The 104,513-nt window shown below is 72.3% G+C and carries 107 protein-coding genes and 1 pseudogene; 47 read left to right on the forward strand and 61 right to left on the reverse strand.

The window, feature by feature from the left end; translation table 11 throughout:
• Positions 1-156: 156 nt before the first annotated feature.
• The 6 genes from C2L58_RS26665 to C2L58_RS26690 are packed head-to-tail and all read right to left on the reverse strand — an operon-like array spanning position 157 to position 7,511.
• Positions 157-312, reverse strand: coding sequence for a 50S ribosomal protein L36 (locus C2L58_RS26665; protein WP_369904244.1), 156 nt, complete (start codon positions 310-312; stop codon positions 157-159).
• Positions 313-352: 40 nt separating this feature from the next.
• On the reverse strand, positions 353-1,519 hold the full coding sequence (locus C2L58_RS26670) for a VWA domain-containing protein (RefSeq protein WP_103340432.1): 1,167 nt from the start codon (positions 1,517-1,519) through the stop codon (positions 353-355).
• Positions 1,516-3,699, reverse strand: coding sequence for a DUF5682 family protein (locus tag C2L58_RS26675; protein ID WP_103340433.1), 2,184 nt, complete (start codon positions 3,697-3,699; stop codon positions 1,516-1,518). The genes C2L58_RS26670 and C2L58_RS26675 overlap by 4 nt, the downstream gene beginning before the upstream one ends.
• Entirely contained in the window at positions 3,696-4,784 is a 1,089-nt protein-coding gene (locus C2L58_RS26680) for an ATP-binding protein (RefSeq protein ID WP_103340434.1), read from the reverse strand. Before C2L58_RS26680 ends, C2L58_RS26675 begins: the two co-directional genes overlap by 4 nt.
• A complete protein-coding gene (locus C2L58_RS26685; RefSeq protein WP_103340435.1) occupies positions 4,781-6,166 on the reverse strand; it encodes a DUF5691 domain-containing protein in 1,386 nt (461 codons plus the stop codon). Before C2L58_RS26685 ends, C2L58_RS26680 begins: the two co-directional genes overlap by 4 nt.
• Positions 6,167-6,206: 40 nt before the next feature.
• A complete protein-coding gene (locus C2L58_RS26690; protein WP_233225950.1) occupies positions 6,207-7,511 on the reverse strand; it encodes an SWIM zinc finger family protein in 1,305 nt (434 codons plus the stop codon).
• 106 nt (positions 7,512-7,617) lie between these two features.
• Here C2L58_RS26690 and C2L58_RS26695 point away from each other — a divergent pair, with 106 nt between their 5' ends.
• Both C2L58_RS26695 and C2L58_RS26700 read left to right on the forward strand, forming a co-directional pair.
• Complete coding sequence (locus C2L58_RS26695; protein WP_103340437.1) at positions 7,618-8,127, forward strand: PadR family transcriptional regulator; 510 nt, start codon at positions 7,618-7,620, stop codon at positions 8,125-8,127.
• Entirely contained in the window at positions 8,127-8,726 is a 600-nt protein-coding gene (locus C2L58_RS26700; protein ID WP_103340438.1) for a GyrI-like domain-containing protein, read from the forward strand. The genes C2L58_RS26695 and C2L58_RS26700 overlap by 1 nt, the downstream gene beginning before the upstream one ends.
• Here C2L58_RS26700 and C2L58_RS26705 read toward each other — a convergent pair.
• The 3 genes from C2L58_RS26705 to C2L58_RS26715 all read right to left on the reverse strand — a co-directional run bounded on the left by C2L58_RS26705 (position 8,711) and on the right by C2L58_RS26715 (position 12,277).
• Complete coding sequence (locus tag C2L58_RS26705) at positions 8,711-8,974, reverse strand: hypothetical protein (protein ID WP_103340439.1); 264 nt, start codon at positions 8,972-8,974, stop codon at positions 8,711-8,713. The two genes, C2L58_RS26700 and C2L58_RS26705, sit on opposite strands and share 16 nt — an antisense overlap.
• Positions 8,974-11,040 (reverse strand): AMP-binding protein, encoded by a 2,067-nt coding sequence (locus C2L58_RS26710; RefSeq protein WP_103340440.1) that lies wholly within the window; start codon positions 11,038-11,040, stop codon positions 8,974-8,976. Before C2L58_RS26710 ends, C2L58_RS26705 begins: the two co-directional genes overlap by 1 nt.
• A gap of 298 nt (positions 11,041-11,338) precedes the next feature.
• On the reverse strand, positions 11,339-12,277 hold the full coding sequence (locus C2L58_RS26715; RefSeq protein WP_103340441.1) for a helix-turn-helix transcriptional regulator: 939 nt from the start codon (positions 12,275-12,277) through the stop codon (positions 11,339-11,341).
• Between the two features lie 99 nt (positions 12,278-12,376).
• Between C2L58_RS26715 and C2L58_RS26720 the strand changes: the two genes are divergently transcribed.
• Positions 12,377-12,769: a VOC family protein gene (locus tag C2L58_RS26720; protein WP_103340442.1), complete on the forward strand. Its 393-nt coding sequence runs from the start codon at positions 12,377-12,379 to the stop codon at positions 12,767-12,769.
• On the opposite strand, the gene C2L58_RS26725 is transcribed toward C2L58_RS26720, so the two are convergent.
• Positions 12,723-13,163 (reverse strand): hypothetical protein, encoded by a 441-nt coding sequence (locus C2L58_RS26725; RefSeq protein WP_103340443.1) that lies wholly within the window; start codon positions 13,161-13,163, stop codon positions 12,723-12,725. The two genes, C2L58_RS26720 and C2L58_RS26725, sit on opposite strands and share 47 nt — an antisense overlap.
• A gap of 87 nt (positions 13,164-13,250) precedes the next feature.
• On the opposite strand from C2L58_RS26725, the gene C2L58_RS26730 reads away from it, so the two are divergent.
• The 7 genes from C2L58_RS26730 (at position 13,251) to C2L58_RS26755 (ending at position 20,820) form a co-directional block, all read left to right on the forward strand.
• Positions 13,251-14,102 (forward strand): helix-turn-helix domain-containing protein, encoded by an 852-nt coding sequence (locus tag C2L58_RS26730; RefSeq protein ID WP_103340444.1) that lies wholly within the window; start codon positions 13,251-13,253, stop codon positions 14,100-14,102.
• A complete protein-coding gene (locus C2L58_RS26735) occupies positions 14,099-14,287 on the forward strand; it encodes a DUF397 domain-containing protein (protein WP_103340445.1) in 189 nt (62 codons plus the stop codon). Before C2L58_RS26730 ends, C2L58_RS26735 begins: the two co-directional genes overlap by 4 nt.
• A 49-nt stretch (positions 14,288-14,336) precedes the next feature.
• Positions 14,337-15,086 (forward strand): 3-hydroxybutyrate dehydrogenase, encoded by a 750-nt coding sequence (locus tag C2L58_RS26740; protein ID WP_103340446.1) that lies wholly within the window; start codon positions 14,337-14,339, stop codon positions 15,084-15,086.
• Between the two features lie 34 nt (positions 15,087-15,120).
• Positions 15,121-16,446, forward strand: coding sequence for an MFS transporter (locus C2L58_RS26745; protein WP_103340447.1), 1,326 nt, complete (start codon positions 15,121-15,123; stop codon positions 16,444-16,446).
• Between the two features lies 1 nt (position 16,447).
• Positions 16,448-18,316 carry a helix-turn-helix domain-containing protein gene (locus tag C2L58_RS26750; protein ID WP_103340448.1) on the forward strand — a complete coding sequence of 623 codons (1,869 nt, stop codon included), beginning with the start codon at positions 16,448-16,450 and terminating at the stop codon, positions 18,314-18,316.
• A gap of 144 nt (positions 18,317-18,460) precedes the next feature.
• Positions 18,461-18,634 (forward strand): hypothetical protein, encoded by a 174-nt coding sequence (locus C2L58_RS49405; protein ID WP_158264179.1) that lies wholly within the window; start codon positions 18,461-18,463, stop codon positions 18,632-18,634.
• On the forward strand, positions 18,631-20,820 hold the full coding sequence (locus tag C2L58_RS26755) for a TOMM precursor leader peptide-binding protein (RefSeq protein ID WP_103340449.1): 2,190 nt from the start codon (positions 18,631-18,633) through the stop codon (positions 20,818-20,820). The genes C2L58_RS49405 and C2L58_RS26755 overlap by 4 nt, the downstream gene beginning before the upstream one ends.
• On the opposite strand, the gene C2L58_RS26760 is transcribed toward C2L58_RS26755, so the two are convergent.
• Positions 20,817-22,019: an extracellular catalytic domain type 1 short-chain-length polyhydroxyalkanoate depolymerase gene (locus C2L58_RS26760; protein ID WP_103340450.1), complete on the reverse strand. Its 1,203-nt coding sequence runs from the start codon at positions 22,017-22,019 to the stop codon at positions 20,817-20,819. The genes C2L58_RS26755 and C2L58_RS26760 overlap by 4 nt on opposite strands.
• 215 nt (positions 22,020-22,234) lie before the next feature.
• Here C2L58_RS26760 and C2L58_RS26765 point away from each other — a divergent pair, with 215 nt between their 5' ends.
• Positions 22,235-23,539, forward strand: coding sequence for a tannase/feruloyl esterase family alpha/beta hydrolase (locus C2L58_RS26765; protein WP_103340451.1), 1,305 nt, complete (start codon positions 22,235-22,237; stop codon positions 23,537-23,539).
• A gap of 8 nt (positions 23,540-23,547) precedes the next feature.
• Here the strand turns inward: C2L58_RS26765 and C2L58_RS26770 are convergent, their stop codons facing one another.
• From C2L58_RS26770 to C2L58_RS26785, 4 genes are all read right to left on the reverse strand, one after another.
• Positions 23,548-23,949 carry a hypothetical protein gene (locus tag C2L58_RS26770; protein WP_103340452.1) on the reverse strand — a complete coding sequence of 134 codons (402 nt, stop codon included), beginning with the start codon at positions 23,947-23,949 and terminating at the stop codon, positions 23,548-23,550.
• 321 nt (positions 23,950-24,270) lie between these two features.
• A complete protein-coding gene (locus C2L58_RS26775) occupies positions 24,271-25,251 on the reverse strand; it encodes a TolB family protein (RefSeq protein ID WP_103340453.1) in 981 nt (326 codons plus the stop codon).
• The gene (locus C2L58_RS26780; protein WP_369904245.1) at positions 25,248-26,504 is read right to left on the reverse strand and encodes an MFS transporter; all 1,257 of its coding nucleotides are present in this window, start codon (positions 26,502-26,504) and stop codon (positions 25,248-25,250) included. The genes C2L58_RS26775 and C2L58_RS26780 overlap by 4 nt, the downstream gene beginning before the upstream one ends.
• A 4-nt stretch (positions 26,505-26,508) precedes the next feature.
• Entirely contained in the window at positions 26,509-27,381 is an 873-nt protein-coding gene (locus tag C2L58_RS26785; protein ID WP_103340455.1) for an alkaline phosphatase family protein, read from the reverse strand.
• A 222-nt stretch (positions 27,382-27,603) separates the two neighbouring features.
• Here C2L58_RS26785 and C2L58_RS26790 point away from each other — a divergent pair, with 222 nt between their 5' ends.
• Genes C2L58_RS26790 through C2L58_RS26810 form a run of 5 tightly spaced genes read left to right on the forward strand, consistent with a single transcriptional unit; the run spans position 27,604 to position 30,698 of the window.
• Complete coding sequence (locus tag C2L58_RS26790) at positions 27,604-27,858, forward strand: hypothetical protein (RefSeq protein ID WP_103340456.1); 255 nt, start codon at positions 27,604-27,606, stop codon at positions 27,856-27,858.
• Positions 27,855-28,832, forward strand: a complete 978-nt coding sequence (locus tag C2L58_RS26795; protein ID WP_103340457.1) for an FAD:protein FMN transferase — start codon at positions 27,855-27,857, stop codon at positions 28,830-28,832. The genes C2L58_RS26790 and C2L58_RS26795 overlap by 4 nt, the downstream gene beginning before the upstream one ends.
• Positions 28,829-29,380, forward strand: a complete 552-nt coding sequence (locus C2L58_RS26800) for a ferric reductase-like transmembrane domain-containing protein (protein WP_103340458.1) — start codon at positions 28,829-28,831, stop codon at positions 29,378-29,380. The genes C2L58_RS26795 and C2L58_RS26800 overlap by 4 nt, the downstream gene beginning before the upstream one ends.
• Entirely contained in the window at positions 29,377-30,507 is a 1,131-nt protein-coding gene (locus C2L58_RS26805; protein ID WP_103340459.1) for an NADH-ubiquinone oxidoreductase-F iron-sulfur binding region domain-containing protein, read from the forward strand. Before C2L58_RS26800 ends, C2L58_RS26805 begins: the two co-directional genes overlap by 4 nt.
• The gene (locus C2L58_RS26810) at positions 30,504-30,698 is read left to right on the forward strand and encodes a ferredoxin (protein WP_103340460.1); all 195 of its coding nucleotides are present in this window, start codon (positions 30,504-30,506) and stop codon (positions 30,696-30,698) included. The genes C2L58_RS26805 and C2L58_RS26810 overlap by 4 nt, the downstream gene beginning before the upstream one ends.
• A 229-nt stretch (positions 30,699-30,927) precedes the next feature.
• Here C2L58_RS26810 and C2L58_RS26820 read toward each other — a convergent pair whose 3' ends face one another.
• The 4 genes from C2L58_RS26820 to C2L58_RS26835 all read right to left on the reverse strand — a co-directional run bounded on the left by C2L58_RS26820 (position 30,928) and on the right by C2L58_RS26835 (position 34,930).
• Positions 30,928-31,434 (reverse strand): YciI family protein, encoded by a 507-nt coding sequence (locus C2L58_RS26820; protein WP_233225951.1) that lies wholly within the window; start codon positions 31,432-31,434, stop codon positions 30,928-30,930.
• A gap of 108 nt (positions 31,435-31,542) precedes the next feature.
• On the reverse strand, positions 31,543-31,827 hold the full coding sequence (locus tag C2L58_RS26825) for a hypothetical protein (protein WP_103340461.1): 285 nt from the start codon (positions 31,825-31,827) through the stop codon (positions 31,543-31,545).
• 228 nt (positions 31,828-32,055) lie between these two features.
• Complete coding sequence (locus C2L58_RS26830) at positions 32,056-33,867, reverse strand: serine/threonine-protein kinase (RefSeq protein WP_233225952.1); 1,812 nt, start codon at positions 33,865-33,867, stop codon at positions 32,056-32,058.
• Between the two features lie 97 nt (positions 33,868-33,964).
• On the reverse strand, positions 33,965-34,930 hold the full coding sequence (locus C2L58_RS26835; protein WP_103340463.1) for an SDR family NAD(P)-dependent oxidoreductase: 966 nt from the start codon (positions 34,928-34,930) through the stop codon (positions 33,965-33,967).
• A gap of 105 nt (positions 34,931-35,035) precedes the next feature.
• On the opposite strand from C2L58_RS26835, the gene C2L58_RS26840 reads away from it, so the two are divergent.
• The 3 genes from C2L58_RS26840 to C2L58_RS26850 all read left to right on the forward strand — a co-directional run bounded on the left by C2L58_RS26840 (position 35,036) and on the right by C2L58_RS26850 (position 37,398).
• The gene (locus tag C2L58_RS26840) at positions 35,036-35,605 is read left to right on the forward strand and encodes a DUF6069 family protein (RefSeq protein ID WP_103340464.1); all 570 of its coding nucleotides are present in this window, start codon (positions 35,036-35,038) and stop codon (positions 35,603-35,605) included.
• Positions 35,606-35,610: 5 nt separating this feature from the next.
• The gene (locus C2L58_RS26845; RefSeq protein WP_233225953.1) at positions 35,611-36,027 is read left to right on the forward strand and encodes a nitroreductase/quinone reductase family protein; all 417 of its coding nucleotides are present in this window, start codon (positions 35,611-35,613) and stop codon (positions 36,025-36,027) included.
• Between the two features lie 84 nt (positions 36,028-36,111).
• Positions 36,112-37,398, forward strand: coding sequence for a hypothetical protein (locus C2L58_RS26850; RefSeq protein WP_146073687.1), 1,287 nt, complete (start codon positions 36,112-36,114; stop codon positions 37,396-37,398).
• Between the two features lie 4 nt (positions 37,399-37,402).
• Here C2L58_RS26850 and C2L58_RS26855 read toward each other — a convergent pair whose 3' ends face one another.
• The 5 genes from C2L58_RS26855 to msrA form a co-directional block, all read right to left on the reverse strand.
• Positions 37,403-38,206 carry an ABC transporter permease gene (locus C2L58_RS26855; protein ID WP_103340467.1) on the reverse strand — a complete coding sequence of 268 codons (804 nt, stop codon included), beginning with the start codon at positions 38,204-38,206 and terminating at the stop codon, positions 37,403-37,405.
• Positions 38,203-39,180 carry an ATP-binding cassette domain-containing protein gene (locus C2L58_RS26860; RefSeq protein WP_199191459.1) on the reverse strand — a complete coding sequence of 326 codons (978 nt, stop codon included), beginning with the start codon at positions 39,178-39,180 and terminating at the stop codon, positions 38,203-38,205. The genes C2L58_RS26855 and C2L58_RS26860 overlap by 4 nt, the downstream gene beginning before the upstream one ends.
• Before the next feature lie 79 nt (positions 39,181-39,259).
• Entirely contained in the window at positions 39,260-39,769 is a 510-nt protein-coding gene (locus C2L58_RS26865) for an OsmC family protein (RefSeq protein WP_103340469.1), read from the reverse strand.
• 76 nt (positions 39,770-39,845) lie between these two features.
• Positions 39,846-42,122, reverse strand: coding sequence for a M4 family metallopeptidase (locus C2L58_RS26870; protein ID WP_103340470.1), 2,277 nt, complete (start codon positions 42,120-42,122; stop codon positions 39,846-39,848).
• Positions 42,123-42,442: 320 nt separating this feature from the next.
• On the reverse strand, positions 42,443-42,958 hold the full coding sequence (msrA, locus tag C2L58_RS26875) for a peptide-methionine (S)-S-oxide reductase MsrA (RefSeq protein WP_103340471.1): 516 nt from the start codon (positions 42,956-42,958) through the stop codon (positions 42,443-42,445).
• A gap of 140 nt (positions 42,959-43,098) precedes the next feature.
• On the opposite strand from msrA, the gene C2L58_RS26880 reads away from it, so the two are divergent.
• Positions 43,099-43,479 carry an STAS domain-containing protein gene (locus C2L58_RS26880; protein WP_103340472.1) on the forward strand — a complete coding sequence of 127 codons (381 nt, stop codon included), beginning with the start codon at positions 43,099-43,101 and terminating at the stop codon, positions 43,477-43,479.
• A 3-nt stretch (positions 43,480-43,482) separates the two neighbouring features.
• Here C2L58_RS26880 and C2L58_RS26885 read toward each other — a convergent pair whose 3' ends face one another.
• The gene (locus tag C2L58_RS26885) at positions 43,483-44,193 is read right to left on the reverse strand and encodes a 2OG-Fe dioxygenase family protein (RefSeq protein WP_103340473.1); all 711 of its coding nucleotides are present in this window, start codon (positions 44,191-44,193) and stop codon (positions 43,483-43,485) included.
• 29 nt (positions 44,194-44,222) lie between these two features.
• Positions 44,223-45,098: a helix-turn-helix domain-containing protein gene (locus tag C2L58_RS26890; RefSeq protein WP_103340474.1), complete on the reverse strand. Its 876-nt coding sequence runs from the start codon at positions 45,096-45,098 to the stop codon at positions 44,223-44,225.
• Positions 45,099-45,431: 333 nt separating this feature from the next.
• Between C2L58_RS26890 and C2L58_RS26895 the strand changes: the two genes are divergently transcribed.
• Positions 45,432-45,869 carry a hypothetical protein gene (locus tag C2L58_RS26895; RefSeq protein ID WP_103340475.1) on the forward strand — a complete coding sequence of 146 codons (438 nt, stop codon included), beginning with the start codon at positions 45,432-45,434 and terminating at the stop codon, positions 45,867-45,869.
• Between the two features lie 10 nt (positions 45,870-45,879).
• Here C2L58_RS26895 and C2L58_RS26900 read toward each other — a convergent pair whose 3' ends face one another.
• On the reverse strand, positions 45,880-46,185 hold the full coding sequence (locus C2L58_RS26900; protein WP_103340476.1) for a hypothetical protein: 306 nt from the start codon (positions 46,183-46,185) through the stop codon (positions 45,880-45,882).
• A 121-nt stretch (positions 46,186-46,306) separates the two neighbouring features.
• Here C2L58_RS26900 and C2L58_RS26905 point away from each other — a divergent pair, with 121 nt between their 5' ends.
• Positions 46,307-47,212 carry a hypothetical protein gene (locus C2L58_RS26905; protein WP_103340477.1) on the forward strand — a complete coding sequence of 302 codons (906 nt, stop codon included), beginning with the start codon at positions 46,307-46,309 and terminating at the stop codon, positions 47,210-47,212.
• Between the two features lie 86 nt (positions 47,213-47,298).
• Positions 47,299-47,736, forward strand: a complete 438-nt coding sequence (locus C2L58_RS26910) for a L,D-transpeptidase (RefSeq protein ID WP_103340478.1) — start codon at positions 47,299-47,301, stop codon at positions 47,734-47,736.
• On the opposite strand, the gene C2L58_RS26915 is transcribed toward C2L58_RS26910, so the two are convergent.
• Together C2L58_RS26915 and C2L58_RS26920 are read right to left on the reverse strand one after the other, a co-directional pair.
• Positions 47,691-48,134 (reverse strand): hypothetical protein, encoded by a 444-nt coding sequence (locus C2L58_RS26915; RefSeq protein ID WP_233225954.1) that lies wholly within the window; start codon positions 48,132-48,134, stop codon positions 47,691-47,693. The two genes, C2L58_RS26910 and C2L58_RS26915, sit on opposite strands and share 46 nt — an antisense overlap.
• Positions 48,131-48,568, reverse strand: coding sequence for a hypothetical protein (locus C2L58_RS26920; protein ID WP_103340479.1), 438 nt, complete (start codon positions 48,566-48,568; stop codon positions 48,131-48,133). The genes C2L58_RS26915 and C2L58_RS26920 overlap by 4 nt, the downstream gene beginning before the upstream one ends.
• A 106-nt stretch (positions 48,569-48,674) precedes the next feature.
• On the opposite strand from C2L58_RS26920, the gene C2L58_RS26925 reads away from it, so the two are divergent.
• Positions 48,675-50,036 (forward strand): NAD-dependent succinate-semialdehyde dehydrogenase, encoded by a 1,362-nt coding sequence (locus C2L58_RS26925; RefSeq protein ID WP_103340480.1) that lies wholly within the window; start codon positions 48,675-48,677, stop codon positions 50,034-50,036.
• Positions 50,037-50,119: 83 nt separating this feature from the next.
• On the opposite strand, the gene C2L58_RS26930 is transcribed toward C2L58_RS26925, so the two are convergent.
• Positions 50,120-51,085, reverse strand: coding sequence for an LppU/SCO3897 family protein (locus C2L58_RS26930; protein WP_103340481.1), 966 nt, complete (start codon positions 51,083-51,085; stop codon positions 50,120-50,122).
• Between the two features lie 41 nt (positions 51,086-51,126).
• Positions 51,127-53,961 carry an AfsR/SARP family transcriptional regulator gene (locus tag C2L58_RS26935; protein WP_103340482.1) on the reverse strand — a complete coding sequence of 945 codons (2,835 nt, stop codon included), beginning with the start codon at positions 53,959-53,961 and terminating at the stop codon, positions 51,127-51,129.
• A 116-nt stretch (positions 53,962-54,077) separates the two neighbouring features.
• Here C2L58_RS26935 and C2L58_RS49915 point away from each other — a divergent pair, with 116 nt between their 5' ends.
• Both C2L58_RS49915 and C2L58_RS26940 read left to right on the forward strand, forming a co-directional pair.
• Positions 54,078-54,221: a hypothetical protein gene (locus C2L58_RS49915; RefSeq protein WP_199191460.1), complete on the forward strand. Its 144-nt coding sequence runs from the start codon at positions 54,078-54,080 to the stop codon at positions 54,219-54,221.
• A 161-nt stretch (positions 54,222-54,382) separates the two neighbouring features.
• Entirely contained in the window at positions 54,383-54,754 is a 372-nt protein-coding gene (locus C2L58_RS26940; RefSeq protein ID WP_103340483.1) for a DUF742 domain-containing protein, read from the forward strand.
• Here the strand turns inward: C2L58_RS26940 and C2L58_RS26945 are convergent.
• Positions 54,741-55,571, reverse strand: coding sequence for an alpha/beta fold hydrolase (locus C2L58_RS26945; protein ID WP_103340484.1), 831 nt, complete (start codon positions 55,569-55,571; stop codon positions 54,741-54,743). The two genes, C2L58_RS26940 and C2L58_RS26945, sit on opposite strands and share 14 nt — an antisense overlap.
• Positions 55,572-55,634: 63 nt before the next feature.
• Positions 55,635-56,258, reverse strand: coding sequence for a TetR/AcrR family transcriptional regulator (locus C2L58_RS26950; RefSeq protein ID WP_103340526.1), 624 nt, complete (start codon positions 56,256-56,258; stop codon positions 55,635-55,637).
• A gap of 31 nt (positions 56,259-56,289) precedes the next feature.
• Here C2L58_RS26950 and C2L58_RS26955 point away from each other — a divergent pair, with 31 nt between their 5' ends.
• On the forward strand, positions 56,290-57,150 hold the full coding sequence (locus C2L58_RS26955; RefSeq protein WP_103340485.1) for an SDR family NAD(P)-dependent oxidoreductase: 861 nt from the start codon (positions 56,290-56,292) through the stop codon (positions 57,148-57,150).
• Here the strand turns inward: C2L58_RS26955 and C2L58_RS51395 are convergent.
• From C2L58_RS51395 to C2L58_RS26970, 4 genes are read right to left on the reverse strand one after another with little or no spacing between them, the layout of a single operon-like run.
• Positions 57,147-58,775, reverse strand: a complete 1,629-nt coding sequence (locus tag C2L58_RS51395) for a WXG100 family type VII secretion target (RefSeq protein ID WP_146073688.1) — start codon at positions 58,773-58,775, stop codon at positions 57,147-57,149. The genes C2L58_RS26955 and C2L58_RS51395 overlap by 4 nt on opposite strands.
• A complete protein-coding gene (locus tag C2L58_RS49410) occupies positions 58,775-58,963 on the reverse strand; it encodes a hypothetical protein (protein WP_103340486.1) in 189 nt (62 codons plus the stop codon). The genes C2L58_RS51395 and C2L58_RS49410 overlap by 1 nt, the downstream gene beginning before the upstream one ends.
• Positions 58,933-59,088, reverse strand: a complete 156-nt coding sequence (locus C2L58_RS49415) for a hypothetical protein (protein ID WP_158264180.1) — start codon at positions 59,086-59,088, stop codon at positions 58,933-58,935. Before C2L58_RS49415 ends, C2L58_RS49410 begins: the two co-directional genes overlap by 31 nt.
• Complete coding sequence (locus C2L58_RS26970; RefSeq protein WP_103340487.1) at positions 59,085-59,597, reverse strand: YbaB/EbfC family nucleoid-associated protein; 513 nt, start codon at positions 59,595-59,597, stop codon at positions 59,085-59,087. The genes C2L58_RS49415 and C2L58_RS26970 overlap by 4 nt, the downstream gene beginning before the upstream one ends.
• A 178-nt stretch (positions 59,598-59,775) precedes the next feature.
• Between C2L58_RS26970 and C2L58_RS26975 the strand changes: the two genes are divergently transcribed.
• The gene (locus C2L58_RS26975) at positions 59,776-60,792 is read left to right on the forward strand and encodes an aldo/keto reductase (RefSeq protein ID WP_103340488.1); all 1,017 of its coding nucleotides are present in this window, start codon (positions 59,776-59,778) and stop codon (positions 60,790-60,792) included.
• A 52-nt stretch (positions 60,793-60,844) separates the two neighbouring features.
• On the opposite strand, the gene C2L58_RS26980 is transcribed toward C2L58_RS26975, so the two are convergent.
• On the reverse strand, positions 60,845-61,405 hold the full coding sequence (locus C2L58_RS26980; RefSeq protein ID WP_103340489.1) for a DinB family protein: 561 nt from the start codon (positions 61,403-61,405) through the stop codon (positions 60,845-60,847).
• A gap of 19 nt (positions 61,406-61,424) precedes the next feature.
• On the reverse strand, positions 61,425-64,694 hold the full coding sequence (locus C2L58_RS26985; protein ID WP_103340490.1) for a glucodextranase DOMON-like domain-containing protein: 3,270 nt from the start codon (positions 64,692-64,694) through the stop codon (positions 61,425-61,427).
• A gap of 123 nt (positions 64,695-64,817) precedes the next feature.
• On the opposite strand from C2L58_RS26985, the gene C2L58_RS26990 reads away from it, so the two are divergent.
• Positions 64,818-65,228, forward strand: a complete 411-nt coding sequence (locus C2L58_RS26990) for an ATP-binding protein (RefSeq protein WP_103340527.1) — start codon at positions 64,818-64,820, stop codon at positions 65,226-65,228.
• Positions 65,229-65,231: 3 nt separating this feature from the next.
• Here C2L58_RS26990 and C2L58_RS26995 read toward each other — a convergent pair whose 3' ends face one another.
• The 6 genes from C2L58_RS26995 to C2L58_RS27020 all read right to left on the reverse strand — a co-directional run bounded on the left by C2L58_RS26995 (position 65,232) and on the right by C2L58_RS27020 (position 73,098).
• Complete coding sequence (locus C2L58_RS26995; RefSeq protein ID WP_103340491.1) at positions 65,232-65,963, reverse strand: GAF and ANTAR domain-containing protein; 732 nt, start codon at positions 65,961-65,963, stop codon at positions 65,232-65,234.
• Between the two features lie 294 nt (positions 65,964-66,257).
• Positions 66,258-66,560, reverse strand: coding sequence for an STAS domain-containing protein (locus C2L58_RS27000; RefSeq protein ID WP_103340492.1), 303 nt, complete (start codon positions 66,558-66,560; stop codon positions 66,258-66,260).
• Positions 66,557-70,642, reverse strand: coding sequence for a SpoIIE family protein phosphatase (locus C2L58_RS27005; protein WP_103340493.1), 4,086 nt, complete (start codon positions 70,640-70,642; stop codon positions 66,557-66,559). The genes C2L58_RS27000 and C2L58_RS27005 overlap by 4 nt, the downstream gene beginning before the upstream one ends.
• Before the next feature lie 64 nt (positions 70,643-70,706).
• Positions 70,707-71,138, reverse strand: a complete 432-nt coding sequence (locus tag C2L58_RS27010; RefSeq protein WP_103340494.1) for an ATP-binding protein — start codon at positions 71,136-71,138, stop codon at positions 70,707-70,709.
• Complete coding sequence (locus C2L58_RS27015; protein ID WP_103340495.1) at positions 71,135-72,718, reverse strand: PP2C family protein-serine/threonine phosphatase; 1,584 nt, start codon at positions 72,716-72,718, stop codon at positions 71,135-71,137. Before C2L58_RS27015 ends, C2L58_RS27010 begins: the two co-directional genes overlap by 4 nt.
• Complete coding sequence (locus C2L58_RS27020; protein ID WP_103340496.1) at positions 72,718-73,098, reverse strand: STAS domain-containing protein; 381 nt, start codon at positions 73,096-73,098, stop codon at positions 72,718-72,720. Before C2L58_RS27020 ends, C2L58_RS27015 begins: the two co-directional genes overlap by 1 nt.
• A 166-nt stretch (positions 73,099-73,264) precedes the next feature.
• On the opposite strand from C2L58_RS27020, the gene C2L58_RS27025 reads away from it, so the two are divergent.
• Positions 73,265-73,648 carry an STAS domain-containing protein gene (locus tag C2L58_RS27025; RefSeq protein WP_103340497.1) on the forward strand — a complete coding sequence of 128 codons (384 nt, stop codon included), beginning with the start codon at positions 73,265-73,267 and terminating at the stop codon, positions 73,646-73,648.
• A 22-nt stretch (positions 73,649-73,670) separates the two neighbouring features.
• On the opposite strand, the gene C2L58_RS27030 is transcribed toward C2L58_RS27025, so the two are convergent.
• Complete coding sequence (locus C2L58_RS27030; RefSeq protein WP_103340498.1) at positions 73,671-74,894, reverse strand: PP2C family protein-serine/threonine phosphatase; 1,224 nt, start codon at positions 74,892-74,894, stop codon at positions 73,671-73,673.
• Between the two features lie 81 nt (positions 74,895-74,975).
• On the opposite strand from C2L58_RS27030, the gene C2L58_RS27035 reads away from it, so the two are divergent.
• A complete protein-coding gene (locus C2L58_RS27035; protein WP_103340499.1) occupies positions 74,976-75,695 on the forward strand; it encodes a histidine phosphatase family protein in 720 nt (239 codons plus the stop codon).
• Positions 75,673-76,542 carry an NAD(P)H-hydrate dehydratase gene (locus tag C2L58_RS27040; RefSeq protein ID WP_103340500.1) on the forward strand — a complete coding sequence of 290 codons (870 nt, stop codon included), beginning with the start codon at positions 75,673-75,675 and terminating at the stop codon, positions 76,540-76,542. The genes C2L58_RS27035 and C2L58_RS27040 overlap by 23 nt, the downstream gene beginning before the upstream one ends.
• A gap of 149 nt (positions 76,543-76,691) precedes the next feature.
• Here the strand turns inward: C2L58_RS27040 and C2L58_RS27045 are convergent, their stop codons facing one another.
• From C2L58_RS27045 to C2L58_RS27060, 4 genes are read right to left on the reverse strand one after another with little or no spacing between them, the layout of a single operon-like run.
• The gene (locus C2L58_RS27045; protein WP_103340501.1) at positions 76,692-77,411 is read right to left on the reverse strand and encodes an SDR family oxidoreductase; all 720 of its coding nucleotides are present in this window, start codon (positions 77,409-77,411) and stop codon (positions 76,692-76,694) included.
• Positions 77,408-78,268, reverse strand: a complete 861-nt coding sequence (locus tag C2L58_RS27050) for an oxidoreductase (RefSeq protein WP_103340502.1) — start codon at positions 78,266-78,268, stop codon at positions 77,408-77,410. Before C2L58_RS27050 ends, C2L58_RS27045 begins: the two co-directional genes overlap by 4 nt.
• Positions 78,269-78,311: 43 nt before the next feature.
• Positions 78,312-79,133, reverse strand: coding sequence for a helix-turn-helix transcriptional regulator (locus C2L58_RS27055; protein ID WP_103340503.1), 822 nt, complete (start codon positions 79,131-79,133; stop codon positions 78,312-78,314).
• Positions 79,134-79,187: 54 nt separating this feature from the next.
• The gene (locus C2L58_RS27060) at positions 79,188-80,765 is read right to left on the reverse strand and encodes an alkaline phosphatase D family protein (protein WP_103340504.1); all 1,578 of its coding nucleotides are present in this window, start codon (positions 80,763-80,765) and stop codon (positions 79,188-79,190) included.
• A 148-nt stretch (positions 80,766-80,913) separates the two neighbouring features.
• Between C2L58_RS27060 and C2L58_RS51400 the strand changes: the two genes are divergently transcribed.
• Together C2L58_RS51400 and C2L58_RS27070 are read left to right on the forward strand one after the other, a co-directional pair.
• On the forward strand, positions 80,914-83,148 hold the full coding sequence (locus C2L58_RS51400; protein WP_103340505.1) for an extracellular catalytic domain type 1 short-chain-length polyhydroxyalkanoate depolymerase: 2,235 nt from the start codon (positions 80,914-80,916) through the stop codon (positions 83,146-83,148).
• Positions 83,149-83,211: 63 nt separating this feature from the next.
• On the forward strand, positions 83,212-83,424 hold the full coding sequence (locus C2L58_RS27070; protein ID WP_103340506.1) for a hypothetical protein: 213 nt from the start codon (positions 83,212-83,214) through the stop codon (positions 83,422-83,424).
• A 483-nt stretch (positions 83,425-83,907) separates the two neighbouring features.
• Here the strand turns inward: C2L58_RS27070 and C2L58_RS27075 are convergent, their stop codons facing one another.
• Positions 83,908-84,423, reverse strand: coding sequence for an ATP-binding protein (locus C2L58_RS27075; protein WP_233225955.1), 516 nt, complete (start codon positions 84,421-84,423; stop codon positions 83,908-83,910).
• A gap of 247 nt (positions 84,424-84,670) precedes the next feature.
• Between C2L58_RS27075 and rho the strand changes: the two genes are divergently transcribed.
• A complete protein-coding gene (rho, locus tag C2L58_RS27080; protein WP_103340507.1) occupies positions 84,671-85,732 on the forward strand; it encodes a transcription termination factor Rho in 1,062 nt (353 codons plus the stop codon).
• A 4-nt stretch (positions 85,733-85,736) separates the two neighbouring features.
• On the opposite strand, the gene C2L58_RS49920 is transcribed toward rho, so the two are convergent.
• The 5 genes from C2L58_RS49920 to C2L58_RS27100 form a co-directional block, all read right to left on the reverse strand.
• A complete protein-coding gene (locus C2L58_RS49920; protein ID WP_199191461.1) occupies positions 85,737-85,913 on the reverse strand; it encodes a hypothetical protein in 177 nt (58 codons plus the stop codon).
• A 32-nt stretch (positions 85,914-85,945) separates the two neighbouring features.
• Positions 85,946-86,224, reverse strand: a complete 279-nt coding sequence (locus C2L58_RS27085) for a hypothetical protein (protein WP_103340508.1) — start codon at positions 86,222-86,224, stop codon at positions 85,946-85,948.
• A gap of 275 nt (positions 86,225-86,499) precedes the next feature.
• Positions 86,500-86,700: a DUF3072 domain-containing protein gene (locus tag C2L58_RS27090; protein ID WP_013227672.1), complete on the reverse strand. Its 201-nt coding sequence runs from the start codon at positions 86,698-86,700 to the stop codon at positions 86,500-86,502.
• A 66-nt stretch (positions 86,701-86,766) separates the two neighbouring features.
• Complete coding sequence (locus C2L58_RS27095; protein ID WP_103340509.1) at positions 86,767-87,189, reverse strand: hypothetical protein; 423 nt, start codon at positions 87,187-87,189, stop codon at positions 86,767-86,769.
• Positions 87,190-87,250: 61 nt separating this feature from the next.
• Positions 87,251-88,303, reverse strand: a complete 1,053-nt coding sequence (locus C2L58_RS27100; protein WP_103340510.1) for a C40 family peptidase — start codon at positions 88,301-88,303, stop codon at positions 87,251-87,253.
• 500 nt (positions 88,304-88,803) lie between these two features.
• Between C2L58_RS27100 and C2L58_RS27105 the strand changes: the two genes are divergently transcribed.
• The 3 genes from C2L58_RS27105 to C2L58_RS27120 all read left to right on the forward strand — a co-directional run bounded on the left by C2L58_RS27105 (position 88,804) and on the right by C2L58_RS27120 (position 91,626).
• Positions 88,804-89,634 carry a peptidoglycan-binding domain-containing protein gene (locus C2L58_RS27105; protein ID WP_103340511.1) on the forward strand — a complete coding sequence of 277 codons (831 nt, stop codon included), beginning with the start codon at positions 88,804-88,806 and terminating at the stop codon, positions 89,632-89,634.
• Between the two features lie 82 nt (positions 89,635-89,716).
• Positions 89,717-90,532, forward strand: coding sequence for an LLM class flavin-dependent oxidoreductase (locus C2L58_RS27110; RefSeq protein ID WP_103340512.1), 816 nt, complete (start codon positions 89,717-89,719; stop codon positions 90,530-90,532).
• Between the two features lie 218 nt (positions 90,533-90,750).
• Positions 90,751-91,626 (forward strand): LysR family transcriptional regulator, encoded by an 876-nt coding sequence (locus C2L58_RS27120; protein WP_103340513.1) that lies wholly within the window; start codon positions 90,751-90,753, stop codon positions 91,624-91,626.
• Position 91,627: 1 nt separating this feature from the next.
• Here C2L58_RS27120 and C2L58_RS27125 read toward each other — a convergent pair whose 3' ends face one another.
• A complete protein-coding gene (locus tag C2L58_RS27125) occupies positions 91,628-92,551 on the reverse strand; it encodes a LysR family transcriptional regulator (RefSeq protein WP_103340514.1) in 924 nt (307 codons plus the stop codon).
• A gap of 73 nt (positions 92,552-92,624) precedes the next feature.
• On the opposite strand from C2L58_RS27125, the gene C2L58_RS27130 reads away from it, so the two are divergent.
• The 3 genes from C2L58_RS27130 to C2L58_RS27140 are packed head-to-tail and all read left to right on the forward strand — an operon-like array spanning position 92,625 to position 95,057.
• Positions 92,625-93,539: a DMT family transporter gene (locus tag C2L58_RS27130; RefSeq protein WP_103340515.1), complete on the forward strand. Its 915-nt coding sequence runs from the start codon at positions 92,625-92,627 to the stop codon at positions 93,537-93,539.
• A 10-nt stretch (positions 93,540-93,549) separates the two neighbouring features.
• Positions 93,550-94,446 (forward strand): NAD(P)H-binding protein, encoded by an 897-nt coding sequence (locus C2L58_RS27135; protein ID WP_103340516.1) that lies wholly within the window; start codon positions 93,550-93,552, stop codon positions 94,444-94,446.
• Positions 94,443-95,057, forward strand: coding sequence for a CPBP family intramembrane glutamic endopeptidase (locus tag C2L58_RS27140; protein WP_103340517.1), 615 nt, complete (start codon positions 94,443-94,445; stop codon positions 95,055-95,057). The genes C2L58_RS27135 and C2L58_RS27140 overlap by 4 nt, the downstream gene beginning before the upstream one ends.
• A 33-nt stretch (positions 95,058-95,090) precedes the next feature.
• Here the strand turns inward: C2L58_RS27140 and C2L58_RS27145 are convergent, their stop codons facing one another.
• Positions 95,091-95,564, reverse strand: coding sequence for a MarR family winged helix-turn-helix transcriptional regulator (locus C2L58_RS27145; protein WP_103340518.1), 474 nt, complete (start codon positions 95,562-95,564; stop codon positions 95,091-95,093).
• Between the two features lie 82 nt (positions 95,565-95,646).
• Here C2L58_RS27145 and C2L58_RS27150 point away from each other — a divergent pair, with 82 nt between their 5' ends.
• The 3 genes from C2L58_RS27150 to C2L58_RS27160 all read left to right on the forward strand — a co-directional run bounded on the left by C2L58_RS27150 (position 95,647) and on the right by C2L58_RS27160 (position 97,651).
• A complete protein-coding gene (locus tag C2L58_RS27150; protein ID WP_103340519.1) occupies positions 95,647-96,288 on the forward strand; it encodes an FMN-dependent NADH-azoreductase in 642 nt (213 codons plus the stop codon).
• A 164-nt stretch (positions 96,289-96,452) separates the two neighbouring features.
• Entirely contained in the window at positions 96,453-96,959 is a 507-nt protein-coding gene (locus tag C2L58_RS27155) for a histidine kinase (protein WP_103340520.1), read from the forward strand.
• A 65-nt stretch (positions 96,960-97,024) separates the two neighbouring features.
• Complete coding sequence (locus C2L58_RS27160) at positions 97,025-97,651, forward strand: response regulator transcription factor (RefSeq protein ID WP_103340521.1); 627 nt, start codon at positions 97,025-97,027, stop codon at positions 97,649-97,651.
• On the opposite strand, the gene C2L58_RS27165 is transcribed toward C2L58_RS27160, so the two are convergent.
• Complete coding sequence (locus tag C2L58_RS27165) at positions 97,632-100,994, reverse strand: indolepyruvate ferredoxin oxidoreductase family protein (RefSeq protein ID WP_103340522.1); 3,363 nt, start codon at positions 100,992-100,994, stop codon at positions 97,632-97,634. The genes C2L58_RS27160 and C2L58_RS27165 overlap by 20 nt on opposite strands.
• A 153-nt stretch (positions 100,995-101,147) precedes the next feature.
• Between C2L58_RS27165 and C2L58_RS27170 the strand changes: the two genes are divergently transcribed.
• Positions 101,148-101,588: an Lrp/AsnC family transcriptional regulator gene (locus tag C2L58_RS27170; RefSeq protein WP_013227655.1), complete on the forward strand. Its 441-nt coding sequence runs from the start codon at positions 101,148-101,150 to the stop codon at positions 101,586-101,588.
• A gap of 2 nt (positions 101,589-101,590) precedes the next feature.
• Positions 101,591-102,322 (forward strand): hypothetical protein, encoded by a 732-nt coding sequence (locus C2L58_RS27175; protein ID WP_103340523.1) that lies wholly within the window; start codon positions 101,591-101,593, stop codon positions 102,320-102,322.
• Positions 102,323-102,356: 34 nt separating this feature from the next.
• Here C2L58_RS27175 and tnpC read toward each other — a convergent pair whose 3' ends face one another.
• Both tnpC and C2L58_RS50705 read right to left on the reverse strand, forming a co-directional pair.
• Positions 102,357-103,205, reverse strand: coding sequence for an IS66 family transposase (gene tnpC, locus C2L58_RS27180; protein WP_103340524.1), 849 nt, complete (start codon positions 103,203-103,205; stop codon positions 102,357-102,359).
• Positions 103,206-103,527: 322 nt separating this feature from the next.
• A pseudogene (locus C2L58_RS50705) lies at positions 103,528-103,797 on the reverse strand (DUF6444 domain-containing protein); the annotation flags it as partial.
• Between the two features lie 77 nt (positions 103,798-103,874).
• On the opposite strand from C2L58_RS50705, the gene C2L58_RS27185 reads away from it, so the two are divergent.
• On the forward strand, positions 103,875-104,513 hold a 639-nt coding region (locus C2L58_RS27185; protein WP_146073690.1), incomplete at its 3' end, for a DUF222 domain-containing protein.

The following is a 104,513-nucleotide window of genomic DNA, read 5'->3' on the forward strand; positions in this document are numbered from 1 at the left end:
GGGGATGCCCGCTCGATCACGGGGGATGCCCGCTCGATCACGGGGGATGCCCGCTCGATCACGGGGGATGCCTGGCTCGTCACGCGAGATGCCCCTCGGGATGCGGCAGGGCCCCGGAACCGGGTGGGTTCCGGGGCCCTGCTGTGTCGCGGGCGGTCAGCCTTGGCGGGCCTTCGAACGCGGGTTGTCCTTGTTGATCACCAGGACCTTGGACCCCCGGCGGATGACCTGGGCACCCGGCTGGCGGGCGAGCGAGCGGATCGAGCTGCGGACCTTCATGGCGAGCCGTCCTTCCTGCGGGAGCTGTCCCACACCCTCCTCAACCACCACGGGGTCGGTTTGATTCCGCAACTCAGCTGCTCTCGCGGGCCGCCCAGCTTTGGAGGTCGTCGCCGCGGATGGCGGCGGCCATCAGGTCCGGGAACTGGTCCGGGGTGCACGCGAAGGCCGGGATGCCCAGCTCGGCCAGGGCCGCCGCGTTCTCGTGGTCGTACGACGGTGCGCCCGAGTCCGACAGCGCCAGCAGCGTCACCACCTGGACCCCCGCGCCGGCCAGCTCGGCGATCCGGTGCAGCAGCTCGTCCTCGTCGCCGCCCTCGTAGAGGTCGCTGATCAGCACCAGCAGCGTCCGCTCCGGGCGCTCGACCAGGCCCTGGCAGTACGCGATCGCCCGGTTGATGTCCGTGCCGCCGCCCAGCTGGGTGCCGAACAGCACGTCGACCGGGTCGGCGAGGTGCTCGGTGAGGTCCGCGACCTCCGTGTCGAACGCCACGAACGACGTCTTCAACGCCCGCATCGACGCCAGGACCGCGCCGAACAGCCCCGAGTACACCACCGACTCCGCCATCGAGCCCGACTGGTCGACGGCCAGGATCACGTCCCGCTGCACCGCCTGCTGCCGCCGGCCGAAGCCGATCAGCTTCTCCGGGACGATCGTGCGCAGCTCGGGGGAGTAGTGCTTGAGGTTGGCGTGGATCGTGCGGGCCCAGTCGACGTCGCCGGGGCGGGGCCGGTGCGTGCGCGACGCCTTGTCCAGCGCGCCCCGGATCGCCGCGCGGGTGCGTTCGGCGAGCCGCTCCTCCAGCTCGGTGACGACCTTGCGGACCACCTCGCGCGCGGTCTCCTTGGTCTCCTCGGGCAGCACGCCGTTCAGCGACAGCAGCGTGCCGACCAGGTGGACGTCCGGCTCGACCGCCGACAGCAGTTCCTTCTCCAGCAGCATCCGGGTGAGCCCCAGCCGGTCGACCGCGTCGCGCTGCATGACCTGCACGACGGTGCTCGGGAAGTAGCGCCGGATGTCGCCGAGCCAGCGCGCGACCCGCGGCGCCGAGGCACCCAGGTTCGCGCTGCGCGGCCCGCCCGCCGCTTCCTCGTCGGGCTTGTCGTAGAGGGCGGCCAGCACCGCGTCCACCCCACTGTCCTCTTCGGACAGCTGAGCATCGGTCAGCCCCGGACCGGCGCCATCCCCGCCCAGCACCAGCCGCCAGCGCCGCACCCGGTCGGCATCCGCGGTAGTCACGCCCCCACCCCCAGCAGTGTCGCGAGGACGGGGAGCACGCGCTCGGCCCGGTCCTCGTCCAGTTCGTCGGCCACGGGCACGACGCGAGCGGCACCGGTGAGCCCGGCCGCGCGCTGCCCGATCGCTCGTTTCTCGGGCGCGCTGAACGCCCCGAAAGTGCGGCGCAGCAACGGAAGCACCTCGGTGAAGACGTCGGCGTGGATCCCGGCCAGCCACGCGTCGATCACCCGCAGCAGGCCTTCGTCGTGCACCAGCAGCAGCGCCCCGCCGTCGAAGAAGCCCTCGACGTACGCGGCGCCCGCCGACGGTACGACGCCCGGCGTGAGGGCCCGGCCCAGCCGCAGTTCGACGTCGAGCGCGTCGAACAGCCCGGCGTCGTGCAGGATCCGGGTGAGCCGGCCGGCCAGCAGCGGGGGCAGCGACGGCCGTTCCGCCAGCCGGGCCAGCGCCGTCAGCCAGCGTTCCTTCGGCTCGTCGCCCAGCAGCGAGGTCGCGTCGTGCACTCCGTCGACGAGCTTGGCCAGCCGGGCCGCGGCGTCGTCGTCGATGCCGTGGGCGGCCGGGGGCAGGCCGGCGCAGATCCGGTCGAGCATCCGGTCGGCGACCGCCCGCAGCGCGGCGGTGTCCGTGCCGCGGACGTTGCCGTACCGGGTCGCCCTGGCCAGCGCGGGCAGGGCCGACATCAGCCGGGCGACGTCCGCGTCCGCCGCCGCCCGCGCGTCGAGCGCCGCGAGCGCTTCGGGCAGCGCCTCCGGTAGGTCGGCGAGCAGGCAGTTCTCGACGGCCGTGGTGACTTCGTCCAGCGGTGGCGTGCCTTCGACGGTGCCCCGGACCGCGGCGGTGGCCGCCGACGGCACGGTGGTGCCGTGCACCGCGGCCGCGACCAGGTCCACCTCGAACGACGGTTCCCAGGCCAGCGCCCAGGTTTCGCGGAACGTGCCCTTGTTCCGCCGCGCCGACGCCTCCCGGCTGCCCCACTCGATGCCGAGGATCCGCAGCCGGTGCAGCAGCTTCGAGCGGTCGAGGCCGCCCGGCGTCCGCAGGTCGAGGTCGAGCTCCTTGACGATCGGGTCCTTCTTGAGCCGCAGGCGTTTCGCGGTCGCGGTCAGGTCCGCGGCCAGCGGCGGCTGCGGGACGCGATCGGGCACCTCGCCGAGCCGTTCGCCGACGACCAGCCGCCGCGTGACCAGTTCGACCTGCACCTCGTCCCCGCCGCACAGCACGGACCGGGTGGCTTCGGTGACCTCGGCGAGCCCGGCTGACGACCGCCCGCGCAGCGTCGCGAGCGTCTCGGCCAGGCGGACCGCCTCGATGACGTGCGCGGTCGAGACCGGCAGATCCTCCTCCCGCAGCACCCCGGCGACGCCGGTCAGCCAGCGCGTGGTGACGTCTTCGGGGGTGGTGAAGAGGTGGTGGTACCAGCCCGGCGACCGCACGCCGGCGCCGTAGCCGCTCGCCGTGGCGAGGCGCCCGTGCGTCCACGGCACCCAGGTGCAGGCGACCTTCCGCTTCGGCAGTCCTTTGAGGACGGCCTGGTCGTGTGACGCCGGTGGCAGCGGATCCGCCAGGGCGGGCACGTGCCAGGCGCCGCAGACGACGGCGATGTTCTCGAAGCCGTCCTTGCGGGTGCGCCGCAGCACCGAGCGCATGTACGCCTCGCGCCGGGCTTCGTTGCCCCGCGCGGGTTCTTCGTCCTCCCGCACCGCGCTCATCGCCTCGGCGATCACTTCGAACGGGCTTTCGGTGTCCCGCCGCGACTCGACGACGTCGTCCCACCAGCGTTCCGGGTCGTCGTACCCGCCGGCCGAGGCCAGCAGGGCCAGGGGGTCGACCGGCGGGCCCGCGTGCTCGTCCGGCCCCGCGGCGAACGTGTGCGCGGCCGGGAGGTCGCAGAACCGCACCGGGATGCCGGCTTCGCGGGCGTAGGCGAGCGCCTGCCATTCGGGGCTGAAGACGGCGAACGGCCAGAACGCGGCGCGCGAGACGTCGTCGGTCGCGTAGGCCAGCAGCGCGACCGGGGGCGCCATGGCCGGGTCTTCGGTGAGCTCGACCAGAGCGTCGGCTTCGGGTGGCCCCTCGATGAGCACGACGTCGGGTTCGAGTTCGGCGAGCCGCGCCGCCACGGCCCGGGCGGATCCCGGGCCGTGGTGGCGGATGCCGAGCAGGTGGGTCGCCGTCACGAAAGCTCCTGGCCCGCCCGGTAGAAGTCGGCCCAGCCGTCGCGCTCGCGGACCACGGTCTCCAGGTATTCGAGCCAGATCGCGCGGTCGGCCACCGGGTCCTTGACCACCGCGCCGTGGATGCCCGCCGCGATGTCGTGCGGGCGCAGCACGCCGTCGCCGAAGTGGGCGGCCAGGGCGAGCCCGCCGGTGAGCACGCTGATCGCCTCGGCGGTCGACAGCGTGCCGGACGGCGACTTCACCGCCGTGCGGCCGTCTTCGGTGCGGCCCGAGCGCAGCTCGCGGAACACCGTGACGACGCGGCGGATCTCGGCCAGCTCGGCGGCTTCCGCGGGCAGCTGCAGCGCCGTGCCCAGCTCGGCGACCCGCCTGCTGACGATCTCGACCTCCGCTTCGGCACTGTCCGGCAGCGGCAGCACGACCGTGTTGAACCGCCGCCGCAGCGCGCTGGACAGTTCGTTGACGCCCTTGTCGCGGTTGTTCGCCGTCGCGATCAGGTTGAAGCCCGGCCGGGCCTGCACCTCGGTGCCCAGTTCCGGGACCGGCAGCGTCTTCTCGGACAGGATGGTGATCAGCGAGTCCTGGACGTCGGCGGGAATGCGCGTCAGCTCCTCGAGGCGGGCCAGTTTGCCGTCCCGCATCGCGCGCAGCACCGGGCTTTCGACGAGGGCCGCGGCGCTCGGGCCCTCGGCGATCAGCCGGGCGTAGTTCCAGCCGTAGCGGATCGACTCCTCGGACGTGCCCGCGGTGCCCTGCACCAGCAGCGTCGAATCGCCGCTGATGGCCGCGGAGAGGTGCTCCGAAACCCACGTCTTCGCCGTGCCGGGTACGCCGAGCAGCAGCAGCGCGCGGTCGGTGGCGAGCGTGGCGACGGCGACCTCGATCAGCCGCCGCGGGCCGACGTACTTCGGCGTGATCACGGTGCCGTCCGGCAGGGTGCCGCCGAGCAGGTACTCGACGACGGCCCAGGGCGAGAGGTTCCAGTTCGGCGGCTTCGCCCGTTCGTCGGCGGCGGCCAGCGCGGCCAGCTCGGCGGCGTGGTCCTGCTCGGCGTGCGGCCGGAGGACGGTGGCGGGGGCGGTCATGCGAGCTCCTCGTACATTTCGCGGCGGAAGTTCAGCGTTTCGGTGAGCGCCCGGCGCCACGGCCCGGCGTCCATGGTCAGGCGGGTGGTGGCCAGCGGGTGGCGCAGGCACTGCGGCGGCACCGCGCGCGCGATCACGACGGCGGCGTGCGAGACGAGGCGGTGGTCGGCCTGGCGGGCGATCCAGTCGAGCAGCGCGGTGCCGAGTTCCTTCGTCCAGGGCCGGGGCAGTTCGTGCACCAGCCGCGCGAACGACTCGACGGGCAGCCGGCTCACCAGGTGCCCGACGGTGGCGGCCTGGCCGGCCGGGCTCAGCACCCCGAGCAGCGGCGGCGTGGTGCGGCCGCCGGGGTCGGCGCCGATGAGGGCCTGCGCCCAGGTTTCGTCGCGCTGGCGCAGGGCGGCGGTGGCCCAGGATTCCCGCAGCACGGCGGCCGGGCAGCCTTCGACGGCCATCCGCACGACCTCGGCCGGCGGGCCGAACTCGGTCCAGAAGGAGAGCGGCGCGGCCGCGACGAGGGTGCGCAGCCGGACGGTGCCGTCGCCGCGTTCGCCGTGGGGCAGGGAGACGGTGAGCACCCGGTTCCGGCGGTGGACCAGCGTGCGCAGCCGTTCGGCCATGCTCCGGCCGTAACGCGTGCCCGGCAGCCGGCCGAGCAGGTCGGCGGCCTGTTCGCGGACGGCGGCGGCCCGATCGGTGAGCGCGGCATCGAGGAAAGCTTCGTCGCCGGCGCGGACGTGGCCGGCCAGGACGCCGAGGAAGTCGGCACGGACGTCGGCGGGCTCGGTCTTCCACGACGTGGTGAGGGCTTCGCGGGCGGCGTCGGGATCCTGGGCGAGCTTGGCGCCGAGCCACCGGCGGCGCTGGGCGAGGCTGCCGTACTGCCAGACGTCGCCGGATTCTTCGGCCGGCGCGGCCAGGAAGGCCCAGTCGGGGTTCCGCTGCCCGAGCCAGGCACCGAGGGGCCCGGCGACGGCGACCAGCGGCCCGCGCAGGGCCGCCTTGGTGCGCGCGGCCTCGGCGAGCAGCGGCAGGGTTTCCGGGGGGACGCGGTAATCGGTGCCGGCCACGATGCCGAGCCACTCGAGCAGGAGATCGGGGTGACTGGCGGCGAGCAGCCGGCCGAGCCGCTCCCGGGCGAGCGGCGGCACGAAGGGCCGTTCGTCGTCGGCGGCCACGGGCAGCGGCCGGACGTCGTGCAGCGGCCGCCGCCCGGCCCGCCGGTAGGTGCTGAGCACGGCCGCGGCGGCGAGCAGCTGCTCGGCCGGGTCGGCGCGCCCGGCGATGAGCTCTTGGACCGCGGCCGGCTGGGCGGCGGGGTCCAGGGTGCGCCGCCGGGTGCCGAGGAGAGCGGTGCCGACGAGGTCTTCCCAGGCTTTCATCGGGACACCTCGGCTTCCTTTTCGTAGTAGGGGAAAACCTTCACAGCCGCACCGCCAGGTTCTCGTGCCAGCACATCAGCGGCCGCAGCCCCGCCAGGCTCCACTCGCCGGCCACCGTCACCGGGCGGCCCGCCGAGAGGGCCAGCAGTGACCACGGGAACGCGTACGGCACCAGCGGCATCGCCGTTCCGTCCTCTTCGGACAGACACCAGCCGCCCGCGTGCTCGGCCGGGGTGACGCCCGACAACAGCACCGGCCAGCGCTCCAGCCACGGGTCCGCCGCCATCGCCCGCGTGTGCGCCGCCAGGGCGTCCGCGATCGACCCCCCTTCGGCCGCCGGAGCCGCGAGCGGGATTCCGCGCTCCGCCACCAGGGCCCGCAGCGGCGCCGCGCCCGGGTAGAACGCCAGTTCCGCCGTCAGCCGGTGGCCCGGTGGGAGCGTGGCGTCCAGGGGACGGCCCGGCGGCGCGAACGACAGCACCAGTGCGTCCCGGCCCGTGCCGAGGCCGCGCAACCAGGTCCGGCGGGTGAGCAGCCGGTCGTTCTCCTCGTCCGCCGCGCCGGTGATCAGCCATTCGTCCGCGACGCGCTCGCCGGTCTCCAGCACCCGGGCCGTCTCCACCGAAAACCCCAGCCGCGTGCGGACGGTCTCCGCCAGCGCGGGCGGCAGCGACTCCAGGCGCGTGGCCGCGTCGGCGAGCAGGTACAGCTGGGACAGCTCGGCCAGCAGCGCCTCCGGCCAGTCGCGGCGGCCGACGAGCCCCGCCGCCCGGCGCAAGCCGCCCGCGAGGCCCGACGCCTGCGCGTCGACCATCCGCGCCGCGACCGTGCGCAGCTCGTCACCGCCGTTGCGCTCGAAGCCCGCGAACCCGGCCCCGATCCGGTCGGTCAGCCAGACCTTCAGCTCCGCGACGCCGCCCTCGACGCGGGCCGCGCGATCGGAAGCACGCCGGGCGGCCGCTTCTTCGTCCCTCGGGCCCGCCGCCTCGGCGCGGTTTTCCGCCCGGCGGGCGCGGTCGGCGCGTTCGGACAGCCACGCGTGCACCCACTCGGGTGGTTCCGCGCTGTCGACCCGCCCGGCCGCCCAGAGCAGCAGCAACCCCAGCGCGTGCTTGCACGGGAACTTCCGGCTGGGACAGGAACACCGGAACGCGGGCTCGGCCAGCTCGACGCACGTCTGGTACGGCTTCTGGCCACTGCCCTGGCAGAAGCCCCACAGGGCGTCTTCGGACGCACCCGCGCCCGACCACCGCGCCGGCGTGGCGAGCGCCCGGCCCGCCTTCTCCGAAGCGGGATCCGGCGCCAGCCCGGCCACGCGTTCCGCGGTCCACGGCACTGCCGTCACCACCTGTCCCCCCACTGTTCTCCCTCGCTTTCCGGTACGTGGTGAAGCATGCCAGCACCCACCGACATTTTCTGAAAGCCGACTATTCTAGTGCTAGAGTACGGCCGTGCTGACCGACGCGGAACTGACGGTGCTCGGCCTGGTGGCCGAGCGGCCGAGGCACGGCTACGAGCTGGACGAGGTCGTCTCGCAGCGCGGCATGCGCGACTGGACGGCCCTCGGCTTCAGCTCGATCTACTACGTCCTGGGGAAACTCCGCGAGAAAGGTCTGGTCACCGAGGTCGCGGGGGAACGCGCGCACGCCAAGGCCAAGAAGACGTTCACGGCCACCGAAGCGGGCCGGAAAGCGTGTGCGGCCGCCGCCGAAGCCGCCGTCGCGGAGCTGCGGCCGGTGCACCCGCCGGTGCTCGTCGGCCTGGCGAACAGCCCGGCCGTCCCGCCCGAACGCCTCGCGGCCGCGCTGGCCCGGCGCGCGGAAGCCGTGGAAGAGCGGCTCGCCGAGGTCCGCCGCGCGGCCGCGGCGCAGGAACACGCCCCGCCGTTCGTCCGCGCGATCTTCGACTACTCCGTCGCCCAACTCGAGGCCGAAGCCCGATGGCTGGAAGGAATGACCTGATGCCCTACGACGTCAAGAAGGACCTGAAGCAGCTCTACGCGCCCAAAAACACCGACTGGGCCTTGCTGGACGTCCCCGAACAGCGGTTCCTCGCGATCGACGGCCGCGGCAACCCGAACACCGCGGAGAGCTACCGGAAGGCCGTCGAAGCGCTCTACGCCTTCGCCTACACGATCAAGATGACGGCGAAGCAGCGTGGCGAGGACTTCGTCGTGGGGCCGCTGGAAGGCCTGTGGTGGGCCGAGGACTACGCGGCTTTCACCGTGCGCGCCAAGGATTCCTGGCAGTGGACCATGCTCATCGCGCAGCCGTCGTGGATCGAGGAGGACGCCGTCGAGGAGGCCAGGGAAGCGGTGCGGCGCAAGAAGAAGCTCAAGGCGCCGGTCCGGCTGGAGAAGCTGCACGAGGGCCGCTGCGCGCAGGCGCTCCACATCGGATCGTATGACGACGAAGGTCCGCTGCTGGCCCGCCTGCACGACGAATACCTTGCGGCGCAAGGCCTGAAGCCGACCGGGCTGCACCACGAGGTCTACCTCGGCGACCCGAGACGCGTCGAGCCCGCGAAGCTCCGGACGGTGGTGCGTCAGCCGGTCGGCTGATCGAGGGCGGCGAGGCCGCTTTCCCACCGCGCCCGGCGTTGGGCGGACGTCTGCTCCCACCACGGCTCACCGCGCTCGCCCAACGCCACCTTCGCCGTCTGGACGCGCGCGCGGTCCTGCACGCGCCGGGCCGCCATCAGGTGCTTCTGCAGGCGATCGCGGACGTCGTCCGGGATTTCCGGGTCGGTGGCGCGCCAGCGACGGCCGTTGACCACGATGTACCGGCCGTCCGGCGTGTGCTCGGGCATCAGTATTCGCTGGTCGCCGGCCAGGTGTCGTCGTGGAGGAGGCGCTTGAGGATCTTGCCCGTCGCGTTGCGGGGCAGGTCCGGGACGAAGTACACGTCCCGGGGCACGGCGAACCGGGCCAGGCGGTGGTGGATGTACTGGCGGATGTCCTCCGCGTGCAGCGACGCGCCCCGCCGCGGGACGACGTAGGCCGCCAGGCGCTGGCCCCACTCCGCGTCCGCGACACCGACCACCGCCGCGTCGTGCACGCCCGGAAGCGCCACCAGCGCCTCTTCCACCGGGCGGGGAAACACGTTCTCGCCGCCCGAAACGATCATTTCGTCGGCCCGGCCGGTGACGAACAGGCGCCCCGCCGCGTCGAGGTAGCCGACGTCGCCGCTGGCCATCATGTCCGCCGCGCGGGCCGGGTCGGTTCCGCTCGTGTAGCCCTCGAACAGCATGTCGTTGCCGACGAAGATCTGGCCCTCGCCGCCCGGCGGCACCGGCTTGCGGTCCTCGTCCAGGATCGCCAGCCGCGTGCCGAGCGGGCAGCGGCCGGCCGTCGTCGGCGCCGCGCGCAGGTCGGCCGGGTCGGCGATGCTCGCCCAGGACACCTCGGTCGAGCCGTAGAAGTTGTAGAGGACGTCGCCGAAGGTGTCCATGAAGGACGTCACGAACGACCCGGACATCGCCGAGCCGCTGCTGGCCACGATCCGCAGCGACGACAGGTCGTAGCGCGCCCGGACCCGCTCGGGCAGGTCCATGATCCGCTGCAGCATGATCGGCACGGCGAACAGCGCGTCGCACTTCTGCTCGGCGATCGTCCGCAACGTCTCTTCGGCGTCGAACTTGCGGATCAGCGCGAGCGACGCCCGCAGCGCCATCCCGATCTGCATCGCCGCGAGGCCCCACGTGTGGAACAGCGGCGCGGCCACCAGCAGCCGGTCGCCGGAGCGCAGCGGGATCCGGTCGAGGATCGCCGCGGCGGTGCCCAGCCCCTTCGGCGTGGGCCGGCGCGCGCCCTTCGGCGTCCCGGTGGTGCCGGAGGTGAGCACGATCAGCCGGCCGGGCCGCTCGACCGGCTTCGGGCGGTCGGCGGGCGCGGCCTGGATCAGCTCGTCGACGGTCGGGTAGCCGGCGTCGGCGTCCGGCCAGGTGCTGATCCGGGCGAAGTCGCCCGGCACGTTCGCGATGGTCTGCGCGAACTCGTCGTCGGCCAGCACGGCGGACGGCTGGTGCTCGGCGAGCACGTCCTTGACCGAGGCGGCGGACAGGCCGGTGTTCAGCAGGATGACGTCGGCGCCGAGCTTGCTGGCCGCGACGAACGACTCGATCATCGCGGCGTGGTTGCGGCACATCAGCGCGATCCGGTCGCGTTCGACGACGCCGAGTTCGCTCAGCGCGTTGGCGAGCCGGTCGCTGCGCTCCTGGACCTGGCGGAAGGTGCGGACGCTGCGTTCGTCGTGCAGGGCGAGCTCGTCCGGGACGCGGGCCGCGGCGGCCTGGTAGCCGCCCGCGACCGTGGCGCCCCACTGGGCGAGGGAGTTCAGCTGGCGCGCGAGCTTGTCCGGCCGCCCGGCGCTGAGCACGCCGGCGCGCAGCAGGATGCTCGTGGTGCGCAGCTTGGTGGCCTTGTTGGTCTCGCTGTCGGTGCCGGGATCGTGTTCGCCGGCCAGGTGCAGGTCGAGGCGCCGGGCGAGGGCGCGGACGTCCTTCTTGATCGTCGACACCAGTTCCAGGTGCGACGGCGGCAGCATCATCCGCACGAACAGCTCGGTCTGGCCGCCGGCCAGCGGTCTCAGCTCCAGGGAGACCCAGGTGCCCTCGTCCGGGACGCCGCACCACACGACGTGCTCGCCCGGCCGGTAGACGACGGCCTGCATCTGCGTCTCGAGCATCGGTCCCCGCGCCGGGACGATCCGGACCACGCCCTTCGGGCCTCGCCCGCGCCCGGCCGGCTCCTGGATCTCGCACCAGCTGATCTCCGGCACGAACCGCGAGTACCACTCCGGCGATCCGACGATCTGCCACACCACGTCGGGCGGGTGTCCGACCACGGCACTCGCCTCGACCACATCGTCACGCATTGTCTGCCCTCACCGAAGTGTCGCCGAACGCACGTTCAGGTCACGGAGGCGTCACAATAGCAGCAAACGGGTGATCAGGGATACTCCGAACGGCCAGATACCGGCGGGTAACGGACACTCCGAGTGTTCCCGCGCGGTGTCCATTGTAGACCGATGAACGGCGTTCACCAAGCTGGGGCGCGATCACGGCCATTCGACATGATCGACGAGCAAGGTCCGGAAAGTGTGCAAGGGCCTTTCGGCAGATGCGGAGGCCGGCGGGGGCGTTTCCGACATCTCATGTCATAACGGGCAGCGATCACGTCCCGTAGCGCGCGACCAGCTCCGCGCCGAGCCGGGCCAGTTCCGCCTGCACCGACGCCGGGCCCTCGACCTCGACCAGTGCGCCCCACCCCGCCAGCTCCTGCGCGATCATGACCGGCGCCGGCGCGGCCACCCGCGCGCGGACCCGCTCCCCGGGCAGCTCCGCGACCAGCTCGCAGTGCCGCCCGAAGCGGTCCTGGAGCACCCGGAAGTGCCGGCGGGCGAGCACCACGTCCGCGCTCAGCAGCGAACGGCGCTTTTCCATCTCCTCGACGACCTCCCGCCAGACCGCCGCCAGCTCGAGGTCCGACGGCCGGTCCGCGGGCTCGTCGGCCGGGGTGGCCGAGACGATCCGGTCGACGCGGAAGGTGCGGCGGCCCTTCGCCGTCCCCGCGACCAGGTACCAGACGTCGTCCTTGTCGACCAGGCCCCACGGGTCCACGAGCCGCTCGGACTTCTCACGCCCGGCGTAGGCGAGCCGGACCCGGCGGCGGGCGATGACGGCGTCCCGCAGCAGCGAGACCATCGGCGGCCGTTCCTTCGGGCGTTCACCCCAGCCGGCCTGGTCGACGACCACCGCGTCCGCCGCCGCCTCGGCGTCCGCCCGGAACGTGCCCGGCAGCGCGCCCATCAGCTTCCGCAGCGCCGATTTGACCTCCGGCGCGCCCGCCGCGGCCGGGCCGGCCAGCAGGAAGAGCGCCTGCGCCTCGCGGGCGCTCAGGCCGGAGAGGTCGGTGCGCGCGCCGCCGACGAGCTGCCAGCCGCCGCCGCGGCCCGGCTGGGGGTAGACGGGCACCCCGGCCGCCGAGAGGGCTTCGAGGTCGCGGCGCGCGGTGGCGACCGAGATCTCCAGCTCCGCCGCCAGTTCGGCGGCCGTGACGCGGCCGCGCGTCTGCATCAGCAGGAGGGTGGCCACGAGGCGGTCGGCGCGCATGGGGAGAAGTGTCGCAAACAAAGTGGTCACTCGATGAGCACTTTTACTCCGCATGATGACTCCACACCGCTCGAACGAGGCGCTTCAGAGGAGCCGGACATGCTGCGAGGAATGGCCACCGTGACGTACTACGCCGAGGACCTCGAGGCCGCGAAGGCCTGGTACGCGGAGTTCCTGGGGGTCGAGCCGTACTTCGACGTCCCCGGGTACTCGGAGTTCCGGATCGGCGACTACCAGCACGAACTCGGCATCATCGACCGCAAGTACGCCCCGTCCGCGCTCACCGAGCCGGGTGGCGAGATCGTCCGCTGGCACGTCGACAACCTCGAAGCGACGTTCGCGCGCCTCCTGGAGCTGGGCGCGAAGGAGTACGAGCCGATCATCGAACGCGGGCCCGGGTTCGTGACGGCCTCGGTCGTCGACCCGTTCGGCAACGTCCTCGGGATCATGACGAACGTGCACTATCTCGCGGTGCTGGCGGAACGCTCATGAGCCGGTACGCCTCTTTGACGCACTTTTCGCACCGCTCGTGCCGCTCGGTCCGGCCCGCCGGATCGGTGCCGTAGAAAGGAAAACACCCCGCGCCGCAGCTCGCGAAGTAGATCAGGCCGAGCCGCACCTCGCCGCGGCCGACGTAGTGGGACAGCCGGCGCCGCGGCTCCGGCCCGCATTCGGGGATCCAGCCGTGGGAGGGCAGCCGCGCGGCGGCGATCTCGTCGAGCACGCCCGCGCGGCTGATCAGGTCGGCGCCGAGGCAGCTGAGGCGCTCGCCGAGGTCGCGCAGGCCGTCCGCGCGCAAGGGCGGTCCGGTCAGCCAGGCGACGTCGCCGGGGAGCGTTTCGGCGAGGTCGCGAAGACGGGTCAGAATTGCGTGGTCCGGGTCCATGACCAGCAGCGAACCTGACGCGGATCCGCGACACCAGGCGGGCGCCCGGCGACGGGAAATGTCGGACCCCGATGACAGAATGCGGTCATGGCGACACCCTTCGCGACACCCCGGGCGAGAGCGCTCGGGTTCGGGCTGCGCACCTGCCGGGAAGCGCGGAACCTCGGCGTGCGGCAACTGGCCCGGAAGATCGGCGTGCATGCGCAGGAGCTGTCCAACTGGGAGTACGGGAAGCGGATTCCCAAGGTGGAGCAGGTGGCGCTGCTGCTGGGGTTCTTGGTGGTGGAGCCGGGGGAACGAGCGAGGTTGCTGGAGCTCGCCCGCACCGCCCGCGAGCCGAGCTGGCTGGAGCAGGCGGAGCCCGGCGTGGAGCCGGTTGTGTCAACATATGCCGAGTACGAGCGGGATGCGAGTGCGATCTTCGCCTGGCAGCCGCTGCTGGTGCCCGGACTGCTGCAGACCGACGGTTACGTGCGCGCCATGTTCACGGACCTCGGGGTGCCCGAGGCTCAGGTCGAGAAGCTGATTCAGGTGAAGCGGGCTCGCCGGGCGGTGATCACCCGGTACGATCCGCTGCCCTACCACGTGGTGGTGGACGAGGTCGCGCTCCGGCGGAGCATCGGGCCACCGGGGATCATGCTCGAGCAGCTTCGCTCTCTGAGCGCGGTGTCCAACCGGCGGAACATCCGCCTTCAGGTGCTGCCCGCCGGCGGCAAATTCCATCCTGGTTACTGGGGTCCCTTCATGATCCTGGAGTTCGCTCAGCTTCCGCCGATCGTCTTCATTGAGCACTACCGCGCGAGCGCCTACCTCTACGATGACGATCAGATCGCCGACTACCGGTCGGCCGCGAAGACCCTGGCGGGCCTTGCGCTGAGCGAGCAGGAGAGCGCTGCGCTCATCGGGGAGGTGGCCGCCGAACTCGGAGGTGCCGGATGACGGAGTGGCGGACTTCCAGCTACACGGGCAAGGAAGACTGCGTCGAAGTGGCGCTCGGACCTGCGGCAAAAGTCCGCGACACCAAGGACCGCTCCGGCGGCACCCTCGAAATCTCCACCCGATCGTGGGATGCCTTACTCTCCGCATTGTGTCGGCCCGCCACACTGGATCTTCCCGAGGTGTAGTCCTCTCACACATAGCTAGCGACCGGGGTCACGCTTACCGTTCCCGTCCATGACCAGCGATCTGGATGGGCGCACCGCCCTCGTCACCGGCGGGGCGAGCGGCATCGGCCTCGCCTGCGTCCGCGCTCTCGCCGCGGCCGGGGCGAAGGTGCACGTCGTCGACATCGACGAACCCCGCACCGAAGCCGCCGCCTCCGAAGTGGGCGGCTGGGCGCACGTCGCCGACCTCACCGACCCCACCTCGATCGACGCCCTGCCCGCCGAGGTCGACGTCCTGGTCAACAACGCCGGGATCCAGCACGTCTCGCCGCTCGAGGACTTCCCACCGGAAATCTTCACGCGGATCCAGGCCCTGATGGTCACCGCTCCCTTCCTCCTCATCCGGCGCTCTCTTCCCGCGATGTACGCGCGGGGGTGGGGCCGGATCGTCAACATGTCGAGCGTCCACGGGCTGCGCGCCTCCGCCTACAAGGCCGCTTACGTCGCCGCCAAGCACGGGCTCGAAGGCCTCTCCAAGGTCGCCGCCCTCGAAGGCGCCGAACACGGCGTCACGAGCAACTGCGTGAACCCCGGGTACGTGCGCACTCCGCTCGTCGACGGGCAGATCGACGCCCAGGCCGCCGAGCACGACATCCCGCGTGAGGACGTCGTCGCCGAGGTCCTCCTCAAGCGGGCCGCGATCAAGAAGCTCATCGAACCCGAAGACGTCGCTTCCCTGGTGGTGTGGCTGTGCTCCCCGCACGCCGGCCACATCACCGGGGCCTCGATTCCCCTCGATGGCGGCTGGACCGCCGCGTAAACAACCGCTCAACCACAAGGAAGTGGAGCCCGCAGTGAGCCAACCCCACCGGTCGGCGATCGCCAAGATCGTCGGCGCGAGCCTGATCGGCACCACCATCGAGTGGTACGACTTCTTCCTCTACACCTCGGCCGCCGCCCTCGTCTTCAACAAGCTGTTCTTCCCGACGGCGAACCCGCTCACCGGCACGCTGCTGGCGTTCCTCACCTACGCCGTCGGGTTCCTCGCCCGGCCGATCGGCGGGCTGGTCTTCGGCCACTTCGGCGACCGGCTCGGCCGGAAGAAACTCCTGATCGTCAGCCTCGTCCTGATGGGCGGCTCGACCTGCCTGATGGGCGTCCTGCCGACGTACGCCACCGCCGGTGTCCTGGCTCCGATCCTGCTCACGCTGCTCCGGCTCGTCCAGGGCTTCGCGCTCGGCGGCGAATGGGGCGGCGCCGTCCTGATCGTCTCCGAACACGGTGACGACCGCCGCCGCGGCTTCTGGGCGAGCTGGCCGCAGTGCGGCGCGCCCGGCGGGAACCTCCTGGCCACCGCGGTGCTGGCGATCCTCTCGGCCACCCAGTCCGATGCGACGTTCCTGTCCTGGGGCTGGCGCGTCCCGTTCCTGCTCTCGGGTGTGCTGCTGCTGATCGGGCTGTGGATCCGGCTGGCCGTCTCCGAGTCGCCCGTCTTCCTCGCGGCTCAGCGCCAGGCCGAGCTGCGCGCCGAGAAGCACGTGCCGGTCGTCGAGGTCTTCCGCAACAGCTGGCGCCAGGTGCTGATCACCATCGGCGCCCGGATGGCCGAGAACGTCTCGTACTACGTGATCACCGCGTTCATCCTGGTGTACGTCACGACCGGGCTGCACCTGCCGAAGGGTGTCGGCCTGACCGCGGTGCTCATCGGCTCGGCCGTGCACTTCGTGACGATCCCGGTGTGGGGCGCGCTGTCGGACCGCGTCGGCCGCCGCCCGGTCTACCTGTTCGGCGCGATCGGGATGGCCTTGTGGAGCTTCGCGTTCTTCGCGCTGCTCGACACGAAGTCGTCAGCGGTGATCGTGCTGGCCACGACCGTCGGGCTGGTGCTGCACGGCGCGATGTACGGCCCGCAGGCCGCGTTCTTCGCCGAGCAGTTCCCGACCCGCGTGCGCTACACCGGCCTTTCCGTCGGCGGGCAGCTCTCGTCGATCGCCGCCGGGGCCGTCGCGCCGCTGGTCGCCGTCGCGCTGTTCTCCAGCTGGGGCAGCACCGTGCCGGTGTCGCTGTACGTCACGGCGATGTGCCTGATCACGGTGATCGCGCTGCTTTCCGCCCGGGAAACCCGCGGCGAATCGCTGCACGACGACGTCGAAGCGGAGAAGGCAGTCGTTTCGCCCTAGCATGACCGCCGTGACCGCACCCTCGGACGCGCTGCGCCGGCTGCTCGACCTGCTCGCCTCCGGGGCGAGCACCGAGCAGCTGGCGCACGTCGTCGTGGCCGCCCGCGCCGAGGGCGACCTCGACGCGGCCGACCTGGCCGCGCTGGCCAGCGCGGGCGAGCTGGCCCTGCGGATCCGCGAGACCCTGGCCGAGCACCGGCGGCGCGAGGCCCGGCTCACTGCGTTGTTCGAGACCGCGAGCGAGCTCGCCGCGCTGTCCGATCCGGACACCGTGCTGCGCTCGATCGTCCGGCGGGCGCGGGCCCTGCTCGGCGTCGACGTCTCCTACCTCAGCCTCAACGACGAAGCCGAGGGCAAGACCTACATCCGGGTCAGCGACGGCTCGGTGTCGGCCGAGTTCCAGCAGATCGTGCTCGGCATGGGGGAGGGCCTCGGCGGGCTGGTCGCGCAGACCGCGCGGCCGTACGCGACCTCGGACTACTTCAACGACGACCGGTTCAAGCACACCCGGCCCATCGACTCCGGCGTCGAAGACGAGGGCCTGACCGCCATCCTCGGCGTCCCGCTGGCCATCGGCCCGAAGGTGCTGGGCGTGCTCTTCGCGTCCGACCGCGCCGCCCGGGAGTTCTCCGCCGACGAGGTGGCGCTGCTGTCGTCGCTCGCCGACCACGCGGCGATCGCCCTGGACAGCGCGAACCTGCTGGACCAGACCCGCCGCGCGGTCGCGGAACTCAACGAGGCCAACGCGACGATGGAACGCGCCGAGGACGCCCACGACCGGCTCACCGACCTCGTCCTGCGCGGCGGCGACCTGCCGGACGTGGCCGACGCGGTCGCGGCCGTGCTGCACGGCGAGCTCACGGTGTACGACGCCGACGGCACGCTCCTGGCCAGTTCGGCGGCCGCGGTGGCGCTCGACCCGGCTCCGTTCGACCAAGACGTGCTGGCCACGGCGCGCACCACCGGGCGCGCCGTGTCCACAAAGGACAACTGGGTGTGCGCGGTGCAGGCCGGACCCGAACTGCTGGGCTGCCTGGTGCTGGCCGGGCGCCCCGGGCTCGGCGACCCCGACCGGCGGCTGTTCGAACGCGCCGGCGTCGTGACGGCGTTGCTGCTGATGCTGCGGCGTTCGGTGGTGCGCGCCGAGGACGAGGTCCGCGGCGAGCTGCTGACCGACCTGCTCACCGCACCCGGCCGCAATCCCCGGGCCCTGCTGGCCCGCGGCCGCCGCCTGGGTATCGACCTGTCGGCCCCGCACGCGGTGCTGGTCGCCCACGCGGACGGCGGCTCGCGGCGGCGCGTGGCGAGCGCGGCCGCCCGGCACGCGACGCTGGTCGGGGTGCACGCGGAGGAGGTCGTGCTGCTCGCGACCGGCGACCCGGACGAGCTGGCCCGCCGCGTCGCGGCCGACCTCGGCTCGGCGACCGGCCGCCCGGTCACGGTGGGCGCGGCGGGCCCGGCAGGCGGCCCGTCGGCGATCGCGGAGGCCCACGCGGAGGCGGCGCGCTGCGTCCGGGCGTTGCTGGCGCTCGGCCGGACGGGCGAAGGCGCGGCGATGGCGGGGCTGGGTTTCCTCGGCCAGCTCCTGGGCGATCGCGCGGACCTGGACGCGTTCGTCCGCCGCACGCTGGGGCCGGTCCTGGACTACGACGAGCGCCGCGGCACGGAACTGGTGGCGACGCTGCGGGCCTACTTCGCGAACGGCTCGCAGCTGGCGCGCACGAAGGACGTGCTGCACGTCCACGTGAACACGGTGGTGCAGCGGCTGGAGCGGGTGGCGTCACTGCTCGGGGAGGACTGGCAGGTGCCGGACCGGGCCCTGGAAATCCAGCTGGCGCTGCGGTTGCACCGGCTCGGTTCCTCGCGGTGACTCCCGTTTTCGTCGGTGCTGTCCGGTAGCGTGGAAATCGGGGGGCGCCCCCGCGGGCTCGGCAAGTACCCCGCCCGGCCCTAGCGGAACCCCCGGCGGCCCCGGCACGGTGGAAGTTGACGAAACCGACATCGAGGGGGTCTCGTGAAGGAATTCGAAAGCGCGCTCGCGGCAGCGTTCGAGGTCGGCCCGGCCGCGGTGCCCGGGCTGGCGATCGACCAGCTCGACGGCCGGTCGGGTACCGGGGCCGGCCCGGTGCCGATTTGCTACACCTGGGTGGCGGACCCGGTTCGCCCGTCGGTCAGCCCCTGCCGGTGACCGGACCGCCGCCGCCCGTCGTCGGGTTCAAGCGGCACCTCAGCACCGCCGTGGTGCCCGGCGACGCGGTCTACGTGCTGTCCGAAGAGAGCACGACGGCGCTGCGCGGGCCGCACCTGGAGTCCCTGGTCCCGTTGCTCGACGGCACCAGGGATTTCGCGGCCCTGCGCCGCGACCTGCCCGCCGACGTCCCCGCCGAAGAGGCGTCCGGGGTGCTCACCCGGCTCGCCGAAGCCGGGCTGATCGGCCTGCGCCCGGCCCTTTCCACACCCGAACTGGCCTACTGGGACGCCGTGGGCGCAGAACCGGCGTGCGGCCGGGTGGCACTGATCGGTGGGGATCCCGCGTCGGCGGACGTACTGCGCTCGGCCGGGCTCACCGTGGCCGAAGACAAAGCCGATCTGTCCATCGTGCTGTGCCACGACTACCTCGACGAAACACTGTCCGAAGTGGACGCCGAACACCGCGCGTCCGGACGTCCGTGGCTGCTCGCCAAACCCCTCGGGACGCGCCTGTGGCTCGGCCCGTTCTTCACCCCCGGCGACGGCCCGTGCTGGCACTGCCTGGCCGCCCGGCTGTGGGGCAACCGGCCCGCCGAGGCCCACGTCCGCGCCGCGCTCGGCCTGCCCGGGCCGCTGCCGCGTCCGGAAGTGGCGCTCACGCCGCTGACTTCCGTCGCACTCAACCTCGTCGCCATCGAAGCCGTCAAGTGGCTGGCCGGGCAGCGGTACCCGGGCCAGCGGCACCTGTGGACGTTCGACAGCCGCGACCTGGCCGGCGAACGGCACGAGGTGCGCGCCCGGCCGCAGTGCGCGTCCTGCGGAAACCCGGAGCTGGTGCGCGAACGGACCCGCCGGCCGGTGGTGCTCGAGCCCCGGCCGAAGTCCCGCACCGACGGCGGCGGGCACCGCGTGCTGCCGCCGGAACAGGTGCTCGGCACCTACCGGCACCTGGTCAGCCCGCTGACCGGGGTCGTCAAGGAGCTGCGCCGCGACACGCGCGGCCCGGCGCTGTTCGCGTCGTACCGCTCCGGGCCCAACATCGCCCTGGGCCGGCGTGGTGCCGATCGGCTGGTCACGGCGTTGCGCAGCCAGAACGGCGGCAAGGGTGTCACCCCGCTCCAGGCCGAAGTCGGCGCGCTGTGCGAGGCCCTCGAACGGCACAGCGGCCACCACGACGGTGACGAAGAACGGGTGCGGGCCAGTTTCCGTTCGCTGGGCGACAAGGCGGTGCACCCCGACACGTGCCAGCTGTTCGACGAACGCCAGTTCGCCGACCGGGTGCGCACCAACGCGAATCACGGGCCGTTCCAGCACGTCGCCGAGCCGTTCGACGACGACGCCGTGCTGGACTGGACCCCGGTGTGGTCGCTCACCCGCGGCGAACACCGGCTGTTCCCGACCGCCCTGCTGTACTTCGGCGCACCCGGGCCGCCGTCCGTGCTCGCCGACTCCAACGGCAACGCCGCGGGCGGCACCCTGGAAGACGCCACGCTGCAGGGGCTGCTCGAGGTCGTGGAACGCGATGCCGTCGCGCTGTGGTGGTACAACCGCACCCGGCAGCCGGCGGTCGACCCGGACGCGTTCGGCGACCCCTGGATCGCCGAGCTGCGCGAGGCGTACGCGGGCCTGGGCCGTGAGCTCTGGGTCCTCGACCTGACCGCCGACCTGGGCGTGCCGGTGCTGGCCGCGGTCTCCCGGCAGACCGGCGGCGCGCGCGAGGCGATCATGCTGGGGTTCGGTGCCCACCTCGACCCGGCCGTCGCCGTGCGGCGCGCGCTGACCGAGCTGAACCAGATGATGCCCCCGCTCCTCGACGGGTGGGACGGCGGCGACGACCCGGACGCGGCGCGGTGGCTGCGGGACGCGACCGTGGCCGGCCAGCCGTACCTCCGGCCGGACCACGCAGCGGGGCCGGCCCGCTTCGGTGACCTTTCTTCGCCCGACCTGCTGGCGGACGTGCGGCTGGTGCAGGCCAGGCTCGAAGCCGCCGGGCTGGAGGTGTTCGTGCTCGACCAGACGCGGCCCGACATCGGCCTGCCGGTGGTCAAGGTGATCGTCCCAGGCCTGCGCGGGTTTTGGGGGCGCTTCGCGCCCGGGCGGCTTTACGACGTGCCGGTGCGGCTCGGCCGCCTGGCCGAGCCGACCGCCTACGAAGACCTCAACCCGATGCGGATGTTCCTTTAGCACTCCCCGTCGGCGAGGACCCAGTAACCCGGGGACGTCTCCCGCAGCGCGTGGACGGTGAAGGTGTTCCACAGCCCCATGGCCTGGTTCGAACCGTTCGCGTACGTCTGCCCGGCGCTCTGGTGCGCCCGGCCCGCCTGCGTGTGGGCGTAGTTGCTCGCGCTCACGCAGGTGCCCGGCGGCGTGGTGGTCGTGGTGGTGGTCGTCGGCGGCGGTGTGGCCGTCGTCGTGGTGCCCGTTCCCTTGTCCAGCCCGAAGAACACGCCCGTGTAGTAGCTCGAACAGATCCCGGCGAGGAAGTACGCGCCGGTGCTGCCGCACTGCGTCGCGCCCGTGCCGGGGTCGACCGCGGTGCCGTGGCCCATGCCCGCGATCGAGTACAGCCGCACCTTGCCGGCGTAGTCCGTCAACGTGGTGCCGCCCGGCAAGGACTGCGTGCTCGTCGGCGTCTGGGAAACGCCGTGCACCGCGGTCCACTGGTCGCGCAGCTCGGTGCCGTTGACCGGGTAGACGGTGTAGTCGCCGGTGCCCTGCCAGATCGCGACCCGCGGCCACGGGCCGCCGTAGCCGGGGTACTGCGCCTTGACCTTCGCCGCCCACTGTGCCGGCGTCAGGTGCTGGTCGTTCTGCTGGCAGTTCGTCGCTTCGGTGACGCTCGTGGCGCACTGGGCGGGCAGCCCGGCGTTGATCCCGCCCGCGGCGAAGACGTCCGGGTACGCGGCGAGCAGGTCGGCGGTCATCCCGCCGCCGGCCGACAGGCCGGTGACGAACACCCGGGCGGGGTCCGAGCCGTGGTCGGCGATCGCCTTGTCCACCATGGACTTGACGGACGCGGCTTCGCCGTTGCCGCGGGTGTCGTCGGCGGTGGAGAACCAGTTGAAGCACTTCAGCGAGTTGTTCGCCGTCGACTGCTGCGGGAACACGACCTCGAACCCCCAGCGGTCGGCCAGCTCGGGCCAGCCCGAGTGGGCGTAGTAGTCCGCCGCGCTCTGCGTGCAGCCGTGCAGCGCGACGACCACCGGCCGGCCGGTCCCGAGCCCGGCGGGGGTGTAGGTGTACATCGCCAGCGCGCCGGGATTGGCGCCGAAACTGCCGACCGGGACGAGCGATGACGGCGGCGGATCGGCGGCGGCCACCCCGACGGTGGTGAGCACGGCGGCGGTGATCGCGGCGAGGCCGGCGAAGGCGAGCTTGCGCATGGTGAGCTCCTTCTCGTCGTTGAGAGGGTCCCGGTGACGTTAAGACGGCCGCCCGGCCGCGGACCATGTGGCCGTCCACCACATCGGCTCGCCCGTTCATGGTGACCGGCGGGATGGCTCCCGGGCGCCGCACGCGGTTGGGTTCGGGTATCGCGACGAGGCGGAGGTGGAGCGTGCGGGGTTGGCTGGCTGGGGTTCTGGCGGGAGCGCTCGCGGTGGCGTTGCCCGCACCGGTGTCGGCTTCGGCCGGGCGCTGCTCGGTGCACGTGCCCGGTGCCGAGGTGTCCGTGGCGGCGTGCCTGGACGACCTGACGACGACCGGAACCGTCGCGTCCGGGCACACCGTCGAGGCCGACTGGGCGGGGCTGACCTCGGCGGGGCTGCCCACCTTCGGCGCGGTGCCCGGCGTGCAGGTCGACGGCTACTTCCCGGACACGTCCACGGCGAACGCCAACCACGGCTGGAACCACGACGCGCAGTTCGTGCTGCGCCTGCCGGCCCGGTGGAACGGCGGCCTGGTCGTCTCCGGCTCACCCGGCGTGCGGCGCCAGTACGCGAACGACCGCGCGATCGGCGACCAGGCGCTCGCGGAGGGCTACGCGTTCGCCGCGACCGACAAGGGCAACACCGGCGCGGCGTTCTTCACCGACGGCGTCCGGCCGGGGGACGCGCTGGCCGAGTGGAACTCCCGCGTCACGCAGCTGACGCTCGCCGCTCGTGCCGCCGCGGCCCGGCACTACGGCCGTCCGGTCACGAAGACCCTCGCGGCCGGGCTGTCCAACGGCGGGTACCTCGTGCGGTGGCAGCTGGAGAACCGGCCGTGGCTCTACGACGGCGGCGTCGACTGGGAAGGGACGCTGTGGCGGGCCGACGGGCCGAACCTGCTGACGTTCCTGCCCCCGGCGCTGCGCGCGTACCCGGCGTACGCGGCGGGATCGGAGCCGGCGCACCAGTCCATTCTGGACGCCGGGTTCGCGCCGGGCTCGGAGTTCCTGTGGGACTACCACTACCGCGTCTACTGGGACCTGACGCAGCGGATCTACCGCGAAGAGGTCGACCCGTCGTTCGACGGCCCGCTGGAGGCGGGGACCCCGTTCTGCGCTTCGGGAACGCCGTCCTGCGACGCGGACTACGCGTATGCGTCCCGGCCGCCGTCCGTGGCGCGCGCGGTCGAGCGGATCTCGCTGACCGGCCGGATCGGCAAGCCGCTGCTGACACTGCACGGCACGCTCGACACGCTGCTGCCGATCACCCGCGACTCCGACGTCTACGACCGCATGATCACGGCCGCGGGGCGCGGCGCACTGCACCGGTACTACCGGATCGAGGGCGGCAACCACGTCGACGGGCTGGCCGACGCCTTCCCGGACCGGCTGCGCCCGCTGGGCCCGTGCTTCCGGACGGCGTTCGACGCCCTCGGGGGCTGGCTGCGCGGCGTGCACCCGCCGTCCTCGGCGACGATCGCCCGCCCGGGCGCAGCGACCCCGGCGGAGCTGGCGACGGCGTGTGACCTGGGCTGAGCGCCCGGTCAGTCCAGGTTGCGCAAACCGTCGAGGATGCGACGCATCAGGTCCGAGTCCGGCGGGGCGAACGCGAACCGCGGGGCCGCGAACCCCACGGTCGCCGGGGCCGGTGGCGGGAGGAAGCCCGCCACCCGGGACGGCAGCCGAGCCGGGGCCGGTTCGCGGCGGGTCTGCGCCGGGATCGGCAGCGTCGGCAGGGCGACCGTGCCCGCGTCGGCCAGCTGCCGCGCGGCCACCTCGCGGCGGAGGCGCGACTGGATCCCGGCGACGGTGAAGTCCGGCTCCGGGTCGGGGACGGCCGGGGACCGGCGCGGCCGCCGCTCCAGGGTGATCGCCCAGGCCGCCGCGGCGAGGGCCGGCAGCAGCAGCCCGGCGACGATCGCGAGACCCGGCAGGTCGACGGCCATCAGGCGGCCCCGGGCACAGGTAGGAGCATGACGTTCACTTCCGGACGGACGGTACTTCCGCAGCATGGCCGACACCTGGATATTCGACAGCAAGGAATTTTCGCGGACCCCGAGCCCATCATGAATGACGGCCGACGCTCCCGCAAGCGGCCGAACGGGGTCGACCGTCCGGACGGTAAAACTGCAGCTCAACACGGGTTTCGCGGCGGGTAGACCGCGCCTCTCACCCAGTACTACGGCCGGCGGTTCGATCCGGTTCACCGCATTTCCGGACGATTGAAAGGCGCATCGGCGGCACCCTGCCGGAGGCCGCCGCGACGTTCACGAACCCAGGGCCGCCGGGGACTCGGCGTCCGGGATCAGCAGCCGGGCGGCGCCGGAGCCGTCGGCCGGGACCGACCAGACGTCCGCGTGGCCCGGGCCGCGGGGCAGGCCGTAGCCGATCGTGCGGGCGTCGAGCCACGCCGGCTGGTCGTCGACGCTGCGGGTCTCCGCCAGCGGCGTCACCTTCGAGGCCGCCAGGTCCAGCACCGACAGCCGCCAGCCCTTGGCCGGATCGCCGTCCACAGCGGACTTGAACGCCACCCGCGTCCCGTCCGGGGACAGCGACGGGCACTCGACGTTCTCGCGCAGCGTGCGGATCGTGTGCGCGGTGAAGTCGCCCGCGACCAGGTAACGGTGGCCGGCCGTCGACATCGTCGCGTAGAAGTGCCGGTCGTCGCGGGTGAACGTCACGCCCCAGAAGTTGAGGTCCGCGGCCTGGTACGGCTTCCCGTCGAGCGTCACCGCGTAGTCCTCCAGCGTGCCCGCGAGGTCGCCGGTCGCCGCGTCGAGGATGCCGGCGCGGGTGGAGAACATGCCGCCGTTGTAGGAGTCGCCGGTGACGAAGACCGTCCACGCGAGCATCCGGCCGCTCGCCGACACCCGCGCCCGGTTCGGCAGCCCGACCAGCGGGATCTCCCGCTGCACGGCCAGCCCCCGGTCGAGCACCGCCAGCTGGTAGGTGGTCAGGTCGCCGTCCTGGCGCAGGCAGAGGCCGGTGCCGCCGGCGGCGTACACCCGCGCGCACGACAGCGGCGACACCGTCCGCGGGCCGCCGGGGTCGGTGGCGGACACGGTCGCGACGTGCCCGCGGTCGGCGTCGCCGGTGCTGCGGAACAGCAGCCGCGGGCCCGGGTCGAGGCTGACGGCGCCGGTCGGGGTGACGTCGTGGCCGCGCGCGCTCGCGAACCCGACGTACGCGACCGCCGCCCCGGCGAGCACGAGCACGCCGACGACCGCGATGAGGATCCGGGTCTTCACGCCGGCACCTTCCGCGGGGAGAGCACCGCGAAGGTGACGGCGATCGCGACCACGGCCCCGCCCGCGGCGACGGCGATCGCGAGGTTCGCGCCCCAGAACTGCCACGCCAGTCCGAAGAGGACGGACGAGGTGAAGTAGGCGAGCGCCTGCACGGTCTGGACGAGCGAAATCCCCGTGGTGCGCAACGACTCCGGCAGCAGCGGGCCGGCGAGCGCCATCAGGACGCCGTCGGTCGCCGCGTAGAAGGCGCCGTACAACGCCAGGGCGAGGGCGAACAGCGGCCAGCCGGACACCGGCCCGGCCAGCAGCAGGTAGACCAGCGCCAGCGCGCCGTAGCCGCCGAGCACCACCGGCAGCCGCCCGACCTTGTCGGCGAGCACGCCCAGCGGCGCGGCGAGCAGCAGGTAGCTGAGGTTCGTACCCACCGCGAGCAGCGGGAACCAGCCGGTGGCGATGTCCTCCTTGTGCTGCAGCAGCAGGTAGACGAACCCGTCGCCGACCGTGGCCAGCCCGAGCACGCACGCGGCCACCAGCAGCCGCCGCACGCCGCTGCCGCGCAGCAACGCGGCCGCCGCGCGCGGCGAGACCGCGTTCGCGGCCGCTTTCGGCGTCCGGCGGTCGCGGACGAACAGCACCAGCAGCAGCACCCCGATCGCGGCGACGCAGAAGCTGACGACGAACACGGCGTCGAACGCTTCGGGGTCGGTGGCCCCCACGGCGGCCAGCACGGCGAGCGCGACCAGCGGCCCGGCGAACGCGCCCACGCTGTCCATCGCGCGGTGCACGCCGAAGGCCCGCCCGAGCAGCGGCTCGGGGGCCGACAGCGTGATCAGCGCGTCCCGGGGCGCCGTCCGCAGGCCCTTGCCGGCGCGGTCGAGCGTGATCACCGCGCCGATCGCGGCCGCCGACGCGCCGGCGGCGAGCAGGCCGAGCTTCGCCACCGCGGACAGCGCGTACCCGGCGCCGGCGACGACCTTGCGCCGCCGGACCCGGTCGGCGACGTACCCGCCGACGATCCGCAGCAACGCCGTCGCGCCGGTGTAGAGGCCGTCGACCAGCCCGTACGCGGCGGGGCTCAGGTGCAGCCCGAGGACGAGGTACACCGGCAGGACCGCGGTGACCATCTCCGAGGAGACGTCCGTGACCAGGCTGACGGCGCCCAGCGCGAAGACGTTGGCGCCGACCGCCGAGAACTTGCGCTTGGACACCGTCCCAGCATGCTCTGGAATGACCCTGCTGGTGGACAGGTACACGCGGTTACTGCCAGACGTCGAGGATCGGCGACTTGCTCGCGGCGTTGCCGATGCCGGGCAGGCCGTAGGCCGCCTCGATCGTGCGCAGGACCGTGTAGTGGTTGATCGACTCGCTGTAGCTGCCGACCTTGACGTTCGCACCGGTGAACGTCGTGAAGATCTGGTTGACCGACGTGCCGCTGTCCTCGTCGAAGGTGGTGATCAGCAGGCTGTTGTGGGTCTTGGCCCACTGGGCGTACGCGTCGAGGTGGTTCTTCAGCCAGGTGTCGCCGGTGCCGACGCTGCAATCGTGCATGTCGTTGCACATATCGGGCGTGACGAACGAAACGGTCGGCAGCTGGGTGAAGTCGCTCGGGAAGGCGGAGTAGCGCAGGTTGCCGGCGGCGGGGACGTTCGAGAAGTCGACCCAGCTGTTGTGCTTGCGCCGGTAGGTGCCGCTGGAGCAGCCGGTGTAGCCGTCCGAGGGCATGGCTTCGGAGTAGCCCTTGAAGGTCTTGCCCGCGCCGATCAGCTGCTGGCCGAGGTTGGCCTTCGCGCCGAGGTTGGCCGGGCAGGTGTCGTCGGTGACGCCCTGCGTCGCGCCGGAGAAGAGGGCGACGTAGTTCGGCTGGCTCGGGTGGGTGATCGCGAAGGAGTTCGTGAACTTCGCGCTCTGCGAGGCGAGGGTGTTGAAGTAGGGCGCGCTGGAACTGCCGTTGATCGAGGAGTACTTCTTGTTCTCGAACATCACCAGGACGATGTGGTCGAACGCCGGCACGGCCGCGGCGGTCGGCCGGACGGCGGGCTCGTCCGTCCGGGTGACGACGGCCGCCGTGGCGACTCCGGCGGTGACCAGGGTGGCCGCGGCGAACGCGGCGAAGATCCGCTTGCGGATCATGGGTCCTCCAGCACTGAGGGGGTGGGCGCCTCATGGTGCCCACGGCGGGGGGCCGGTGCGTGAGGTGCTGTGGTCCGGTTCGTGTACACCGGGAAACCTCCGGCGGACAACGGAAAGAGTGGGTGAATGGCTTTCCGGTGTCAACCTCCTTTGGTTGGGGCGTCAGGGCTTTGACAGGTCGTTCCCAGCTCGTTCAAAGGAACGGCGCCGACACTCGGTGCCATGGAACCCATCACCCCGGCCGGACCCGCCCGCCGCGAGCAGGGACGCCGCAAGGCCGCACTGGCGACGGCGGCCGCCGCGGTACTGGGCGCGGCCGCGGTCGGCGCCATCGGCTTCGGCCTGTCGGCGGCCTCGGCTGACACGACGCAGAACACGACGACCACTTCGACGGATTCTCAGGATCAGCTCGAGGCGCCGGACAGCGGCTTGAGCAGCGGCTCCGGCCACGCGCACACCGGCTCGGGTGCCTCGTGACCACGGCCTTCCCGGCCCTGGGCACGACGGCGGAGCTCCTGGTGACCGACCCGGCCCGCTTGGGGACGGCGGTCGAGGTGTTGCGGGAGGAGCTGGCGGCGATCGATGCGGCGTGCAGCCGGTTCCGCCCGGATTCGGAGATCTCCCGGCTGCACGAGGCGGCCGGGCGGGAGGTCCGGGTGGGGCCGTTGCTGGCGGAGGCCTTGGGGGTGGCGTTGCGCGCGGCCCGCTTGACGGAGGGGCTGGTCGACCCGACGGTGGGTGCGGCGGTGCGGGCGCTGGGGTACGACCGTGATTTCGCTTTGGTTGCCGCTGACCGGCACACCTCGGTTTCGAACGTCGCGAAGGACTCGTTCGGGACCTCGGCGGTCCCGGATGAGTCATTCGCGGCTTCCTTCGGTCGCGTGCCCGGCTGGCACCGGATCCTCTTCGACCCCGTCCGGCGGGTCGTCGTCCTGCCCCGCGGTGTCCACCTCGACCTCGGCGCGACCGCCAAGGCCCTCGCCGCCGATCGGGCCGCGCGGCGGATCCACGCCGCCGTCGGCTGCGGGACCCTCGTGAACCTCGGCGGTGATCTGCGCGCCGCCGGGCCGCCGCCGGTCGGCGGCTGGCTGGTCGCGCTCGGCGACGATCACGCCGATGCCGTCACCCGGCCGGACGCCACCGTCGCCCTGCACCGGGACGGCGCGCTCGCCACCTCCGGGACCACCCGGCGGCGCTGGCGCCACGGCGGCCGGATCGTGCACCACATCGTCGATCCGCGCACCGGCGACGTCCCCGAAGCGCGGTGGCGCACCGTCACCGTCGCCGCCAAGTCCACTGTGGACGCCAACATCGCGAGCACCGCGGCGATCGTCCTCGGCGCCGGCGCACCCGCCTGGCTCGAGCGACGGCACCTGCCCGCGCGGCTGGCCGGCGTCGACGGCGACGTCGTCACGACACCCGGCTGGCCCGGCGAGCGGGCGGCGGCATGAGCTCCGCGGTGTGGTACTTCAGCCGCGCGACCGGGCTCGTTTCGCTGGTGCTGTTCACCGGCGTCGTCGTCCTCGGCGCGCTCGGCGCCGGCCGGTTCGCCACGCGGGAGTGGCCGCGGTTCACCGTCGCCACCCTGCACCGGAACCTGGCGCTGACCAGCCTCGCGTTCCTCGCGGCGCACATCGCGTCGGCGGTCCTCGACGGGTACGTCCCGCTCGGCTGGCTCGACGTCGTCGTCCCGTTCGGCGCGGACTACCGGCCGCTGTGGGTCGGGCTCGGGGCCGTCGCGATCGACCTGGTGCTCGCGATCGTCGTCACCAGCCTCGTGCGCACCCGCCTGCCGGCGCGCGTGTGGCGCACCGTGCACTGGCTGGCCTACCTGTGCTGGCCGGTCGCGCTGGTGCACGGCTTCGGCATGGCCGAGAACGACTCCGCGTACGGCTGGATCGTCGCGCTCGACGTGCTGTGCGTGCTGGCCGTGCTCGGGTCCGCCGGCTACCGCGCGGCCCACGTCCGCAAGTTCGCTGCCCTGGGAGGCACCCGATGACCATCCTGCCCCCGCACCGGCTCGACCTGGCCGGCCACCGGCGCCGCAACGGCGTCGTGCCGTGGGTCGCCTACCACGGCGACGACGGCCGCGACCGGCTGATCGAGGCCGTCGAGGCGGCGGACCTGCGCGGCCGCGGCGGCGGGGGCTTCCCGACGGCGGTGAAGCTGCGCGCGGCCCGGTCGAAGCGCTCGATCGTCGTCGCGAACGGGTGTGAAGGCGATCCGCTGAGCCGAAAAGACGTGGCGCTGCTGACGCTTTCGCCGCACCTCGTCCTCGACGGCCTGCAGCTCGCCGCGCACGCCATCGGTGCCGCCGAGGCCGTCCTTTGCGTGCACGCGGGCAGCCCGGCGCTGCCGGGTATCCGTGCCGCCCTCGCCGAGCGCGAAGACCGGGTGCCGGTGCGGGTCGCGGAGATCCCGCGCCGGTACGTCGCCAGCGAAGAGACCGCGCTCGTCCGCTACCTGACGTCGGGGGACGCGCGGCCGCTCGGCAAACGGCCCCGGCCGGCCGAACGCGGCGTGCGCGGGCGCCCGACGCTCGTGTCCAATGTGGAGACACTGGCGCAGCTGGCGTCGGTGGTGCTGCTGGGTCCGAACCACTATCGCGCGGCCCGGACCGAACTCGTCACGGTCACCGGTGCGGTCCGGCGGCCCGGCGTCGTCGAAGTGGCCGCCGGGACGTCCATGGCGGGCGCGCTGGCCGCGGCGGGTGGCGAAGCGGAGCCGGTGCAGGCGGTGCTCGCCGGCGGTTACGGCGGGACGTGGACGGCGGAGCTCGGCGGCGGTGTGCCGGGGATCGCGGCGGTCCACGCGTTGCCGGTGCGGGCGTGCGGGCTCGAGTACACCGCGAAGGTGCTGGCGTTCCTGGCGGCCGAGTCGGCCCGGCAGTGCGGGCCGTGCACGTTCGGGTTGCCCTCGATCGCGGCGGACTTCGCGGAGCTGGTCCACGGCGGCCCGTCGGCGCCCCGGCTGGCCCGGCGCCTCCCGCTGCTCACCGGCCGCGGCGCGTGCGCCCATCCGGACGGCGCGGCCCGCCTCGCGGCGAGCGCGCTGCGGGTGTTCGACGCCGACGTCCGCGCGCACCAGGCCGGCGGCCGGTGCCGGGTCCCGGCGGGTGTCGCATGAAGGTGACAGTCGACCCGATCAGGTGCCGTGCGCACGGGTTGTGCGCGGATCTGCTGCCGGAACTGGTGCGGCTCGACGAATGGGGCTATCCGGTGGTGGCGCCGGGCCCGGTGCCGGCGGGACTGGCGGCGGAGGCGCGTGGCGCGGCGGCGGCGTGCCCGGCCTTGGCGTTGCGGCTGCGGAAGGACTGAGCCGGCGCGGTAATCCGGTCGTGCCGCCGTGGCGGAGCCATTGGCCTTCGCCACCATGGACGGCAGGCTCATCGACCGGATCCGCGGCGCTCGGAGAATCGCCGCGGGCAGGGGGCACGCCGCCTGGCAGACCACGCGATCCGCCTGTACGAAAGCCTGGGGTTCGTGACGCTCGGAACGGCGCCGGGCGCCTTCCGGCACCCGGACGAGGGGGACGTCGGGCTGCGCATCATGTGGCTGGACCTGCGGTGACCCGCCCGCCGAACCGCCAGGTGCGCACTTCGACGGCGGCGTACCAGGCCGGGCTGAGGATGCTGCGCGCCGCGCCCGGGGTCGCCGCCCTCGTCAGCGCGGCCGTGCCGAGCCAGGCGGTGCCGTCGTCGGACAGGAGTGGTCCGTAGGCGATGAGATCGTGCCCGGCCGGCGGTTCGACGTCGGCGGGCGGGCCTTCGCCGAGGCCGAGGACCAGGTAGCCGGCCGGGTCGCCGGGGGAGTCCCACATCGTGGTGCCGAGGGCGTTGCGCCACCGGCGCAGCAGGACGTCCCGGTACCCACCGGCCTGGTAGGTCGGCTCGTCGAAGGCGAACGCGCGGGCCGCGGCCGGGTCCGGCAGGTCGAGGGCGTGCACGCTGCCGGTGGGGGTGCCGGCGTCGTCCAGCGTCGGGCCGCGGGCGATCATCCGGGTTGCGTAGCGGTCCATGTAGGCCCAGTGCGCTTCCAGCGTTTCCTGCCGCAACGCCGATGCCCGGGGCGATCGCGGTGGTAGCAGAAGAACTCCATGGACCGCACGCTAGCCGTCCGCCGGCGACCGGCCGGCAGCCGGGCGGCGAATGGGTTTTTTCGTTCAGTGCTGTTCCGGTTCGGACAGTTCTTCGGCGAAGATGGTGTCGATCTTCCGGGCCGCCGTCCGCAATTTCGCGACGCTCGCGGCGAGCAGCGCGAACGCGGCCGCCGGCACCACGAGCAGCACGGGCGGCCACCCGAAGCCGGCGACGGCGACGGCGCAGAACACGGCGGAGATCAGGAAGACTGCCCGGCCGGCGACCCGCGGCCACGCGGGACGGGGCTTGGCGTGCCGGCCGCGCGGTGTGCGGAGAACCGGCCGCGCGAGGGCAGCGTGGACACTCATCCAGACCTCCGGAAATATCATCGAACCCGGCGGGAGGGGATTCCCGGCGGCCGTGCCCGCGCGGAACGACGCGCAGTTGGCACGTGGTGTGTGTCGGCCCGGACGCGGCTCCGGTTACCTGTCGTTATTGGTTCGAGTCCCAATTCACGGAATCGAATTACCGTCCGTTCCGGACGGTTTCCGCACTAGGGCCGTTGGACCCGGTTTCGCGCGCCGGAGGTCCCGCCCTCAGGAGTCGTGGCCCTTGCCTTTGCCCTTGCCGGGGTTCTCGTTCTTCTCGGTCTTCTCGGGCTTGCCCTGCTTCGGCGGCTCGGCGGCGGGCGGCGGGGCTTCATGGGTGACGGCGGCGGGCTCGAGCGACGCCGGTCCGCTGGGGGCGGGACCACGGCCACCGGCGGCGTCGGAGTGCGGCGCGGAGGTGCCCGGGTCGGCGAGCGGGGTGGACGACGACGGTGTGGGCGTGGCCACCGGGGTGTGCGCGGCGGGCGGCTGGGCGGGGGAGCTGGTCCCGGTGTCCTGGTTGATCAGCACCAACGCGGACACGGCGGCAACGGCGGCGGCGGTCAGCCCGGCCGCCGCGGCCAGCCGGCGGCGCCGGGGACTGTCGGCCGGGGGCACGGCCGTGGCGGCTGCCGCGACGGGGTGGAGGTGGGTCGGCGCATCGTCGGCGGGCCAGTCATGGCCGGTGGAGGGGGTGTCGGTGGGCCAGTCATGGCCGGTGGAAGGGGTGTCGCTGGGCCAGTCGTAGCCGGCCGAGGGGGTCTCGTGGGCCGGCACCGCTCCGGGCGCGAGCCCGCCGTGGCCGATTGAGCCGGTGGCCATACGAGTGTCTTGTGTCGGCTCCGGGCCGGTCGCGGGGCCGCCGTGGCCGATCGGGCCGCTGGCCGAGGGGGAGCCGTGGGCTGGCACCGCGTCGACAGCCGGCCGGCCGAGGCCCGCCGAGCCGGAAGCTGCGCGCGCCGGGTCGGCGGCCGCAGCCGTGCCGGCCAAACCCGTGCCGGCCAAACCCGTGCCGGCCGAATCCGCGCCGGCCGCAGCCCCGCCGAGGCCACCCGCGTTGGCGGCGGAAGCCGTCTCCTGGCGCGCCGGGCGGCGACGCCACCGCGGGCTGCGCTCCGTCCGGCTCCACGGCAGCGTCGGCGGCGGGGCGTGCAGCATGTCCAGCACCTTCGCGGCCGTCGGCCGGTCGGCGGGCTCCCGCTGCGTCATCCGGCGCAACGTGTAGGCCAGCGTCGCCGGCGCGTCCTCCGGGATCCGCGGAGGTCTCGTCAGCCGGGCCATGGCCGCCTCGACCATCGTGCCCGGGTACTCCCGTTGTCCCGTCAGGCATTCCAGCAGGATCAAGCCCAGCGCGTACACGTCCGCCGGTGGGCCCGCCGGCTCGCCCGACACCTGCTCCGGCGCCAGGTACGCCGCCGTCCCCGGGATCAGGCCCGTGCCCGTGATGTGCGTGGTGTCGAGCGCGTGGGCGATGCCGAAGTCACCGATCAGGGGACCGTCCGCGGACAGGAACACGTTGGCCGGCTTCAGGTCGCGGTGCACGATCCGCCGTGCGTGGACGTGGGCCAAAGCCTCGGCGAGCCCGTCGGCCAGCGCCGTCACGTCCGCCGCCGGCATCGGGCCGCCCAGCAGGCGCTCCGCGAGGTTCTCGCCCTCGACGAGCTGCATCACCAGGAACGTCCGGCCGTTCTCGTCGCCGCTGTCCAGCAGCGCCACCACGCCCGGGTGGCTGATGCTGCCCTGGATCGTCATCTCGCGCAGCCGACGCCGCTGGTCGAGCGCCACCGCGTCCCGGTCGTAGATCTTCACGGCGACCTCGCGGGTCAGCCGGACGTCGTAGGCGCGGTACACGCGGGCCGTGGCGCCGCTGCCGATCAGCCGGCCGACCTCGTAGCGCCCGCCCAGCAACCCGGGCGGCCGCTGGTCGTCGAGGGCACTGCGCGGGGTGATGGTGAATTCCCCGAGTGCGTAACGGCCACAGGTGACTCCCGCCCCGTCGCTCGTCGGCGGGCGCCCCGTTCTCCCGGCTTCGTCGGCCACGGGCGCCAAATACCCCGGTCCCGCTGACGGCAAACGTCGGAAGATCACGAAGAAAGTATCGTCCGGAGCCCCGCCGACGTGACATTTCAGAGCGCGATCACGGCCGCGCGAACGCGTCCACCCCGGTGAGCTGGGCCGACAGCGTCCACAGGCGCGCGGCCTGCTCGCGGTCGACGGCGTACCCGCGGACCCCGGACTCGGCGAGACCCTCGGCGCCCTCCGGCGCGAGGTCGGCGACGTCACAGTCCTCCAGGTACAGCCCGCCGAGCCCGGCCAGCTGCGGCGAGGTCGCCGCCCAGACCGTGGTCGCGGCGCCCTGCTCGGGGGTCTTGAACCGGACCAGGTAGTTGCCGGCCTCGTCGATCCAGCCGCGTTCGATCATCTCCGCCCGCGGCAGGTGCCGCTGCAGCGGCGTCATGATGCCGCCGGGGTGCAGCGCGAACGCGTGGACGTCCTTCTCGGCGCCCAGCCGGTCGAGCTGGACGGCGAAGAGCACGTTCGCCGTCTTGGCCTGCCCGTAGGCCTGCCACTTCTCGTAGCCGGTCTCGAAGTGGACGTCGTCCCACCGGATCGGCGAGTAGTGGTGGCCGCGCGAGGACAGCGAAACCACCCGGGCGCCCTCGGCGATCGCCGGCCACAGCCGGTTGACCAGCGCGAAGTGGCCGAGGTGGTTGGTGGCGAACTGGGCCTCCCAGCCCGGCCCGACGCGGGTCTCGGGGCAGGCCATGATGCCGGCGTTGGCGATGAACAGGTCGATCCGCCGTCCGGTCGCCAGGAAACGCCCGGCGAAGGCACGGACGCTTGCGAGGTCGCCCAGGTCCAGCTCGTCGACCTCGACGCCTTCGATTTCGCCGAGCGCTTCCTCGGCGGTCTCGCGGCGGCGGGCCGGGACGACGACGTGGGCGCCGGCGCCGGCCAGCGCGCGGGTGGTTTCGAGGCCGATCCCGGAATACCCGCCGGTGACGACGGCGAGCTTCCCGGTGAGGTCCACGCCCGCGACGGCTTCGGCGGCCGTGGTGGTGGCGCCGAAGCCCGAACCGATCTTGTGCTGTGCGGTGGTCATGGATCCGACGTTACGAGCTGGAGTGCACTCCAGCGCAAATCGCGGCCGGGGCCGAAACGGGGGACAATCGGGGAGAGAGGCACAGCCGACCCCAGGAAGGCTCTGATGGCCGACTACTACGGGAACCAGCCCCAGGACGTCCGCCCCGGCATCGACGCGCGCCGCCTGTGGGCGGGCGGCGTGGCCACGGCGGTGGTCGCGGCCCTGCTCGCGGTCGTCGGGCTGCTGATCGCACGCGGGATCTTCGAGGTCGAAGTGCTCGCCCCAAAAGGCGAAGGCGTCTGGGGCAACGCGAGCACCACGACGTACGCACTGGTCGCCGCCGCGGTGGCCCTGCTCGCCACCGGGCTGATGCACCTGCTGAGCGTGGCGACGCCGGCGCCGTCCCAGTTCTTCGGCTGGATCATGGTGCTCGTCACACTGATCGCCGTGGTGCTGCCGCTGACCCTGACGGTGGCCCCGAGCGCAAAGATCGCCACGGCGGCGATCAACCTGGTGATCGGCCTGGTCATCGCGGCGGTGGTGAACAGCATGGCGGCCAGCGCCCGGACCCTGCACCGGCGCCGCACCCAGCAGAGCGCGCCGCCGCCGGCTCGCCAGCAGAGCGCGCCCCCGCCGCCGACCCGGCAGCAGTGGACCCAGGAGGACCCGCCGACCCGGTACTACGACCGGTGACCGTCATGGACATCCGGGACACCAACCGCCGGGTGATCGAGCAGTTCCGCGCCGGCGGCGAGGTCGAGGGCATGCACCGCGAGCGCCTGGCCCTGCTGACGACGACGGGCCGGCTGTCCGGCGAGCCGCGCACGGTCCCGATAATGGTCCACCGCGACGGTGCGCGGTGGCTGGTGGTGGCGTCCAACATCGGCGCACCCCGCCACCCGGACTGGTACCTGAACCTCGAGGCTGATTCCCGGGTGCGGGTGGAGGTGGACGGGCGGTCCTTTGACGCGGAGGCGTTGCCGCTGCTGGGGGCCGACTACGTGCGGACGTGGACGGAGCTGGAGAAGGAGTACCCGTTCCTGGCGGATCACCAGGCGAAGGCGCGGCAGGCCAGGCGGGTGATCCCGATCGTGGAACTGTCCGAAGAGGACTGAAGTGCCGGTCACGGCCGGTGACCTTCCTGCCACGCCTTCGGGTGTGGTAGTCGTAGGCCGGTGCACACTCGTGGTGTCCTCCTGTTGCTTCTTGCTTCCCCGATCGCCGCGCTCGTCACATTCGTGGTGTTGAGTACTGCTGTCCTGGCGTTGTACGTCTTGGCCGATGTGCAGAACAGCAGGCGGTTGCCGGATGAGGTCGCGGCGCGGGTCATCCCCAAGTGGTCGGCGCGGGCATGGTGGTCGCAGTGGCAATCCGGAAAGCCGCGGAGCAAGTGCGTCCGAGCGTTGGTCGGCCCGGGGGTTCGAGTCGTCGCCTGTGCTGTTGTCGGGTACTACGGGAGCTGGATCGCCTTGGGCCCCGTGCGCGCCGTCGGCAAGATGAACGGACAGGACGTTCCGGCGTGGGGCGGACCACCGTTGCCGGCCTACGTGGGTCTGGTCATCGGTCCGGCGCTGGCCGTCCAAGCGATCCAATACACCACAAGCGGCAACTACCGGAAAATCTGGTTGCTTCCGAACCTTCATTTGCCCGCCGGCGTGCTCGGTATCGCGACCCGATACGACTTCCTGCGCCAGGTCTGGCTCTACGTCTGGCTGGATCGCTGCAGGAAAGTTGCTGTTCTCTATTGCGTCGCCGCCACGCCAGCCGCATTCATCGACCTGTCTCGGCCGGCGTCCGATAGCTGGGAAGGTCCGACGTTCACCGCGGAAACCGGGTACGAACTGCTGCTCCTCGCGGGTTCGGCCGCAACCTTCGTGGTGGGTCTCGTGCTGAAACGCGTCATCGCCGTCGCTCAGCCCAGCGCTCATGCCGCAATTGCCGTTCAGCGGTGCCTGCTCGCCGAGGAGGAGTACCGAAGGCCGGAATTCATCAAGCGCCGCGCGGGGATCATCGATCCGCTCGGAGAACGGCGGGTCCTGCTCGTCCGGGCCACGCGCTCCTTCGACGCGGCCGCCGCGAGAATCGATCAGGCGTTCGCTCAGCATCCGGTGGCATCGATCCTGCGTGCCTGCAGCCGGCACATCCACCTGTTCCTGGCGAGCACGAGGTCGCTGGCCGGACGCTATCCCGAGGAACTGGTCACCGTTCTCAACGACGCCGTCATCGTGCTGGCGGGTCCGATCGACCCCGAGTTCGCGACCTCGGTGGCCCGGAAGGTCGACGCGTTCGGCCACGACGGTGCACCTCATCCCGTGCGATCAGCGCCGAAACGCCGTTGGATTTCCCTGATCGCACGGGCCGCCGACTCTCTCGATCGCTACTCCCGGTTCGGTACCGCCGCCTGGGGTTTGTTCCTCCTCGTGGCCGTAATCGTCCTCCTGCTGCAGGGCCACCTCGACCTGACCAAGATCCAGCTGCAGAAGTAGCTGCCTACTTGCTCGCCACCCGGCGGTACCGCGCCGTCGCCAGCGGGGCGAAGATCGCGATGATCGCCAAGCAGCACAAAATCGCGTACAGCGCCGCGTTCTCCGCCGGCCAGCCCGTCGGCGGGGCGCCGAAGCGGTTGCCGAACAGGTCGCGGGTCGCGTTGATCACCGCCGTGAACGGGTTCCACTCCGCGATCGCCTTCAGGAACGGCGGGAGCGTGTCCGTCGGGACGAACGCCGAGGAGATGAAGCTCAGCGGGAACATCCAGATCAGTCCCGCGCTCTGCGCCACCTCCACGCTGCGCGCCGCCAGGCCGATCAGCGCGCCCACCCAGGACAGGGCCCACGCGAACATCAGCATCACCAGGTAACCGAGCAGCGCGTCCCAGAAGCTGCCGCGGATGCGCCAGCCGACCAGCAGCCCGCACAGCGACATCACGATCAGCGCCACGACACTGACCACCAGGTCCGACGTCGTGCGGCCGAGGACCACCGCGATGCGGGACATCGGCAGGGAGCGGAACCGGTCGATGATGCCCTTCTGCAGGTCGTTGGCGAAGCCGATGACCGTGAACGCCGAGTTGAACGCCACCGTCTGGGCGAAGATCCCGGCGATGAGGAACTCGCGGTAGGCCGCGCCGCCCGCTTCGCCGCCGATCGCGTTGCCGAAAACGTAGGCGAACAGCAGCACGAACATGATCGGCTGCAGCGTCGCCGCCATCAGCCAGTCGGGGTTGCGGCGGACGTTCGTCAGGTTGCGCCACGTGACGATGCCGCCGTCGGAAATGCCCTTCGCGAGCGCGTTCATTTCGCAGCCTCCGAGGACGCCGAAGCACCGTGGCCGGTCAGGGACAGGAAGACGTCGTCCAGCGTGGGCCGGTGCAGGCCGACGTCCTGGACCGTGATGCCGTGGGAGTCGAGCCGCCGCAACGCCTCGATCAGCGCCTTCGGCCCGGTGTCGACCAGGATCTCGGCGCGCCGCGTGTGGTCGTCGCCGGACGGCTCGCCGGTGCCCACCTCGCGCAGCACGGCCAAGGTCGCCGGCAGGTCCGCGGCCGAGGCGACGACCAGCTCCAGGCGTTCGCCGCCGATCTGGGCCTTCAGCTCGTCCGCCGTGCCGCGGGCGATCACCCGGCCGTGGTCGATCACCACGATCGAGTCGGCCAGCTGGTCGGCCTCTTCGAGGTACTGGGTGGTCAGCAGCACGGTCGTGCCGTCGGCGACGAGTTCCTTGATGACCTCCCAGGTGTCGAGCCGCCCGCCCGGGTCGAGCCCGGTGGTGGGCTCGTCCAGCACCACGACGGTCGGCTCGGCGACCAGCGCGCCGGCCAGGTCGAGGCGCCGCCGCATCCCGCCGGAATAGCCCTTCGCCGGCCGGTCGGCGGCCTCCTCCAGCCGGAACCGCGTGAGCAGCTCCCGGGCGCGCGAGCGGGCCGCGGCCTTCTTCCGGCCGTAGAGCCGCCCGACCATGTAGAGGTTCTCGAACCCGGTCAGGTTCTCGTCGACGGCGGCGTACTGGCCGGACAGCCCGATCCGCTGCCGCACCTCGTCCGGCTCGGCCAGCACGTCGTACCCCGCCACGTGCGCCGACCCCGAGTCCGGGCGCAGCAGCGTGGTCAGGATGCGCACGGTGGTGGTCTTCCCGGCGCCGTTCGGGCCGAGCAGGCCGAGCACCTGCCCGGCCGGGATGTCGAGGTCGACGCCGTCGAGCGCGCGCGTCGAACCGTAGGTCTTCACGAGCCCGCGTACCCGGACGGCTGGGTCCGGTCCCGGCTGTGGCATGACGGCTCCCCCTTCAGGTGACCCCGACAAGCTAGGCCACGCTGCCCGATTTGTCCTCCGGGTTTTCCCCTGAAACGGCTCAGTTCGCCGAAAGCGTGACGGCGAACTCCGGCGGCGTCCGCAGCGACTGGAACACGACGCAGTAGCGCTCGGTCAGCTTCTTGAGCGTCGCCAGCTGGTCCTCGCTCGCGTCGGTGTCGAGGTCGAACGACAGCCGGATGGCGCGGAAGCCCACCGGGGCGTCCTTCGCGACGGCGAGGGTGCCGCGGAAGTCCAGGTCGCCCTCGGCCCGGACGCGCCCGCCCCGGACGGTCAGGCCCAGCGACGTCGCGACCGCCCGCAGCGTCACGCCCGCGCACGCGACGAGCGCTTCGAGCAGCATGTCGCCCGAACAGGCGAGGGTGCCGTCGCCGCCGGTGGCCGGGTGCAGCCCGGCTTCCACCACCGCGCGGCCGGTCTCGACCTTGCAGGAGATGCCGAGGCCGTCCAGCTCGGCGTCGGCGTGCAGCGTGATGAGCGCGCTTTCCGGGTTGTCCCGGTACTTGTCCTTCAGCGGCGCCTGGGTCGCCCGCAGTTCCTCGGTGTCCATGCGCCGATTCTGCTCCCGAAAACGCAGGAGCGGGGAGACCGGTTTCCCGGCCTCCCCGCTACTGGTACTCAGTTGTTCAGCTCAGGGTGACGGCCACGTCGTCGATGACGAACGAGGTCTGCAGCGAGCTGTCTTCGGTGCCGGTGAACTTCAGCGCGAGGGTGCCGCCGGCCGCCGACGAGACGTCGATGGTCCTGAGCGCGTACCCGGACGCCTTGTTCAGGTTGGAGTAGCTGCCCAGCGTCGTGCTGCCGTTGGCCACGGTCAGCTTGTCGTAGGCGGTGGAGGTGGTCGTCTCCGCGGTGTCGATGTGCAGGTAGAACGTCAGGCTGGCGTGGCAGCCCGCCGGGATGCTCACCGACTGCGCGATCGACTCGGTGGTGGTGGAGCCGTAGCCGTCGAGCCACGACGAGTAGGTGCCGCCGTGCGCGGCCTGGCCCTGCGAGCCCCACTGGCCGATGGAGCCGGTGGTGCCGGTCCAGCTGCCGCTACCGGATTCGAAGCCGCCGTTGACGATCTTCTGGCCGGAGCAGCCGGTGGTGGTGCCGACGGTCCAGCTGAACGACGCCGTGCCGGTCTTGTTGGCCGCGTCCTTCGCCGTCACCGTGACGCTCGAGGTGCCCGCGGTGGTCGCGGTGCCCGAGATCGTGCCGGTGGAGGCGTTGATCGACAGGCCGGCCGGCAGGCCGGTGGCGGACCAGGTGTAGGGCGCGGTGCCGCCCGAGGCCGACAGCGGCAGGTTCACCGCGGTGCCGGTGACGGTCGACTGGTTGCCCGGGTTGGACACCGTGACGGTGCCGGTCGCCGAGCACGTCGGGTCGGCCGACTGCGCCGGCACGCTGATCGCGTCCCACGCCGCCTTGACGGTGTTGAACTCGGTGCAGCTGCCCGGGAACAGGTTCTTCGCCGCGGTCAGCGTCCAGGTGCGGTACTTCAGGTACGAGCTGCTGGAGGTCTTGAGCAGCATCGCGTTGTAGAAGATCTTCACCGCGGTCTGCACGCCGAGGCCGGTGATGGTGGAGCTGTTGCAGGTGCTGCTGGTCGGCTGCCCGTTGGTCGGGTTCGTGCCCTCGGCCAGCAGGTAGAACCAGTGGTTGCCGGGGCCGGCGGCCGCGTGCACCTCACCGTTGGGAACGCTGCTGTCGTAGCAGTTCTTGTCGCCCAGCGCCGACGGGTTGTACATGTTGCGGATCGGGCCGGAGCCGACCAGGTTGACCTGCTCGCCGACGAGGAAGTCCGGCTGGTCGTAGGGGGCGGGCTCGTTCGCGAACCACTCGGTCGAGGCGCCGAAGACGTCCGCGACGAACTCCTGGGTGCCCGCACCCGAGATGCCGCCCGGGGTGTGGTCGTCGATGCCATGACCGTGCTCGTGCGCCACGACGTCGATCGAGCCGATCCAGCCGCCGGCGGTGTTCTTGCCGATCTGGACCTGGCTGCCGTCGTAGTAGGCGTTCTGGTCGTTCAGGCCGACGCGGATCGGCCAGCCGCCGCCGTTGCCGTCGAAGCTGTTGCGCCCCAGCCACTGCGAGAGCATCTTGTTCTCGGTCTGGGCGGCGAACAGCGCGTCGACGCAGCCGGTTTCGCGGTTGCTGGCGGTGCCGTTGCCCCAGAGGTCGTCCGGGCCGCTGAACGTGGTGTTGTTGGCCGCGTCCTGGCAGGACGTGTTGGTGATCGTCGGGTCCTTCAGCGAGTACGTGCTGCCCGAGTGCGTGGTGTCGAGGTGCACCGGGTTCGGGCCGTTCCACGCGCTGGTGCCGTCACCGTTGAGGACGTGCTCCTGGGTCTTGAGCACCTTCCCGGTGGCGGCGTCGACGATGACGTCGAGCCGGCTCGGCCCTTCGGCGTCGCGGCCGACGACGGTGCTCTTCCACGCCAGCGTCGGGGAGCCGAGCGCGAAGACGACCTGCTGCGCCGGGCTCACGCTGTCCACCGCGGACAGCTGCTGCCGCGCGGTCGCCTCGGCCGCGGCCTGCGAGATCTTCGCGGCGGTGGTGGCGAGGTCGATCGTCTGGTCCTGGGCGACGGAGGTGCCGAGCACCTGGCCCGTCGAGTCGGTCGCCACCACGAAGTCGCCGCCCACCACGGGGAGGCCCTTGTAGCTGCGCTCGTAGGGGATGTACTTCAGGCCGTTGGTCGCGGAAATCGCTTTCTGAGCCAGGAAAACGTCGTCCGAGCTCGCGTGCAGCGCGGCGGGCCTGCTCGCCACGAGCCCGGCCGCCGCCGACACGGCCAGGGTCTGGGCGTCCGGGACGGCGTTCGGGGTGGCGGGCTGGGCCTGGGCGGTGGTGGTCGTGCACACCGCGGCGATCAGCGCGCCGCTCGCGGCCAAGACGAATGGACGTCTCAGGTGCATCGGGGGATCTCCTCCGGGCAGGGCGAACCGGCCCGGGGTCGAGCCGGGCCGAGAACGGGGACGACGGGGAAATGGTGCGGCTTAGCGGAAATCAGCATCCGGTGTGAAAGCCCTGTGAACAAGCGACGAACGTAGGGGTCTTATCGGCAATGAGCAATACTTCCCGAAAAGGACATTTGACATTATTGGGATCTGCGGTGTCGTCTGTCCATTGAGGACTCGGGGGAGATCACCGCCGTTCGGACGATCTTCCCTGCGTCCGAGACGACGAAGGGCCCCTTCGCCACAATCGGCGAAGGGGCCCTTCGGTGCTGCTGGTGTCAGGCGGTCTTCTCGCGCTTCGGGAGCTTCCAGCCCGGGCGCACGAAGTGGCACGTGTACCCGTTCGGGATGCGCTGCAGGTAGTCCTGGTGCTCCGGCTCGGCCTCCCAGAAGTCACCCACCGGGCTGACTTCGGTGACGACCTTGCCCGGCCACAGCCCCGACGCGTCGACGTCGGCGATCGTGTCCTCGGCGACCCGCTTCTGCTCGTCGTTCTCGAAGAAGATCGCCGAGCGGTAGCTCAGGCCGATGTCGTTGCCCTGGCGGTCCTTCGTCGTGGGGTCGTGCACCTGGAAGAAGAACTCGAGCAGGTCGCGGAACGTGGTCTGCGCGGGGTCGTAGACGACCTCGATGGCCTCGGCGTGCGTGCCGTGGTTGCGGTACGTGGCGTTCGGGACGTCGCCGCCGCTATAACCGACCCGGGTCGAGATCACCCCGGGCTGACGGCGGAACAGCTCCTGCATGCCCCAGAAGCAGCCGCCGGCCAGGACGGCCCTTTCGGTTGACGTGGTCACGGCGTCACTCCTTCTCCTCGTGCGGTGCTACCGCCCGTTACAACTGTTCCGGCCCCCCGATGATTCCACGCGGGTATTACGGAAGCCTGACGTGACGTGGGACGATGGGCCCCGGGACGGGATGACTCCCGGGAGGCGCGATGCGCGACGACGACATCGCCTCGGAACGCTCCGGCGGCGTGCTGGTCGTCGAGATGCGTGGCGAGCCGGGCATCACGACGGTGTCGCGCTGGGCGGCGGTGCTGGAGACCGCCCTGAGCGAATTGCCGTGGCCCCGGCTCCTGGTGATCGACCTCGGTCCGCTGGCCTTCCTGTCCGCTCGCGGGGTCCGTAGCCTGCTGGGTGTGTTCGAGGTCTGCCGCAAGCGCGGGATCTCAAGCTGCCTGATCGTCTCGCCCGGCGGAGACGTCGAGCGGGTGGTCCGGCGCACCGGGCTGGCCGACGAGGTCCCGGTGTTCTCGCACCGCATGCTCGCGATCGCCCGGTACCAGCCGGCCGAGATGCGCTGGCTGCTCTGCTGAGCGTCAGCCGAGGCCGTAGGTCTGGGGGTAGTCGACGGTGCACACGAGCGCGTCGCGGCGGGCGCGGCCGCCTGCGGGGGCGATCAGCGGGCTGGCGGTGTGCAGGAAGCGGGCGTCCTCGAAGACGATCAGCTGCCCCGGCTCCAGCCGCTGGGTGTGGACCGCGGTGTCCGGGGCCTCGGGGCGGAACAGCGCCGTCTCCGCCCCGGTGCCGGCGCGGTCCACGACGTAGACGAAGACGAACTCCTCGCCGTCGGCGTGCGGGCGCGTCACGACGTTGGTGAACGTCCGGAAGATGTTGACGCCGAACGTCCCCCGGCGCCGGCGGCGACCTTCCGGGATGAGCCCGAGCGCGGCCCGGATCCAGGCCGCGAACAGCGGATCGTCGGCCACGGGCGTCCGGGCGTACTCGCGCCGCCCGGGGCGGCCGCCGCGGTCCTCGATGGCGATTTCGGCGTGCTCGGCGAGCACCGGGGTCTCGCCGTCCCACGCGTACTCGACGACGTCCCGGGCCCGTTCCCGGTCGGCGGGGATGTCGCCGGGGTAGCGGCGGAGGACGTCCGGGGTGAAGTACGTGCGCAGCAGATGCTCGCGCAGGCGTGCGCCGGGCAGGCCCAGCTCGTCGTCGGAGACGACGAGGTAGCCGTCGGTGTCGAGCCGCTTCCGGTACAGCGGGAGTTCTTCGCCTGCGGGAACGGGAAAGTCGAAAGCCATGCGGGGGTCCCAACGTGAAGGGAAGGGGATCAGCCGAACTGCGCGGACTGGATTTCGCGGATGAGCGCGCGGCTTTCGTCGGGTTCGAGGGAGGCGGCCACGAGGGCGTCGTGGTAGCCGCGGTAGTACTCCACCGTCTTGGCGGTCTCGATGTGCCGGAACCCGGCGTGGGTTTCGATGTGCACGATGTCCCGGTCGAGCTCGTTCTCGAACTCGAAGTAGGCGTACATGCAGCTCATCGAGAACAGCGGGGGATGGGCGAAGGGGAAGACGCGCAGTTCGATGTTCGGCGCGGTCGACCGTTCGACCAGGTGGTCCAGCTGGGCGTGCATGATCTCGCGGGAGCCGACGAACTGCCGCAGGGCGGACTCGTGGGTCACCGCGATCAGCCGCAGCGGCTCCATGTCCTCGCGTTCGGCGAGGACGTGCTTGCGGTGCTCGCGCAGGTCGACGAGCCGGTCGACCTCTTCGGCCGACCACCACGGTTCGTGCGTCGAATACTGGGCCCGGGCGTAGCCGGGGGTCTGCAGGAGCACCGGCAGCAGCGGGATCGTGTAGATCCGGGCCACCGAGGCTTCGGACTCGTACGCGAGGTGGGCGTCGAGCCCGGGGGTCGCCGTGGTCTGCGAGTAGTCGGTCCACCAGCCCTGCCGCCCGGACGCCTTCACCCAGCGCATCAGCCGCTCGGCCAGCACCGTGTTGTCGATGCCGTAGAAGCGGATCAGGTCGCGGACGTCCCTGGCCTGCGGGCTGCCCTGCGCGTTCTCCAGCCGGGACAGCTTCGACGTCGAGATCAGCAGCGCGTCGGCCACTTCCTCGAGGGTCCGGCCGGATTCGTCACGCAGGCTCTTGAACGTGTCCGCGATCCGGCGACGCGGCACGATCGGACCTTGCGTGGGGGCCATGGAACCTTCGTTCTCGCGGTGGGCCGTTCGCGATGGGACCCAGCTCGTGGGTTTCCCACCGCGCCGCGACCATACTCCTCTGGATCTCCTGCGGTGGGAAGCCACCCCGGGATCGCGTCAATTGGTGGATTTCCGCTGGTAGAACCCCTGCTGCGCCGAACGGGTGTTTCACAGTGGGATTCCCACGTGGGAATTGCAAATCTTGCGATCCCGGAGTGACACTTGCAAGGCAAGGCCGAGCCAGGCCCGGAACCCAGGACAGTGAGGACGCACCAGGACGACGACAGGGGACCGGCCCGGCCCGGCGGACGGCGCCGAGGGGAAGGAATCGCCATGTTCGTCGTGCTGAGACCGGGTGTGCTGATGAAGGTGCTGGCCGCCACCGGCTTCGCGGCTTTCCTGCTGTTCCTGCTGCTCGGCGGCCTCACCTCGGCCCCGGCGGGCTCATCCGGCCCGCCGCCCGCGAATCCCGCCGCCGGAGGCAGTGACCTGCTCGCGCGCACCGCGCCCACGCCGTACGTCGTGGCCGGAGCGGGCAAGAACGGCCTCAACGTCCGCTCGTGCGCGGCCGCGACCTGCCGCCGGACCGGCTGGGTCGCCGAGGGCGGCACGTTCGAGGCGGAGTGCTGGACGCACGGCACGCCGGCGTCCGGGGACGACCGGTGGCTGCGCGGCCAGGTCGACGGGCAGCACACCGGCTACGCGGCCGGGCACTTCCTCCGCGGCAGCGGGGCGCCGGAGTGCGGGACGAGCGCCGCGCGCCGGACGTGATGGTGCGGGCTCACTCCCCGCGCATCGAGCGGCGGATCTCGGCCAGCCGGTCCTTGGCCGCCTGGTCGCGGTCCGCGATCTGCTTGTCGAGGGTCTCGGCGGTGTTGTCGGTGCCGAGGCCGGCGACGTCGACCGAGCCGAGCGACATGGTGTACCGGTTCTCGATCTTGTCGCGGACGAAGTCGAAGCTGGGCACCCCGCCCTCGCTGTAGTCCGGGTCCGGCAGCGGCGGCGACGGGATCGCCAGCGCCGCGGTGGGGGTGTCGTCGACGATCTCGCCCTCGACCACGTTCGGGTCGCCGTCGGGTGTGCTCATCTCCCGACCATAGCGCCGGTGTGGGCACTCCGGCCGCGACCAGTGGGTAATTCGGCCGTGGACCGGTCCGGCGCGGTGGGGAATTCTCGGTGCGCACAGCCGGTGTCCGGAGGGAGCAGACATGAGTGCCGGGGCCTACCACGCCGAAACGGCGGAGATGGGGGCGATCGCCCACGCGGTCGAAGACGTCGGGTCGTCCTTCCTGTCGGCCACCCGCGACCTGGAAGGCCTGGTGCTGGACGCGTTGTCGTTCGCCGGGATCGGCAGCGGTGTCGCGGCCGCGAACTCGGCGTTGCACTCGACGCTGGGCAGCGCCCTGCAGAAGCTCCTGCACCTCCTGACGAACGTGAACCAGAACGTCCGGACGGCCGCGGAGGGGTACCGCGCCGCCGACTCCGACGTTGCGCAGGCCTACGGCGGCGGCGGGCAGGGCGGAGGCGGTGCCGCCGCCGCGGCGCCGCCGCAGCTCGACCCCCGGGTCGTCGACTCGATCATGCGGTCCGAGGGCGCGACGGGGGAGCAGGGCGGCGTGCCCGAGGCCTACGGCTTCCGGCAGAACATGCACAACGGCTACGACCGGATCATCGCCGCGCGCGAGCAGTACGGGATCGGCAGCGCCGAGGAACGCGCGGTCGTCGCCGACCTGATGACCGCGAACGCCCGCACGGCCGGCGCGCTCAACTTCACCGACCCCGGCACCCAGGCCGCGATCATGTCCGGCGCGCACATGCGCGGCGCCGGCGGTGTCCGCGCGATCCTCAACCACATGGCGGGCGAAGACATCGTGCGCAGTTCGCGGACGCTGGGCGACGCGACCATCCAGCACGTCCAGGGGCTGACGCCCGAGCAGTTCCAGCAGGAATTCCGCGACGCCCGCGTCGAATACGACCGCCAGGTCTACGGCGGGACGACCACCACCCAGGGCGGGCACACGCAGAACTGGTGGGACCGCTACGGCACCGGCCTGACCCGCCGCTACGACCGCGAGCAGGCCGAATTCGTCGGGCTTTCGCAACCGCGGAACTGATTTCCGCATTCTTCGGACTCGCCGATTCGAAGATCGCCCGAGTGGGCACTCTCTTTGTGTAGCCGAACGACAACGGGAGGCGCACGATGAACCGGAGGATGATCGCACTACTGGGCGGCGTCGCCGCGATGGCGGGGACCGTGGCGTTCGCGGGAACGGCCGAAGCGGCGCCGACGCCGTGCAGTGCCGAAGCGAAGGCCTGCGTCCAGCGCAGTTCGAATACCGCGTGGCTGACCGACGGCGCCGGGAACGTCACCTACGGCGGCGTCCCGATCACCGTGGGACTGCCGAAGTACCCGACCCCGCTGGGGAAGTTCCACGTGCAGTACAAGGACATCGACCACTACAGCAAGCAGTTCAACGGGCCGATGCCGTACTCGGTTTTCTTCACCACCACCGGAGTCGCGTTCCACCAGGGCAGCCTGAAGGCCAAGTCCCACGGGTGCGTGCACCTTTCGCACGACGCCGCGGTGACCTTCTACAACTCGCTGCACCCGGGTGACGTCGTCGAGGTCGTGTCCTGATCCGTCCGATCCGGACGGTCGAGGAGCACGCCGAGGACGGCGCCGAACACCAGGTGATCCAGGATCTGCGGCCCGCGTGCCAGCGCCCGCACGGCGGGGTACGCGCGGGCCGCGATCCCGAGGTCCAGCGCCGCGATGGCCAGGCCCGCGAGCGCGCCGCGGCCGGCCCCGAGCCGGTGGTGCCGGGCGATCGCGGTGAGCACGCCGGTCCAGGCGGCGGAAACGATCACGTGCGCGACCAGCCCGGCGGCGACGCCGGGCCGGCCGCGTAGTCCCGGCAGCAGGGTGCCCGCCGCGCGGGTGGCCGCGAGGACGTCACCGCCGGTGAGGAGCGCGTGCGCGGTCGACGGTATCCCGCTGACCACGGCGGCGACCGCCCCCGCGCGAGCCGGTGTCATCCGGCCAGGTACGCCGCCACCCGGATCCGCAGGCCGCGGACGCGGGGGAGCGCGATGGTGAACGCCCGCGCCGGCCGGTAGCCGGGCCAGAGGTCGCCGTGGGTGCAGGGGCCGGCGAAGTAGACGAAACCGTCTTCGTCGTCGTAGCGGCCTGGAGACCAGACGGCCGCATCACCCGCGTGGCGGTCCGGGCAGGCGGCCCGGGCGATCCAGTAGACGTCCTTCTTCATGACGCCGCGCAGCTGCGCGGCGAATTCCGTCAATTCGGCTTCCGGCAGGCCGAGACCGCGTCCGCTCCACACGCGCGGCGCGCGTTCCGACGTGCGCGAGGGGCAGCCGAAGGTGACCGCGGCGGCGGTGTAATACCGGTTCCAGCGCGGGTTTTCCGGGGCCGGGGCGGCGAAAGCGGATCCGCCGGTGAGTTCCAGCGTCACGGAGGGAACGATAGTCGATCAAGCGGCCGCGGGTACCGCCGCGCGGGTGTCGATCACTGCTCACATAGTGTATACAGTATCCAGTAGGCTGACGAAGGAGGCCGCTGTGTACACAGTCACCAATCCGGCGACGGGTGAGCTGGTCGAAGAAATCCCGAACGCGGCCGACGAGCAGGTCCGCGTGGCGATCGATCGGGTGCACCGCGGGTACGCGGCCTGGCGGGCCCGGCCGGTCGCCGAACGCGCCGCGATCGTGCTGCGCGCGGCGGAGCTGTTCGCCGAGCGCGCCGACGAGCTCGCCGCGATCATGACCCTGGAGATGGGGAAGCGGATCAACGAAGGCCGCGGCGAAGTGGGCGTCGTCGCCGACATCTTCCGCTACTACGGCGAGCGCGGCCCGGACCTGCTGGCGGACGAGCCCCTGGCCATCCGCGGCGGCGAGGCGGTGCTGACGAAGGAGCCGATCGGCGCGCTGCTGGGCGTGATGCCGTGGAACTTCCCGTGTTACCAGGTCGCCCGGTTCGTGGCGCCGAACCTGGTGCTGGGCAACACGATCCTGCTCAAGCACGCGTCGATCTGCCCACGGTCGGCGGTGGCGATCGAGGCGGTGCTGCGGGACGCCGGGGTGCCGGCGGACGCGTACGTGAACGTGTTCGCGTCGAGCCGCCAGGTCCCGTGGATGCTCGCGGACCCGCGGCTCGCCGGGGTGTCGCTGACCGGCAGCGAGCAGGCGGGCATCTCGGTGGCGGCCGAAGCCGGGCGCAACCTCAAGAAGTGCGTCCTGGAACTGGGCGGCTCGGACCCGCTGATCGTGCTGGACACCGACGACCTGGACGAGACGGTCAAGATCACGGCGACGGCCCGGATGCGCAACTGCGGCCAGTCGTGCAACGCGCCGAAGCGCATCATCGTGCTGGGCGAGCTGTACGAGGAGTTCGCGGACCGGTTCGCCCAGCGCGTGACGGAGTACTACGTCCCGGGCGACCCGGCGGACCCGTCGACCACGCTGCCCCCGCTGGCCTCGACGGCGGCGGCGGAGGAGGTGGCGGCCCAGATAGCGACGGCGATCCGCGAAGGAGCAACGCTGCGCGCGGGCGGCCACCGCATCCCGGGCCCGGGCGCGTACGTGGAGGCGACGGTCCTGACGGAGGTGACGCCCCGGATGGCGGCGTACCACGAGGAGATCTTCGGCCCGGTGGCGCTGCTGTTCCGGACGGAGACGGAGGAAGAGGCGGTGACCCTGGCCAACGACACCCCGTTCGGCTTGGGGGCGAGCGTGTTCGCCACCGACCGAGCCCGCGCGGCCCGCGTGGGGCGGAAGATCGAGGCGGGAATGGTGTACGTCAACAAGTCGGGAGGGTCGGAGGCGGATCTGCCGTTCGGCGGGATCAAGCGGTCGGGAATGGGGCGGGAACTGGGGCCGCTGGGGATCGAGGAGTTCATGAACAAGAAGGCGATCCGCCTCTGAGCTGCGGTTTTATCGCGTTCAGCCCCGCCAGGCCGTCGTCAGGTCGTCTGCCGCGGCCGGCGGGGCGAACACGCGTTGGTGCCCTACTTCTTGATCGACTGCATGCAGTAGGTGGTCACCGCGAGGGAGCCCCGCATGCTCCACGAAGCCGCCTGGTCCGAGCCGGGGAAGTCCTTGCAGATCTCCTCGATCGTCTTCGACAGGCCGTCCATCTTGGTCAGGCCGTCCACCTGGCCGAGGACCTTCGCCGCGCCCTTCTGGCAGGGGGCGAGGTGGAGCTCGTCGTTGGCGCCGGTCGCCATGCACTCGCCGATGGCGGGCTTCCGGTTGTCCGGGTTCTTCAAGTCCTCCAGGCACAGGACCTTCGACGACAGGCTGCCCTGCCGCTTCCACTCCATCGAGGCGGCCGCGGACGGGACCTTCACGCAGGCCGCGGTCGTCAGGCCGCCCAGGGCGCCGCCGTCCTCTACGCCGGCGACCTTGTAGGCCGCGTCCGGTCCACAAGGGACCCTTTCGGCGTGGGCGGCGTCGGAGAGGTCTCCCTTGATGCAGTCGCCCACCAGCGACATGCCCTTGCCCGGGTTCTTCACGTCCTCCAGACAGAGCAGCGTGCCCTTCGAGGCCTCGACGCCCTCCCAATACGCCACGGTCGCGGTCGGGAACCGGTCACAGCCGCCGCCGATGGTCAGGGCCAGCCGCGTCTGGTCCGGGACCTTGCCGACGATCTTGTAGTTCGCCTCCGGGCCGCAGGCCACCGAGGTCACGCTGTCGGCGTTGTCCGCGTTGCCCTTGAGGCAGTCGCCGACGTTGCTGCTCTTGGGCGTGGACGAGGTCAGCCCGATCACGACCACGATCGCGAGGAACACGAGGGGAATACCGAGCCGCAGCGCGAGTTTGAGGCCACCGCCCTTCTTGGGCGGCAAGCCGAGCGGCGGAGGCGCCGGGTACGGCGCGGGCGGGTACTGCGGCAGGGCCGCCCCCGGGGTCGGGGGCCGGAACGGATTCGCCTCCGGCGCGGGCTGCTGCGGTCTGTCTTCGGGCGTCGTCATGAAAGGTCCCCCCAGGTCTGAACATGATTGCCGGCCGAATCCTAACCTGAGGTCAGGCCGCCGCCGGAACGTCCGGCGCGGGACGGCTCGACTCTCCCGCCGAGCAGGCCGCGGATCTCCTCGGCCTCCGGCGCCCTCAACTCCGTGTACGCGGCCAACGCCGCTTCCAAGTGCGATACCGCCTCGGCGTGGTTCCCGGCAGCCCGGTGGGCCACCCCCAACCCGTGCTGGGCCAAGGCACGCTCACGAAGGTGACCACTCCGGCGAGCCAGCGCCAACGCCTTTTCGTACAACGAAATCGCCTCCGCACCCGACTTCGTCGCCGCCAGGTCGTTCAGGGCCGTGACCTCCAGGTTCGTGTTCCCGCCCGCCCGCGCGAACTCCAATGCGCGGCGGAAGTGGTCGTCGGCTTCGCCGGGGCGGCCCAAGCCCGCGTACGCGCTGCCCAGCGCCGCCAGGACCGGGCCGCCCAACCCCGCTGAGCCGAGATCTTCGGCGATGCGGCCGCTTTGCCGCAGGTACTGCACCGCCTTCGGGTGGTCGCCGCACCAGCGGTGGTGTTCGCCGATGTTGCACAGCGCTATTCCCTCCAGCAGCGCGTGGCCCGTCCGCCGCGCCGCCGCGAGGGCCAGGTCGAGCTGCTCGCGGGCCGCCGGGCGGTGGCCGCGGACGTCTTCGATCGTGGCGATGCCGTTGCGGGTCATGCTTTCCAGCAGATCGTTCCGCTGCCGCAACGCCAGGGAAAGGGCTTGCGCGAGGTGCTCGGCGGCCGTGTCGAAGCGGCCGAGGAAGATCAAGGTCATGCCGACGGCCTGGTCGGCGAATCCCCGTTCGCGCGTGCCGGGGCGCGTCAGCGCCAGCGCGGTCGTGTGCAGGGCGAGTGCTTCGTAGTGGTGCGCCCCGATGTGCAGGTACCGCCAGAGCGTCGCCGACAAGCGGACCACGTGCCCCGCCAACGCCTCCGGGGCGCTCGTGGCCAACGCCAGCATCGTCGCCCGCTCGGCGTCCAGCCACGCGCGCGCGGCCTCGTCGGACGCGAAGGAAGGGCGCGGCCCGGCCACCGGTGGCCGCAGGTACGGCTCGTGGGGCGAGAACCGGTCCATGGCCGCCGACGCCGCGCTCAGGTAGTGGTCGAACAGCCGGGTCGACGCCGCCAGCCGGGTGGCGGCGTCGTCGGTCGTCGCCACGAGCTCGGCGGCGTAGAGCTTGACGAGGTCGTGCATCCGGAAGCGGCCCGGTTGGTGCTCCTCCAGGAGGTGGGCCGCGCACAGCACGCGCACGGCCCGGGCGTCCCCGAGCAGCGCGGCCGCGGCCGCGCGGCCGACGTCCTCGGTGGGGACCAGGCCGAGGAGGCGGAACGCGGAGGCGGCCGCCGGGGAGAGGGAGCGGTACGAGGCGTCGAACACCGCCCGCAGGCTCGCGGCCAGCTCCCCGGTGTCCAGGGCGTCCAGCCGGCTTTCACGCAGTTCGGCGGCCAGCTCGGCGAGTCGTCGCCGCGGCTCGGCCGCGACGCGGGCGGCGACGATCGCCAGCGCCAAAGCCAGTCCGCCGCACTGGTCCAGGATCTCCTGCGCCGCTTCGGGTTCGCCGGTGAGCCGGGCCGCGCCCAGCTTGTGCGCGAGCAGCTCCCGCGCCTGGTCTTCGTCGAGGGTGCGCAGCGGCAGCGCGCTCGCGCCGTGCGTGGTGAGCAGGCCGCCGAGCTCGTGCCGGCTGGTGACGAGCACCGAACAGGACGGTCCGCCGGGCAGCAACGGGGTCACGTGCCGGGTGTCGCGGGCGTTGTCGAGCACCACGAGCAGCCGGCGGCGGGCGGTGAGGCTGCGGTACAGCGCCGCCTGCCCGTCCGGCTCCGGCGGGATCGACGCCGGTGCGACGCCCAGCGCGCCGAGGAAGCCGCGGACCGCGTGCTCCGCGGGCACCGGTTCGTGCGCCGGGTCGAAGCCGCGGAGGTCGACGTACAGCTGGCCGTCGGGGAACCGGCTCGCGTGGTCGGTCGCCCACCGCACGGCCAGCCACGTCTTCCCGAGACCGCCCGCGCCGGAGATCACCGCGACGGCGCCGTCGCGGGTCAGCATCCGGTCGAGGGCCGCCAGCTCGGCGGTGCGGCCGGAGAACGAGGGCGCCGCGGCCGGGAGCTGCCGCGGCTCCGGGCCGGTGCCGCCGCCGGTCAGGATGCGTTCGTGCAGGCCGCGCAGCCGCGGGCCCGGGTCGGCGCCGAGCTCGTCCGCCAGGCGGGCCCGGACCCGTTCGTACTCCCGCAGCGCGTCGGCCGGACGGCCGTCGAGGAACAGCGCCTCGATCCGCTGGGCGGCCGCCCGCTCGCCGCCGGCGTCGGCACCGACGGGCCGGTCGAGCACGGCGGCGTGGGCGCCGGTGCGCAGCCGCAGGTCGTCGCGGTCGAGCACGGCTGCCTCGCGCTTGCGCTCCAGTTCGCTGCGGACCCCGTCCACCCACGGCGAGTCCAGGTCGCTGAGCGGCGTCCCGCGCCACAGCGCCAAGGCTTCGTCGTACAGCGCGAGTGCGGCGTGGTCGTCCGCCGTCGCCCTCGCCCGCCGGAGGAGGCTTTCGAACCGGTGGACGTCCACCACCAGCGGATCGGCGACGAGGAGGTAGCCGTCACGCTCGCGCTCGATCGTCACGCCGTCCAGCGCGCTCAGCAGCGCACGCAGCCGGGAGACGTACGCGTACAGCGAGTTCTTCGGCTGCCGCGGCGGCCGTTCGCCCCACACCCGGTCGATGAGCCGGTCGACCGGGACGGCCCGGCCGACGTCGAGGAGCAGGGCCGCCAGCACGTCACGCTGCCGCGCGTGCCCGATGTCGAGCCGGGTGCCGCCGGCCACGACCTCGACGGCGCCCAGCACCCGCAGTTCCACCACGCCCGATCCCTCCCGGCTCAGGCGTAGCGGATCGGCGTCCGCCGGGCAAGGTCCGTTCAAGATTTTCCCAATGGCTCCGGCGCACCGTGGCGGCACGGACGACCAGGGGAGCCGAGATGATCACCGACGCCTACCTCCGCGCGCGCATCGCCGAGGTCCAGCAGGAGTTCGCCGCCGCGCGGTGGTGGCGGCGCCGGATGACGCGCCTGCTGGCCCGCGCGCGGAAGGCTCGCAAGCCGGCCGAGTTGTCAAAAGTCTGATAATCCCGCTGGATGACCTTCGCCCGGCGGAGTGGTGTCGTTCAACGGTGCCGCCCTGACCTGGAGTTTACCGTCCGTTAGCCTGTTCGGTCGATTGCGGTGGAGTCGATCACGGTGTCGAATAATCGCCTACAAGGATTAATCGCCGTGAGGAGCTGGCTGTGCACTGGGGGACCGCGCTCGAAGACGGAGGGGCGGCGGGACTCGTCCGTCCGTACTTCCGCACCCACGGCCGGACCCGGCCGACGCGTGACCTGCCCGTCGAGACACTCGTCTCGACCACCGCGCGCGGGCGGGCCATGACGCGCGGGAGCACTGCGGAAGAGTCGGAAATTTGCGTGCTGTGCCGCACTTCGCAGTCGGTGGCCGAGGTCGCCGCGCGGCGGCGGCTGCCGCTCGGGGTGGCGCGGGTGCTGCTCTCCGACCTCGCCGACCGCGGTCTCGTCGCCGTGCACACCGCGAAGCGCGGCAACGGCAACCGGCCGAGCATGGACCTGATGAAGCGCATCCTTTACGGCCTCAGCCGGCTGTGAACCCCCGGACCAGCCGCGCGAACTCCGCCGGCTGGTCGAGCGGCAGCAGCGTGTAGCTGTCGGCCACCTCGACGAGCTTCCCCTGGCGCAGCAGCTCGGCCAGTCGCCGGCCGTGCTCGAGGGGCATCACGCGGTCCTCGGTGGCCCAGACGACCAGCGCCGGCCGGTCGAAGCCCGGCAGCCGCCCGGCCGCCTCCACCAGGATGCCCGGTGCGGCGGCGGCCGCCCGCAGGACGCGGACGGTGTCCCGGCGGACGCCGGCCTGGGTCAGCAGCGGCCGGATCCAGCGGGCCGTGACGGCGTCGCCGCGTTTCGTCAGCCGGCCGAAGGCGATCGGGAGCCGGCGCACCGCGCGCAGCCGCATCTGCTGCATGAACGCGCCGAACAGGCGTGGCGAGAGCTTCCCGGTCAGGAACAGCGTTTTGCCGGTGAGGCCGGGCGGGAAGTTGTCGAACGCGTCGCAGGACGCGAGCACGACGCGGCCGACCCGCGCGGCGTCGTCCGCCATGAGCAGCTGCACCAGCGCGCCGCCGGTGTCGACGCCGACCAAGGTGACGTCCCGCAGGTCGAGCCGCTCCAGGAACTCCGTGAGCAGCCGTGCGAGGCCGGGCAGCGACAGGTCGGCGCCGTCGCGCATCGGAAGCCGGTGGGCGCCCAGCGGCAGTGTCGGGACGACGCACCGGAGGCCGTCGAGGGCCGTGACCGGGCCGTCCCACAGCGAGCCGTCCATCAGCAGGCCGTGGACGAAGACGACGGCCGGGCCCGCGCCGCCCGTGTCGGTGTACTCGATCGTGCCCGCGGACAGCTCGACCTGCATGTCAGCCTCCCAGTGACGTCCCCTGGGCAGAAGTGAACCACGTGGTTCGCAAACTGTCGAGGATCAGGGCGCGGTTTCCTCCCGTTCGACCGCCCGCAGCAGCGCCGCGACGCCGGCCGCCGCGCCTTCGCCGTCCGGGCTGGTCAGCAGGTCCACGAGGAAACCCCGCAGCGTCGCGAGGATCATCTCGGCGACCTCGAGCTTGCGCCGCTCCGGCCAGTGCGGCGGGCAGAACGAGACCAGCGTCGGCAGGTACTGCTGGGACGCGCCCCGGCCGAGTGCGGCGTACCGGCCCGGGTCGTACATCGCCAGGCCCATCGCCTGGTCGAGGACCCGCCGCAGCTGCGTTTCCTCGTCGCGGAGGCTGATCCAGGCGGCCCGGACCCGGCCGGCGAGCGTCGGCGACTCCGCGGTGACGGCCGTCAGCGCGTTGCCGATCCGTCGTTCGCGCAGCGCGAAGATCACCTGCCGCAGCAGATCTTCGGTGCCTTCGAAGTGGTAGAGCAGCACCTTGTGCGTCGTCCCCGCCGCTCGGGCGGCCCGCCGCAGCGAGAAGTCGACGAGCCCGTTCTCGGCGACGTCGTCGGTGATCTTGGCCAGCAGGTCCCGGCGCCGGGCCTCCCCGCGGGGCGACCCGGCCGAGCGCCGGTAGCCGGGCCGGGCCGGGTCGTCGGTAGCGTTGTCCACGAAGGACAGCTTGACACGGGAAGGGGCCGCGGTGCGGGTCTTGGTGACCGGGGGCAACGCGGGGATCGGCTACTTCGCCGCCGAGCAGCTGGCTTCAGCCGGCGCGGAGGTGGTCATCGGCAGCCGCGACCCGGCCAAGGCGCAGGCCGCGGCCGAGTCGATCCGATCGCGGGTCGCCGGGGCGAAGGTGGCGCACGTCCGGCTGGACCTGGCCGACCTGGGCTCGCTCGAACCGGACGTCGGGGTGCTGGACGCCGTCCTGTGCAACGCCGGAGTGGCCCTCGACGCCCCGCCACGCCGGGAAACCGCGGCCGGGCACGAGCTGATGTTCGGCACCAACCACCTCGGCCACTTCGCCCTGGTCGCCCGGCTGTTGCCGGTGCTGGCGCCGGCCGCCCGGATCGTCACCACGGGCAGCTTCGCGGCGAAGTCGGCTCACCTCGACTTCGCCGACCTCCACAGCGAGCGTGACTACCAGCCGAAGCGCGCGTACGAGCGGTCCAAGCTGGCCCAGATGCTGTTCGCGCTCGAGCTCGACCGGCGGCTGCGGGCGGCGGGCGATTCGCGGCTCAGCGTGCTCGCCCACCCCGGCGGCACGCTCGACTCGCTGACGCCGTCCCGGCCGCCGGTGCACACCCGCACGACCGGCGCGTGGCTGCGCGGGCTGCCCGCCCGGCTGGTGCTGCACGGCAAGGACGCCGGGGCGCGGCCCGCGGTCCGCGCGGTGCTCGGCCCGGACGTCGAGGGCGGCCAGCTGTGGGGCCCGCGCGTGTTCGGCCTGCGCGGCCGGCCGCGGCCCGAACGGCGGTGGGCCAACCTGACCGACGACGCGGCCGCCGCCCGGGTGTGGACGGAAAGCGTGGCGCTGACCGGGCTGGAGCCGCTGGGTTAGGAGTCGTCGTCCCCGCCGGTGACGTTGCCGACGCTGGCGGGCACGCCCTTGATCATGTCGACGACGGTCTTACCGGCCAGGCCCGACTTCCCGAACCACGGGTCGGTCATGACCTTGATGGCCGACTCGAACTTTTCGGCGCCCTCCTTGCCGAAGAGCTTGCCGAGCTCGTGCACGGAGAAGTTGCTGATCTTGTCGAACTTCTGCATGATCTCGGGCGTCACACCGTCCATTTGGGACAGCTTGGTCTTGATGACATCGGTCATCTGGTCGGTGAACGGCTTGTGCGGCTTGGGTTCCGGGGTGGCCGAGGAGGGCGCGGGTTCCGGCTTGGGCTCGGGGGTGGTGTCCGGCTTGGGCTCGGGTTTGGGTTCCGGTGTGGTGTCGGGCTTGGGTTCGGGCTTCGGCTCCGGGGTCGCCGACGAGGACGAGGGCGTGGGTTCCGGTTTGGGCTCGGGCTTGGGTTCCGGTGTGGTGTCCGGCTTGGGCTCGGGCTTCGGCTCGGGGGTGGCCGACGAGGGAGTGGTGTCCGGCTTCGGCTCGGGTGTGGGCTTGGGCTCCGGCTTCGGTTCCGGGGTCGCCGACGAGGACGAGGGCGCGGGTTCCGGTTTGGGCTCGGGCTTGGGTTCCGGTGTGGTGTCCGGCTTGGGCTCGGGCTTCGGCTCGGGCGTGGCCGACGAGGGAGTGGTGTCCGGCTTGGGCTCGGGTGTGGGCTTGGGGTCCGGCTTGGGCTCGGGCTTCGGCTCCGGAGTCGCCGACGAAGGTTTGGGGTCCGGTTTGGGATCCGGCTTCGGCGTGGGTGCCGGGTCCGGCTTCGGGGTCGGCGTGGGGGTGAGGCTGCTCGTCGGGGGCTTGGCCGCCGCCAGGTCGTCGCCCGCCTTGCCCAGCTTCGTCAGCGCCTTCAGCAGTTCGCCCAGCTGCTTCGCCAGCTGGGCCAGCTTCGCGCCGATCTTGCCCAGCGCCGTGGCCACCGTGCCGATCGTCGTGCCGATGAAGATCGCGATCGACGCCCCGAACGTCACCGGGGCCAGGGCCGCCGCGATCAGGGCGCCCTTGATGATCGTCGCCAGGAGCATCGCGATCAGGTCGCGGAGGATGCCGCGGAACGCGCCGACGATGCCGCCGGCGATCTTCATGTTCTTGCCGGCCTCGTCGAGGTAGCCGCCGAGGGAGCCCAGCTGCTGGGTGACCGCGTCCATGTCCTTCTTGAACTGGTCCGCGGCCTGCCCGCTCCACTCCTTCATCAGCGTGTCGAGCGCCTGCTGGTGGTCGGCCGACCACTGCTCCAGCTTCTTCTTCTCCGCCGAGAGCGCCTCGCTGGCCGCCGCGATGCCGATCGGGTCGCCCATCAGGATGTCCAGCGGCCACCGCAGGATCGTGATGTGCTCGATGAGCCAGCCGATCCCGGCCGTCAGCAGGCTGCCGATCGGGTCCAGCACGAGACCGATGGTCTCCAGCGCCATGCCCGCCGAGCCGATGCCGATCGCGACCTTGTCGTGCTCTTTGACGGCCTTGTCCAGGCCGGTCGCCGCCTCGAAGAAGCCCGCGCCCGCCGCGCGGTTGTCCTCGTTGAACAGGTCCGAACCGTGGAGGCTGACGTCCTTGCTCTGGTAGTCGTCGCCCACTATCCGAACCTCACGATCGAGTTCACGGCGTCTTCTTCGCCCGCTTGGTAGCGCTTCGCCGCTTCGGTGACCTTGTCGGCGAACTCGCCGACGGTCTTGGCGTACTCGCCGAACTGGTGGTGCGCCTTGTCGGTCCAGGTGCTCGCGCCGGCGGCCATCAGCTGGCACGCCGGGTTGATGCCGAACATGCCGGGTCGCAGGTCATGCCGCCGACGAGGTCCGCGGTGCCCTGCAGGTTCTTCTGCAGCTCGTCGAGGTGCTTGCCGAAGTTCGCGAGTGGCTCCGAGGAGACGCGGAAGCCCCCGCCGGTCACCAGGGGTTCGATTCGTCGTCGGGACGCTCGTCGGCCGCGGGACGCCGCCGCGGCGCGGACGGCGGTGCCGGCGGCGCAGGCGGAGCTGGCGGGGCCGGTGCGGGCGGCGGGGCGATCTCGGCGCTTTCCGGCGCCGCGAAGCCGCCGTCCGGTGGCGGGTCCGGCGGCAGGAAGGACCGGACCATTTCGGTCGACTCGCCGTCGCCGTTGATGGTGGCGAAGGAATCCGCGACGGCCCGGGCGGTCTGGCGCTGCGCGTCCCGCACCGCGCCCATGATCGCCGCGGTCAGCCGCGCCGGGCCCAGCTCGCACGCCCGGTGCCCGAGCTCGAGGTTCGTGAGCGCGCCGTTCGGGGCGAGGGTCACGGTGACCGAGCCGTCACGGGTGCGGACCGTCGCCCCGGCCGAGGAAAGCGCTTCGTTCAGCGCGGCGGCTTTCGACTGCATCTCCCGGACCTGCCGCTCGAGCAGGAGCTGGAAGTCTTCGCCTGGCCCCAGGTTCGGTTGCACGAAATCGACTCCTCGACGCGCCGGCCCACTCGGCCGGATCCCATGATCGGCAGGTTAGCGCACACCGGATGGTCATCCGGTGTTAGCCGGGAGTCTGCCTGGTTGTCTCCTGGATGGTGCCCGCGTACACCCGATCGGGGTTTGACCCGGACCGCGCTCCGGGTTGCACGATCGGGGGATGACCGAACTGGACGACTACCGGCCGCTGGGCCGCTCCGGGCTGCGCGTGTCCCCGCTGGCGCTGGGCGCGATGACCTTCGGCACCGGCTCCTTCTGCGCCGACGACGACACCGCCCGCAAGATCTTCCGCGCCTACGTCGAGCGGGGCGGCAACTTCGTCGACACCGCGGACAACTACAGCGGCGGCCGCAGCGAGGAACTGGTCGGTGACTTCCTCCGCGACGTCGCCCGCGACGACGTCGTGCTCGCCACCAAGTACTCCGGGCCCGGCTTCAGCGGCGGGGCCCCGCACTCGGACCCGCGCCGCCGCAGCAACGGGCGCAAGAACATGATCGCCTCGCTGGAGGCGTCGCTGCGGCGGCTGCGCGTCGACCACGTCGACCTGTACTGGCTGCACATCTGGGACGGCTTCACCCCGGCCGAAGAGGTACTGGCGGCGTTCGGCGACCTCGTGCGCGCCGGGAAGATCCGGGCGGTCGGGCTCAGCGACGTCCCCGCGTGGTACGCGACGAAGGCCGCCATGCTCGGCGGGCCGCCGGTGACGGCGCTGCAGCTGGAGTACTCCCTCGTCGAGCGGGCGATCGAGGCCGAGTACGTGCCCCTGGCGGCCGAGTTCGGCATCGCGATCCAGCCGTGGGGCGCGATCGGCGGCGGATTCCTCACCGGCAAGTACACCCGCGACGGCACCGGCACCGGCCGGCTCGCGGGCCCGGACGCCACCGCCTTCCGCGCCCTGCCCGAAACCCGCTGGGCGGTGCTGGACGCGGTTCGCGAGGTCGCGGCCGAGACCGGCGCCACCCCGGCCCAGGTGGCGCTGCGCTGGGTGACGACCCGCCCGTCGATGCCCGCGCCGCTGATCGGCGCGCGGACGCCGGAGCAGCTCGCCGAAACGCTCGGCGCGCTCGCTCTTGAGGTGACCGAGGCCCAGCTGGCCCGGCTGACGGAGGTGAGTGCGCCCGCCCTGCCGTTCCCGCACGGCATCCTGGCTCGCCTCAACGCGGGACTGCCGCACTGACCCCGCGCGCCAGAGGTCGCGCGACACCCCGGCCGGCAGTCCACAGTGGACGTCAGCGGGCGGCCTCGGCGGCCCGCTCGACCTCCGCGCGCCGGGTGGCCCAGAACTCCGCGTCGCGGTGGCCGTCGGTGGCGAGTGAGCCGTCGAGCTGTTCGCGCAGGATGTCCGCGTGGCCGGCGTGCCGGCTGGTCTCGGTGAGCACGTGGACCAGGACGTTGAACAGCAGCACGTCCGGGCGGGGCCACCAGGGCACGTGCCCCCGCGTGTCGATGGCGAGCTCGGTGATCGTCGCGTCGGAGTGGGCCCACACCCGCCGGTAGCGGTCGACGATCTCCGCGCGTGTCTCGTGCTCGGTCGCCCACATGTCCGTGCCGCGCGCACTCGCGTCGTCCCACCGGGGCATCGGCTCGGGGAACGGCCGCCCGAAGATGTCGCCGAAGTACCTCGCCTCGGTCAGGGTCAGGTGCTTGACGAGACCGAGCAGGTTGGTGCCGGTCGCGGTCAGGGGACGGCGGATGTCGTACTCGCCGAGCCCGTCGAGTTTGCCGGCCAGCTCTTCGCGGATCTCACGCAGGTCGCCGTGCAGGTACTGCTTCGCGAACTCGTCGATCATGCGTCCAGGGTGCCAGAACTCAGCCCACGGGCACCGCGCGCACGGCGACCGGCCCGCGGGCCGGGTCCAGTTCGAGCTGCTGGTCCACTCCGGACGGGGTCAGCACGTCGACCGCCTTGGGCGCGGTCGCCGGGTCCGCGGCGCAGATCGGGGCCGTCCCGCCGGCCGCGCAGAGGCCGAACGTGTACTGGCCCGCCGTCGGCGTGAACGGCCGGGCCTGGTCGGGGGAGTTGCCGTCCTGCCCGGTGAGCACCACGGCGAGCGTCCAGCCCGGCCCCGGTGTCCCGAAGGCCGTCTTCGCCACGCTGACCGTGATGTACCGCGTCGCCTGCGAAGCCTGCACGGACGGCGTGGCCAGCGAAGCGCCCGAAGCGTCGACGAGCGCCGGCTCGGCGAAGCCCTGGACCTCGATGCGCCGGCTCCACGCGTCCTGCGGCGCGATCGTGTACGCCCGGCTCGGGAACGGCGCCGCGGTCGACGTCGCCGTCGCGGCCGGGTCGTGCCCGTAGATCGTCAGCAGCTGGGCGCCCAGCGGCGAGCCGAACGTCGGTGACAGGTCACGCACCTGCGCCCGGAACACCAGGGTGGTGCCGGAATCGATGACCTGGAACCGCTGGAGGTCGAACGCGCCCGCGTGGAAGTCGCCCGCCGTCGGGTACGTGTAGGTGCCCGGGCCGGTGTCGTCGCCGTCGGGGTCCGTGGTGTCCAGCAGGACGGTGCCGGTGACGAAGTCCGAGCTGATCGTCTTCTGCGCGTACCCGGTTCCCGCGCCGGTCGCGGCCGCCGTGACGACGTTCGCGCCGAGCGGCGTCGGCACCGTGGCGCTGAACGTCCCCGCCGCCGAAGCCCGGGTCGACAGCACCGAAGTCGTCCCCGCGTCGGTGGCCGAAACGGCGAGGTCGACGCGGCTGCCGGCCGGCGCGGTGCCGGTGACCTGGGCGGTCGCGGTGGACACCGACGCGGGTGCGTCGAGGGTGACAGCCAAAGCAGGTGGTGCGTGGACGTACCGCGAGCGGACCTCGGCGGGCTGCTCGGGCAGCCGTCCGTCGTCGAGGGCCCGGGCCAGCCGCACCGACTGCGACTGCGCCCAGCTCAGCGGCGCCACCGACCCGACGGACTGCCCCGGGGTGAAGCCGATCGACGCCGTCTTCGGGTCCGCGCCGTACGGCGACGCGGGCAGCGCCGGGTTCTCCCAGATCTGCTCGGGGATCAGGCCGGTGCCGCCGGTCTGCGCCCGCATCGCGCGCAGCAGCGCCGCCGCTCCGGCCCGGTCGCCGGTCTGCACGGCCTGCTCGCCGCGTTCGCCGGCGAGCACCGGCCACAGGTGCCCGGACCCGGTGTTCGTCGACGGCCAGGGAGCGCCGGTCGGGGCGCAGTTCGTCGGATCCGGTTCGTAGCAGTCGCCGTAGCCGTCTTCGCTGCCCGGCGTCGACGTCCCGTAGCGGTACCAGCCCGGCCCGGCCGGGGTGTCCCGCTTGATCACGCGGTCCACGACGCCGAGCGACGCGGCGACGTCCGGGTCGTTGGCGGGCAGCACGCCCAGCCGCGTCAGCTCGAGGAAGCCGGCGTCGACGACCGCGCGCTGGTCGGCGTCGACCGAGCCGTTGCCCAGGTTGTAGTTCCACTCCGAGTCCGGATCGCCGTTCTTCGTCAGCCGCAGGAAGTACCGGCCGCCGTAGGGCCCGTTCCGCGTCACCGTCCAGCCCTTGATGCTGCGCTGGAAGTGGTCGGCGGTGGCGCGGTAGACGTTCGCGCGCGCACTGTCGCCGTTGCGGTCGGCGATCACGCCCGCGGCGACCAGGCCGGCGATCTCCGCGGCGATCGTCGAGGGGGAGTAGCCGCCCTGCTCTTCCCAGCGTTCCGAGCCGAACGCGGGCCCGTGCGCGACGACGAAGTCGGCGGCCGCACGGATGTGGTCGGTGTAGAGGGTGCGGTCGCGGTCGAGCCCGGCCTGCAAGGCCATCAGGATCGGGTACGCGCTCTCGTCGAGCTGGTCACCGCCGGAGTCGGGGGCCTTCTTGCCGTTGAGCAGCGAGTTGCGCGGGAACCGGCCGTCCGGTTGCTGTTGCCGCGCGAACAGCCACCGGACGCTCGCCCGCGCCGTCTCGCGGTCGCCGGCGGACAGCAGGCCGGAGAAGCTTTCGTAGAGGTCGCGCGCGAAGATCTCGCGGTAGGAACCGAAGTAGACCGGTTTCCCGCCAGGCGCGTCACCCGCGGACACCGCCTGACCCCACGGGCTGCCCAGCGAAGCGACGACCGCGCCCGGGAAGGTCTTGTCCTCACTGGCTTTCAGCACGTTGACCGACTGGTAGTAAGCGTCGGAGTCCTTGCCCCGCACCGGGATCAGGCCATTGTCGTAGTCACGCCATTCGCGCGCGTACTGGCGGTAGCTCTGCTCGAACGGCGTGCGCAGGCTCGCCCCGGCCGTGGCGACGGCGGCGCGCGCATCCGCGCCGAAGCCGAGCGCCAGCACCGCCGGGCGGCGCGGCTGGAGGTCCAGCTGCGCGGTCTGCACGACGTTGCCGTTCGCCGCCGACGGTGTCGTGTCGCTGAGCCGGTGGTCGCGGTCCAGCTGGGCCAGGCCGTCGCCCGCGGTGCCGGCGAAGCCGCTGCCGGTGGCCAGGAACCGGTGGTCGGCGCGCAGCGCGGCGGCCAGCGGGGTGCCGTAGTCGCGGGCCGGCGCGCTGGACACGGTGTTCGCGTCGGCGCTGACCAGCGCGGACGTCGCCGGGTCGACCGTGGCGGTGTCGCCGCCGCCGTTGGCCGGGCCGCCTCCGCCGTTGCCGTTGACGCTCGCGTCGAACCGCACGTAGACCTTCAGGTCCCGCCCGGAGTCCCGCAGCGGCTCCAGCCGGGTGCGGATGAGCACGCCGGTCCGGGCCGGGTCCGCCAGGTACTCGGTGACCAGCCGGTACCGCCCGCTGCGCGGGGTCGACGTCACCTCGCACGCCATCCCGCCCGCGCTCGTGCGGACCGTGTAGGTCATGTCCCGGGCCTGCAGGTCGGTGAAGCTGCGCCCGTCGGTGACGGCGAACTGCAGCGTTTCGACGTTCGTGTTGTCGATCACCGGCGCGTAGACGTCGGAGAGGACGCCGCCCGCCACGGTGAACCACGCCTTGCTCGCCGTGTTCCGCGCGGTGCCCAGGCAGTCCTTGCGGGCCAGGCCGAAGTGCGAGACGGCGCCCGGGCCCGGCGCCGCGGTGGCCGCGCCGGCTGTGGTGGACACGGCGGGCAGGAGGGCCGCGGCCAGCACCGCGCACAGCACCACGGACGACGTCGACCGAATCATCCGCCCATCCGACCACGACCGCCCGGGGCGGCACCAGGTCCGAACGGCGCCAGGGCGGCTTTACCGGTGATTGAGAATCCGAACCGGTGGGTAGCAAACCTGATATCCCCCGAGGAGGTGAACGTGGAAGAGCTGGGATCGGACGGATGGCGGTACCGCGGCACGATTTCGCCACGGACCTTGCCGAGCCTGCGCCGGCACCTGGTCTCGTGGTTGCGGCGGCGCGCCGGCGACGAGGTCGGGCGGCAGGCCGACGACGTCGTGCTGGCCTGCTGGGAAGCGATGGCCAACGTGCTCGGCCACGCTTACCACGGCCGGCCGGGGCTGATCGACGTCCGGGCCCGGATCGACCAGGACGTGCTGATCGTCACCGTCGCCGACCAGGGCCGCTGGGAGTCGGTGGCCGAGCGGGCGGACGGCGGCCGCGGGCTGCGCCTGATCCAGGCCCTGGTCGACGGGCTCGACGTCCGCACGACCGACGGCGGCACCGTCATCACGCTCACCTGGCCGTTCCCGGCCCGCCGCAGCGCCTGAGGTTCAGGGCGACTTCGTCGAGGACAGGTCTTCGACGAACCGGGTCGCGATGTCCCGGAGCTTCACGTTGGTGTGCTGCGACTCGGTGACCAGCCGCTTCATGGCGTCGTCAGCACTGATCCGGTGCACGGCCATCAGGATGCCCTTGGCCTGCTCGATCACCGCGCGTGACTGCATCGCCGCTTCGAGCTCGACGGTGCGCTGCCGGGCCTGGTGGTAGCGCCGCGTGGTGCGCAGCCCGAACGAGACGACCGTGGTGTAGAGCTGCAGGAGCCGTGAATCGGTCTCCGCGAAGCCGTGGTCACCGTAGCCGAAGAGGTTGAGCGCCCCGGAGAGGTGTTCGTCGACGCGCAGCGGCGCGGCGAGGTAGCTGCCGACCCCGAGTTCTTGGGCACGCCGGGTGAATTCCGGCCACGCCGTCCCGGCCGTGGCGAGCGGCACCCGGACGATCTCGCCGGTCTCCGCGGCCTGCAGGCAGGGACCCGCGCCCGCCGCGTACTGGGCGCGGTCGATCTTGACGGCGCGCTCGTCCGTGCTGGCCGCCGTCTTCGGCTCGCCGTCGCGGATCGCGGTGATGCTGGCCATGTCGGCGCCCGGGATGGCCCGGACGGCTTCGGCGCAGACGGCGTCGAGGATTTCCGCTTCGGCTGGTTCGGTCTCCAGGGCGCCCGTGAGGTCCGCCATCGCGGCGGTCAGTTCGTCGAGGTGCTCGGGCAGGATCGGCTCACCGGTCACTCGATCATCTCCGTCCCGGACGGCGGCGGCTCGTGCCGGACCGCTGCTGCTTCAACGGAACGGCAAAACCTTACTCGCGTCCGGTGCGCCTTCCGCAACACCGCCGCGGCAAACATCGTCGCAGCCACACCGTCGCGGCACTCCGCTCCGGGAAGGGGGCGGTGGCTCCGGGCCGGCGCTCGCTGCTGAACGTCGTGGGTGGGCGCCGGAGCCACCTGGCGACGGACGGCAGCGCAATCCACCCCAGCCGCCGTCGCTGCGGTTTGCGTACCCCCTGAGCCGGAAGTCAACCGTTCAGCGGATCATGACCTTCACTACCTGGGTGAGGCCGGACACGCGCAGTACGCGGTCGAGCAGCCGCGGCGCGACCAGCCGCAGGTCGTGTTCGGCGGCCCGGTCGAACAGCACCGAGACGCCGGCGCTGTCGAGGTAGGACACCCCGGTGAGGTCCACGGTGACGGCGGGGCCCGCCGCCAGTTCGCCGTCCAGCGCCGCGCCGAATTCGGCGGCGTTGCTCATGTCGATCTCCCCGGTGACGGACAGGACCCGGTCCCCGTGGTCGCCCGGGCCGCTGACCAGCGTGAGTGCCGTCGTCACGAACCGATCCTCCATTCCAGCGTGACGGTGGTCCCGACGGCGTCGTACCGGAAGGTGACCGCGTCGGCCAGCGCTTCCATCATCGGCACGCCGCGCCCGCGCAGCACGTGGTTGTCCGGCGGCGGCTGCTTCCAGTGGCCCCGGTCGGTCACCGTGACGACCAGGTGGGCGCCGGTGAGCCGGGCCGAGAGGTGCGCGGTCGCCTCGGGGCCGTCCAGGTAAGCGTGCTCGACGGAGTTGGCGCAGGCTTCGCCGGCCGCGACGAGCACGTCCTGGGCGAGGTCCGGCTCGAGGGCCGCGTTCTCCAGCCAGGCGCGCAGCCACTGGCGGGTCGAGGCGAGGTGGTCCGGGTGTGCGGCGAACGCGAAGTCCAGCGGGGGGACCGACCGGCGGTAGAGCAGCAGCGCGACGTCGTCCTCGTAACCTTCGGCCGGGCGGAGCCGGTCCATCAGGGCGGTCGCCAGCTCGCCGAGCTCGGCGTCCCGCGTGTCGTGGGCGACCGTGGTGGCCCGGCCCATGCCCTCGTCGAGCGACTCGCGGCGGCGCTCGACCAGCCCGTCGGTGTAGAGCATCAGCAGCGACCCGATCGGCACGACCGCGGTGGCTTCCGGGCGCGACCCGGTGACCCCGACGGCCAGCGGCAGGCTGCCGCCCTCGTCGAGGAACTCCGCCGTGCCGTCGCGGTGCACGAGGGTGGCGGGCGGGTGCCCGGCGCTGCTGTAGGTGAGCGTGCCGGTGGCCGGGTCGAGCACCCCGCAGAAGACGGTGGTGCACAGGGCACCCGGCAGCCGCCCGGCGAAGCGGTCGAGGGCGCTGAGCGTGTGCGCCGGGCTGCTGGCTTCCAGCAGCAGCGCGCGGCAAGCACTGCGGAGCTGGCCCATCACCGCGGCCGCGGCGAGTCCCCGGCCGACGCAGTCGCCGACGACGATGCCGATCCGGTCGCCGGCCAGCGCGACGACGTCGTACCAGTCGCCGCCGACTTCCAGGGGCGGGTTCGCCGGCTCGTAGCGCACCGCGAAGCCGTCGGGGAGCCGGGCGGGCCCGAGGATCGAGCGCTGCAGCGCGAGGGCGACCTCCCGCTGCCGGTCGTCGCGGTAGGCACGGCGCAGGGCGTGGGCGAGCGTCCCGGCCAGCAGCGCCAGCAGCGTCCGGTCTTCGGTGCCGAGCGGGCGCCCCGGCGCGGGCTCGACCCACAGCGTCAGCCGGCCGCCGGGGTGGTCGACGGTGGCGCCCGCGCCGCTGTCGGCCGGGGTCGCGTGCAACGCCGGGAGTGAGCGGAGGTGGTCCAGGGTCGAGCGCAGCGGCGCGGCGAGGTCCGCCCAGGTCCGGTCGGCGGGATCGGTGGACGCGAGCTCCGGCTCGGCGTCCCGCGGCCAGGTCACCGCGAGGACGCGCTGCACGTCCCACAGCTCGCGCAGCAGCTCCAGCGCGGTGCGGAGCACCTCCGGCGCCCCGCTGATCCCGGCGAGGCGCTGGTTCATCGAGGCGAGCGTGCTTTCGCGCTGGACCGCGTAGTGCTCGGCCGTGACGTCGCGGATCGTGCCGACCAGCCGGCGGCGGCCCTCGTCGTCCTGCAGCTGGTTGTAGGCGACCGCGACCCACAACCGGTGCCCGTCCCGGTGGCGCATCGGCAGCACGAAGCTGCCGCCCGGCTCGTCCCACGCGCCACCGAAGGCGGCCGCGACCCGGCGGTGGGCGGCGGGTTCGGCCTCCCGATCGGGCCACCACGCGAACGGCGGGGTGTAGGGCAGCCCGCCGGTGCCGAAGCCGAGCAGTTCGGTGAACGCCGTGTTGATCTCCACGACCCGGCCCTCGGCGTCGCAGACGAAGAAGCCCTCCTGCAGCGAGTCGATCATCGCCGCGCGCCACCGGGCGTGCTGCGTGCGCAGCCTCGCCAGCTGCACGGTCGTGCGGACGCGGGCGAGCAGCTCCCGCGCCGAAAACGGCTTCACGAGGTAGTCGTCGGCCCCGGCGGCCAGCCCGTCGACGGCGGCTTCCTGACCGGCCCTGGCCGAGAGCAGCAGAACGGGTACCGCGGCGGTGCGCGGGTCGCCCCGCAGCTCGGCGAGCAGGCCGAGGCCGTCCAGCCGCGGCATCATGACGTCGCTGATGATCAGCTCGGGCGGCTCGGCGCAGGCGGCGGCGAACGCCTCGACGCCGTCGCGCACCGCGGTCACCGCGTAGTCGTCGCGCAGCAGCCGGACGAGGTAGTCGCGCATGTCGGCGTTGTCGTCGGCGACCAGCACGCGGGCGCCCAGGCGCCGGTCTCCGGCGACCGCCGGGTCGGCGGCGCTGTCGCCGTCCGGCAGCCAGCGCAGGGCTTCCTGCACGTACGGTTCCGCGGAGTCCGCGGTGAGCTGGCCGGTCGTGGCTTCCTCGACGACGTGCTCGGCGGGCAGGTGCCGGGTGCCCAGCGGCACCCGGACCCGGAACGTCGTCCCGGTGCCCGGCGTGCTTTCCACGGTGACGCTGCCGCCGTGCATGCCGGCGAGCTCGCGCACCAGCGCCAGGCCGATGCCGCTGCCCTCGTTCGACCGCGCCCGCGCGGACGGGATCCGGTGGAACCGCTCGAACAGGCGCGGCAGCTCGGCGGCGTCGATCCCGATCCCGGTGTCGGACACCGCGATCACGGCGTGCCCGGCCTCCACGAAGCTCGTCACCCGGATCGCGCCGTCGAAGGTGAACTTGACCGCGTTGGACAGCAGGTTGAAGACGACCTTCTCCCACATCCCGCGATCGACGTACACCGGCTCGTCCGACGGGCGGCAGTCGACGTCGAACGCCAGCCCGGCCCGCTCGACGGCGGCGCGGAAGACGCTCGCCAGCTCCGCGGTGAACGTCCCGAGGTCCACCGGTTCGAAGCGCGCCTGCATCCGGCCGGCTTCGATCCGGGAGAAGTCGAGCAGGTTGTTCACCAGCCGCCCCAGCCGCAACGCGTTGCGCTGGATGACGTCGACCTCCTCCCGCACCCGCTCGTCGGCGCCGGCCAGCGCCTCGCGCAGCTCGGCGGCCGGGCCCAGGATCAGCGTCAGCGGGGTCCGGAACTCGTGGCTGATGTTGGCGAAGAACGTGGTCTTCGCCGCGTCCAGGGCGGCCAGCTCTTCGGCGCGCCGCTGCTGGACCTGGTAGGCGATCGCGCCGTTGACCAGCGCCGTCGTCTGCTGGGCGACGAGCCCGAGGAACGTCCGGTAGGACTCGTCGACCGCGCGCCCGGCGCTCGCCGCCAGCACGATCACCCCGGTGGCGGCATCACCGGCGTCGCCGCGCAGGGGCAGCACCATCGCCTCGGTGGGCGGCGTCGACCAGCCGCCCCCGGGCAGCTCGCCGAACACCCCGTCCGACACCGTCCGCGCGACCCCGTCGGCGAGCACGTCCTTCAGCGGCCACGCGGTTTCGTCACCCGCGCCGGCCCCTCCGGGCGTGACGGCCGCGAGCGTCAGTTCGCCTTCGGCCCCGCGGATGTGGATCGCGGCGTAGGGGACGTCGGCCGCCGCCCGCCCCAGCACGCCGGCGACCAGCTCACAGGCCTCGTCCACGGTGCGGGCGACCCCGGCCCGGGCGCCGAGTTCGCGCAGCGTCGCCAGCCGGCGGGCGCCGATCACGCGCTCGGTCGTGTCCGAGACCGCGGTGAACACCGCCCGGACGGCGCCGCGGTCGTCGTGCACCGGGCTGTAGGAGTACGTCCAGTAGGTCTCTTCCCAGTAGCCGTGCCGGTTCATCGGCAGCAGCAGGTCCTCCGACCAGGTCGCCTCGCCGGTGGTCATCACGCTGTCCAGCATCGGCCCGATGATGTGCCAGATCTCGGCCCAGACCTCGGAGCCCGGCTTGTCGAGTGCCGGGTGCTTCGTGCCCAGCAGCGGCAGGTACGCGTCGTTGTAGAGGAACCGCAGCTCCGGCCCCCACCAGACGATCATGGGGAAACGGGAGGTGAGGCAGATGCGGACCGCCGTCGTCAGGCTGGCCGGCCAGTCCCGCGGCGGCCCGAGCGGGGACGACGTCCAGTCGAACTCCCGCATCCGGGCGGCCATCCGGCTGCCGCCGGGAAACACGGCGCGGTGCCCGGCCTCTTCCCCGACGCTCATCACACTCCAGGTTCACGCGGCCCCGGATGAGCCTACTCGACGGGATTCCCCGCCGCCGGGTGTGTCAATCGGTCAGCCAGGTCATGGTGACCGTGGTGCCGTCGTCGCGGTGCACCTGCGCGCTGTGGTCGGCGAGGGTGTCGATGAGCGGCAGGCCGCGGCCCCGCAGCCCGTTCGAGGCCACCGGCGGCCGCCAGGTGCCGTAGTCGGTGACCGTCACGGTCACCCGCCCGGGCTGCGCTTCGGCCCGGACCTCGACCGGGCCGGCCTGCCCGCGCGGGTAGGCGTGTTCGGCCGAGTTGGCCATCGCCTCGTACCCGGCGAGCACGATGTCCTCCCGGCGTTCGAGGCTCAGGCGCACGTTGAACCGGCCCAGCGTGGCCAGCCACCGGGCCAGGGCCTCGCGCAGGTCCGGCAGCCGTTCGGCGATCGCGGCCGTGCGCCGGTGGAACGACACCGGGGGAGCGTGTGCGTCCGGGGGGAGGGGGTCCGTCATGGCGTGTCCTCTCCGCGGTGGTGCACGTGGATCACGGCGATGTCGTCGTCGTGCCGTCCACGCGTCAGTTCGTCGACCAGCTTGTCCCACGCCGGCTCCAGGTCGGGCGCGGTCAGCAGTCCCGGGATACCCGCCAGCAGCCATTCGATGCCCAGCGTGAGGTCACGGGTGCGGCTTTCGACCAGTCCGTCGGTGTAGAGCACCAGATCCGCGCCCACCGGGAAGCCCGCGGTGCGCTGCGGGAAGACCGAGCCGACGCCCAGCGGCTGCGCCAGCGCTTCGCCGATCTGCTCTGGCGGCTCGCCCGGGCGGATCAGGATCGCGGGCAGGTGGCCGGCGTTCGCGTAGGCGAGCGTCCCGGCGGAGGGCTGGTGGACCGCGTAGAAGCAGGTCACGAAGCTTTCGCCGAACAGACCGGCGGTCAGCTCGGAGACGTTGCGCAGCACTTCCGACGGCGGCAGCTCCAGCAGGGCGTAGCTGCGGACGGCCGTGCGGACCTGGCCCATCACCGTCGCGGCGGTGACGCCGTGGCCGACGACGTCACCGATGACGAACGCGGTGGCGCCCGAGGGCAGCCGGATCACGTCGAACCAGTCGCCGCCGACCTTGCTCCCGGTCGCCGCGGGCAGGTACCGGGTGAGCACGTCGAGGCCGGGGGTGGGCGGGGCCACCGGCAGCATGCTGCGGGACAGTTCCGTGGCGAGGTTGCGCTCGCGTTCGTAGAGCCGGGCGTTGTCCAGCGCGATGGCCGCGTAGGCGGCGATGCCTTCGGCCAGGTACTCGTGCCGGGCGGTGAACCGGTCGCGGTCGGGGTGGCCGAAGAAGAACCCGCCCAGCACCTCGCCGGAGGTCGGGCTGATCGCCGAGACGGCGAGGTAGCTGCACACGGGCAGGTGCCCGTCCGGCATCCCGTGGTGCGGCGCGTTCTTCCCGAACCGGGGGTCCTGCGTGATATCGGGGCTGCGCACGGTGCCGGTGCCGTCGAAGGTCGGCCCGAACACCTCGGTGTTGCGCGGCATCGGGAACCGGGAGAAGGCCTCGCGCGGTACACCCGAAATCGTGTACAGCGTGTACGACTCACCGAGTTCGTCGATCAGGTTGTAGAAGAACGCGCCGAAGCCGGCTCCGGTCGCCTTCGTGGCCGCGTCGGTCGCCTCCTGGACGATCCGGTCGATGTCGAGGTGCGCGGTCAGTTCGCGGCCCGTGGAGTGCAGCGCGTCGAGGACCGCGGCTTCGCTCCGCAGCCGCCGGACGGTGGCCGCCAGGCCGGCGGTGGCGGCCTCGATGGCGGCGGCGACGGCCGGGGGACCTCCGCCGATCTCCTCGGTGGTGTAGACCAACGCGCCGTGCTCGCCGTCGTCGGCCGCGACGGCGATCGCGTGGGTGATCTCGGTGCCCGGCACCAGGTCCGCGAGGACCGGGCGATCGGTCACCGCCAGCGCGACGTGGTCGCCGAGCACCGCGCGCACCTCGGCCGGGCCGAGCGCGCGGACCGCGGTGGCCGCCGGAGCGCCGTCGCGGCCGGCGAAGGCCCCGCGCACGGCGTCCAGGATCGCGTCGAATTCCGGTTCGGGCGTCATCAGGGCGCCAGCGCTTCCGGCAGCGACGGGTAGATGGCGAGTTCGTCGGCCAGCCGGGTCAGTTCCAGCGGGCGCAGCGTGATCCGCCCGGTGGCCACCACCCGCAGCGGCGCCGACGTGGCGGGCCCGCGGTGCGCCCGGACGAGTTCGGCCATGCCCGCCGAGGCCAGGAACGTGACGCCGGTCAGGTCGATGACGAGCAGCGGCGGCCCCAGCCGCGCCGCCCGTTCGGCCAGCCGGCGCAGTTTCGGCGCGAGGGCGAGGTCGAGAGCGCCGTCGACGCGCAGGACCACCGCGCCGTCGAGGCTCTCCAGTGCGACCGATCCCGCGGAACCGGCGGCGTCGTCGAGTGAGTCCCCGGTCACGTCCCGTTCGCCCATGCCGACATCCTGCCTGTTCGGGGCCGCGACCGGAAGCGGAGGGGTGCTGAGACGGCGGTGTGCCGCCCGGGCAGGCATGATTGACCGTGGTTGAGCAAACAGCCTTCGTGAACACGCACGCCCACCGGTTGCCGGGGGCGCTGCCGAAGGCGAGGAGACAAACGCCATGACCGAGCACACCCACTTCGAAAGCTCGGCCACCGCTGTGCCGTTCGGGGAGTTCCGGATCGCCCGGGCGGAGCAGGGAGAAGCGATCGTCGTCGAGGTCGCCGGGGACGTGGACACCACCACCGCACCGGCGCTCGTGCAGGCCGCGGACGAGGTACTGGCGGAGCAGCCGCCGGTCCTGGTGGTCGACCTGAGCCGGGTCGAGTTCCTCGCCTCGCCCGGCCTGACGGCGTTGCTGACCATCCACCGCAACGCCGGAACCGGCACCGCGGTGCGGATCGTCGCGTCCGGCCGGGCCACCCTGCGCCCGATCCAGCTGACCGGGCTCGAGGAAAGCCTGTCGCTGTTCCCGACCCGGGAAGCGGCGCTCATCGGATCCTGACCCGGATCGTCCCGGCCCTGCCTCAGGCGCCGGCCGGGACGTCACGGCGCCGGATGGCCAGCACGGCGACGTCGTCCTGGGCCGGCCGGTTGCCGATCATCGCGGCCATGACCTGCGCGCAGACCCATTCGGGGTCCCCGGCGCGCACGGCCTGCGCCAGCTGCTCCATGCCGACGTCCACCGGGCGGTCCCGGCGCTCGACCAGCCCGTCGGTGTAGAACACCAGCACGCCGTCGGACGGCAGTTCGACGACGGTGGTGCGCCGCTCGGGCACGCCGATGGTCAGCCCGATCGGGGGATCCGGCGGCGAGTCCACCAGCCGGCCCGGCTCGCCGGGCAGGGCGAGCACCGGGGGCAGGTGCCCGGCGAGGGACAGCGTCAGCGCTTCGCGGTCCGGGCCGATGATCCCGTAGGCCACCGTGGCCATCGCCCCGTGCTCGAAGTGGTTGGCCTTGCGGTCGAGCTTGGCGAGCACCTCGGCGGGACTTTCGCAGTCCAGGGCGTAGGCCCGCAGGGCGCTGCGCAGCCGCCCCATGATCACGGCCGCGTCGAGGCCGTGCCCGGAGACGTCGCCCATCACGACGCCGAGCCGGTCGCCCGGCAGGGAGAACAGGTCGTACCAGTCCCCGCCGAGCCCGGTCTCCGCGCCGGGCACGTACCGGGCGCCGAAGGCCAGGCCCGCCACGTCGGGCAGGCTGTTGGGCAGCAGGCTGCGCTGCAGCGCCATGGTGGCGGTGCGGTTCTCCTCCAGCGCCTCCACCTGGACGGCCATCGCCAGCCGGTCGGCGAGCAGCTGCATGGTGGTCACTTCGGACTCACCGAACTGCCGGAGCGCCACGGAACCGATGTGCAGCACGCCGACGAGCTCGCCGCCGGCGATCATCGGCACGCCGAGCATGGATTGCAGCCCGCGTTCCCACAGCAGGGAGTTCACGACGGTCGTTTCGTCGACGTGGTCGAGGATGACCGGCGCCCGCTCGAGCGCGACCCGGCCGGCGAACCCGCGGCCCACCGGCACCCGCACGCCCTGGTGGACCTCCTCCTCGATCCCGGCCGCGGCGAAGGCCACCAGCTGGCGGCCGCTGGGCTGGTACCGCAGCACGGTCGCGGTGTCGACCGCCATGACCTCGCGCAGCCGCTGGAGGGTTTCGGCGAGCATCTCGGCCAGCCCCAGGTGGGTGGCCGGCGCACCGATGATCGCCTCCAGCTGCTGCAGCCGGTTCTGGGCGTCGAGACTTCGCGACATGGCACGACCCTAGCCGCAACTCCTTTGCGGGCCTAACCATCCCGGGTTTCGACGGCGGGTCTCCCGGGGTACCAGGCCGTCGTGAACGTCGACTTGGACTGGGTGGGTGTGCTGCGGCACGGCCAGAGCACCGGGAACGTGGCCAGGGAAGAGGCGGAGTCGGCCGGCGCGGACGTGATCGACATCGCCGAACGCGACGCCGACGTGCCGCTCACGGATCTGGGGCGGGAGCAGGCTTCGGCGGCGGGGAAGTTCCTCGCGGAGCAACCGCCGGACGTCGTCATCACCTCCACTTACCGCCGCGCGTGGGACACCGCCCGGCTGGCCACCCCCGAAGGGGTGACGATCATCCCGGACGAACGGCTGCGCGACCGCGAGCTCGGCGTGCTGGACCTGCTGACCTCGCACGGCGTCAGTGAGCGGTGGCCCGACGAACTGCGGCGCAAACGGCGGCTCGGCAAGTTCTACTACCGGCCGCCGGGTGGCGAATCCTGGGCGGACGTCGTGCTGCGGCTGCGGTCCCTGCTCACCGAGCTGAGCGTGGAACACGCCGGAAAGCGCGTTCTGCTGGCCGCCCACGAGATGACCGTCTTCGCCCTGCGCTACCTGCTCGAAGGGCTGCCGGAGCCCGACCTGCTGCGCGCCGCCGACGCCACCGAGGTCCCGAACGGCTCGGTGACGGCCTGGGAGCGCGACTCCGACGGCGGGTTCACGATGGTGCTGGCCCAGGAAGTCGGGCACCTGCACGAGACCGACACCCCGCCGACGGCGGACGACGATGCCGCGCAGCAGCTCTCCTGACCCGGCGCCGATCAGCCCGGCCCTGCTGCGGGACTGGCGGATCGGCCCGGACGACCGCGGGACCGTGCTCGTCGTCGGCGGCGCCCGGACCGTGCCCGGCGCGCCGGCGCTGTCCGGCACCGCCGCCCTGCGTGCCGGGGCCGGCACGCTGCAACTGGCGGTCGCCGAACGGCACGCGACGGCGATCGGTGTCTCGGTGCCCGAGTCGTCGGTGCTCGGGCTGCCGGAGACCGGCACCGGGGCGATCGCCGCCGAGGCCGTCGACCGGCTGGCCGAGGTGCTCCCCGACGCCGGCACCGTCGTGGTCGGCCCCGGCCTCACCGGCGTTTCGGAGACCGAAGAGCTGCTGCGCGGCTTGGTCCCCGCCATCGCCCCGGACGCGAAGGTGGTGCTCGACGCGTTCGCGCTGGGCGCGCTGAGCCGGGACCCCGCGCTCGCCGAACCCCTGGCGGGCCGGCTCCTCCTCACCCCGAACCGGGTCGAAGCCGCTTTCCTCGACGGCTGCGAGGAAAAGGACGTCGACGACCTGGAAACGGCGGTGCGGATCGCCGGCCGCTACGGCGGCGTGGTGCAGCTCATGGGCGTGGTCGCCGAGCCGGGCGGGCGCACCTGGCGCGACGGCAGCGGCCACGTCGGGCTGGCGACGTCCGGCAGCGGCGACGTGCTGGCCGGCCTGACCGGCGGCTTCCTGGCCCGCGGCGCGGCCGTGGACCAGGCCGCCTGCTGGGCGACGCACGTCCACGCCGTGGCCGGCCAGCGCCTGATCCCGGACACCGGCAGCACCGGCCTGCTGGCCCGCGAACTCGTGGTGGAGATCCCGCGGGTCATCGCCGAGCTGGAGCGCTGAGCCGTGTCGACCCGCGGATCACGCGTGTCGACCTCCTGATCACGCGTGTCGGCCCGGTAATCACGCCGAGCCCCTCCGGACGCCGTGCCGGAAGGGTCGACACGCGTGATTGAAGGGTCGACACGCGTGATTCGGCGGACGACACGGCGTCATCGCTGGGCGGTGGGCCGCACGATGATCTCGTTGACGTCCACGCCCTCCGGCTGCCCGATCGCGTAGGAGACCGCTCCGGCGATGGCGTCCGCCGGCAGGGTCACCGCGCGGTAGGTGCGCATCGCCTCCTGGGCGCCGGGCTCGGTGATGGTGTCGGCCAGCTCGGACTCGGTGACGCCGGGGGAGACCGTCGTCACGCGGAGGCCCGGGTCGGCCTCCAGGCGCAGGCCCTCGGTGATCGCCCGGGCCGCGTACTTGGTGGCGCAGTAGACCGCGGCCGTCGGCACGACCTCGTGCGCGCCGGTGGAGGCGATCGTCACGAAGTGCCCGCCGCCCTGCCGCCGGAAGTGCGGCAGGGCGGCCGCGATCCCGTGCAGCAGGCCGCGGACGTTGACGTCGATCATCCGGTCCCACTCGCCGACGTGCAGCGAGTCCAACCGCGACAACGGCATCACGCCCGCGTTGGCGACGAAGACGTCGAGCCGGCCATGGGCTTCGACCGCGGCTTCGGCGAACGCGGCGACGTCCGCGCGGTCGGTGACGTCGAGGCGGTGCACGTCCGCGGTGCCGCCCGCGTCGTGGATTTCCTTCGCCAGCTCGGTCAGCCGGTCTTCGCGCCGGGCGCCGAGCACGACGTGGTGGCCTTCGGCGGCCAGGCGCAGCGCAGTGGCGCGGCCGATGCCGCTGCTGGCGCCGGTGATGAGGACGGTCTTCACTGGGTTCCTTCCGGGAAGTCGGCGCCGAGGGTGGTCTCGCGCCAGGTGTCGAACGTGGAACGGAGGGAGTCGAGCCGGGTGGTGGCGATGTCGTAGGCGGCGCGGCCGAGGAGCAGGCGCAGCGGCGGTTCGTCGCTGCCGACGGCGGTGAGGATCGCTTCGGCCGCGCGGACGGGGTCGCCCGGCTGTCGCCCGTAGGTCGCGAGCGTCGCCTCCCGGCGGGCGCCCGCGGTCTCGGCGTAGTCGTCGATGCGGATCGCCGACTCCCGCATCGAGGGGCCGGACCAGTTGGTGCGGAAGGCGGCGGGCTCGACGATGGTCACCTTGATGCCCAGCGGCGCCACCTCCGCGGCCAGTGACTCCGACAAGCCTTCCACGGCGAACTTCGTCGCGTGGTAGTAGCCGGTGGCGCCGAACGCGGCCAGGCCGCCGAGGGACGACACGGTGACGATGTGGCCGCTGCGGCGCGCCCGCATGCCCGGCAGGACCGCGCGGGTGACGTCGGCGAGGCCGAAGACGTTGGTGTCGAACAGGTTCCGGATCTCGTCGTCCTCGCCTTCCTCGACCGCGGCGAGGTAGCCGTAGCCGGCGTTGCCGACCAGGACGTCGATCCGGCCGAACGCCGATTCCGCTCGCTTGACGGCGTCGACGACCTGGGCGTGGTCGGTGACGTCGAGCGGCAGGGCCAGCGCGCGGTCGCCGTGTGCTTCGGCGAGATCGGCGATGCGCGCCGGATCGCGGGCCGTGACGACCGCGCGCATCCCGCGCTCGAGCACGGCTTCGGCCAGTGCGCGGCCGAGGCCGGTGGAGCAGCCGGTGATGAACCAGACGGTGTTTTCGGGAAAGTTTTCGGGCACGACGAAGTACTCCGTCCATTGTGGAAGGATGGGGAAAGTGGTTTCAGGAGGCGGCGAGACTGCCCAGCAGGGCCAGTGCCGCTTCCGACGGGCTGCCCGGCTCGGCTTGGTAGACGATCAGCTGCTGGCCCGGGGCGCTGTTGACGGTCAGCGCCTCGTAGCTCAGTTCCAGCTCGCCGACCAGCCGGTGCCGGAACCGCTTGGTCTCGTGGGTCTTCTGCCGGATGTCGTGGCGGGCCCACAGCCGGCGGAAGTCCGCGCTCTTGACCGACAGCTCGCCGACGGTGTCGATGAGCTGCGGATCGTCGGGGTCGATCCCGGCGGCCGCCCGCAGGCCGCCGACCGTGTTGACGGCCACGCGCTCCCAGTCCGGGTAGAACTCGCGGGCGTCCGGGTCGAGGAACACGAGCCGGATCAGGTCGCCGCTGTGGGCGTGCCCGGCGAACAGCGCCTGGCCCAGCGTGTTGTGCGCCAGCACGTCGAGGCAGCGGCCGAGCACGAGCGCGGGCGTGTCCGGCCAGCCGTCCATCAGGCGCAGCAGGTTCGGGCTGACCCGTTCCGGCCGCCGGGCCCGCCGCCGGCGGCCGGGCGCCGGCTGGGCGAGCCGGTGCAGGTGGGCCGAGGCGTCCTCGTCCAGGGCCAGCCCGCGGGCGAGCGCGTCGACGACCTGCGCCGACGGGTTCCGCTCCCGGCCCTGCTCGAGCCGGACGTAGTAGTCGGTGCTGACCCCGGCCAGCAGCGCCACCTCTTCGCGGCGCAGGCCCGCCACCCGGCGTGACCCGCCCGGAGGCAGGCCGAGCTCTTCCGGCCCCACCTGTTCACGGCGGGCCCGGAGGAACTCCCCGAGGGTGTTGTCCTTGACCATGCTTCGAGGCTAACCCGGAATCGCCGCACCTGGGTGGCCGTGCCGCACCCACCCTCAGACCAGCCGGACCGGCTCCTCGTCGTCGCCCGGCTCGGCCCGCAGCAGCGTCGCCGTGGCCGTGCGCCCGTCGACGTCCAAGGTCATCACCGCGTTGCCGAAGTGCGGCCCGGACACGCAGTGCCACGACAGCGGCGCGGGCCGGACCCCGGTGCGGCGCGCCAGCCCCTCGCTGACCCTGGTCAGGCCCCGCGACCAGCCGGCCCGGAACAGCCGGTTCATGTACCACGGCACGGTGTTGTGCACCGGCGAGCAGGTCAGCTGGTGGACCGGCGCCGCGGTGCCGCCGGGGAACTCGGCCCGGGCCACGTAGGCGTGGTGCACGTCGCCGGAAAGCACGCTGACCGACGCCGGCCCGTCGTCGGCGACCCGGGCGACGAGCTTCGCCAGCCGCTCGAACGACGCGCGGAACGCCGGCCAGTGCTCGAGGTCCACCAGCTGCCGGATGAACTCGCTGACCCGCCCGACCGGCCCGGGCCGGGCGCAGAGCCGCTCGTTGACCGACTGGGCGGCCGACAGCGCGGTGGGCAGCAGCCACGGCAGCGACGTGCCGATCAGCAGGTGGTCGAACTCGCCGGTCGCCTGCTCCTCGATCCAGCCGAACTCTTCGTCGCCGATCATCGAGCGCCGGCCGCCCTCGAGGATCCGCCCGGCCCGCGAGTCGATCACCAGCAGCCGGACCGGGCCGAAGTCGCGCCGGTAGGACCACCGGGTGCCCTTGGCGCCGTCGGCCTCCCGGTCGGCCCGGTCGGCGAACTCGCGCAGCAGCTCGGCGTTGTCTTCCCCCGACTCGCGCACCCGCTGGTAGAGCTCGTCCTCGGCCAGCTCGCGCGGACCGAGGTTGCCGAGGTGCTGGTAGACCCAGTAGGAGACCAGCGCGCCGCGGATCCGCTCCGGCCACCAGGACGTCCGGGCCATCTTCGCGCGCCAGGCCTGCGAGGTGTTCCAGTCGTCGCGCACGTCGTGGTCGTCGAAGATCATCGACGTCGGCACGGTCGAGAGCAGCCAGCGGACCGCCGGGTCGCACCAGGCCTCGGAGTACAGGTGGCAGTACTCCTCGAAGTCGGCGACCTCGTCACCGGGCGGCTTCTTGGTATCACGCCGGGTGGCGAGCCACTCCTGCGTCGCTTCGGTGGTCTCGTCGGCGTAGACCTGATCGCCCAGCAACAGCAGCGATTCCGGCCACTCGTCCTCGTCGAGGGCGGTCATCCGGTGGGCGTAGGCGGCGAGCGCGTCCGGGCCCAGCGCGTCCTCCTCCCGCGGCTTGCGGCAGGACCCGAACACCAGCCGGAACCGCGGGTCGCCGGGCCGCAGCGTCCGGATGCGGCTCGGCGGCCGGTCACCGTCCGGTTCGGGCCAGACGACGTCGCCGTCGAGCCGCACCTCGTACGGCGTGCTCCGCCCGGGTTCGAGCCCGGTGAGCACGACCAGCGCGTAGTGGTGGCCGGCGACCTCGAACGTGCGGGCGGTGGCGTCGCCGACACCGACCTCGCACGCGGCGCCGGTCTCGACCCAGATGGTCGCCGACGTGGCGTCGACGTGCCGCAGTAGCGGGCCCAGCAGCAGCTCGGTCATCCCGGAAGCCTGCCAGAAGTCGGCCGGGGCGGCCGATCGGTTACTCGCTCGAAAGTTCCCGAAAGGTTTCGATAATCGTTGACCGGCCGGGCGGCGGGACGAACCATCGTCCCAGCTGCGTTCCCGCCCCCGGAAAGGATTTCCTCGAGTGCGAAGACTCCTCACCGCCCTTTCCGCCGCCGTGCTGGCGATCGCCGCGGCGATCGTGCTGGTCGTGGCGGCGCAGCCGGCGTCCGCGGCCACGTTGACCAGGGTCACCGACTTCGGCAGCAATCCCAGCAACCTCAACATGTACACCTACGTCCCCGACCACGTGGCGGCCCGCCCGGCGCTGCTGGTGGCCGTCCACTACTGCACCGGCTCGGCGTCGGCGATCTACAACGGCTACGCCCGCGACTACGTCACCGCGGCCGACCAGTACGGGTACGTCATCGTGTTCCCGGAAGCCACCCGCAGCGGGCAGTGCTTCGACGTCTCCTCGCCGCAGGCCCTCACCCGCGGCGGCGGCAGCGACCCCGTCGGCATCCTGTCGATGGTCAACTGGGCGAAGCAGCGCTACAACGTCGACTCCTCCCGCGTGTACGTCACCGGCTTCTCCTCGGGCGCGATGATGACGAACGTGCTCGCCGCGGAGTACCCGGACGTGTTCGCCGCCGGCTCGGCGTTCATGGGCGTGCCCGCCGGCTGCTTCGCGACCACCGACGGGTCGGGCTGGAACAGCCAGTGCGCCAACGGGCAGCTCACCAAGACCCCGCAGCAGTGGGGTGACCAGGCCCGGCAGATGAGCGGCGGGCGCACCGGCCCGTACCCGCGGATGCAGCTGTGGCACGGCACGGCGGACGACACCCTTCGCTACCCGAACTTCGGGGAGGAGATCAAGCAGTGGACGAACCTGCAGGGGATCGGGCAGACGCCGTCGTCGAGTGATTCCCCGCAGCCGGGCTGGACGCGCACCCGCTACGGCGCCACCGGCACCCAGCCGCCGGTCGAGGGCATCAGCGTCCAGGGTGCCGGGCACGCGCTGCCGCAGAACGGGATGGTCCAGTACGCGATCGCGTTCCTGGGCTTGAACAGCGGTTCGACCACGACCACCACGCCGACCACGCCGACCACTACGACGTCGTCGGTGCCGCCCGCCGGCAGCACACTCGGCGGCGCGGCGGCCCGGACCGGGCGCTACTTCGGCACGGCGGTCTCGGCGAGCAAACTGTCGGACAGCGTGTACACCGGCATCCTGAGCCGCGAGTTCTCCATGATCACGCCGGAGAACGAGATGAAGATCGACGCGACCGAGCCTTCGCAGGGCCAGTTCTCGTACGCCAACGCGGACCGGATCGTGAGTCAGGCGACCGGCCAGGGCGCCCGGATGCGCGGGCACACGCTGGCCTGGTACTCGCAGCAGCCCGGCTGGATGCAGGGCATGGAAGGCTCGGCGTTGCGCCAGGCGATCCTGAACCACATCACCCAGGTCGCCTCCCACTACCGCGGCAAGATCTACGCGTGGGACGTGGTGAACGAGGCGTTCGCCGACGGCGGCTCGGGCGCCCGGCGTGATTCGAACCTGCAGCGCACGGGCGACGACTGGATCGAGGCGGCGTTCCGGGCGGCGCGGGCGGCCGACCCGGACGCGAAGCTGTGTTACAACGACTACAACACCGACGACTGGAACCAGGCGAAGACCCAGGCCGTGTACCGCATGGTCCAGGACTTCAAGTCCCGCGGCGTCCCGATCGATTGCGTGGGCTTCCAGTCGCACTTCAACCCGAACAGCCCGGTGCCGTCGAACTACCGGACGACGCTGCAGAACTTCGCGAACCTCGGCGTGGACGTCCAGATCACCGAGCTGGACATCGAAGGCTCGGGGACGGCGCAGGCAAGCAACTTCGGCACGGTCACTGCGGCGTGCATGGCGGTCGCGCGCTGCACCGGGATGACGGTGTGGGGCATCCGCGACACGGATTCGTGGCGGGCGTCGGCAACACCGTTGCTGTTCGACGGCAACGGGCAGAAGAAGGCGGCCTACACGGCGGTGCTCGAGGCGTTGAACGCCGGCGCACCCCCGGACGACGGCCCGACCACCACAACCCCGACTACCCCGACCACTCCGGCACCTGGTGGCTGTTCGGCCGCTTACGCCAAGACGGCGGAGTGGAACGTCGGCTTCAACGGCCAGGTGACGGTGTCGGGGGCGAACAACTGGGTGCTCACGGTGACGTTCCACGCACCCCAGAAGGTGATCGGCAGCTGGAACTACACGGGAACGTGGGACAGCACGGGCTACGTGCTGACGGCGAGGCCCAACGGAAGCGGCAACGTCATCGGCTTCACGGTCCAGCACGGCGGCAACCTGACCGACCCGACGGTGACCTGCGCGAGTCCATAGTGGTCGTCGTCACAGGGTCGAGGTGCTGCGAAAACTGTCGGTGGTGACGGATAGCCTCAGCGCATGAAAACGGACGACGCGACAGTCCCGGCGCACCAGCTCACCAAGGGCCAGTGGTTCTGGCACGAGCCGGCGCCGGGGCTGCCCGCGTGGCAGCTGCAGGTGAATTCGGCGGAGTTGCGGGAGGATTCCGTCGAGATCTTCACCACGGATGAAGAGCGAGAGCTGGTTTCGTACCCGAGGAACAGGCTGATCCGCCTGGCCGAGGCGGCTTGAGAGAGGGGTTGAGGGGTGTGGGGGAGGTCGCTGGGGGAGGTTGAGGGGGCGCCGGGAAGAGGGGTGTGGGGGAGCGGGCACCTGGCCGGTGGGCGGCGAGAGGGGTTGAGCGGCCGCTGGAGTGAGTGCCGGCGCGAAACCACCGCGCACCGATCGCGGGAGTGCGTGCCCGGGGCCTCGGGGCATTTCGCCGGCGCAGGCCGGGCTGGTCAAGCGGGTTCGGCCGGTGAGTCGGCGGCCACCCTCTCGCCGGCGTGTTGCCGACTGGGTCGACCCTTGCGGTCCGCCCGGGCCGCCGCTGGGCGCGACCTGCTGGCGTGTTGCCGACCGGGCCGCCCCAACAGTCCCGCCGGGATGCCGCCGGGCACAAACCCGCCGGCGCGCTGGGAGCGAGCCGGCGGGTGGGGTCGACTGGTGCTTTGCCGCGCCAGTCAACCGGCGGTTTCCTCGGTTCTCAGCTGGGCCCGCGTCGCGGGGCGGCCGTCAGCCTGCGTCCCGGAGGGCGGGCGGGCGCCACGTCATGCGGACCGTTGTTCCCGTGGTGCTCGTGTCTATGTCGGACTGGTCCGTCACCTGGTCGATCAGCAGCAGACCGCGGCCACCTGAGGTGCGCAGGGCCGCTTTGCGCGGGCGCGTCGCCGGGATGCCGCAACCGGTGTCCGTTACCGTCACCGTGATCGCGTCGCCCTCTCGGCGGGCCTGCAAGCGGGCCCAGCCGTGGCCGTCCGGGTAGGCGTGGGCCGCTACGTTGGCCAGGGCCTCGTATGTCGCCAGCGTGATGTCGTGCTGGCTGTCCGGGTCGAGCGGGAACTCGCTCAGCCACTCGATCAGCTTGCGGCGCAGGCCGGCCATCTCGTTGGGCAGGGCCGGCGCCAGTTCTTCGAATGCCGGGGCGACCACGGCTCCGGCGGTGAAGCGCTCCGGGGCCGTGGTCCCGGCTTGGTCGGCGTCGGTGCTCTCGCCCGTATCGACGCCAGTTTCCGGGGTATGTCGATACACGATCCGCTCCCATCGTTCAGCCGCGGTTCCCCCGTTGCAGCGGGCTTCTCACCTGGACTACCCACCGCCACGGAGTCTTACCCGTTGTGCTTCGTGAGATGTGTCGCTACAGTGGAGACGCTCCTCGTGGATGTCGGCCCCTCGGCCGCCCAGAGGTAGCTCCCCGGATCCAGGCCAGTCGGCCTCTTTCCTTCTTCCCGGTCTCGCCGTCTGTGCGCGGGCCCCATCACCATCTCAGGAGACACCCATGTCTTTTCACGGACTCCTCGACCTGTCCGGCAAAACCCCGTTCGCCCGGCCCGGCTACCGGCCCGCGCCCGACGACGTTGCCATCCCGCTTTCCCTGGTGCGCAAGCACAACCTGCGGCCCGGCGACGAGATCACCGGCACCGCCGAGAAGATCACCAGCGTCAACGGCCGCGACCCGGACGAGCCGCGCCCGCGCTTCGCCGACCTCGTGCCGGTGCACCCGGATCGCCGGCTGCTGCTCGAAACCACGCCGGCGCGGCTGCTGCCCCGCGTCATCGACCTCGTCACCCCGCTCGGCCGGGGACAACGCGCGTTGGTCGTCTCGCCGCCGAAAGCCGGGAAAACCACGGTGCTGCAGGAAATCGGCCACGGACTGTCGGTCAACCACCCCGACTGCCGGCTGCTGGTCCTGCTCGCCGACGAACGTCCCGAAGAGGTCACCGAGCTGAGCCGGACCGTGCGCGGCGAGGTGATCGCGTCCACTTTCGACCGTCCTCCGGCCGAACACGTTGCGGTCGCGGAACTCGCCGTCGAGCGCGCGAAACGCTTGGTGGAGCACGGCGAAGACGTCGTGCTGCTGCTCGACTCGCTCACCCGGCTCGGCCGCGCGTACAACCTTTCGGCCCGCCCGTCCGGCCGCACGCTGTCCGGCGGCGTCGACGCGGCCGCGTTGCTGCCGATGAAGCGGATCCTCGGCGCTGCACGGAACGTCGAGGGCGGCGGTTCGCTCACGATCATCGCGTCGGCGCTGGTGGAAACCGGTTCGCTGGCCGACACGGTGTTCTTCGAGGAGCTGAAGAGCACCGGCAACGCCGAGCTCAAGCTCGACCGCAAGACGGCCGAGCGGCGCGTCTTCCCGGCGGTCGACGTGGCCGCCTCCGGCACCCGGCGCGAAGAACTGCTGGTCACCCCGGGCGAACTCGCGGCCATGCGCGAAGTCCGGCGGGCGTTGCCGGGCCCGCACGCGATCGAGCAGCTGCTGGAGCAGCTCCGCAAGACCGGCTCCAACGCCGAGTTCCTGCTCCGCGTGACGGGTGCGGCGCTGCCGGAAGCGGCCTGAGCGCTCAGTTTTCGCGACGCTCGCGCAGTTCGCCGATCACTTTCGCGCCGACGCCGTCGGCTTCCTCGGGGTTGTCCGGCGCTTCGCCTTCGCCGCGACGGTAGAGCCGGTCTTCGGCACGGCCGGGATCTTCGGTGTCGGGCCGGGCGATCTCGGGCTGCTGCTCGTTCGGATGCGACATTCCCGAGAGGTACCCGGTCCGCCGGCTTCCACTCATCGGGGCGGCTGGTACGGGGTCGCCCGCGGGTACGAAGGCCGCTCGGGCCCGCGGTTCAGGGAGGCCACGAGAAACCCGAACCCGACAACGGTGACAACGAGCGGCCCGGCCCCGGGAGCAAGGGCCCACCACCCCACCCCGGCGGCGGCCACCACCCAGGCGGCGACCAGGGTCCGTTTCGCGGTGAGCGGATACGGCTTCGGCAGCTCCCGCACGGCGACTCCACCGAGCACGAGCAGTCCGGCGAGGGTGACGAGCAGCACGGTCAGGTACACGGGATGTCCTCCATCGGGGAGTAGGGCATCTCTCGGATGACTACCCCCACCGGCGAGGGACAAGCCGTGGCGTCGGGCACACCAGCGGCTGCGGGATCACCGCACCGGCGCGAACCGGTCGGCTCGCGTGCGCGGCACCGCACCCCGCCGACCCCACCAGGCGGGCGAGCGCAGGGCTCACCTGCGCCAGAGCTGGGGCACCACCCCTCGCCGGCCCACTGGTGGCCCACTGCCACGCGTCGGGCAGCCTTGCCCGGCACCCGGCCCCGCGCCCCTCACGTGCCGCGGCCGGTCGTCTTCTGAAGAGCGTCGATCCGCTCGGACGCCTCCGCCTTCGTCAGGTTGTCCGGCACCTCTTCACCGGCTTCCTGCGCCAACGTCTGCAGGTACGACTTCTGCGGCCCGGTCATCGGCTCATCACCGGTGGTCCAGTCGCTCGGGTCCTTCTCGGGGTTCGGTTCCACCTGATCGGTCATCTCAACTCCAATCGAACATCTGTTCGCCTGCGGTCGACTGTAGCGCAGGGGTCCGACAATCGCCGCTCACGGGCCGGCCGGGGGTGTGCTCGGGCCGCCCGCCTCGTGGCCTGGCCGGCCGTGTGTTCGGCGGTCGTCCTTCATCTGCTGTTCGTGCAGGTGGCGGCGCCCTCCGGTGAGCGAAGTGAGCAGCTCACGCTCAAGGTCGCGGCACGCCTTGTAGTACCCGTCGTCGTACTCCTCGACGACCTGGAAAGTCCACCGATCGGGTAATACGTTGAGCCCGATGAGCTCTTCGGAGATCCGCCGCGCCCAGTCGCCGTGGCCGGCCTTCTCCAGCTGCTCCACGGCCTCGCCGAGGGCCAGGTCCGCGCTGCCGGTGAGCTGGTGGAAGGAGTAGAGGTGCCCGCGAGCGCGCTCGATCGTCTCGAGGGCCTCGGTCACCTTGCCGACGGCTTCGACGGTGCCGGCGTCAGGGTTCTCGTCCATGCGCGCAAAGTGCCCCGTTCCGCGATTTCTACACTTCGCGGAACGGGGCACCCGTGCTACCTCAGGACGTGGGGCGCGTCGCTCCCGCGTACTCGCTCATCAACGGCGAGATCTTGACGACGTCGCCGCTCGTCGGCGCGTGCACCATCTTGCCGTCGCCGATGTACATCCCGATGTGGGACACCGGCGAGTAGTAGGCGACGAGGTCGCCGGGCTGCAGCTGGGAACGCGACACCGGGGTGCCGAAGCCGGCCTGGGCCGCGGAGTTGCGCGGCAGGGTGATGCCGGCCTGCTTGTACGCCCACTGCATCAGGCCCGAGCAGTCGAACGTGCTCGGCCCGGTCGCGCCCCAGACGTAGGCGCTGCCCAGCTTGCTGAGCGCCGCGTCGACCGCCTTCTGGGCCGCCGCGCTGGGCGCCTTCACGGTCGGCGCCGCACCGCCGGTGTCCTTCTGGGCGGCCTTGTCGGAGGTGCTGAGGTTCCGGCTCTGCGCCTCGATCTGGTCGATCTGGCCCTGCAGGTCCTTATTCTTGGCCTCGATGTCCGAGGCCAGCTTCGCCGCCGCGTCCCGGGCGTCCTGCGCCCGCTTCGCCGCGTCGGCGGCCGACTTCTCGGCCGCCGCGGCCTTGGCCGCCGCGCCGCTGAGGTTGCCCATCGCGGCGTTCTTGTCGGTCGCGATGACCTCGAGCGCCGCCGAGCGGTCCAGGAAGTCCTGAGTGGACGTTCCGGCCAGCAGCGCCGACAGCTTGTTCATCTGGACGCCGCTGGTGAACGACGCTCCGGCGAACTTGTCCACTTCGGACTGGTACTGCTGCTTCGCCTCGATGGCCTGGGCGCCGGACTTCTTCGCGGCGTCGACGTCGGCGTTGGCCTTGTCGAGCTGACCCTGCTTCGCGGTCAGGTCGTCCTGGGCCCGGAGCAGGTCTTCGTTGAGCTTTTCCGCCTGCGCCGCGAGATCGCGGTACTTGGCGAGGGCGTCCGAGCCGGCGGGGGGCGCCTGGAGGACGGGGACGGGGGCGGCGGTGGCCACCGGCTGGGCCATGGTGACGAGGGTGATCACCGAGGCCGCGGCGAGGGCACCTGACACCACGCGCTTGACGGGATGCGAACGCATTCTCGCGCGGGTCTCCTTTGCTGATCGGCCGCCGGCGGGTACCGGGACGGCGAGTCGGGGGCCTCGCCCGTGCCCAGGGCGCGCTCGACCGCAACAGGAAGAGCCCGCGTGGGGTCCGGTACCCGGCAGGGGGGTATCGGCGGCGATCTCGCGTCGCCGTCTGGGGACGACCGGGGGCCGCGAGATCTCGAACAGGTTACGAAACGAGCACGGGTACGTCCAGGGCGGGTCGCCGGAAACTCTCCGTGACGTCGATTAACACGCCTGGACCAGCGGGGCCGTGCTCGACTGTGGCTGGGATTACATGCCGTCACCGCCTTGATTACCCTACCCGCCTAGGGTATCTGCGGAGCACCGACGCCGCGATCCGGTTTCGCGCCGGACGCTGCGGATGATCAAGGGCAATCTGGTCCGGGCCGGGTGAAACCGGTTTGTACGTCCCTTGTATCGGGTTGCGTGATCCTCATGGCCGTACCGATTCCGACCCATGGAGGACCAGGATGTTCACGAAGGCCGCCGTGCTCACGGCGCTCACCGCCGCTGCGTTCGCCGTGGCCGCACCGGCTCAGGCCGAGACTGCGGCCACGACGGTGCTGCCCGGTGCGAACATGGAGGCCGTGCTCAAGGCGGCCCAGATCGACCCGCGCCGCGCCGACGACACCTTGACGCCGGGCGCGCACGACAGCGTCCTGCTCGTCGAGCAGGCGTTGCAGGCGAAGGGACTGCTGGCGAGCCAGTACGTCGACGGCTACTTCGGCACCACGACGATCACGGCGTACTCGCAGTACCAGAAGTCGCTGGGCTACACCGGCCTCGACGCTTCCGGCCTGCCGGGCAAGACCTCGCTGGAGAAGCTGGGCGAAGGCCGGTACACGGTCACGAACGCGGTTTCCGCGGGCAGCCAGGTGACCTACCACGGCAAGACCCTCAACACGCGCACCAAGGCGATGCTCGTTGCGGCGGAAGGAAAAGCGGGCTTCCAGGTCAGCCTGACGCAGGGCTCGTACAACCCCGGTGGCGTCGACGCCTCGGCCGGGACGCACGACGGCGGCGGCGCGATGGACATCTCGGTGTCCGGTATGTCCTCGACCACCCGGACCACCCTGCTGAAGGCGCTGCGCAACGTCGGGTTCGCGGCCTGGTACCGCACGCCGGCGCAGGGCTTCGACTACCACATCCACGCGATGGCGATCTCCGACCCGGATCTGTCGTCGGGTGCGCAGCACCAGACCGGCGACTACTACCTGGGCATGAACGGCCTGGCCGGCCGCGGCGCCGACGACGGCCCGCAGGTCGCGAAGGTCACCTGGGAGGAGTACCAGCGCGGCTGATGCCGGGGTGGGCCCGGCCGTGGTGGCACGGCCGGGCCCACCGGTGGTTTGATCGAAGGACCAACGACGTGGGGGTGCTCCGATGCCGCAGAAGGCGTTCCGGTTCGGCGTGGTCGCGGGCGCCAATGACGCAGCGGGCTGGCTCGCCACCGCTCGCCGGGCCGAAGAGCTCGGCTATTCGACGCTGCTCTGCCCGGACAACCTGAACATGCCGACGCCGACCGCCGCGCTCGCGGCGGCCGCGGCGGCCACGACCGAGCTGCGCGTCGGCTCGTTCGTCTTGGCGAGCCCGCTGCGCACCGCGCGGGCGGCGGCCTGGGAGGCGCACAGCCTGACCGTCGTCACGGGCGGCCGGTTCGAGCTCGGCCTCGGCACCGGGCGGCCGGAAATGCGGCAGCAGGCCGAAGAACTCGGGCTGCCGTACGGCTCGGGGCAGGAGCGCCTCGACTCGATTTCCGAGACGATCGACCACGTCCGCCGGCTGGACGGCGACGGGCACACGCCGGTGATGATCGCCGCGGGCGGCCCCAAGGTCCGCCGCCTCGCCGGGAGGAAGGCCGGCATCGTCACGATGGCCGGCGGCGTGCTGACCACCCGGGAGGAAATGACCGGGTACGTCGAGGAAGTCCGTTCGGCGGCCGGTGATCGCGACCTCGAGTTCGCGATGAACATCTGGGTCGTCGGCGACACGGTCCCGCCGTGGATCCGCGGCTTCCTCGGCGTCGACGCCGAGACGCTGATCGAGCACGACTCCCTCGGCCTGCTCCGCGGCGGCGTCGACGACATGGTGGCGGAGCTCGAACGCCGTCGCGCGGAACAGGGCGTGTCCTACTTCAGCGTCAACGGCGCGTTCCTCGAGGAGTTCGCCCCGGTGGTGGCGCGGCTGTCGGGGAAGTGAGCGTGGCGGGGTCGGTGTTGGCGCCGCACAGCAGGACGGCGACCCGTTCGCCCGGCGCGGGCCAGCACCGGCGTCCGGCGGACCCGGCCCTCGATGCGTGCCGCCGCCCGTTCGACATCCGCTGTGCTGATCATGGCTTCAGCATGCGCGCGGGCCGACGTAAGCACCAGCGACGTCTCCTATGCTGGAGTTAGCAGAACTTACGGCTGGAGGCTCCCGTGCTCGACGCCCACCGCCTGGCCGTGCTGGCCGAGGTCGCGCACGCCGGCTCGATCGCCGCGGCCGCCCAGCGGCTTTCGTTCACGCCGTCGGCCGTCTCGCAGCAACTGGCCAAGCTGGAGCGCGACGCCGGGGCCCGCCTGCTGGACCGGCACGCCCGCGGCGTCACGCTCACGCCGGTCGGGGAGGCGCTGCTCGTCCACGCCGAGGCGATCGCCGGGGAGCTGCGGACAGCCGAGCGGACCGTCCGCGCGCTGCTCGACGAGGAGCTCACCGTCGGCACGTTCGCCAGCGCGGGCATGACCCTGGTGCCCGCCGCGCTCGCCGGGTTCCGCCGCGACCACCCCGGCGTGGCGCTGCGGCTGCTGGACCTGGAGCCACCGGACGGGTACGGCCTGGTCAGCTCCCGCGAACTCGACCTGCTGATCACCCACCGCTACCCCGGCGCACCGCTGCCCGACCCGCGGGGCCTGCAGCGGACGCTGCTGCGCTCGGAGCGGTTCCGGCTGATCCTGCCGAAAGGGCACGCCAAGGCCGGCGCCCGCCGGCTCACCCTGCGGACGCTGGCCGCGGAGGACTGGATCTCCGGCAGCCCGGGCGTGCCCAACCGCGCGTGTCTCGAGCAGCTCGCCGACGCCGCCGGTGTCCGGCTGCGGGTGGCGTACGAAACCCGGGACTACCAGGTGATCCTGGCGCTGGTGGAAGCCGGGCTGGGCATCGCGTTCGTGCCGGAGAGCGTGCTCGAACGGGTGGGCGCGGCCCGCGTCGAGGTGCGCGACGCGGCGGACGCCCAGCCGGCTCGGGACATCTTTCTGGTGCACCACCGGCGTCCTGGTCCGCTGGTCACCGAGATGGTGGCGCGGCTCAGCCGGTGACTCAGCCCACCGGACGGCCCGTGCTTTCGAACCGCGCCGACGCCGACCGCAACGCGTCCAGGCACGCCCGCGCCGCGCCGCGGTCCTCCTCCCCGGCCCGGCAAACCGCGTAGATCGTGCGGGTCAGGGCCGGGCGCGTGGCCAGGATCCGCACCCCGTCCGGCAGCCGGTCGCGGGCCAGCCGGGGGACCAGTGCCGCGCCGACGTTGCCCGCCACCAGGGCCAGCTGGGTCGGGTAGCCGCCCACCGTGCAGCTGATCCGCGGCTCCAGCCGCTGCTTGCGCAGCACCTGCACCAGCCACGCGTGACACCCGGACCCCGCGCTCCAGCCGATCCACGGCAGGTCGTCCACTTCGGACAGATCGACCGCCTTGCGGTGGGCCAGCCGGTGCCCGGCGGGCAGGGCGAGGTCCGCGACGTCGGAGAACAGCGCGATGCTGGTCATCGACGGCGGGAGCACCGTCGGGCGGTCCTGCCAGCTCTCCAGCACGCCGACGTCGAGGTCGCCGGCCAGCACGCGGGGCAGCGTCTGCTCGGCCTCGCCCTCGTGCAGCGTGACCGCCAGCCGCGGGTGCCGGTCGGCGAGGGTGGCCAGCGCGGGCGGCAGCAGCGCGTGGACCGTCGTCGGGATCGCGCCGATCCGCAGCGGCCCGATGACGTCCTCGCGCAGCAGCTCCAGGTCCGCCTTCGCCGCGGCGACCTGCGCGAGGATCCGCTCCGCGTGCCCGGCCAGCACCTGGCCCGCCTTCGTCAGCCGGACGCCGCGGCCGCGCGGCTCCAGCAGCGGCTGCCCGGCCTCCCGTTCCAGCTTCGCCAGCTGCTGCGACACCCCGGACGGCGTGACGTGCAGGGACTCGGCCGCCGCGGCGACCGAGCCGTGGGTCGCGACCGCGTGCAACGCCCGCATCCGCTCGAGTCCGTACACGGTAGCGATGCTACCGAATTCCACGCAGAAACATTCGCTTGTCCTTGACAGTCGCCCACCGCACGCTGGAGTCGTGCTCACGACCGACGCCCCGACGTTCACCCGGCGCTTCGACCCGCGGCTGCTGGCCGCGCTCGGCAGCTTCTGCATCTCGCTGTCGTCGGTCTTCATCAAGGTTTCGCACGTCAGCGGCAGCACGAGCGCGTTCTGGCGCTGCCTGCTCGCGTGTCCGGTGCTGCTCCTGCTGGCCGGGCGCGAACGGCGGAAGGCCGGCCCCGCGCCACGCCGCCGGGTGCTCTTCCCGCTGCTGGCCGGGGCCGGCCTCGGCCTGGACTTCGTGCTGTGGGGCGAGGCGATCCCGCGGGTCGGCGCCGGCATCGCGACCGTGCTGCTCGCCGTGCAGGTGGTGATCGTGCCGCTGCTGGCGTTCGCGTTCCTGGCCGAGCGGCCGGCGAAGCGGTTCCTCGCCGCGGTGCCGGTGCTGCTCGGCGGGATCGTGCTGGCCGGCGGGTTCGCCGGCACCGGCTCGTTCGGCTCGGACCCGGTCACCGGCGCCGTCGCGGCGCTGCTCGCCGGGGCCGGGTACGCCGGCTACCTGTTCCTGATCCGGCTCAGCGGCGGCACGGGCACGCAGGCGCACTCGCTGGTGCTGGCCACCGTCTCCGCCGGCGCGGTCGCCGTCGTGCTGGGTGTCCCGACCGGCACGCTCGACCTGGCGCCGGGCTGGCCCGCGTTCGGCTGGCTGCTCGCGCTCGCCGGCGTCGGCCAGCTGGCGGGCTGGCTGCTCATCTCCGCCGCGCTGCCCCGGATGTCCGCCACCACCGGGTCGACGCTGATGCTGCTGCAGCCGGTCGGCGCGGTGCTGCTCGGCGTCGGCCTGCTCGGGGAGACACCCGGGTGGGCCCAGCTGATCGGGTGTGCGGGCGTCGTCGCCGCGGTCTGCTTCGCCGGCAGCGGACGTTCTGCGCGCGAAGGCCGTCCCGGCTAACGTCGCGGGCATGCGAGTGCTGGTGGCCGGGGCGTCGGGGTTCGTCGGCAGCCGGTTGTGCCCGGCGCTGGAAGCGGCCGGGCACGAGGTGCTCGCGATGACGCGCCACCCGGCGAAGTACCGCGGCGCCGGGAAAGCCGTCCGCGGCGACGTCGCCGACGTCGGCTCGTTGCGGGACGCGCTCAAGGGCGTCGAAGCCGCCTACTACCTCGTGCATTCACTCGACAGTGCGGACTTCAAGCGCCGCGACGCCGACGCCGCGCGCGCGTTCGCCCGGGCCGCGGCCGACGCGAACCTGTGCCGGATCGTCTACCTCGGCGGGCTCGGGGACGACGCCGATGCGCTGTCGGACCACCTCGCCAGCCGCCGCGAGGTCGAACGGCTGCTGGGGGAGACCGGCGTGCCGGTGACGGTGCTTCGCGCCGGCATCGTGATCGGGCACGGCGGCACGTCGTGGGAGCTGACGCGGCAGCTGGTCGAGCACCTGCCGGCGATGGTCACCCCGCGCTGGGTCGGCACGCGCACGCAGCCGATCGCGATCGCCGACGTCGTCCGCTACCTGGCCGGCGTCCTCGACCACCCGGAGGCCGCCAGCCGGACGTTCGACATCGGCGGCCCCGAAGTGCTGGCCTACCGCGACATGCTGCAGCGGGTGGCGGCGATCGAAGGCCGGCCGCTGCTGATCCTGCCGGTCCCGCTGCTTTCCCCGCGCCTGTCGTCGTACTGGCTTTCGCTCGTCACCGACATCGACGTCACCACCGGGCGGGCGCTGATCGACTCGATGACCAACGAGGTCGTCGTCCGCGACGACGCGATCCGCCGGATCGTCGAGTTCGAGCCGATGGGCTACGACGAAGCCGTCCTGCAGGCCCTGGGCGAGCGGGCGAAGAGCCGGCGGCCGGCGTGAAGCCGTTCCTCGCCGCGGTGACCGCCGCCGGGTCCGGCCTGCTCGGCGCGTCACTGGCCAGCCGTCCCGGTTCCCGCCGCTTCCACGTGCTCACGGCCTCGGTGGCGGCGACGTGGCTCGCCGGGGCACAGGCGGCCGGACCGGTGACCCGCGGCCGCCGGGACGTCGTCCAGCCGGTGGTGGCGGGAGCGGGCGCGTTCGGCGTGTTCTACGGGTGCGCGCTGGTGGCCCGCCACATCCCGCCGCTGCGCCGGGCGATCACCGGGGTCCTGGACCACGCCCACCGCGGCCCGAAGGCCTCGGTGGCGGCGACGGCGCTGCTCACGGGAGCGGCGGAAGAGGTGTTCTTCCGCGGCGCGCTCTACGACGCGGCGGGAGCCCGGACTTCGACGGCGGTGTACGTCGTTTCGACGGTGGCGACCCGGAATCCCGCGCTGGTGCTGGCGTCGGCGGTGATGGGCACGCTGTTCGCGTGGCAGCGCGGCCGGTCGGGCGGGGTCCAGGCACCGGTGCTGACGCACGTGGTCTGGTCGGCGCTGATGCTGGCGTTCATGCCGCGCCTCTTCCCGCCGGAACCGCTCGGCACTCCCGGTCCGCACCCGCCAGGATGACCGCTTGCGTGGATCTTCCTCGCGCCTGACCGCTCAGCAGGGCGGCGGCGTTTCCCGGCAGGCTTCCACGCCCGTTTTGCTCGTCGCCTGCTGCAGCAGCGTGTAGAGGGTTTCGCGCTGCTCGCCGTCCAGTGCGCTGAACACCTCGTCCTCGACCGCGGCCAGGGCGAACTCCGCGCGGGCCAGCAGCTTCGCGCCGACGTCGGTCAGCTCGACCAGGTGCCGACGGCGGTCCGCCGGTGAGCGGCGTCGCTCGATCAGGTTCTCGGTCTCCAGCTCGTTGAGCAGGCTCACCACGTTCGTGCTGTCCATCTCCAGGATCTTCGCCAGGTCCTGCTGTGCGCTGCCGCCCTGGTCGCGCAACACCGTGAGGGCGATCAGGTGCCGCGGCCGCAGCCCGAGCGGGGCCAGCACCGACTCGCTGCGCAGCCGCAGCCGGCGCGCGAGGTGGTCGACCAGCGCGCCGCAGCGGTGCGGGGGCTGGTTGACGACCGGGAGCGAGGTCATGCGCCCAGTATATGGGCAGACTGATGGTCGATGTGCTATCAATAGTTTGTCCTACACCAACGATCTACGGACGGCTAACGACATGGCGCATCTCCTCCACATCGACTCGAGCATCCAGGGCGAGCGCTCGGTGAGCCGCCGGCTCAGCGCGCGGGCTGCCGCGGCGTGGCGCGCTGCGCACCCGGACGGCACGGTCGCCTACCGCGACCTCGGCGCGCACCCGCTGCCCCACATCGACGCGGCGAGCGGCCTGGCCGGGATGGTGCCGCCGGACCAGCACACGCCCGAGCAGGCGGCCGCGTGGGCGCGGACCACCGAGCTGGTCGCCGAGATCAAGGCGGCCGACACCGTGCTGCTGGGCCTGCCGCTCTACAACTTCGGCGCGCCGAGCAGCGTGAAGACCTGGGTTGACCACCTCATCGCGCCGGGCCTCTCGGTCGACCACGAAACGCAGACCGGCCTCCTCGGCGGCCGCGAGTTCATCGTGCTGGCGTCCCGGGGCGGCGGTTACGGCGAGGGCACGCCCCGCGAAGGCTGGGACCACGCCGAGCAGTGGCTCCCGCACGGCGTCTCGCTGACCGGCCTGGAGCCGCGGTTCATCACGGCGGAACTCACCCTGGCCCACGTGAACCCGGCGATGGCGGAGCTCATCCCGCTGGCCGACGCGAGCCTGGCCACGGCGGAGCGCATCATCGACGAGCTGTGGGTGCCCGCCCGGGTGTGACCCGGCCGGGTGGCCGGCCGCGCGGCGGAGTCCGCGCGGCCGGCGCGCGAGGACCTCGCACCCGCAACCCCGACGGCGGCCACGCCCGGCCCGGGCGGTAGCGTGCCGCGGCGGGCGGACTGAGGTGGTGTGGCACGGGCCGCACCTGGCGAGGAAGGTCGGGTTTGAGCGCGCACACCTCCCAGATGGACGACATCCGGCTCGTCGCGCAGCCCAGCGCGCTGCCGGTCACCGAGCTGTTCGTCCGCCTGATTCTCACCGACTGGTCCCTGCTGCCGATGCTGGAGCAGGTGACCGCCACCGCGAGACGCCTGGTCGAGGCCGTCGTCGACGCCAGCGACCCCAAGGCCCCCGCCTTCGTCACGCTGCGGCTGCGGCTGCGCGCCGAGGTGCTCTCGATCGAGGTCGACGACGACGTCCCCGGGCGGCCGGACCCGCAGGCCCGGCCCGGCGAGCGGCTGGGCGTCGCGCCCGCCGACGGCGGCGGCCGCACCACCTGGTGCGAACTGCCGCTGCCGGGCGGGATGACCGCGCGCCAGGTGCGCCTGCCCCGGCGTCAGGAGCGCCGGACGCTGGTCGACGAGCCCGTCTCCGGCGACCCGGTGACCGCGGACCCGGAGGTCCTCGAGCGCCTGCTGACCCGGCTGAGCGGCTGGTCCGGCCAGAGCTGAACGCTTTCCGTCGCGCGTCCGTGCATCCAGGCAGGGGGTGACGTGGACGTGAGGAGGCAGCCGTCGTGCGGATCGTGATCGCGGAGGACGACGCCCTGCTGCGGGAAGGGCTGGTGCTGCTCCTGCGCAGTGAGGGGTTCGAGGTGGCCGCGGCCGTCGACCACCCCGGCGACCTGGTGACGACGGTCGAGGCCGTGGAACCGGACCTGGCCGTCGTCGACGTCCGGATGCCGCCGACGTTCACCGACGAAGGGCTCCGCGCCGCCCTCGAATCCCGGCGCCGCGTGCCCGGCCTGGCGATCCTCGCGCTTTCGGCGTTCGTGGAAGACGGCTACGCGGGTGACCTCCTGGCCGCCGGCGGCAGCGGAGCCGGGTACCTGCTCAAGGAGCGCGTCGGCAAGCCCGGCGAGTTCCTCGACGCCCTGCGGCGCGTCGCCGCCGGCGGCACGGTCCTGGACCGGGACGTCGTGGCGGTCCAGCTGGCCCGGCCCCGGCCCGGCGACCCGGTGGCGACGCTGAACGCCCGCGAGCGCGAGGTCGTGGCGTTGCTGGCCGAAGGGCATTCGGTGCCGGCGATCGGGCGGCTGCTCGGCATCGGCACCGCCGCGGCGCGGCAGCACGCCGGGGACGTCAGCGCGAAGCTGCGCGTCCCCGACGGGGCCCACGCGATGCTCAGCTACCTGCGGGCGTGAGGACTTCGGCCTGCCGCTGCCGGTACCGGGCCACGTTGGCCAGCTTGACGTCCTCGTAGCCGCGGATCCCGTCCGGGAGCTCGGCCAATACGCGTGCCTGATCGAATTCCCCGGCGTGCAACGCCCGCAGGACCACACTGCGGTAGTCCTCGATCAGCTCGCGCTCGACCTTGCGCACCTCGGCGCGGCCGAACGGGTCGAACCGGGTGCCGCGCAGCCGCCGCAGCGCGTGCAGCAGCCGGAAGACCGGGCGGAACCACGGGCCCAGGCTGATCTTGCGCCGCATGCCGAGCGCCCGCAGCACCGGCGGGTGCAGCCGGTAGGCGTACTTCGTGCCCACGCCGAACCGGTCCTCCAGGCCGTCGGTGAACGCCGGGTCCAGCGACAGCCGGGCGACCTCGTACTCGTCCTTGTACGCCATCAGCTTGTACAGGTGCTTCGCGACGGCCTCGGTGACCTCCGTCGGCCCGTCCTCGAGCACTCGCACCCGCTCGACGAACTCCGCGTACGCGCGAGCGTAGGCCTTGTCCTGGTAGGCGATCAGTTCGGGGACGCGGATGTCGAGCAGCCGCGCGAGTTCGGAGCCGGGCTCGGCGTGCACCAGCGCCCGCACCGCGCTGGGCATCGCGGCGATCACCGGCTCCGGAGCTTTCGCCGGCGGCTCGGCGACGAGCAGGCGGCCGCGGCGGAACGCCTGCAGGTTCGCGGCGACCTGCGTGCCGTTCAGTTCGATGGCGCGCTCGATCACCGGCGCGGGCAGCGGGATCGCGCCGGTCTGGTAGGCCGCGCCGAGCTGCAGCACGTTGGCGAACTGGTCGTCGTCGAAGAGCTCCTCGGCCAGGCCGCGCGCGTCCAGCGACACCGTGCGCGCCGCGGCGGTCTCGATGGGCGCGAGCACGTCGGCGGGATCCGGGAAGGACACCGTCGTGTCGACGACCATCCGGCCGGTCGGGACCTCGGTCGTGGAGACGACGGCGGTCGTGCGGGCCGGGTCGGCGACCCCGAGGTTCGCCGCGTCCGCGCCGACCAGCGCGTCGCAGGCGAGGTAGAGGTCGCACTCGCCGGCGGCGAGCTTCGCGGCCTGTTCGACCGGCTCCGCCGTCACCTTGAGGTCGGAGACGACGGCGCCGCCCTTCTGCGCGAGCCCGGTCTGGTCGAGCGTGCGGACGTGCCGGCCGTCGAGCACCGCGGCGGTGGCGAGGATCTGCGTCACGGTGACCACGCCGGTGCCGCCGATCCCGGTGATCCGGACGGTGAAGTCCTTCTTCGGGATTTCCGGTGCGGGGACCGCGTCGGCGGCCAGGTCGGCGGCCTTCCGGCGCTGCTTCCGTCCGCTCGGCACCACGGTGACGAACGACGGGCAGTCCCCGGCCAGGCAGGAGTAGTCGACGTTGCACGACGACTGGTGGATCGCGGTCTTGCGGCCGAATTCGGTGTCCACGGGCTGCACGGACAGGCAGTTCGACTTGGTGCCGCAGTCGCCGCAGCCCTCGCACACGCGCTCGTTGACGACCACGCGCGTCGCGGGCGCGGTTTGCTTGCCACGACGGCGTTTCCGGCGCTTCTCGGCCGCGCACTCCTGCTCGTGGATCAGCACGGTGACGCCCTTGATCGCGGCCAGTTCCTCCTGGGTGCGCAGGAGTTCACTGCGGTCACGGACTTCGACGCCGGCCGGCGGCTTCCGGTGCTTCGCCGGTGCGTCGCTGGTGATCACGACCCGCTTCGCGCCTTCGACGAGCAGCAGTTCCGCGACCTTCTCGACGGGCAGCCCGCCGACCGCGTCCTGGCCGCCGGTCATCGCCACGGCCGAGTTGTAGAGCAACTTGTAGGTGATGTTCACGCCGGCGGCGACCGCCGCGCGCACGGCGAGGCTGCCGGAGTGGGTGAACGTGCCGTCGCCGATGTTCTGGACGAAGTGGTCGGCCTCGACGAACGGCGCCATGCCGATCCACTGGGTGCCTTCGCCGCCCATCTGCGTCACGCCCAGGACGGTGCCGACCTGGTCGGGCTCCATGAACAAGGCCATGGTGTGGCAGCCGATGCCGCCGCCGACGAGGGTGCCTTCCGGGACCTTCGTCGACGAGTTGTGCGGGCAGCCCGAGCAGAAGTACGGCGTGCGCGCGAGCAGCGGGACGGCGATGCGCTCGCGACGGCGTCGTCCTCGGTAGGCCTCGACCGGCGGAATGCCCTGCGGCAGCACCCTGGCCAGGCCGGCGGCGATGCCGTCCGGGGCCAGCTCGCCCAGCTCGGTGAACAGCGTCCGGCCGTCGTGGTCCTTCTTGCCGATGATCCTCGGCGCGTGGGGAATGCCGTAGAGGATCTCTTTGAGCGCGGTTTCGACGAACGCCCGCTTCTCCTCGACGACCACGATGTCGTCGAGGCCGTCGGCGAACTCGCGGACGATCGTGGGCTCGAGGGGGTGGATCGCGCCGAGCTTGAGGACGCGGATGCCGTGCGTTTCCTCGTCCAGGCCGAGGATGCGCAGCGCCTGGCGGAGGTCCAGGTAGGACTTGCCGGCGGCGACGATGCCGACCCGGTCGGCCGGTCCGCGCCGGGTGATCCGGTTGATCCTGCTCGCACGCAGGTAGTCGAGGGCGAGGGGGAGCCGGACGGTGAAGAGGCTGCGCTCCAGCTCGGCGAGGCTGGTGCCGAGCAGCCGTGACGTCGGCTGGTGCCGGTAGCCGGGGATCCCGGGTGCGGTCCACTGAGGACTCACCGTGGCGGTGCCGGACGCGTCGGCGACGTTGGCGACGATCTTCAGCGACGTCCACAGCCCGCTGGCCCGCGACAGCTCGACGGCGTGCATGCCGAGGTCGAGGACGTCCTGGGCGTCGGCGGGGTAGAGCACCGGGATGGCGAGGTCGGCCAGGGCGAGCTCGGACGCGCAGGGGACGGTGGACGACTTCGCGTTGGGATCGTCCCCGACGAGCGCGACCGCGCCACCGCGCGGATCGGTGCCGGCCAGGTTGGCGTGGCGGAGGGCGTCGCTGGCGCGGTCGAGACCGGGTGCCTTGCCGTACCAGAAGCCGGTGACGCCCCGCTGCCCGCCGGCACCGGCGACGAGCTGGCTGCCCATGACCGACGTCGCGGCCAGCTCTTCGTTGAGGCCGGGCCGGTGCACGACGTCGTGCTTCTCCAGCAGCGTCGCCCGGCGGCCGAGTTCCAGGTCGTAGCCGGCCAGTGGCGAGCCCTCGTAGCCCGAGACGAAGACGGCGGGGTCGCCGCCGCGGGCGCGGTCGTGGCGGACGCGGTCGAACAGCAGCCGCACCAGGGCCTGCACCCCGGTCAGGTGCACGGTGCCCGCCTCCCGCAGGTAGCGGTCCTCCAGCGTGAACGTCTCCACGCGCGGCTCCTTTCGCCTCGGTGTGCTTCGGGGGAGGGTGCGACGTGGGCCACACCGACGCAACAGGCAGCGTCGTTTTGGGGCCTCCCACGCAACCTTATTATGATTTTGGCGTCGTTTGACGCCGTTTTTTGCGTGTGGTTAGGCTTGCGCATGCCCGAAGAGCTGCTCGACGCCACCGACCACGAGATCCTCGGCCTGCTGCGCGAGGACGCCCGCCGCACGCTGTCCGACATCGCGGGCCGGGTGACGCTGTCGACGGCGGCGGTCAAGCGCCGCATCGACCGGCTGCGCGAGAGCGGCGTGATCACCGGGTTCACGGTCCAGGTCGACCACGCGAAACTGGGCTGGGGGATCGAGGCGTTCACCGAGCTGCGGTTCGTGGGCAACACGAAGGTGGCCGAGATCCTCCGCACGACCACGCGGATGCCGGAGGCCCAGGCGGTGTTCACGATCGCCGGCGACCCGGACGCGCTGGTGTGGCTGCGCGTCCGGGACATGGCCCACCTGCAGAAGACGATCGACGAGATCCGCCGGCACCACCAGGTGACGGGGACGAAGACGTTGATCGCGCTGGAATCCTGGTCACGGTAGCCGTGGAGACGGTGACGCTGGCGCAGCGCCCGGAGCTGGCCGACGCGGTGTACGCCATTCCTTATCCGCCGGAGTCGCCTCGGTTCATGGAGGGCAGCCTCACGAGCTTGCTGGTCCGGGGGCGGCGGGTGGCGCGGCGGTGGCCGCACCTGGTGGTGGCGTTGCTGGAGGACGGATCGCCGGTGGCGCGGGGGATCATGGTGCCGTTCCGCGGTCGCTCGCCCTTCCCTGCCCGCGGCTGGGACGAGGTGGCGGTGTGGGCGGCCGAGGACGCTCTTGACGGCGTCGCTCCCGATACCGCTTGTGCGTTGGAGATCGCCGTGCATCCTTCGCACCAAGGGCGTGGTCTGTCGTCTGTCGTGTTGACCGGGATGCGGGAAGCTGTTGCCGCGGCGGGGCTCGCGTCTCTTGTCATTCCGGTTCGGCCGCCGGACAAGGCTTTGGTTCCGAGGGAGTCGATGGAGTCGTACGCCTTCGCGGCTCGGCCGGACGGGTTGCCGGTGGATCGGTGGTTGCGCACGCATGTCCGCGCCGGGGGGCGGGTCGAGTGTGTCGCTTCGTGTTCGGCGACCGTGCAGGCTCCGCTGGCCGCTTGGCGGCGGTGGACCGGGTTGCCGTTCGATCGTGACGGGCTGGTTGTGGTTCCCGGCGCTCTTGCTCCGGTCTTTGTGTCCACTGTGGATGATTATGCTGTCTACGTCGAAGCCAACGTCTGGGTGTCGCATCGGCTTTAGTCCGGAAGCGCCCTTGCACCCTTTCGGTAACTGTTCAGGTCGTTTCGATAGTTGTTGGCAGCCAGGGGTTTCCGGTGATTGCGTCGCGCAGTGCGGTGATGATGTGGAGTCCGTTTTTGCGGGCGGTGGAGATGTAGCCGCGGACGTGTAGCCAGGCTTGGGTGCCGTGCTGGGTGCGCCAGCCGCCGGAGATCTTCAGCTGGGCTTTGATCATGCGTAGGTCGTGTTCGGCTTGGTTGTTGGTGAAGGGGACGGTGAGGTCGCGGGCGAAGAGCAGCACTTGGTGCTGGTAGTCGCGTAGGCGCACCAGCAGGTTGCGGGTCTTGCTTTGCTTGCGGCTTTGGTTGGGTGGGTGCAGCAGCAGGCCGAGGTGGATGGTGCGGACGAACCTCGAGATCAGTGGATCGCGGATGTGGGCGGGGATCGTGGCTTGGCCGGCGTCTCGTGCGGCATGGGCGGCGGTGTTGAGTGCTTCGAGCGTCTTGAACGCGATCGTGGGCCAGGTGTGCTCGGGGTGGGCTTCGCCGGCCGCGATGAGTTCGCGCAGGTGGTGGGCGTTGCAGCGGGCGTGGTTGCGTCCGAAGTCCTGATACGACATCAGTCCGTCGTGGACCGCGACACCACGGAACCGGGTGAGGATCCCGAACTCGTCCATCGCCTCACCACCACGCTGCGGGTGCGGTAGATATGCGGTGAGCAGGGGCGTGCAGGCGACGTGCAGCCACCAGTTCTTCCCTTCGACCCGGATACCGGTCTCGTCGAAGTGCGCCACCGGCGCTGCCCGCAAAGCCTGCTCGATTCGCCGGGCGAATCCGTCGAGGTTGGCGGCGACGGGGGTGAGGACCGGCGACCCAGCCGGTCGACACCGGCAACCCCAGCACATCGGCCAGCAGTTGCGCGGTTCGTGCGACCGGGATGTGCTGGTATGTCAGCAGATATACGGCCAGCGCGGTCACGTTCGGCCCGTAGCAGGCGGGCGCGGTCGCCTCGGCCGGCCCGGTCGCGGTGGCGACGTGGCGGCAGCCGCGGCACCGCAGCCGGTGCTCGGTCACGGCCGGGCGCACTTCGGGCAGGTCCACCACCTGCCGGCGGGTCACCCCGACCTCGTCGCACCGGCGCAGCCCGGTGCCGCATCCCGAGCACGACGACCGCACATGATCCACGACCTGGTCGGGGTCCTCGACCAGCGACAGGCTCGCCCCCGGCGCCCCCGGCTGCTTGCCCTGCTTGCGGTTGGTCCTGCCATGCAACGACTTCGGAGCGGGTTTGCTGAACCGGTCCGACGATGGTGGCATCGACGAGTTTCCCGCATTCATCCCGAGGCGACGCTTCAGCTGGGCGACCTCGTCCTGCAACGCGGTGATTTCCTCGCGCGCACGCGCGAGCTCCACCGCCTGCGCTGCGACCAGCGCGGCCAGCTCGTCATACGACGGACGAACACCTTCCCCCACAACAAGATCATCCCACAAGCCCACTCACAGCCCGAAAAGGGCCTGAACAGTTACCCCTTTCGTGTGATGAACTCATGTTCGATGCTCGGTAATCTTGAGTTATGTCCGACAACGCGGCTCTCTCCTCCGAAGCGGTGGCCATCGCCGACCGCATCGGCGAGCTGCTTGCGTGTATGCGTTCTGCTGAGGCCGAACTTGGTGCGCTGCTTGTGGAAATCGAGCAGCGTGGAGTGATGGAGCTGTTCGGTTACCGCTCTGTCGCCCGACTGTTGGAACATGTCGGCGATGTTCCTAAGCAGGCTGGCGAACGGATGGTGAGACGCGCCCGCGCTCTCAACCCGGGCCGAAACCTCGACGGCAGCCCAATTCCTGCTCTCGCGCCGGCTGTGGGTGTTGCTGCGCGCGCTGGACGGTTGAGCAACCCGATGATCGACGTAATCACCGGCGTGCTCACCCAAGTTCCACCCGAGCATCACGCGAACGTAGAAGCCGACCTTCTGACCTTCGCCACCGATGCCGGGCACAAACAGGTTGCGGCTCTTGGTGCCCGCATCCTCGCCCACCTCACTCCTGACGGCACCGAACCCGACCACACCGAACCCGCCACCCCCACCCGTGAACTGTTCTTGCGGCGCAAGCGGTCCGGGGTCTGGGAGCTGAACGGCAGATTCGATGACGAGACCGGCACCCGCGCCAGCGCCTTGCTCGACGCGCTGGCCGAACGCCGCACCAGCGACGAG

The sequence above is a fragment of the Amycolatopsis sp. CA-126428 genome (assembly GCF_002904335.1).
GTDB lineage: Bacteria > Actinomycetota > Actinomycetes > Mycobacteriales > Pseudonocardiaceae > Amycolatopsis.

Coding starts and splice junctions, on each gene's coding strand:
- C2L58_RS26680 (WP_103340434.1), bottom strand. CDS start 4,784: ATGACCGCCCCCGCCACCGTCCTCCGGCCGCACGCCGAGCAGGACCAC.
- C2L58_RS26685 (WP_103340435.1), bottom strand. CDS start 6,166: ATGAAAGCCTGGGAAGACCTCGTCGGCACCGCTCTCCTCGGCACCCGG.
- C2L58_RS26700 (WP_103340438.1), top strand. CDS start 8,127: ATGCCCTACGACGTCAAGAAGGACCTGAAGCAGCTCTACGCGCCCAAA.
- C2L58_RS26705 (WP_103340439.1), bottom strand. CDS start 8,974: ATGCCCGAGCACACGCCGGACGGCCGGTACATCGTGGTCAACGGCCGT.
- C2L58_RS26710 (WP_103340440.1), bottom strand. CDS start 11,040: ATGCGTGACGATGTGGTCGAGGCGAGTGCCGTGGTCGGACACCCGCCC.
- C2L58_RS26715 (WP_103340441.1), bottom strand. CDS start 12,277: ATGCGCGCCGACCGCCTCGTGGCCACCCTCCTGCTGATGCAGACGCGC.
- C2L58_RS26720 (WP_103340442.1), top strand. CDS start 12,377: ATGCTGCGAGGAATGGCCACCGTGACGTACTACGCCGAGGACCTCGAG.
- C2L58_RS26725 (WP_103340443.1), bottom strand. CDS start 13,163: ATGGACCCGGACCACGCAATTCTGACCCGTCTTCGCGACCTCGCCGAA.
- C2L58_RS26730 (WP_103340444.1), top strand. CDS start 13,251: ATGGCGACACCCTTCGCGACACCCCGGGCGAGAGCGCTCGGGTTCGGG.
- C2L58_RS26735 (WP_103340445.1), top strand. CDS start 14,099: ATGACGGAGTGGCGGACTTCCAGCTACACGGGCAAGGAAGACTGCGTC.
- C2L58_RS26740 (WP_103340446.1), top strand. CDS start 14,337: ATGACCAGCGATCTGGATGGGCGCACCGCCCTCGTCACCGGCGGGGCG.
- C2L58_RS26750 (WP_103340448.1), top strand. CDS start 16,448: ATGACCGCCGTGACCGCACCCTCGGACGCGCTGCGCCGGCTGCTCGAC.
- C2L58_RS26760 (WP_103340450.1), bottom strand. CDS start 22,019: ATGCGCAAGCTCGCCTTCGCCGGCCTCGCCGCGATCACCGCCGCCGTG.
- C2L58_RS26770 (WP_103340452.1), bottom strand. CDS start 23,949: ATGGCCGTCGACCTGCCGGGTCTCGCGATCGTCGCCGGGCTGCTGCTG.
- C2L58_RS26785 (WP_103340455.1), bottom strand. CDS start 27,381: ATGATCCGCAAGCGGATCTTCGCCGCGTTCGCCGCGGCCACCCTGGTC.
- C2L58_RS26790 (WP_103340456.1), top strand. CDS start 27,604: ATGGAACCCATCACCCCGGCCGGACCCGCCCGCCGCGAGCAGGGACGC.
- C2L58_RS26800 (WP_103340458.1), top strand. CDS start 28,829: ATGAGCTCCGCGGTGTGGTACTTCAGCCGCGCGACCGGGCTCGTTTCG.
- C2L58_RS26805 (WP_103340459.1), top strand. CDS start 29,377: ATGACCATCCTGCCCCCGCACCGGCTCGACCTGGCCGGCCACCGGCGC.
- C2L58_RS26810 (WP_103340460.1), top strand. CDS start 30,504: ATGAAGGTGACAGTCGACCCGATCAGGTGCCGTGCGCACGGGTTGTGC.
- C2L58_RS26825 (WP_103340461.1), bottom strand. CDS start 31,827: ATGAGTGTCCACGCTGCCCTCGCGCGGCCGGTTCTCCGCACACCGCGC.
- C2L58_RS26835 (WP_103340463.1), bottom strand. CDS start 34,930: ATGACCACCGCACAGCACAAGATCGGTTCGGGCTTCGGCGCCACCACC.
- C2L58_RS26840 (WP_103340464.1), top strand. CDS start 35,036: ATGGCCGACTACTACGGGAACCAGCCCCAGGACGTCCGCCCCGGCATC.
- C2L58_RS26845 (WP_233225953.1), top strand. CDS start 35,611: ATGGACATCCGGGACACCAACCGCCGGGTGATCGAGCAGTTCCGCGCC.
- C2L58_RS26855 (WP_103340467.1), bottom strand. CDS start 38,206: ATGAACGCGCTCGCGAAGGGCATTTCCGACGGCGGCATCGTCACGTGG.
- C2L58_RS26860 (WP_199191459.1), bottom strand. CDS start 39,180: ATGCCACAGCCGGGACCGGACCCAGCCGTCCGGGTACGCGGGCTCGTG.
- C2L58_RS26865 (WP_103340469.1), bottom strand. CDS start 39,769: ATGGACACCGAGGAACTGCGGGCGACCCAGGCGCCGCTGAAGGACAAG.
- C2L58_RS26870 (WP_103340470.1), bottom strand. CDS start 42,122: ATGCACCTGAGACGTCCATTCGTCTTGGCCGCGAGCGGCGCGCTGATC.
- C2L58_RS26880 (WP_103340472.1), top strand. CDS start 43,099: ATGCGCGACGACGACATCGCCTCGGAACGCTCCGGCGGCGTGCTGGTC.
- C2L58_RS26885 (WP_103340473.1), bottom strand. CDS start 44,193: ATGGCTTTCGACTTTCCCGTTCCCGCAGGCGAAGAACTCCCGCTGTAC.
- C2L58_RS26890 (WP_103340474.1), bottom strand. CDS start 45,098: ATGGCCCCCACGCAAGGTCCGATCGTGCCGCGTCGCCGGATCGCGGAC.
- C2L58_RS26895 (WP_103340475.1), top strand. CDS start 45,432: ATGTTCGTCGTGCTGAGACCGGGTGTGCTGATGAAGGTGCTGGCCGCC.
- C2L58_RS26900 (WP_103340476.1), bottom strand. CDS start 46,185: ATGAGCACACCCGACGGCGACCCGAACGTGGTCGAGGGCGAGATCGTC.
- C2L58_RS26905 (WP_103340477.1), top strand. CDS start 46,307: ATGAGTGCCGGGGCCTACCACGCCGAAACGGCGGAGATGGGGGCGATC.
- C2L58_RS26910 (WP_103340478.1), top strand. CDS start 47,299: ATGAACCGGAGGATGATCGCACTACTGGGCGGCGTCGCCGCGATGGCG.
- C2L58_RS26915 (WP_233225954.1), bottom strand. CDS start 48,134: ATGACACCGGCTCGCGCGGGGGCGGTCGCCGCCGTGGTCAGCGGGATA.
- C2L58_RS26930 (WP_103340481.1), bottom strand. CDS start 51,085: ATGACGACGCCCGAAGACAGACCGCAGCAGCCCGCGCCGGAGGCGAAT.
- C2L58_RS49915 (WP_199191460.1), top strand. CDS start 54,078: ATGATCACCGACGCCTACCTCCGCGCGCGCATCGCCGAGGTCCAGCAG.
- C2L58_RS26945 (WP_103340484.1), bottom strand. CDS start 55,571: ATGCAGGTCGAGCTGTCCGCGGGCACGATCGAGTACACCGACACGGGC.
- C2L58_RS49410 (WP_103340486.1), bottom strand. CDS start 58,963: ATGTTCGGCATCAACCCGGCGTGCCAGCTGATGGCCGCCGGCGCGAGC.
- C2L58_RS26975 (WP_103340488.1), top strand. CDS start 59,776: ATGACCGAACTGGACGACTACCGGCCGCTGGGCCGCTCCGGGCTGCGC.
- C2L58_RS26980 (WP_103340489.1), bottom strand. CDS start 61,405: ATGATCGACGAGTTCGCGAAGCAGTACCTGCACGGCGACCTGCGTGAG.
- C2L58_RS26985 (WP_103340490.1), bottom strand. CDS start 64,694: ATGATTCGGTCGACGTCGTCCGTGGTGCTGTGCGCGGTGCTGGCCGCG.
- C2L58_RS27005 (WP_103340493.1), bottom strand. CDS start 70,642: ATGAGCGTCGGGGAAGAGGCCGGGCACCGCGCCGTGTTTCCCGGCGGC.
- C2L58_RS27010 (WP_103340494.1), bottom strand. CDS start 71,138: ATGACGGACCCCCTCCCCCCGGACGCACACGCTCCCCCGGTGTCGTTC.
- C2L58_RS27015 (WP_103340495.1), bottom strand. CDS start 72,718: ATGACGCCCGAACCGGAATTCGACGCGATCCTGGACGCCGTGCGCGGG.
- C2L58_RS27020 (WP_103340496.1), bottom strand. CDS start 73,098: ATGGGCGAACGGGACGTGACCGGGGACTCACTCGACGACGCCGCCGGT.
- C2L58_RS27025 (WP_103340497.1), top strand. CDS start 73,265: ATGACCGAGCACACCCACTTCGAAAGCTCGGCCACCGCTGTGCCGTTC.
- C2L58_RS27030 (WP_103340498.1), bottom strand. CDS start 74,894: ATGTCGCGAAGTCTCGACGCCCAGAACCGGCTGCAGCAGCTGGAGGCG.
- C2L58_RS27040 (WP_103340500.1), top strand. CDS start 75,673: ATGCCGCGCAGCAGCTCTCCTGACCCGGCGCCGATCAGCCCGGCCCTG.
- C2L58_RS27055 (WP_103340503.1), bottom strand. CDS start 79,133: ATGGTCAAGGACAACACCCTCGGGGAGTTCCTCCGGGCCCGCCGTGAA.
- C2L58_RS27060 (WP_103340504.1), bottom strand. CDS start 80,765: ATGACCGAGCTGCTGCTGGGCCCGCTACTGCGGCACGTCGACGCCACG.
- C2L58_RS27070 (WP_103340506.1), top strand. CDS start 83,212: ATGAAAACGGACGACGCGACAGTCCCGGCGCACCAGCTCACCAAGGGC.
- rho (WP_103340507.1), top strand. CDS start 84,671: ATGTCTTTTCACGGACTCCTCGACCTGTCCGGCAAAACCCCGTTCGCC.
- C2L58_RS49920 (WP_199191461.1), bottom strand. CDS start 85,913: ATGTCGCATCCGAACGAGCAGCAGCCCGAGATCGCCCGGCCCGACACC.
- C2L58_RS27090 (WP_013227672.1), bottom strand. CDS start 86,700: ATGACCGATCAGGTGGAACCGAACCCCGAGAAGGACCCGAGCGACTGG.
- C2L58_RS27095 (WP_103340509.1), bottom strand. CDS start 87,189: ATGGACGAGAACCCTGACGCCGGCACCGTCGAAGCCGTCGGCAAGGTG.
- C2L58_RS27100 (WP_103340510.1), bottom strand. CDS start 88,303: ATGCGTTCGCATCCCGTCAAGCGCGTGGTGTCAGGTGCCCTCGCCGCG.
- C2L58_RS27105 (WP_103340511.1), top strand. CDS start 88,804: ATGTTCACGAAGGCCGCCGTGCTCACGGCGCTCACCGCCGCTGCGTTC.
- C2L58_RS27110 (WP_103340512.1), top strand. CDS start 89,717: ATGCCGCAGAAGGCGTTCCGGTTCGGCGTGGTCGCGGGCGCCAATGAC.
- C2L58_RS27135 (WP_103340516.1), top strand. CDS start 93,550: ATGCGAGTGCTGGTGGCCGGGGCGTCGGGGTTCGTCGGCAGCCGGTTG.
- C2L58_RS27145 (WP_103340518.1), bottom strand. CDS start 95,564: ATGACCTCGCTCCCGGTCGTCAACCAGCCCCCGCACCGCTGCGGCGCG.
- C2L58_RS27150 (WP_103340519.1), top strand. CDS start 95,647: ATGGCGCATCTCCTCCACATCGACTCGAGCATCCAGGGCGAGCGCTCG.
- C2L58_RS27170 (WP_013227655.1), top strand. CDS start 101,148: ATGCCCGAAGAGCTGCTCGACGCCACCGACCACGAGATCCTCGGCCTG.
- tnpC (WP_103340524.1), bottom strand. CDS start 103,205: ATGTGCTGGGGTTGCCGGTGTCGACCGGCTGGGTCGCCGGTCCTCACC.